Source organism: Flavisphingomonas formosensis, assembly GCF_009755815.1.
Lineage (GTDB): Bacteria > Pseudomonadota > Alphaproteobacteria > Sphingomonadales > Sphingomonadaceae > Flavisphingomonas > Flavisphingomonas formosensis.
Genome location: NZ_WRPK01000012.1, coordinates 56,867 through 172,209 on the forward strand (window position 1 = coordinate 56,867; position 115,343 = coordinate 172,209).

The 115,343-nt window shown below is 65.2% G+C and carries 94 protein-coding genes (2 of these 94 running past the window's edge); 50 read left to right on the forward strand and 44 right to left on the reverse strand.

Translation table 11 applies throughout. The annotated features are described in order from the left end of the window. Positions 1-1,109, reverse strand: partial view of an MATE family efflux transporter gene (locus tag GQY20_RS26550; RefSeq protein WP_157220193.1) — the 5' portion only. 229 nt of this gene lie to the left of the window's left edge; 1,109 of the gene's 1,338 nt are visible here — the first part of the coding sequence; the start codon lies at positions 1,107-1,109; the stop codon falls past the left edge of the window. A gap of 332 nt (positions 1,110-1,441) precedes the next feature. Here GQY20_RS26550 and GQY20_RS26555 point away from each other — a divergent pair, with 332 nt between their 5' ends. Continuing rightward, positions 1,442-2,425: a cation diffusion facilitator family transporter gene (locus GQY20_RS26555; RefSeq protein ID WP_157220194.1), complete on the forward strand. Its 984-nt coding sequence runs from the start codon at positions 1,442-1,444 to the stop codon at positions 2,423-2,425. 171 nt (positions 2,426-2,596) lie between these two features. Here the strand turns inward: GQY20_RS26555 and GQY20_RS26560 are convergent, their stop codons facing one another. The 7 genes from GQY20_RS26560 to GQY20_RS26590 all read right to left on the reverse strand — a co-directional run bounded on the left by GQY20_RS26560 (position 2,597) and on the right by GQY20_RS26590 (position 13,909). Beyond that, positions 2,597-4,348: an MOSC domain-containing protein gene (locus GQY20_RS26560; protein ID WP_157220195.1), complete on the reverse strand. Its 1,752-nt coding sequence runs from the start codon at positions 4,346-4,348 to the stop codon at positions 2,597-2,599. 2 nt (positions 4,349-4,350) lie between these two features. Continuing rightward, on the reverse strand, positions 4,351-5,472 hold the full coding sequence (locus GQY20_RS26565) for a DUF917 domain-containing protein (RefSeq protein WP_157220196.1): 1,122 nt from the start codon (positions 5,470-5,472) through the stop codon (positions 4,351-4,353). Between the two features lie 25 nt (positions 5,473-5,497). Then, on the reverse strand, positions 5,498-7,063 hold the full coding sequence (locus tag GQY20_RS26570; protein ID WP_157220318.1) for a hydantoinase/oxoprolinase N-terminal domain-containing protein: 1,566 nt from the start codon (positions 7,061-7,063) through the stop codon (positions 5,498-5,500). Positions 7,064-7,093: 30 nt separating this feature from the next. After that, entirely contained in the window at positions 7,094-9,196 is a 2,103-nt protein-coding gene (locus GQY20_RS26575) for a TonB-dependent receptor (protein ID WP_157220197.1), read from the reverse strand. Between the two features lie 227 nt (positions 9,197-9,423). Next, positions 9,424-12,090: a LuxR C-terminal-related transcriptional regulator gene (locus tag GQY20_RS26580; protein WP_157220198.1), complete on the reverse strand. Its 2,667-nt coding sequence runs from the start codon at positions 12,088-12,090 to the stop codon at positions 9,424-9,426. 21 nt (positions 12,091-12,111) lie between these two features. Beyond that, a complete protein-coding gene (locus tag GQY20_RS26585) occupies positions 12,112-13,338 on the reverse strand; it encodes a metal-dependent hydrolase family protein (protein ID WP_157220199.1) in 1,227 nt (408 codons plus the stop codon). A 100-nt stretch (positions 13,339-13,438) separates the two neighbouring features. Further along, on the reverse strand, positions 13,439-13,909 hold the full coding sequence (locus GQY20_RS26590; protein ID WP_157220200.1) for an Lrp/AsnC family transcriptional regulator: 471 nt from the start codon (positions 13,907-13,909) through the stop codon (positions 13,439-13,441). A gap of 94 nt (positions 13,910-14,003) precedes the next feature. On the opposite strand from GQY20_RS26590, the gene phhA reads away from it, so the two are divergent. Then, entirely contained in the window at positions 14,004-14,864 is an 861-nt protein-coding gene (gene phhA, locus GQY20_RS26595; RefSeq protein ID WP_157220201.1) for a phenylalanine 4-monooxygenase, read from the forward strand. 1,067 nt (positions 14,865-15,931) lie between these two features. On the opposite strand, the gene GQY20_RS26600 is transcribed toward phhA, so the two are convergent. The 3 genes from GQY20_RS26600 to GQY20_RS26610 form a co-directional block, all read right to left on the reverse strand. Then, the gene (locus GQY20_RS26600) at positions 15,932-16,732 is read right to left on the reverse strand and encodes a MucR family transcriptional regulator (protein WP_157220202.1); all 801 of its coding nucleotides are present in this window, start codon (positions 16,730-16,732) and stop codon (positions 15,932-15,934) included. A gap of 344 nt (positions 16,733-17,076) precedes the next feature. Further along, positions 17,077-17,895 (reverse strand): enoyl-CoA hydratase-related protein, encoded by an 819-nt coding sequence (locus GQY20_RS26605; protein ID WP_157220203.1) that lies wholly within the window; start codon positions 17,893-17,895, stop codon positions 17,077-17,079. Continuing rightward, positions 17,896-18,708, reverse strand: a complete 813-nt coding sequence (locus GQY20_RS26610) for an enoyl-CoA hydratase (RefSeq protein ID WP_157220204.1) — start codon at positions 18,706-18,708, stop codon at positions 17,896-17,898. A gap of 180 nt (positions 18,709-18,888) precedes the next feature. On the opposite strand from GQY20_RS26610, the gene GQY20_RS26615 reads away from it, so the two are divergent. The 3 genes from GQY20_RS26615 to GQY20_RS26620 all read left to right on the forward strand — a co-directional run bounded on the left by GQY20_RS26615 (position 18,889) and on the right by GQY20_RS26620 (position 23,000). Beyond that, positions 18,889-21,075, forward strand: coding sequence for an acyl-CoA dehydrogenase (locus tag GQY20_RS26615; protein WP_157220205.1), 2,187 nt, complete (start codon positions 18,889-18,891; stop codon positions 21,073-21,075). 333 nt (positions 21,076-21,408) lie between these two features. After that, complete coding sequence (locus GQY20_RS32690; RefSeq protein ID WP_232476268.1) at positions 21,409-22,209, forward strand: hypothetical protein; 801 nt, start codon at positions 21,409-21,411, stop codon at positions 22,207-22,209. Beyond that, complete coding sequence (locus GQY20_RS26620) at positions 22,206-23,000, forward strand: SDR family oxidoreductase (RefSeq protein WP_232476269.1); 795 nt, start codon at positions 22,206-22,208, stop codon at positions 22,998-23,000. The genes GQY20_RS32690 and GQY20_RS26620 overlap by 4 nt, the downstream gene beginning before the upstream one ends. Before the next feature lie 261 nt (positions 23,001-23,261). Here the strand turns inward: GQY20_RS26620 and GQY20_RS26625 are convergent, their stop codons facing one another. Then, the gene (locus GQY20_RS26625) at positions 23,262-25,553 is read right to left on the reverse strand and encodes a TonB-dependent receptor (protein ID WP_157220207.1); all 2,292 of its coding nucleotides are present in this window, start codon (positions 25,551-25,553) and stop codon (positions 23,262-23,264) included. 324 nt (positions 25,554-25,877) lie between these two features. Here GQY20_RS26625 and GQY20_RS26630 point away from each other — a divergent pair, with 324 nt between their 5' ends. Both GQY20_RS26630 and GQY20_RS26635 read left to right on the forward strand, forming a co-directional pair. Beyond that, positions 25,878-27,068, forward strand: coding sequence for an amidohydrolase family protein (locus GQY20_RS26630; RefSeq protein ID WP_157220208.1), 1,191 nt, complete (start codon positions 25,878-25,880; stop codon positions 27,066-27,068). A 214-nt stretch (positions 27,069-27,282) separates the two neighbouring features. Next, positions 27,283-28,092 carry an IclR family transcriptional regulator gene (locus GQY20_RS26635; RefSeq protein WP_198351224.1) on the forward strand — a complete coding sequence of 270 codons (810 nt, stop codon included), beginning with the start codon at positions 27,283-27,285 and terminating at the stop codon, positions 28,090-28,092. Between the two features lie 15 nt (positions 28,093-28,107). Here the strand turns inward: GQY20_RS26635 and GQY20_RS26640 are convergent, their stop codons facing one another. Together GQY20_RS26640 and GQY20_RS26645 are read right to left on the reverse strand one after the other, a co-directional pair. After that, on the reverse strand, positions 28,108-28,575 hold the full coding sequence (locus GQY20_RS26640; RefSeq protein WP_157220210.1) for a nuclear transport factor 2 family protein: 468 nt from the start codon (positions 28,573-28,575) through the stop codon (positions 28,108-28,110). Positions 28,576-28,598: 23 nt separating this feature from the next. Then, the gene (locus GQY20_RS26645; protein ID WP_232476270.1) at positions 28,599-30,602 is read right to left on the reverse strand and encodes an oxidoreductase; all 2,004 of its coding nucleotides are present in this window, start codon (positions 30,600-30,602) and stop codon (positions 28,599-28,601) included. 195 nt (positions 30,603-30,797) lie between these two features. Between GQY20_RS26645 and GQY20_RS26650 the strand changes: the two genes are divergently transcribed. The 3 genes from GQY20_RS26650 (at position 30,798) to GQY20_RS26660 (ending at position 33,685) form a co-directional block, all read left to right on the forward strand. Then, the gene (locus GQY20_RS26650; RefSeq protein ID WP_157220212.1) at positions 30,798-31,622 is read left to right on the forward strand and encodes an alpha/beta fold hydrolase; all 825 of its coding nucleotides are present in this window, start codon (positions 30,798-30,800) and stop codon (positions 31,620-31,622) included. Between the two features lie 111 nt (positions 31,623-31,733). Beyond that, on the forward strand, positions 31,734-32,825 hold the full coding sequence (locus GQY20_RS26655; protein WP_157220213.1) for a Zn-dependent alcohol dehydrogenase: 1,092 nt from the start codon (positions 31,734-31,736) through the stop codon (positions 32,823-32,825). 2 nt (positions 32,826-32,827) lie between these two features. After that, the gene (locus GQY20_RS26660; protein WP_157220214.1) at positions 32,828-33,685 is read left to right on the forward strand and encodes an alpha/beta hydrolase; all 858 of its coding nucleotides are present in this window, start codon (positions 32,828-32,830) and stop codon (positions 33,683-33,685) included. Between the two features lie 122 nt (positions 33,686-33,807). On the opposite strand, the gene GQY20_RS26665 is transcribed toward GQY20_RS26660, so the two are convergent. The 3 genes from GQY20_RS26665 to GQY20_RS26675 all read right to left on the reverse strand — a co-directional run bounded on the left by GQY20_RS26665 (position 33,808) and on the right by GQY20_RS26675 (position 37,584). Further along, entirely contained in the window at positions 33,808-34,611 is an 804-nt protein-coding gene (locus tag GQY20_RS26665) for an SDR family NAD(P)-dependent oxidoreductase (protein ID WP_157220215.1), read from the reverse strand. Positions 34,612-34,651: 40 nt separating this feature from the next. Then, positions 34,652-36,142 carry a class I adenylate-forming enzyme family protein gene (locus tag GQY20_RS26670; protein WP_232476271.1) on the reverse strand — a complete coding sequence of 497 codons (1,491 nt, stop codon included), beginning with the start codon at positions 36,140-36,142 and terminating at the stop codon, positions 34,652-34,654. Between the two features lie 113 nt (positions 36,143-36,255). Then, positions 36,256-37,584 (reverse strand): spinster family MFS transporter, encoded by a 1,329-nt coding sequence (locus GQY20_RS26675; RefSeq protein WP_157220216.1) that lies wholly within the window; start codon positions 37,582-37,584, stop codon positions 36,256-36,258. A 288-nt stretch (positions 37,585-37,872) separates the two neighbouring features. Here GQY20_RS26675 and GQY20_RS26680 point away from each other — a divergent pair, with 288 nt between their 5' ends. The 3 genes from GQY20_RS26680 to GQY20_RS26690 all read left to right on the forward strand — a co-directional run bounded on the left by GQY20_RS26680 (position 37,873) and on the right by GQY20_RS26690 (position 43,508). Beyond that, positions 37,873-39,753 (forward strand): flavin-containing monooxygenase, encoded by a 1,881-nt coding sequence (locus GQY20_RS26680; RefSeq protein WP_157220217.1) that lies wholly within the window; start codon positions 37,873-37,875, stop codon positions 39,751-39,753. Positions 39,754-40,038: 285 nt separating this feature from the next. Next, positions 40,039-41,652 carry an ATP-binding protein gene (locus tag GQY20_RS26685; RefSeq protein WP_157220218.1) on the forward strand — a complete coding sequence of 538 codons (1,614 nt, stop codon included), beginning with the start codon at positions 40,039-40,041 and terminating at the stop codon, positions 41,650-41,652. Positions 41,653-41,975: 323 nt separating this feature from the next. Further along, positions 41,976-43,508, forward strand: a complete 1,533-nt coding sequence (locus GQY20_RS26690; RefSeq protein WP_157220219.1) for a carboxylesterase/lipase family protein — start codon at positions 41,976-41,978, stop codon at positions 43,506-43,508. 160 nt (positions 43,509-43,668) lie between these two features. On the opposite strand, the gene GQY20_RS26695 is transcribed toward GQY20_RS26690, so the two are convergent. Next, positions 43,669-43,998 (reverse strand): hypothetical protein, encoded by a 330-nt coding sequence (locus GQY20_RS26695; protein WP_157220220.1) that lies wholly within the window; start codon positions 43,996-43,998, stop codon positions 43,669-43,671. 483 nt (positions 43,999-44,481) lie between these two features. Here GQY20_RS26695 and GQY20_RS26700 point away from each other — a divergent pair, with 483 nt between their 5' ends. The 3 genes from GQY20_RS26700 (at position 44,482) to GQY20_RS26710 (ending at position 46,413) form a co-directional block, all read left to right on the forward strand. Continuing rightward, positions 44,482-45,126, forward strand: a complete 645-nt coding sequence (locus GQY20_RS26700; protein WP_232476272.1) for a hypothetical protein — start codon at positions 44,482-44,484, stop codon at positions 45,124-45,126. 165 nt (positions 45,127-45,291) lie between these two features. Beyond that, positions 45,292-45,600: a hypothetical protein gene (locus tag GQY20_RS26705; protein WP_157220222.1), complete on the forward strand. Its 309-nt coding sequence runs from the start codon at positions 45,292-45,294 to the stop codon at positions 45,598-45,600. 93 nt (positions 45,601-45,693) lie between these two features. Beyond that, positions 45,694-46,413 (forward strand): hypothetical protein, encoded by a 720-nt coding sequence (locus tag GQY20_RS26710; protein WP_157220223.1) that lies wholly within the window; start codon positions 45,694-45,696, stop codon positions 46,411-46,413. A 66-nt stretch (positions 46,414-46,479) separates the two neighbouring features. On the opposite strand, the gene GQY20_RS26715 is transcribed toward GQY20_RS26710, so the two are convergent. Beyond that, the gene (locus tag GQY20_RS26715) at positions 46,480-47,307 is read right to left on the reverse strand and encodes an alpha/beta fold hydrolase (RefSeq protein WP_157220224.1); all 828 of its coding nucleotides are present in this window, start codon (positions 47,305-47,307) and stop codon (positions 46,480-46,482) included. 258 nt (positions 47,308-47,565) lie between these two features. Between GQY20_RS26715 and GQY20_RS26720 the strand changes: the two genes are divergently transcribed. The 7 genes from GQY20_RS26720 to GQY20_RS26750 all read left to right on the forward strand — a co-directional run bounded on the left by GQY20_RS26720 (position 47,566) and on the right by GQY20_RS26750 (position 54,201). Continuing rightward, on the forward strand, positions 47,566-48,228 hold the full coding sequence (locus GQY20_RS26720; RefSeq protein WP_157220225.1) for an isochorismatase family protein: 663 nt from the start codon (positions 47,566-47,568) through the stop codon (positions 48,226-48,228). Positions 48,229-48,283: 55 nt separating this feature from the next. Then, positions 48,284-48,547, forward strand: a complete 264-nt coding sequence (locus tag GQY20_RS26725) for a DUF1427 family protein (RefSeq protein WP_157220226.1) — start codon at positions 48,284-48,286, stop codon at positions 48,545-48,547. Then, positions 48,544-50,478: an amidohydrolase gene (locus tag GQY20_RS26730; RefSeq protein ID WP_157220227.1), complete on the forward strand. Its 1,935-nt coding sequence runs from the start codon at positions 48,544-48,546 to the stop codon at positions 50,476-50,478. The genes GQY20_RS26725 and GQY20_RS26730 overlap by 4 nt, the downstream gene beginning before the upstream one ends. A gap of 85 nt (positions 50,479-50,563) precedes the next feature. Further along, entirely contained in the window at positions 50,564-51,475 is a 912-nt protein-coding gene (locus tag GQY20_RS26735) for a VOC family protein (RefSeq protein ID WP_157220228.1), read from the forward strand. Continuing rightward, on the forward strand, positions 51,472-51,909 hold the full coding sequence (locus GQY20_RS26740; protein ID WP_157220229.1) for a DoxX family protein: 438 nt from the start codon (positions 51,472-51,474) through the stop codon (positions 51,907-51,909). Before GQY20_RS26735 ends, GQY20_RS26740 begins: the two co-directional genes overlap by 4 nt. Beyond that, complete coding sequence (locus GQY20_RS26745) at positions 51,902-53,317, forward strand: alginate export family protein (protein ID WP_408641139.1); 1,416 nt, start codon at positions 51,902-51,904, stop codon at positions 53,315-53,317. The genes GQY20_RS26740 and GQY20_RS26745 overlap by 8 nt, the downstream gene beginning before the upstream one ends. A 188-nt stretch (positions 53,318-53,505) precedes the next feature. Next, positions 53,506-54,201: a YoaK family protein gene (locus tag GQY20_RS26750; protein ID WP_157220231.1), complete on the forward strand. Its 696-nt coding sequence runs from the start codon at positions 53,506-53,508 to the stop codon at positions 54,199-54,201. 626 nt (positions 54,202-54,827) lie between these two features. On the opposite strand, the gene GQY20_RS26755 is transcribed toward GQY20_RS26750, so the two are convergent. Together GQY20_RS26755 and GQY20_RS26760 are read right to left on the reverse strand one after the other, a co-directional pair. Beyond that, complete coding sequence (locus GQY20_RS26755) at positions 54,828-55,403, reverse strand: TMEM175 family protein (protein WP_157220232.1); 576 nt, start codon at positions 55,401-55,403, stop codon at positions 54,828-54,830. A 74-nt stretch (positions 55,404-55,477) separates the two neighbouring features. Beyond that, positions 55,478-56,407, reverse strand: coding sequence for a LysR family transcriptional regulator (locus tag GQY20_RS26760; protein WP_157220320.1), 930 nt, complete (start codon positions 56,405-56,407; stop codon positions 55,478-55,480). Positions 56,408-56,528: 121 nt separating this feature from the next. On the opposite strand from GQY20_RS26760, the gene GQY20_RS26765 reads away from it, so the two are divergent. Further along, positions 56,529-57,227, forward strand: coding sequence for a pirin family protein (locus GQY20_RS26765; RefSeq protein ID WP_157220233.1), 699 nt, complete (start codon positions 56,529-56,531; stop codon positions 57,225-57,227). Positions 57,228-57,296: 69 nt separating this feature from the next. On the opposite strand, the gene GQY20_RS26770 is transcribed toward GQY20_RS26765, so the two are convergent. The 3 genes from GQY20_RS26770 to GQY20_RS26780 form a co-directional block, all read right to left on the reverse strand. Beyond that, positions 57,297-59,549 carry a TonB-dependent receptor gene (locus tag GQY20_RS26770; protein WP_157220234.1) on the reverse strand — a complete coding sequence of 751 codons (2,253 nt, stop codon included), beginning with the start codon at positions 59,547-59,549 and terminating at the stop codon, positions 57,297-57,299. Between the two features lie 137 nt (positions 59,550-59,686). Continuing rightward, on the reverse strand, positions 59,687-60,073 hold the full coding sequence (locus GQY20_RS26775) for a hypothetical protein (RefSeq protein ID WP_232476273.1): 387 nt from the start codon (positions 60,071-60,073) through the stop codon (positions 59,687-59,689). A gap of 89 nt (positions 60,074-60,162) precedes the next feature. Next, complete coding sequence (locus tag GQY20_RS26780; protein WP_157220236.1) at positions 60,163-60,936, reverse strand: IclR family transcriptional regulator domain-containing protein; 774 nt, start codon at positions 60,934-60,936, stop codon at positions 60,163-60,165. A gap of 108 nt (positions 60,937-61,044) precedes the next feature. Here GQY20_RS26780 and GQY20_RS26785 point away from each other — a divergent pair, with 108 nt between their 5' ends. Together GQY20_RS26785 and GQY20_RS26790 are read left to right on the forward strand one after the other, a co-directional pair. Next, a complete protein-coding gene (locus GQY20_RS26785) occupies positions 61,045-61,734 on the forward strand; it encodes a 3-oxoacid CoA-transferase subunit A (protein ID WP_157220237.1) in 690 nt (229 codons plus the stop codon). Positions 61,735-61,747: 13 nt separating this feature from the next. After that, positions 61,748-62,404: a 3-oxoacid CoA-transferase subunit B gene (locus tag GQY20_RS26790; protein WP_157220238.1), complete on the forward strand. Its 657-nt coding sequence runs from the start codon at positions 61,748-61,750 to the stop codon at positions 62,402-62,404. A 33-nt stretch (positions 62,405-62,437) separates the two neighbouring features. Here GQY20_RS26790 and GQY20_RS26795 read toward each other — a convergent pair whose 3' ends face one another. Next, positions 62,438-62,812, reverse strand: coding sequence for a carboxymuconolactone decarboxylase family protein (locus GQY20_RS26795; RefSeq protein ID WP_157220239.1), 375 nt, complete (start codon positions 62,810-62,812; stop codon positions 62,438-62,440). Between the two features lie 261 nt (positions 62,813-63,073). Here GQY20_RS26795 and GQY20_RS26800 point away from each other — a divergent pair, with 261 nt between their 5' ends. Continuing rightward, positions 63,074-63,631, forward strand: a complete 558-nt coding sequence (locus GQY20_RS26800; RefSeq protein WP_157220321.1) for a hypothetical protein — start codon at positions 63,074-63,076, stop codon at positions 63,629-63,631. Between the two features lie 399 nt (positions 63,632-64,030). On the opposite strand, the gene GQY20_RS26805 is transcribed toward GQY20_RS26800, so the two are convergent. Continuing rightward, complete coding sequence (locus GQY20_RS26805; protein WP_157220240.1) at positions 64,031-64,648, reverse strand: DUF1287 domain-containing protein; 618 nt, start codon at positions 64,646-64,648, stop codon at positions 64,031-64,033. 111 nt (positions 64,649-64,759) lie between these two features. Between GQY20_RS26805 and GQY20_RS26810 the strand changes: the two genes are divergently transcribed. Continuing rightward, a complete protein-coding gene (locus GQY20_RS26810) occupies positions 64,760-65,989 on the forward strand; it encodes a TCR/Tet family MFS transporter (RefSeq protein ID WP_232476274.1) in 1,230 nt (409 codons plus the stop codon). A 6-nt stretch (positions 65,990-65,995) separates the two neighbouring features. Here the strand turns inward: GQY20_RS26810 and GQY20_RS26815 are convergent, their stop codons facing one another. Together GQY20_RS26815 and GQY20_RS26820 are read right to left on the reverse strand one after the other, a co-directional pair. After that, the gene (locus GQY20_RS26815) at positions 65,996-67,162 is read right to left on the reverse strand and encodes a glycosyltransferase (RefSeq protein WP_157220241.1); all 1,167 of its coding nucleotides are present in this window, start codon (positions 67,160-67,162) and stop codon (positions 65,996-65,998) included. Between the two features lie 3 nt (positions 67,163-67,165). After that, positions 67,166-67,924 carry a competence/damage-inducible protein A gene (locus tag GQY20_RS26820; RefSeq protein ID WP_157220242.1) on the reverse strand — a complete coding sequence of 253 codons (759 nt, stop codon included), beginning with the start codon at positions 67,922-67,924 and terminating at the stop codon, positions 67,166-67,168. 65 nt (positions 67,925-67,989) lie between these two features. On the opposite strand from GQY20_RS26820, the gene map reads away from it, so the two are divergent. Continuing rightward, entirely contained in the window at positions 67,990-68,817 is an 828-nt protein-coding gene (map, locus tag GQY20_RS26825; protein ID WP_157220323.1) for a type I methionyl aminopeptidase, read from the forward strand. On the opposite strand, the gene GQY20_RS26830 is transcribed toward map, so the two are convergent. Continuing rightward, complete coding sequence (locus GQY20_RS26830; protein WP_157220243.1) at positions 68,808-69,533, reverse strand: endonuclease V; 726 nt, start codon at positions 69,531-69,533, stop codon at positions 68,808-68,810. The genes map and GQY20_RS26830 overlap by 10 nt on opposite strands. Before the next feature lie 186 nt (positions 69,534-69,719). Between GQY20_RS26830 and GQY20_RS26835 the strand changes: the two genes are divergently transcribed. From GQY20_RS26835 to GQY20_RS26845, 3 genes are all read left to right on the forward strand, one after another. Further along, a complete protein-coding gene (locus GQY20_RS26835; RefSeq protein ID WP_157220244.1) occupies positions 69,720-70,058 on the forward strand; it encodes a P-II family nitrogen regulator in 339 nt (112 codons plus the stop codon). Positions 70,059-70,140: 82 nt separating this feature from the next. Then, the gene (glnA, locus tag GQY20_RS26840) at positions 70,141-71,553 is read left to right on the forward strand and encodes a type I glutamate--ammonia ligase (RefSeq protein ID WP_157220245.1); all 1,413 of its coding nucleotides are present in this window, start codon (positions 70,141-70,143) and stop codon (positions 71,551-71,553) included. Between the two features lie 156 nt (positions 71,554-71,709). Further along, a complete protein-coding gene (locus tag GQY20_RS26845) occupies positions 71,710-72,963 on the forward strand; it encodes a multidrug effflux MFS transporter (RefSeq protein WP_198351226.1) in 1,254 nt (417 codons plus the stop codon). A gap of 28 nt (positions 72,964-72,991) precedes the next feature. Here GQY20_RS26845 and GQY20_RS26850 read toward each other — a convergent pair whose 3' ends face one another. Further along, positions 72,992-77,158, reverse strand: a complete 4,167-nt coding sequence (locus GQY20_RS26850) for a translocation/assembly module TamB domain-containing protein (RefSeq protein WP_157220246.1) — start codon at positions 77,156-77,158, stop codon at positions 72,992-72,994. Beyond that, the gene (locus GQY20_RS26855; protein WP_157220247.1) at positions 77,158-79,134 is read right to left on the reverse strand and encodes an autotransporter assembly complex protein TamA; all 1,977 of its coding nucleotides are present in this window, start codon (positions 79,132-79,134) and stop codon (positions 77,158-77,160) included. The genes GQY20_RS26850 and GQY20_RS26855 overlap by 1 nt, the downstream gene beginning before the upstream one ends. A gap of 231 nt (positions 79,135-79,365) precedes the next feature. On the opposite strand from GQY20_RS26855, the gene GQY20_RS32300 reads away from it, so the two are divergent. Then, entirely contained in the window at positions 79,366-79,542 is a 177-nt protein-coding gene (locus GQY20_RS32300; RefSeq protein ID WP_198351227.1) for a hypothetical protein, read from the forward strand. A 38-nt stretch (positions 79,543-79,580) separates the two neighbouring features. On the opposite strand, the gene GQY20_RS26860 is transcribed toward GQY20_RS32300, so the two are convergent. Next, complete coding sequence (locus GQY20_RS26860) at positions 79,581-80,570, reverse strand: hypothetical protein (protein WP_157220248.1); 990 nt, start codon at positions 80,568-80,570, stop codon at positions 79,581-79,583. Further along, positions 80,570-81,811, reverse strand: coding sequence for a TIGR04063 family PEP-CTERM/XrtA system glycosyltransferase (locus tag GQY20_RS26865; protein WP_157220249.1), 1,242 nt, complete (start codon positions 81,809-81,811; stop codon positions 80,570-80,572). The genes GQY20_RS26860 and GQY20_RS26865 overlap by 1 nt, the downstream gene beginning before the upstream one ends. Before the next feature lie 94 nt (positions 81,812-81,905). On the opposite strand from GQY20_RS26865, the gene GQY20_RS32305 reads away from it, so the two are divergent. After that, positions 81,906-82,052 (forward strand): hypothetical protein, encoded by a 147-nt coding sequence (locus GQY20_RS32305; protein WP_198351228.1) that lies wholly within the window; start codon positions 81,906-81,908, stop codon positions 82,050-82,052. After that, the gene (locus GQY20_RS26870; protein ID WP_157220250.1) at positions 82,045-83,409 is read left to right on the forward strand and encodes a putative O-glycosylation ligase, exosortase A system-associated; all 1,365 of its coding nucleotides are present in this window, start codon (positions 82,045-82,047) and stop codon (positions 83,407-83,409) included. The genes GQY20_RS32305 and GQY20_RS26870 overlap by 8 nt, the downstream gene beginning before the upstream one ends. 6 nt (positions 83,410-83,415) lie before the next feature. Here the strand turns inward: GQY20_RS26870 and GQY20_RS26875 are convergent, their stop codons facing one another. Continuing rightward, positions 83,416-84,084 (reverse strand): glycosyltransferase family 2 protein, encoded by a 669-nt coding sequence (locus GQY20_RS26875; RefSeq protein ID WP_157220251.1) that lies wholly within the window; start codon positions 84,082-84,084, stop codon positions 83,416-83,418. Then, on the reverse strand, positions 84,081-85,160 hold the full coding sequence (locus GQY20_RS26880; protein ID WP_157220252.1) for a hypothetical protein: 1,080 nt from the start codon (positions 85,158-85,160) through the stop codon (positions 84,081-84,083). Before GQY20_RS26880 ends, GQY20_RS26875 begins: the two co-directional genes overlap by 4 nt. An 81-nt stretch (positions 85,161-85,241) precedes the next feature. Here GQY20_RS26880 and GQY20_RS26885 point away from each other — a divergent pair, with 81 nt between their 5' ends. The 4 genes from GQY20_RS26885 (at position 85,242) to GQY20_RS26900 (ending at position 89,356) form a co-directional block, all read left to right on the forward strand. Continuing rightward, on the forward strand, positions 85,242-86,345 hold the full coding sequence (locus GQY20_RS26885) for a glycosyltransferase family 4 protein (RefSeq protein ID WP_157220253.1): 1,104 nt from the start codon (positions 85,242-85,244) through the stop codon (positions 86,343-86,345). A gap of 99 nt (positions 86,346-86,444) precedes the next feature. Continuing rightward, complete coding sequence (locus GQY20_RS26890; RefSeq protein ID WP_157220254.1) at positions 86,445-87,554, forward strand: glycosyltransferase family 4 protein; 1,110 nt, start codon at positions 86,445-86,447, stop codon at positions 87,552-87,554. Beyond that, positions 87,544-88,281 (forward strand): class I SAM-dependent methyltransferase, encoded by a 738-nt coding sequence (locus tag GQY20_RS26895; protein WP_157220255.1) that lies wholly within the window; start codon positions 87,544-87,546, stop codon positions 88,279-88,281. The genes GQY20_RS26890 and GQY20_RS26895 overlap by 11 nt, the downstream gene beginning before the upstream one ends. After that, on the forward strand, positions 88,268-89,356 hold the full coding sequence (locus GQY20_RS26900; protein WP_157220256.1) for a nucleotidyltransferase family protein: 1,089 nt from the start codon (positions 88,268-88,270) through the stop codon (positions 89,354-89,356). The genes GQY20_RS26895 and GQY20_RS26900 overlap by 14 nt, the downstream gene beginning before the upstream one ends. Here GQY20_RS26900 and GQY20_RS26905 read toward each other — a convergent pair. Together GQY20_RS26905 and GQY20_RS26910 are read right to left on the reverse strand one after the other, a co-directional pair. Further along, positions 89,276-90,337, reverse strand: coding sequence for a nucleotidyltransferase family protein (locus tag GQY20_RS26905; RefSeq protein ID WP_157220257.1), 1,062 nt, complete (start codon positions 90,335-90,337; stop codon positions 89,276-89,278). The genes GQY20_RS26900 and GQY20_RS26905 overlap by 81 nt on opposite strands. Positions 90,338-90,357: 20 nt before the next feature. Next, positions 90,358-90,765: a PqqD family protein gene (locus GQY20_RS26910; RefSeq protein WP_157220258.1), complete on the reverse strand. Its 408-nt coding sequence runs from the start codon at positions 90,763-90,765 to the stop codon at positions 90,358-90,360. Positions 90,766-91,127: 362 nt separating this feature from the next. On the opposite strand from GQY20_RS26910, the gene GQY20_RS26915 reads away from it, so the two are divergent. Beyond that, complete coding sequence (locus tag GQY20_RS26915; RefSeq protein ID WP_157220325.1) at positions 91,128-91,847, forward strand: sterol desaturase family protein; 720 nt, start codon at positions 91,128-91,130, stop codon at positions 91,845-91,847. Beyond that, entirely contained in the window at positions 91,847-93,001 is a 1,155-nt protein-coding gene (locus GQY20_RS26920; protein WP_408641140.1) for an N-acetyltransferase, read from the forward strand. The genes GQY20_RS26915 and GQY20_RS26920 overlap by 1 nt, the downstream gene beginning before the upstream one ends. A gap of 36 nt (positions 93,002-93,037) precedes the next feature. On the opposite strand, the gene GQY20_RS26925 is transcribed toward GQY20_RS26920, so the two are convergent. Continuing rightward, positions 93,038-93,811, reverse strand: a complete 774-nt coding sequence (locus tag GQY20_RS26925) for an arginyltransferase (protein WP_157220260.1) — start codon at positions 93,809-93,811, stop codon at positions 93,038-93,040. A 125-nt stretch (positions 93,812-93,936) separates the two neighbouring features. Beyond that, positions 93,937-95,187 (reverse strand): threonine ammonia-lyase, encoded by a 1,251-nt coding sequence (locus GQY20_RS26930; RefSeq protein WP_157220261.1) that lies wholly within the window; start codon positions 95,185-95,187, stop codon positions 93,937-93,939. Positions 95,188-95,247: 60 nt separating this feature from the next. Between GQY20_RS26930 and GQY20_RS26935 the strand changes: the two genes are divergently transcribed. The 5 genes from GQY20_RS26935 to GQY20_RS26955 all read left to right on the forward strand — a co-directional run bounded on the left by GQY20_RS26935 (position 95,248) and on the right by GQY20_RS26955 (position 100,237). Next, entirely contained in the window at positions 95,248-96,114 is an 867-nt protein-coding gene (locus GQY20_RS26935; protein ID WP_157220262.1) for an NAD(P)-dependent oxidoreductase, read from the forward strand. A 104-nt stretch (positions 96,115-96,218) separates the two neighbouring features. Then, the gene (locus GQY20_RS26940) at positions 96,219-97,907 is read left to right on the forward strand and encodes an amidohydrolase (protein WP_157220263.1); all 1,689 of its coding nucleotides are present in this window, start codon (positions 96,219-96,221) and stop codon (positions 97,905-97,907) included. Positions 97,908-98,108: 201 nt separating this feature from the next. After that, positions 98,109-99,794 (forward strand): N-acyl-D-amino-acid deacylase family protein, encoded by a 1,686-nt coding sequence (locus tag GQY20_RS26945; RefSeq protein WP_157220264.1) that lies wholly within the window; start codon positions 98,109-98,111, stop codon positions 99,792-99,794. A gap of 15 nt (positions 99,795-99,809) precedes the next feature. After that, positions 99,810-100,028: a hypothetical protein gene (locus GQY20_RS26950; RefSeq protein WP_157220265.1), complete on the forward strand. Its 219-nt coding sequence runs from the start codon at positions 99,810-99,812 to the stop codon at positions 100,026-100,028. Further along, a complete protein-coding gene (locus tag GQY20_RS26955; RefSeq protein WP_157220266.1) occupies positions 100,025-100,237 on the forward strand; it encodes a hypothetical protein in 213 nt (70 codons plus the stop codon). Before GQY20_RS26950 ends, GQY20_RS26955 begins: the two co-directional genes overlap by 4 nt. 369 nt (positions 100,238-100,606) lie before the next feature. On the opposite strand, the gene GQY20_RS26960 is transcribed toward GQY20_RS26955, so the two are convergent. Further along, complete coding sequence (locus GQY20_RS26960; protein WP_157220267.1) at positions 100,607-102,700, reverse strand: protein-disulfide reductase DsbD family protein; 2,094 nt, start codon at positions 102,698-102,700, stop codon at positions 100,607-100,609. A 69-nt stretch (positions 102,701-102,769) separates the two neighbouring features. Here GQY20_RS26960 and GQY20_RS26965 point away from each other — a divergent pair, with 69 nt between their 5' ends. The 4 genes from GQY20_RS26965 (at position 102,770) to mdoH (ending at position 109,417) form a co-directional block, all read left to right on the forward strand. Then, on the forward strand, positions 102,770-104,422 hold the full coding sequence (locus GQY20_RS26965) for an alkaline phosphatase family protein (RefSeq protein ID WP_232476275.1): 1,653 nt from the start codon (positions 102,770-102,772) through the stop codon (positions 104,420-104,422). A gap of 531 nt (positions 104,423-104,953) precedes the next feature. Then, positions 104,954-106,000 (forward strand): lipopolysaccharide biosynthesis protein, encoded by a 1,047-nt coding sequence (locus tag GQY20_RS26970; RefSeq protein WP_157220268.1) that lies wholly within the window; start codon positions 104,954-104,956, stop codon positions 105,998-106,000. A 17-nt stretch (positions 106,001-106,017) separates the two neighbouring features. After that, entirely contained in the window at positions 106,018-107,109 is a 1,092-nt protein-coding gene (locus GQY20_RS26975) for a polysaccharide biosynthesis/export family protein (protein ID WP_157220269.1), read from the forward strand. Between the two features lie 4 nt (positions 107,110-107,113). Beyond that, positions 107,114-109,417, forward strand: a complete 2,304-nt coding sequence (gene mdoH, locus GQY20_RS26980) for a glucans biosynthesis glucosyltransferase MdoH (RefSeq protein WP_157220270.1) — start codon at positions 107,114-107,116, stop codon at positions 109,415-109,417. A gap of 185 nt (positions 109,418-109,602) precedes the next feature. Here the strand turns inward: mdoH and GQY20_RS26985 are convergent, their stop codons facing one another. From GQY20_RS26985 to metF, 4 genes are all read right to left on the reverse strand, one after another. Then, a complete protein-coding gene (locus GQY20_RS26985) occupies positions 109,603-110,541 on the reverse strand; it encodes a right-handed parallel beta-helix repeat-containing protein (protein ID WP_157220271.1) in 939 nt (312 codons plus the stop codon). Positions 110,542-110,710: 169 nt separating this feature from the next. After that, positions 110,711-113,335 carry a methionine synthase gene (gene metH, locus GQY20_RS26990; protein ID WP_157220272.1) on the reverse strand — a complete coding sequence of 875 codons (2,625 nt, stop codon included), beginning with the start codon at positions 113,333-113,335 and terminating at the stop codon, positions 110,711-110,713. Between the two features lie 110 nt (positions 113,336-113,445). Then, positions 113,446-114,507, reverse strand: a complete 1,062-nt coding sequence (locus tag GQY20_RS26995; RefSeq protein ID WP_157220273.1) for a homocysteine S-methyltransferase family protein — start codon at positions 114,505-114,507, stop codon at positions 113,446-113,448. Then, a protein-coding gene (gene metF, locus GQY20_RS27000) for a methylenetetrahydrofolate reductase [NAD(P)H] (protein WP_157220274.1) crosses the window boundary here: on the reverse strand, positions 114,504-115,343 show its 3' portion. It continues 102 nt past the right edge of the window; the window shows 840 of its 942 coding nt (coding positions 103-942); the start codon falls outside the window, past its right edge; the stop codon is at positions 114,504-114,506. Before metF ends, GQY20_RS26995 begins: the two co-directional genes overlap by 4 nt.

The following is a 115,343-nucleotide window of genomic DNA, read 5'->3' on the forward strand; positions in this document are numbered from 1 at the left end:
ATCAGCGGGACGAGCGCGCAATAGGGCAGCATGGCGATGGCCTGCGCCCGCACCGCCGGATCGCTGCTTACCCCATCGACGAATAGCGCCCCGCCAGCCGCGAAGAGCAGCGCGAAGGCTGCACCGCCGATCAACGAAAATTCCCCGGTCAACCGGATCGCGCGCAGCAGCGCCGGCCGCGAGCGCGCACCGACCGCCACGCCTACGCGATGCTCCGCAGTAAAGGCGAAGCCGTCGAGCACGAAGGCGCTGACACCGACGAACTGCATCAGCACATGGTTCGCCGCCAGGGGCACGGTGCCCAGCCGCGCGCCGGCGCGTGCGAACCAGGTGAACAACAGGAGAAGCGCCAGCGTGCGGATCATGATATCCAGATTGACGGCGATCAGCCGCTGCATCGCGGGCCAGGCGAACAACGCGTGGCGATCTGCCAGCCCCCGCCGCCAGGCCCCCGGGCCGAGCAGCTGGCGCGCCACGATCAGGCCGGCACCCATCGCCGCCCACTCCGCCGTCGCCGTACCGATGCCGACGCCGAACGCCCCAAGATGGAAGATCCCGACCAGCACGAGATCGAGCACGATGTTGACGCCGTTCAGGACGAGCTGGCAGCCAAGCGCCAGCCGCGTCCGGCCGAGCCCGATCAGCCAGCCGTTGATCGCGTAGAAACCGAGCGCGGCCGGCGCGCCGAAGAAACGCATCGCGGTGAAGGCATGTGCCGGCGCGAAGGCATCGGCGGGCACGCTCATCAGGCCCAGCGACGCGGGCACGATCAGCGGAGAAAGCAACAGCAGCGCGATGCCGATCGGCACCCCGAGCGCCAGCGCGCGCAACAGGATCGCAACGACCTCGCCCGCGTCACCCGCCCCTTCCGCCTGCGCGGTGAGGCCGGTGACGCCCATCCGCAGGAAACCGAATGCCCAAAAGACGAGGTTGATCACCGTCGCGCCCAGCGCGACGCCGGCCAGCGCAGCGGCATCGCCGGTGCGCCCGATGATCGTCGCATCGACGATGCCGACGAGCGGGACCAGCGCCTGCCCGAGGATTATCGGCCAGGCCTGGGCGGCAATCGTCCGGCGCGTCAGCCTCCCTGCAACCCTCGCCTCCGTCATGCCGCCCGCGTCGCTCCCTGTCACCGTTGCGCCGCTCAACCACGAACGGCCGTGCGCGGAAAGGGCCGAGCCGAACCGCAAGCACAACGAGGGGCAACACCTTCCGCCCCTCCCGATTGGCCTGCCTGCACCACAGGAGACGGAGCATGGCCAGGAAAAAATGGCCGCGGAACGCCCTGCGCGACGCCTTCGGCAAGAGCCGACTGAACCGGTCATCTGGGCACCGCCTGCCGAACGATCGCGCGGCCTTTGCTGGCGAGCGCGGCGCAAAGCAAATCCAGGCTCCAAAAAGCGTAGCGGATCGGATCACATCACACAGCGTTGCGGCAATCATGGCTGGAGAGGCGAAAACCGCGGTCTATGCAGCGCTCGCAGGCAATCTTGCGATCGCGGTCACGAAATTCGGCGCTGCGGTGGCCACCGGCAGTTCCTCCATGCTCACCGAAAGCGTCCATTCGCTGGTCGACACCTGCAATCAGGGGCTTCTGCTCTATGGACACAAGCGGTCGGCCCGTCCGCCTGATGCCGTCCATCCGCTCGGCTATGGCCGGGAGCTGTATTTCTGGAGCTTCGTGGTCGCGCTGCTGGTCTTCGCCGGCGGTGCAGGTGTCTCCGTATACGAAGGCATCCAGCATGTGCGCCGTCCGGTTCCGATAGAGAATCCAATCGTCAACTTCATCGTGCTCGGCCTTTCGTTACTGTTCGAAGGGGGATCCTGGCTGTACGCGCTGCGTGCCTTCTCCCTCACCAAAGGCAGTGACAGCTGGTGGCGCGCGATCCGGCGCAGCAAGGATCCCTCGACCCTCGCCGTGCTGTTCGAGGATAGCGCGGCAATGATCGGGATCGGAATCGCCGGCCTGTTCATCAGCCTCGCGCTGGTCACCGGCGACGCGCGACTGGACGGCGTCGGCTCGATCCTGATCGGTTGCGTGCTCGCGCTCGTCGCTGCGTTGCTCGCACGAGAGAGCAAAGGATTGCTGATCGGCGAGCGCGCGAGCCCGGAGCTCAGCCGCCGGATCGCCTCCCTCGCCTGCCAGGCGCCCTCGGTGCTCGCGGTCAGCGACGTGCTGACCATGCACCTCGCGCCCGATCAGGTGGTGGTGACGATGAGCGTGGAGTTCGAGGACGATCTGGACACCAGCCGGATCGAACGCGCAGTGAGCGATATAGAAAAGCGGATCGAAAGCGCGATCTCGGATGTCGCGCGCGTCTTCGTCCGTCCCCGCGCGGCCAAGCCGCCGGACCCGACAGCGCCTCCGCTCGATCAGGCAAAGCTGAACGAGCCGGAACCGCGACGCGGACACGGCGCGGTCTGATTGCCGCGACATCATGGATATTTTCGCCGGTAGAGCGGGTTATGCTTGCCGAGCTGTCTGATTCCGACGCTAGAGCATCTTGCGGAAAAGTGGGAACCGATTTTCTGCAGAAACGATGCGATGGCAAAGACTTAGAGTAAATTGGGCGATCCACATATCGCCCAATTTGCTCTAATCGACGGTGCCGATGACGATGTGAGGCGATGCTGGCTGACTGCAGCAGAGCAGCACCCGCCCCTCGCCGGGTTCGGCTGCCGGCGTGACGAGATAGCGCACCTTGCCGGCGCGCAATGCGGCCTCACAGGTGCCGCAAATGCCGGTCCGGCATGCGCTGTCGACCGATAGGCCCGCTTCCTCGGCAAGCTCCAGGAGGGTGAGATCGTCGTCACGCCGCCAGACCATATGGCGGCCCTGCCCGGCAAATTCGACCTGCGCCTCTTCCGGAGCCGGCGGCTCATCTCCAGCGGCCGCAACCGGCGCGAAGCTCTCGGACCGAATCGACAGCGGGTTGACGCCATGTGCGACGAGCGCCGTGCGCACCGCATCTTCGAACGGAGCAGGCCCGCACAGATAGAAATCGGAATGCTCGCCGGTCAGCTCGATCACACGCCCGAACGGGCTCAGCGAATAATTCTCCGCGATCAACTCCGCGATCGCTTCAGCATCGATCCGCCCGGTACGGTCATACCCCTCGCCCGCCCGATCCCCATCGCCCGGCGCCGAGTAGAATACGCGGCGCACGGAGCCAGGAATCGCCGCCAGCATCCCATTCGCCTCATCCGCGAACGCATGCTCTTCACCCGAGCGCGCGGCATGGATCCACAGCAGCGGCGGAGCCTCCATCCCCCGCTCGGCATGCGCCTTCAGCATCGCGATCATGGGGGTGACGCCGATGCCGGCGCTGATCAGCACGGTACGAAGAAAGCCGCTGCGATCGAGCACGAAACGTCCGGTCGGCGGCCGCACCTCCAATACATCGCCGATCTCAGCATGATCGTGCATCCAGCCCGACGCCAAGCCGTCCGGTTCACGCTTGATCGAGAGGCGATAACTATCGGCCTCCGGATCATAATCGGAAATGCTCCACGATCGGGTCGGCGCGCCTGCCGCCTCGGGCAGTCGGACGGTCAGGAACTGGCCCGCACGATAGCCGCCGATCGGCCGATCATCGAGCGGGCGCAGATGGAAGGATTTGATGCCCTTCGCTTCGTCCACGATATGTGCGATTGCGAATTGCCGCCATCCCTGCCAGCGCCCCTGGGCCTGGAGCCTACCGTCGGTAAGGAAGGCGAGCCGCTTGCGGATCATCCCCGCGGCCTGTCCGCCGAGCCCCGGCGTCACCAGCACGCTGCGCAATATGTCGAGATCGACGATGTCGGGATCGTGCAGCAACTGTGACAGGCCCAGCACGCTGATCGCCGCATGGGCTACCGACACGCGCTCCACCGCGTCGTCCACGCCGATCCGCCCCGGCTCGACCACGCGCAGATAGCAGCCCATCCGTCCGCTGGCGATCAACTCCTGGAGAAAGCCTTCCGCCTGCCCGAGCCGCCAGCTCAGCTTGAAGCAGGGAATGCGCGGCGAGGTCACTTCCAAGATCGCTTCGCCGATGCGGAAACGATCGCCGATGCGAAGCCCGCCCTCGTCCGGCATGCCGGCGAGCATCAGATTCTCGCCCCAATGGCAGGCGCCCCAGTCCGCGCGGTCGATGCCGAGGCGCCGCGACCAATAATCATAATGTTCCGCGAAGAAAGCGAACACCTCCTCGGTATGCACCGCCGTCGCATTGCCCTCAGGGCCGCCCGGCGCGAAGACGATCGGGCCCGCAACCGCATCGCGCACGATCGAGGTAAACACGCGCCGGCCGTAAATCTCCAGCCAGCGCGGCTGTGCGACGCTGACGGCGACGACCCGGCCGGCCATGATCAATCCGCCAGAGCGAGCTCGGGCGCGGGCGCCAGATCTTCGAGCGGTACGAAATCGCAATCCAGCCCGAATAGGCGCGGACCCAACACCTCGAGGCTCTCGGGCCGGCGCAGCATCGGATCGGCCGAGAAACCGAGCACCTTCACCCGCTGCCCGTAAGTCAACATCTCCGCGGTCAGCGGCTCTGCGGATTCGCGGTCGAGCACCGAGATGAGATCCGGCACCATCGTCGCTGGCGCGCCGTTGTGGCGGGCGATGATGAATTCGTTGCGGATCTCGATGGTGAACCGATCGCTATCGTTGCGCAGATCCTGCAATGTCACGAGCCCCCAGTGCCAGCCATCGCGCGTTTCGTGGACGACGTCGCACACTTTCCCGTCGAACAGGATACGCGCGACGCGGCCGTCATGGCCGTTGAGATAGGCGAGCAGCCGATCGAAGGGATTGCCGTCCTCGTCACGCCCCTTGCGGATTGCCTGTCCGATGCCGAGCGCCTGGCTGAGCGTGCCGAGCACCGCACATTCGCGCACCTGCTTGCCGGTCATCGGATAGATCGCGCTGAACGCCATCGACCCCATCGCCGTCACGATCGAGCGGCACAGATCCTCCGCGGTACGATCGTTGACCGCATCAACGGTTACGATATTGCCGGCATCGTCCATCAGCAGGCAGGGCGTCGCCTTGACGCCATAGATGCTGAAGGTCGTCATCTCGAGCTGCGGCACGGCACGGCCGATGCCATCGGCATCCACCACCGGCACCCCACTGATCGCCGACAGAGCGAGCGGGAAGACCGAGTTGGCGCCGCCGATCTCGGCCGAGATGAGCGCATCGACGCGCCGGCCGTAAAAGGCCTCGGCACGGGCGAGCAGGCGCAGCAGCGTCTTTTCGCTGACGAGCTGCTCGACGATCACCGTGGGTGCGCCGATTCCTGCGATCGAGAGGACGAATGCATCGTCATCGAGCGCCTCCGGCGCGACGACGCGCGGCACGCGGCCGTTGCGGATCTGCTCGCGCACGAAGAGTTCGCCGACATAGGGATCGCCGCCCCCGCCGGTGCCGAGCAGCACGGCACCGCGCGCCATATCCTGCACATCCTGGGTTGTTTCGATGCTGACCATCTGTTTCTTCTTTCCTGCTTGTTCGTCAGGCGACGGCGGCGAGCGGACCGACCGCACGCACCTTCACCTGCACCGAGCCGGATTTCATGTGCGTCATCGGCAGTTCCTGCAGATCGACGACCTCGACCGCATCTTCATTCGCTCCCGCCGCCACCGCGGCGGCGATCGCCTCCGCTCGGGCCTGCGCAAGCGCGCCGTCCCGGCCAAGCGAAACGAAGTCGTAGAGCTTGTCGATCCGGCCGCTCACCAGCGCGATCGCCGCACCGACCGCGTTGGCGACCTCGGCATGGCGGGGGCGGATCACCTCCGACGCACCCTTGATCGCGCGGGATATGAGGATGTTGCCTCCGCCGACCAGGATCAGCGGTTGCGCCGCCGAACTGACCTTGATCTGGTCGATCGCTTCCTCGATCTGGCTGTGAATGTCGTCGAGCGCCGCAGAGACGAGCGCATCCGGAACGTCCGCGACGCGGACGGCCTCGCCGATGCCAGCCTGGCCGGCACGGACCGCAATGTCGGTGGCCGTGAGCGTGGCGCCGCCAAACACCCTTCCCTCCTCGCGTAACCGGAAACCGACCGAGCGCGGGCCGACCTTCGCGCCCTCCGCCGTCGGCACGACCAGGCTGCCGCCGCCGACGCCGATCGACAGCACGTCGGGCATTCGGAAATTCGTGCGCACGCCGCCGATCATGTTGGGCGCGGTCGTCTCACGCGGGAAACCGCCGCGCAGGAAGCCGACATCGGTGGTGGTGCCGCCGATATCGGCGACGATCGCATCCTGCAGGCCACTCAGGAAAGCGGCGCCGCGAATGCTGTTGGTCGGCCCGGCCGAGCAGGTGAGGATCGGCAGGCGTGCCGCGACCTCCGTACCGATCAGCGTACCCGAATTTTCGCTGATGTAGATGGGCGCGGTGATCGCCATATCGGCAAAGGCCTGGCGCAGCGAGGCGACGACCCGCTCGGCGAGTGCTGCGAGACTGGCATTGACGATCGCCGCATTCTCGCGATCGAGGATACCGATGCCGCCGACCTCGGACGAGAGGGTGATACGGGCACCAGCCACAGTCGCCGCCACGATCGCGCCGGCCCGAATCTCGATATCCGGACGGATCGGCGCGAAGGTTGCCGAGATGGCAAAGGCGGACAGACCCGCTTTGGCTGCATCCGCGGCCGCGGCTGCGACGGCATCCTCGTCGAGCGGCGCATAATCCTTGCCGCTGTAGAAGGAGCCGCCGCCGATCAGATAATGGCGGCCGCCCACTGCCTCCAGCGCATCCTCCGGCCAACCTGCGTAGGGCGGCACGCCGTCACCCGCCGGCAGGCCGACGCGGATCGCCGCGACCTGCGACAGATCGCGCCGCTGCACGAAGGCATTCACGAACTGGGTGGTGCCGATCATCACCGCATCGATCGCCGAAGGCTGCCCGCCATGTTGGGCGAGCAGCGAGCGCACCGCATCGATCACCCCGTCCTTCACATTCTCGGTGGTGAAGCTCTTGGTGGCAGCGAGCACCTCCCGTCCGCGCATCAGCACGGCGTCGGTATTGGTGCCGCCGACATCGATGCCGAGGCGGATCCGTCCGGATTCCATCATCTTCTCCTGATACTATCCCGTCAGCCGTCAGAACTTGACGCGCGCTTCGACGCCGTAGGTACGCGGTCGGCCGCGATAGCCGAGCGCGACGTCAAGGCCGCTATATTTCGTCGGCACATATTCGGTGTAATATTTGGCATTCAACAGGTTCTTAGTGAAGAAGTATAGGCCGAAGCGGCCGAATTCGGCGCCCGCCCGCAGGTTGAGCAGATCATAGGGATCCTGGACCTGCGCATTATCCGCGCCCCAATATTTCTTGCCGAAATGCTGCCAATCGAGCCGCGCGAGGCCCGTCACTGTGTCGGTGAGCGGCACCGAATATTGGGCCGAAAGATTGGAGGAGAAAGGAATGGTGCGCGGCGTGCGGTTGCCGATATCGGCAGGATCGGCGTCCGCCTTGATCTTCGACAAAGTCGTACCCACCGCGCCGGACAATTCCAGCCCAGGCAGCGGCCGCGCTGTCACTTCGAGTTCGACACCCTGGATATGTACGCGACCTATATTCGCGATGATCTGCGAAGCGGTTGCCGCATCCACGAAGAAATATTGGTAATTCTTGACGTTCTCGAAATAATAGGCGCCGTTGATGGTCAGCTTGCGATCCAGCAGCTGCGCCTTGAAGCCGGCCTCGTAATTCTGCAGTGTCTCTGCATCGAACATCGGAATACTGACATCCGGGGCATTGAACCCGCCCGAGCGGAACCCCGTGCTATAGGTGGCATAAAGCAGGAAGCCTTGCGTCGGCTTGTAGGTGAGTGTGACCTTCGGCTGAACATGGTGGAACGAGGTCTTGCGCCGCAATCCCGCGATCAGATCCAGCTGGTTGCGATGATCCTCATCATACCGCAAGCCGCCGGTCAGGGTCAGGTTCGACAGAATGTCGAAATCGACCTGGGCAAACGCCGCATAGGCGTTGTTGCTGTTCGATTCCTGCTTGTTGGCAAACAACAGCGCCGGATTGTCGATCTGATTGGGATCGCTGTCGAGATCGACGAAGGCGCGGGTGTGCAGGTCCCGGTCTGTATGAAGATAATATACGCCCGCCAGCCAGCGTAGCCGTTCATGCCCGTTCGAGACGATGCGCAGCTCCTGGCTGGTCGTTTTCAGGCCCAGATCCTGGCCCTGCCCGGCCTGGAAGCCAAGTCCGAATATGCCCGACGGTGAATCCACCGGGTTGCGATAGTCGAGATCGGCGCGATTGGTCTGCTTGAGATCGGTGTGGCCGGTGATGCTCGTCACCGTCGCGAAACCGAGATCGAGATCGATCTTGGCGGTGAGGTTGAGATTATGGCCGTAGGCGAAGCCGGGAAGGTTGAACTGCGGATTCACATAGTCGTTCGGATTGCCCGAGAAGACCGCCGAATAATAATTGCTGGCCGCGCGGAAGTCGCCATATTCGGCGCGCAGATCGATCGTCAGAGTCTCCGTTGGCTTGGCGACCACGCGGCCGCGCAGCGACCAGTCATGATCGACGAAATCGGAATGGTCGCCGCGGAAGCTGTTGTCGATCAGGCCGCCGAAATGACGATAGGTACCATCCAGCCGGAACAGCAGCTTGTCACCGGCCAGCGGACCGGACAGGCCGGCCGACCCGATGATCTGGTTGCCGTTGCCATATAGAATGTCACCGAAACCCTCGAGCCGGTCGCTCGGCAGCCTGGTGACGATGTTGATCGCGCCGCCCTCCGCATTGCGGCCATAAAGCGCGCCCTGCGGCCCCTTCAGGATTTCGATCCGCTCGACGTCGTAAAGATTGACGTCGAGTTGAGTCTGATCGGTCTGCGGCACGCCATCGATCACGAACGCGACGGGCGGATCGGCGTTGTTGATCTGGGTGAGGCCCCGCATGGTGATGAACGTGCTCTTATAGGTGTTGCCCTGATCGAAGCTCGCATTTGGCGTCAGCGACAGCGCCTCGGCCGAAGTGCGGATGCCTGCATTCTGCAAGGTCGTGCCATTGAGCGCCTGGATCTGGATCGGTACGTCCTGCAATCGCTCGCTGCGCTGCTGCGCGGTGACGACGATGTCACCAGGCTGGACGGCCGTATCGACAGCCTGAGCGTGGACCTGGAAGGGCGCTGCGAACACCGCGGCGGTACCGAGCAGCAATCGGATTTGATCCCTGAGCATCGTTTCATCCCCACTTTTCTGACCCTTTTACCCGACAGACGATCCATAATCGCGGCGTCCTGCGCCAGACGGAGAGACGGGTGGGGTGGCGCCTATTCGGGTGGCGCGGGGGTAGCGGCTACCCCTCGTCAGGGCGTTGAAATGCTGTCGCATTGGCAGATGCGAGACGGCGGGCCAGCGCTCGCTGCGCAGTGGATGCCGAAACATGTTCAGCACAACGAACAGATTCACCGGTGCTGCATGGCTCGCGCAGCAGCCTGCTTGCGCGTCGACACGCCGAGCTTGCCGTATATCTTCTTGAGATGGAATTTGATCGTATTCTCGGTGAGGCCGAGCCGCCGTGCGATGAGCTTGTTCGAGGCGCCGTCGGCAAGATGCGCGACGATCTCGGCCTCGCGATCGCTGAGTGCATCCGCATCCGCGAATTGCTGTTCCGCATCGATCGCACGCAGTATCGCCACGGCATGGCGCTGGACGAGCCGGGAGGAATCCTCAGCCATCACATGGCGCAGCAGCGGCGCGAGAGTGCGTCCCTCCTCCGCAAAGGCCGATACGATACCCTCGGCGCTCGCTGCCCGTACAGCGTCGGCCAGCAGCCGCTCGGCTTCGGCCATCTCCCCGGCCATGAGCCGCGCCCGCGCCAACAGCACGCCGCCCTTGATCTGCGCGCCGGCGCGTCGGCCCAGCCGTCCTTCCTCGATCAGGCGGCCCGCAAAGAGCGTCGCTTCGACAGCATCGCCGCGCGCCAGCGACAGACTCGCCAGCGCGCGCAACAGCATCTCGCCTTCGCGCCACGGCGCCTCGCCGGACTCGAACCCAGCCAGCTTGGCGCGACACGCGGCCTCGAGAACATCGAGCTCGCCCAGGTCGCCTGCACGCACATGGCAGCACAGCTCGACGCCGAGACGTATCCCATCCAAGCAGATCATGCCGCGCTGCGCATAGTCGCGCCCGGCGGCGTCGAGCTCTCGCAGAGCCTCCGCAAGACCATGACGGCGATAGGTGACGTCGACGATCACCGGCATCGCGATCGCATATTGATCGAACCAAGCCTCGCCCCGGCCATATTCGGCAAGGGCGATCCGCATCTCCTCGGCCGCCTGCGGGCGATAGCTGCGCTGATAGTCGACCAGCGCGGCGAGCATTCGCGCCATCGCGTGCAGGCAGCGTTCGCCGATCATGCTGGCCGGATCGCGACGCAGCAGAGCGCCGGCCTTTTCCTGCACGGCACGCAGCGATCCATGCGCAAGACCGATGAGCATATCGTGGATCAGCAGTTGGAGCAGGCCGAAATCCGTACCCTGCGCCGCCTGGAAGGCCTGACGCGTCCGTTCCAGCGACACTAGCGCATCGTCGAGCAGACCACGCTCCTGTCGCACGACAAGCAGCACATTCTCGCACCAGCCCCAGGTCAAGGGATCGGTCGGCGCGCGGGCGAGCAGCCATTCGATATGCGCCTGATAGTCGGCCTCCGTCCCTTGCATGTAGACGGTGAATAGCAACGCGAGCGCGCGGCTCTCGAGGCGGAGATCCCCACCCCCTTCCGCTGCCTCGTCGATGAGGGCGTCGACCGCCTGGCGCATCTGCTCCGCCTCCCGGAAGAAGCCTTCCTTGAACAGCACCAGCGCATTCATCAGCCGCATCCGCGGCCGGCCGGCGAGCATCGCCGGCGGCACCTCGCGCAGGATTGCCCGCAACTCGCTGACGCCGTAGGCGATGAACACGGCACGGAAGGGCAATCGATCGAGCATAGCAACGAGGAACGCCTCGTCCTTGCTCAACACGGCATGGCGCACCGCATCGGGATAGCGGTCATGGCCGGCAAGCCACCGCGCCGCACGCTGATGGAGCTGCGCGGCACGGCCGGGCTCCAGCGCGAGGCGGCTGCGCGCATAATCGGAAAGCAGCGGATGGATGCGATAGGCGACCTCCCCTTCCGAGACGGTCTGCTGGATGAGGCTCGGCAGGCTACGAGCGATCGATTCGAGCACCGCGGCGCTGTCGTCCGCATCACGAATGGCATCGGCGAAGGAGGCTTCGACATGCTCGACGATGGAGAGCGCGGTCAGCACCGCCTGCTGGTCCGACGGCAGCGCCGCGACAACCTGCTCGGCGAGATAGTCGGCCACTTCCGCAGCGCGGCCACTGAACGCCGGCATCGGCGTGCCGTCGGCAAAGCGCTGGCGCCAAAGCCGATAGAGCTGCACCGCCACCGGCCAGCCCTCGGTCTGCGCCTGGATCGCCGCCAGCTCCGGCGCGTCGGCGGGAAGATCCAGCGTTGCAGCGAGCTCGCCCATATCCAGCCGCAGTTCCTCTGGATCGATCACCCGCACGCTGCCCATCGCCCGCAGCGTGGCGATCGCCAAGGATGGCTTGCGGCGTGTCGCGAGCACGAGATGGACCTCGCCGGGCAGCGCATCCAGCAACTCGGTCACGCAGGCGGCGATCGGGGGATGATCGACGCGCTCATAATCGTCGACGATGATCACGATCGGCTCCTCGATCTGCTCGAGGCCGAGCACGATGCCGTCCACCATCGCCTCCGCCGATCCGTCGCCGATCGCACGCCGCGCGGCGGGACCGGGGTCGATCCCACCTGCCTCCAGCGCAAGCACGAGCATGCGCAGGAACTGGGTCGGCTCGCGTTCGCCCTCGCTCGCGCTGTACCAGGCGGCCTTCGTTGCTCCCGCGCGCAGCCGGCCATACCATTGCGCCAGCGCAGTGGTCTTTCCATAGCCCGGCGGCCCGAGCACGAGGGTCAGTCGGCCGCGCCGCGCAACGTCCAGTGATCGCAGCACCAGCGCCCGTTCGCAGAGGGGCACATGCTGCCGCGGCGGCGCAAGGCGCCGGGCGACGGAATTGCTGCGGGCGACGGAAGTCTGGCTACCGGTCATCCCGCCGCAATGCGCCCGTCCCTAGGCGCCGAGCAAGTTTTTGCGCACATGCCCGTCGCGAACGACCAGTCGGATCGTATCGGGGCGCTCAAGCAGGGTCGCATCGGCGACCGGATCGCCATCGACCACGAGCAGATCGGCCATGGCGCCCGGAGATACGGTGCCGAGCTTGCCCTCCATGCCCAGCAGCACCGCATTGATCGAGGTCGCCTGACGCAGGATCTCGATCGAGGAGCAGACCTCCCGCCGGAGCCGGAACTCGCGTGACTGGCGATCCATGAGCACGCCGAGCAGATCGGTGCCGAAGCCGATCTGCGCACCTGCACCGCGCAACAGATCCAGCGAGGCCAGCGCATGTGACGCCACTTCGCGCGTCTTGTCGATCATAGACGCGGTGAGGCCCATCTTGCCACCGACATCCTGGATGGCATCGATGATCGCGAGCGTCGGGACCGCAAAGGCCTCTGCATTGACGATCGCGCGCACGCCGCTCGATTCCATCATCGTCGCATGCTCGATCGAGCGCACCCCATTCGAAATGCAGCGTATCACAGCCTCGTTGGTATGGGCATGCGCCATTACATAGGCGCGGCGGGTGGCGGCCTCCTCGACCGCGACGCGGATCTCGTCGTCGGCGAACTGGTTCATCCAGATCGGATCGCTCGGCGAGAGCACGCCGCCGGAGACGAACAGCTTGATCTGGTGCGCGCCGCGGCGAAGCTGCTCGCGCACGGCTTTGCGCATCTCGTCCACGCCGTCGACCACCGTCGCCAGCGCCCCGCAATAGGCGCAGGGGCAGATGTCGTGATGATCGGGCGAACGCAGATCGCCATGCCCACCCGTCTGGCTCAGCGCCATGCCGGCGTAGAAGAGCCGCGGGCCATCGATCAGCCCAGCCTTTAGCGCGGCCGCGAGCGCATAGTCCGCGCCGGCTGCGTCCCGGACGGTGGTGAAGCCCCTATCGAGCGCGCCTTCCAATATCTGCTTGGCGCGCAGCCCGAGAACGACCGGCGGCACACGATCGATCAGCGCCGGATTGACCTCCACGCCATAGGCATGGAAATGGGCATCGATCAGCCCCGGCATCACCAGCGCACCACCGCAATCGATCGTCCGCGCGCCTTCGGGGACGGACAGGCCCTCCCCGATCTCGCGGATCACATTCCCTTCCAGGACGATGGACTTGCCGTCCGCCACCTCCTCCGACCAGCCGTCGAAGATCCGGCAATTTTTGAGCAGAAGCGCCATCGCCGAACTCATCCCGCTACAAGTTGACGCCTGCAAGTCCCCGTTCGGGTGGTGACGAAAAAATTCGGGTGGCAGCTGCAATTGCTCCGCCAGATGCGGCTCATACGGGCAATTTGGTCGTATATTTGGTCTGCGACAAGGCGAAATGGGAAGCCGCGCCGCCGACCGAAGGATGCTCCAGCAGGACGCGCATTAGGAAATGCTCATAATCCGCGACGTCGGCGACGACGATCCGCAGCAGATAATCCCACTCGCCCGACATCGAATAGCACTCCATGATCTCGGGACGCCCGCGCACGAAAATCTCAAACTGTCCGATCGACTCGCGCGAATGGCTCCGCATGCGCACATTGCACAATACGTTGACGCCGCGATCGACTGCTGCCGGATCGAGCAACCGCACCGCCGGGCCGAGCACGCCAGCAACCTCGAGCGCCCGTACGCGGCGCCAGCAGGAGGCAGCGGAACTGCCAACACGGTCGGCAAGCTCGGCATTGCTCAGCAACGCATTCTCCTGCAGCGCTTCGAGGATGCGGCGATCGATCGAATCGAGCTCGACTGTGGATTTCATATCTAAGCCATTGTTGAAACGTCTCTTTCAAAGTTAAGCCCATTACCTCGCATTTTGAAAGGTAATTTCAGCGATATCGTGAGACGTTCGCTTCATGGCACAAAACGATATCCGGTGCCCGGAGGGCGCATTCCAAGACTGGACCATCCCGCAGGATTGGCAGAGCTATACCGCCGCCGAACATGCGATGTGGGACAGGCTGTTCGATCGCCAGGCGCGCATGCTGCCCGGACGCGTCGCGCCGGAGTTTCTCCAGGGGCTCGACGTGTTGCGCATGTCCAAGCCCGGAATCCCCGATTTCGAGGAGCTTTCGGATCGGCTGATGAAGGCCACTGGCTGGCAGGTCGTGGCGGTCCCGGGCCTGGTCCCGGACGATATATTCTTCGATCATCTCGCCAATCGGCGGTTCGTCGCGGGCCGCTTTATCCGTACGCCGGAGCAGCTGGACTATCTGCAGGAGCCCGACGTCTTCCACGACGTGTTCGGCCATGTGCCCCTGCTCGCCAACCCGGTGTTCGCCGACTATATGCAAGCCTATGGCGAAGGCGGACGACGCGCGGCCGGGCTGGGCGCGATCGAGCGGCTGTCGCGGCTTTATTGGTACACGGTCGAATTCGGGCTGATCCAAACGGACGAGGGCATGCGCATCTATGGCGCCGGCATCGCCTCCTCCCATGGTGAATCCGTTTTCGCACTGGACGATCCATCGCCCAATCGCATCGGTTTCGATCTCCAACGGTTGATGCGCACCCGTTACCGGATCGACGATTATCAGCAGAATTATTTCGTCATTGAGAGTTTCGAGCAGTTGCTCGCCCAGACGCTGGAAACGGATTTCGGGCCGATCTATGCGAATATGGCGGGCCAGCCCGATCTTGAGGTCGACGCGATCCTGCCAAGCGATAGGCTGTTCACCCGTGGCAGCCAAGCCTATGCGCGATCCAAAGCGACCTGAGGGACTGCAGCATCACGCCTAAGGATTGCTCAAAGACCACGGTGGATCGAACCGAATCGGTGCAGATTGGAGTCGCAGCGGCCGCCACCCCACGCTAATGCACTGCCACTCCCTTCAGTTCGGGGTGGTTTCTGCCCCGATCCGATGCACCGAGCATCCGGAGGTTGACCCGATTGGGAGGTCCAGCCTAGGCTGGGCCTCCTCTTTTTTATAGGATCGATCACGGTATCACACGATAACCAAACGCATCGATCACAAACTCAACCCGGAAATATGGCAGCGCGAGCAGCCGCGTCCGTTCAGGAAACACTATTGCGGCGTGCCAGTTGCTCGGATTCTATCCCGCCGATTAGGACATTTCGGGGGCAGCCGTATGATCATCAATAGTATGCCAGTCCTCCGAAGATCCCCTCATGAGCTCTCTTCCCGCCGGAAGCGGGAATCGAGGCCACGCGTCTGAAAGCCGTGTTCACCACAAGCTTTTCCTGGGAGGCTCGATATGGCCGCAGTATCTCCGAAATCAGATGGTTTTGAGAATATATTAGAGCGATCCAATCTGACTGCTCGAGGAACCTCTTTAAAGAAGAGGATTCGCGTCTTTATCTTATATCGGATATAATTATCAACCCGCCGGGCCTCTCAACATTATATGAGCTTTGAGCGATTTGGTAGCGAGCCTCATACTGCCGGGGCATCGGGATGCACCTGATCCAACGATCTCGAAGCCGGAAGCTTAATGAAAACTTATGTACGGCTCCCGCGAAAATCTGGATCGCGCTCTGCTTCGGGCGCCTCATCTGTCGAAACCGACGCCAGATCCGCAGCGATGCCGCTGAATTTTTCTATACTCGCCCTTGGGCGAGCGGCTGGTCACTTCCGATAGAGATCAGGAGACATCGCGGCTACACCTTGCCATCCGAATTCTCACAAACATCGGTGCAACGATTGATCGACCAAGGGAACACGCATGGGACCGCCCCTGGTTCTCCCCCACAGGATATCCCATCATGGCAAAGCCCGGGCCGCAATATTATGCGGCCCGGGATGAAGACTTACCGAACGTTCGATCAGGAAGCGGGGGCATCCGCCTTCTTGGCGCGCGGAGCGCGAGCGCCCTTCGCCGGCGCGGCTGCCGCAACGGCCGGAGCCTTCGACGCGGCAGCGGCTTTAGGAGCTTTTGGTGCAACCTCGGCCTTGGCAGCCTTCGATGCGGCAGCAGCCTTGGGCACTGCAGGCGCCTTTGCGTCAGCAGCAGCCTTGGGCGCAGCGGCAGGAGCTTTCGCTACGGCCTTCGCCGGCTTTGCAGCGACCTCGGCCTTCGGCTGCGCGACAGCTTTCGGAGCGGCCGCCGGCTTGCTCTTGGCGCGCGGAGCCTTGGCTTCGGTCTTGGGAGCCGCGGGGGCTGCCGGGGTTGCAACAGGCGCCGGAGCGGCAGCCGGGGCCGCCGGAACGGGCTTGCCGGCCTTAGGCTTGCGGCCGAGGCCGAGCCGCTCGGCAACCGCACGACGCTCTTCCGAATAGGCGCGAGCGACCATCGGATAATCGGCCTTCAGACCGAAACGTTCGCGATATTGAGCAGGCGTCAGGCCGTTGGCGGCAAGGTGACGCTTCAAGGTCTTATAGGGTTTACCGTCGATCAGCGAGAGAATGTGGCTCGGCGACGACAGGCTCTTGCGAACGGACACTGCCGGCTGAGCTGCAGGGACATCACCTTCCGACCCGCCCTCGGCTGACTTCTCGAGCGAGGAGATCGCAGCATGAGTTGAAGCGATGAATGCCGGCACATCTTCAGGACGAAGATTGTTGTGAGCAACGTAGCTCGCCACTACTTCAATGGTCATCGTGACCAGATCATTTTCCTCTGCCATAACTCGACCTTTCCGGAACAGCAGCACTTGCACATTAGCAAGATCAGCCCCCTATCCGTCTTTTTCGCTTACGTAAAGCCATGCATGACAATGGGGCGGTACGGGAGCCGTCCTCCCGTCCGCTTTTTCGGTCCTCTTCGGGCCGTGGCTCGATCGATTTCGCGCCTCTCTGCCCTATCTCCAACTTTGCGGCAAAGTGACTTCGCCATGCCGAACAGCGTCGCTCAACTTGGAACAAAGCACGAATTCGTGTTCCGCGCGGAAGAGACCGGAGAAAGGATCAGCCGTCTACATGATCGATTGGATAGGCCTCCTGCCGCAGATCGATTTGCACCCGTTACGCATCACATTCCCTCGAACCGCGGCACCCGTTTCGCAATAAAGGCTTCCGTCGCCTCCCGCGCATCGCGGGACATGCTGGTACGCGCATTGCCATAGGCTTCCATGCGGACGATCTCTTCCAAGGCCGCGGTTTCCGCGGCGTTGAGGTTACGTTTGATATAGCCATAGGCAAGTGTTGGCCCATCGGCGAGACGGCGGGCAAAGGCCTGGGTTACAGTCTCCAGCTCCGCATCGGCCGCGACGCGATTGACGAGACCGATGCGTTTCGCATCCACTGCATCGATGCGTTCGTCGAGCATGTAGAGTTCGCGTGCCATCGCCGGGCCGACCAGCTTGGTGACATAATAGCTTCCGCCAGGATCGCCACATCGCCCGACGCCGGCGAAAGCCGTCTTGAACACCGCACCCTCGGCGGCGATGCGAAAGTCGCAGGCCGCCGCGAGGATCAGCCCGCTGCCGGCTGCCGCGCCGCGCACCATCGCGATCGTCGGCTTCGGCATGCTGTGCAGCAGGATCGCCGCCTCGGCATGCTCGATCAGCCGGCCGGCGACGCCTTCGATACTGTTCCAAACGGGACTGTCCGCCCATTTCGCCTCGATCGGATCCTCGCCATCGGTGAGCGCTCCGTCGCGAACGTCGAAGCCCGCGCAGAAACCGCGGCCGGCTCCGGTGAGGATGAGCGCGCGCACGCCGGGATCGCGCGCGGCATCGCGCAGCGCCGCGATCAGGCGATGGGTGAGCCCGATGGTGAGAGCGTTCAGCCGGTCGGGCCGGTCGAGCGTGATGGTGAGGACGCCATCATCCAGCGACTGGCGCAGCATCTATTGCTTGTCCTTCATACCCTGCAGCCCGGTCAGGATCACCTGCCCGCTCTGCGCATAGGCGCTGGCATGGCCGAGCTGATGGATGTCGAAGCAGGCCTGCAGCGCCGCCTGCTGGCCCTGGATATCGAGAGTCTGGTTCACCGCGCGCTTGGCCATGGCAAGGGCATGGGGATGCATCTGCGCGATTTCACGCGCCAATTCCATCGCCGCGTCGACGAGGCCGTCGAGCGGCACGACGCGATTGACCATGCCGAGAGCGCATGCAGTCTCCGCATCGATGCTGCGGCCGGTGAACAAGAGTTCCTTGGCCTTGCGGGCACCGAACTCCCAGGTATGGCCATGATATTCGACGCCGCCGATTCCCATCCGGATTACGGGATCGCTGAACTTGGCATTGTCCGCCGCGATGATCAGGTCACAAGGCCAGCAGAGCATGAGCCCGCCAGCGATGCAGGCACCCTGCACCGCCGCGATCGACGGCTTGGGGATGTCCCGCCATTTGCGGGAGAGGCCGAGATAATAACGCTGCTCCCAATTGTGCAGGTTGAGCATGCCGGTATTGGGAATGTCGCCGAGTGTCTGCGCCATCGTGCGCGCATTGGTCTCGTCCTGGGTGAGATCGTGGCCGGCCGAAAAATGCGGTCCATTCGCCTTGAGCAGGATCACACGCACCGTGCCATCCTGGGCTGCCTTGTCCCAGGCGGCATCGAGCTGCTCCAGGAAGTCCTGGTTCTGCGCGTTGCGCCGGTCAGGACGATTGAGCGTGATCAGCGCGATCGCATCCTGCACTTCATAGTCGATATAGCTCATTGCCTCTCCCATTCGCGCTCGTTCGGGCCCTTTGCCGCCTCATCCCGCGCACCGTATCAGAGCAAGACCGCCCCGCCATCGCCCATATGGCTCTTCCGGCTCTGCGGAAGCTTTCTCACCGTGTTTGACCGCCACGGGACAGGCAGGCAGGCCCGCGAGACGACCAGCGGGAAGCAAGGAATGAACCTCGATTTCAGTGATGAGCAGGAACTGCTCCGCCAGGAACTGCGCAAGCTGCTTGCCGCCCATGCGACGCTTGCCGCCGTGCGCACTGCCCAGCCGGTCGGCTTCTGCCCCGCTTTGTGGGAGACGCTGACGGGTTTTGGCCTGCCGCTGCTGCGCGTGCCGGAGGCCGCGGGCGGCAGTGGACTGAGCCTGCTGGACGCGATCGTCGTGGCCGAGGAAAGCGGCCGGCACCTCGCTCCGGCGCCGGTGATCGAGACGCTGGTGGCGGCACGCGTGCTCGCCGGCATCGCAACCCCGGCCGCGGCCGCTTGGCTCGACAAGCTGCGGACGGGCGCTGCGATCGTCACCCTCGCCCTGCCCGGCCCCGCGACACCGGCGGGCGCCATCGCCGACGCCGTGCTCGCGCTCGACGGCGAGGCCATCATCATCTCCGCCCGCACGCCTGCGCGCAGGCCCGCGCGGCTCGCCATTTCGCCGATCGGCCCGACGGCGCATGCCGGCACCGAGGCGATCACTCTCGCGGCCGGAACCGACGCGCATGCGCTGATGGCTGGCGCGATCGAGGAATGGAAACTACTCAACGCCGCAGCGGTCGCCGCGGCTGCGCGGCGTGCCGTCGAACTGGCGGCTGACTATGCGCGGGAACGCAAGCAGTTCGGTCAGCCGATCGGCGCTTTCCAGGCAATCGGCCATCCGCTTGCCGACTCGTTGACCGAGATAGAGGGTGCGACGTTGCTGACGCGACGCGCCGCCTGGGCGATCGCGCGTGGACGCGGCGATGCCGCGGCCGGCGTCTCCCAATCCAGCTGGTGGGCGGCCGGCATCGCCCGGCGCGCGGCGCGGCGCGCTTTGCGCACCTTTGGCGGCTACGGCCTCTCCCTCGAATATGACATCCAGCTCTTCTTCCGCTGGATCAGCGCGCAGGCATTGCTCTTCGGCGATCCCGAAGATGCCCTTGTCGAGATCGGCGACCGGCTCTGGCTGGCCCCTGCACAGCCCCTGCCACCGCCAGGCGCGATCGGCATGGAGTTCGGTTTCGGCGAAGCCGCGGACCGCTATGCTGAAGAGGTGCGCGCCTTCTTCCGCAGCCACATGACCGACGCGCTGCGTGCCATGGCCGATCCCTCCACCGACGGCCACGATCCGGAATTTCATCGCGCGCTCGCCGCGGCGGGCCTCGCCTATCCAGACTGGCCGAACGAATGGGGCGGCAGCGAGCGCACGCCGTTCGAAGTCTCCGCGCTCGCGCATGTCTTCGAGGAGTTCCGCTGGACGCGCGTGCCGATCGGTATCACGGCGATGGGCGCGCGCATGGTGATGATGTTCGGCTCGCCCGAACTGCGTCAGGAAGTGCTGCCGCGTATCGGCGCGGGCGAAGCACTGTCCTGCCTCGGCTTCACCGAGCCGGAGGCCGGCTCCGACGTCTATTCGACCCGCACGCGTGCGCGCCGCGAAGGCGATCACTGGGTGATCGAAGGCCAGAAGATGTTCACCACCGGCGCGCACATCAGCGATTATGTGCTGCTGCTCACGCGCACCGATCCGGAAGCCAGCAAGCATCGCGGCCTCACCCTGTTCTTCGTTCCGCTGAACCTGGAGGGCGTCGCCATCCAGCCGGTCCATACGCTACAGGACGAACGGACCAACATTACATTTTACGGCAATGTCATCGTGCCCGATCGCTATCGTCTCGGAGAGGTGAACGACGGCATTGGCGTGATGGCGGCCGCGATGAAGCAGGAACACAGCGGCGAGGGTTATCATATCTACCAGTGGAGCCTGCTCGATTCCGCAGTTCGCTGGGCGAAGGCCGTCGATCCGTCGGGCCGCCGCCCAATCGACGATCCGGACGTGCGACGAAGGATCGCGGAGGTCGCCACCCACACGCTGATCGCCGATCTGCTCTGCCGGCGGGCCGTCTGGGCGGCCGCGGTCGGCAAGGCGGAACGCGCCTTCGGCCCGATGTCCAAGCTGTTCGCGACCGAGACCTATATGGCGGATGCGGAGATGCTGATGGAGGTCGCGGCGCCCTGGTCGCTGCTGGCCGAGGATGGTCCCCTCGCCGAGATCGAGCGGATGTTTCGCCAGTCGATCGCGCAGACCATTTACGGCGGCACCAGCGAGGTGCATCGCAGCGTGATCGCGGAAACCGCCCTGCATCTGCCACGCGGTCGGCATTGACCGGAAAAGGCCGGGGCGACGAGGCGTAGATCGGCGTCGTCAACGCCGCGCATGGAGAAATTCTGAGCCGCCGCCTGTGCGGATAGCGCCCGGGATCAATGGCGCGCTTGGTCACTCCCTCGTCACGAGATCATGCGTCACGACCGCCTGCCCTATCGACCCAGCGGACGGGTCGCGACCAAGCCTCGGTCTTCTCACAATAGGCCCGAACCAGTCGATTGCCATCGCAGACCGGTCGATTCCGTGCAGCCGGAAGCACTCGGCGCGCGCCTTGACCCTTTCCTGCGCCGCTTCCATCCGTTCGCCAAAGTCGAGCAAGGATGGAGAGAGACCTTGAACGCCAGCGAACAGCGTTACAGCCGGCCCGACGTGCCGCGCCACGACCGGCCGGTCCGCGTCGGATCCCTGCTCTTCACCGTCGTACAACCGCGCCCGGGACATGAAGTCGCGTTCAACCGCTGGTATGAGCGTGACCATTTCTATGCTGGATGTATGATCGGCGCACATCAATTCGCCGGTTCACGTTACGTCGCCACGCGCGACTGCAAGGCGCTACGCTACGGCACCGACAATCCCGGCGACATCGATCGGTCGCGTGGATCCTATCTGGCCGTCTATTGGGTGCTGGACGGCGCCCATGACGATTGGAACCGCTGGGCGGTCGATCAGGTGAACCGCCTCCACGCCGATGCGCGGATGTTCGCCGAGCGCGACCATGTCCATACCGGACTCTACAATTATGCTGCCGAATTTAATGAGCCCGGCAGCACCATGCCGATCGAGCTGGCGCTCGATCGTCATTATGGCGGCGTCGTCGCCGCCCTCGGCCAGCTCGCGCCTGGCATCACCACGGCGGACGTGCGTGCCTTCCATGCCGGCCGCGAATGCCCGGCGGACGTGATGTTGCTCGCCGATCCGATCCCGATGCTGGCCGATCGGCCGGCCGACGTGCCGACGAGCGAAGGCACCCATGTTCTGCAACTCTATTTCTCGATCGAGGATCCGCGCAGCGTCTGGGATCGCTACAGGGGCTTGGGAACCGATTTCGCCGCCGCCGGTCTCGGTGCGATCAGCTTCGCCTCGCCCTTCCTCTCGACCATTCCCGGTACCGACATTTATACGGATCAGCTGTGAGCGCGCCAGCACGCTCGCTCGACGGCAAGGTCGTCGTCATCAGCGGCGTCGGCCCGGGCCTTGGCAGGACGCTGGCGTTGCAATGCGCCGAGCGCGGCGCGAAGCTCGTGCTGGGCGCACGATCGGCCGGGCTACTCGATCAGTTGGCCGTCGAGATCGTCGAGGCGGGCGGCGAGGCCCTGGCCGTCCCCACCGACGTCGCCGATCCGCAAGCCTGCGCACGGCTGATCGATGCGGCAGTAAACCGGTTCGGCGGTATCGATGGGCTGGTGAACAGCGCTTTCCGCTTCGAGATCGGCCGTTTCGAAGGTGCTGACCTGGCCAGCTGGCGCGACGCGATGAACGTCACCTGCTTCGGGGCGCTGGAGCTTGCCCAGGCGGCCGTGCCGCATCTGCGCGCCCGCGGCGGCGGATCGATCGTCAACGTGAGCACGCTCAGCACGCGCATACCGACCGACGGCGCGGGCGGCTATGGCATCGCCAAGGCAGCGCTCGACATGGCGACGCGCCAGCTCGCTACCGAACTCGGCCCTTATGGCATCCGCGTCAATGCGACGCTGATGGGCTGGATGGACGGCGAGCCGCTTCGTCAGGGCTTCGCCGGACGCGCCGAGGCACGGGGCATGACGGTGGAGGCGCTGATGACCGAGCTGACCGCCTCGATACCGCTGCGGCGCATCCCGACCGATACGGAATGCGCGCGATCGGTGATCTTCTTCCTCTCCGACGATGCCAGCCCAATCACCGGCGCGTTGCTCAACGTCAATGGCGGTCAGTATATGGGCACGTGATCCGGGCGCTGATCGCGCCGCTTCAGCACATCTGCTCCATAAGTTCGATGCGAACACCGTCCGGATGGCGGATCATCACCGGATGAAGGCGAATCCCGTGAATGTCGGTTCGACCCGGCATGTCCGGCGAACCGAGCATAGCGTAATCGGCGTGGAGCGCGAAACCGAGGCCCTCCCGATAGAAACGCAGCGCCGTCGAGAGAGGTTATTGACGCAGATGCCGCGATGCGAAGGTGTCACGGTCATGCGCCATCGCCGCTATCAGAGCTTGATCCTGAAATCGGCGCCGAAGCGGCGCGGTATGTTGTAGATGTTACCGGCGATGCCGAGCGCACCGAAATCGATGCCGCTTACCGGATAATGAGTATTCAGCAGATTCTCCACGAAGAAGGACATCTCGCCCTGCACGCCTTTGGGCAGTGGAATCTTCGACCAGGTGATGCGCGTATCTACCGTCTGATAGGCACGGCTCGCGATCTTGTCGTTGAATGGATTGAAATTGGGCAAGTTGGTCGCGAAGAACCAGCGCCGGCTGTTGCTCGCCATATTGGCGCGCAGTGTGAAATCACCCATCCCGGTATCGGGAATCGTATATTCGGCAGCCAGGTTCGTCGTCCATTTCGGCACATAGGGGAAATGGGCGATATCGGCATAATCGGTGAGTTCACCCGTCACCGGCGCCGGGAAGAAGATATGCTGATATTGCGCATCGACATAGCCGACGCTGCCGCTCAGACGGAAATGCGGGAAAGGCAATGCCTCGATCTCCGCATCGAATCCCTTGAACGTCGCCTTCGCCGGATTGGTGAAGCCGGTCGCTCCGCTGGCGGTATTGGTGTAGATCGGTACCTGTAGGTTACGATAATCGGTGTAGAATCCGGCGAGGTTGATCCTCAGGCGATGGTCGAGGAATTCGGACTTGAAGCCGATCTCGCCCGCTTTCGCCTTTTCGCTCGGGAAGAAGAACGCCTGTCCCGCCGCGGTTGCCCGGACGTTGAAGCCACCTGAACGATAGCCGGTGCTGTATTTGCCGTAGAACAGCATGTCGCCGGTCAGACGATAGGCAAGGCTGAGCATGAAGGAGAAATTATCGAAACTGCGCACGTCGCTACGCAGCAGAGGCAGGCTCTGATCCGCCGCCTTCTTGTCCTTGGTGTAACGGACGCCGCCGGTGAGCTCGAGCTTCTCGTCGAGGATCGGCGGAGTATAGCTCACCTGCCCAAAGGCCGCATAGGATTTGGAGCGGACGCCATAAGCCGCAAGTGATACTTGGTTGACTGCGCTGCCGTTTGGCAAGACGTAGGTGAAGCGGCTGATCGTCGCGCCAGCGGTACGCTCGTTGAAATAATATAGACCGCCGACGAATGACAGATGATCATATTTTCCTGAGATCTGGAATTCCTGCGAATATTGCCGCGCGAATTCGTAATAATAATCCTGGCTATAGGGTACAACCGGCTGCGCGGTGGGGAAACCGAGGACCGGCCCAAACACGTCCGGCGGCGAATAGCTGTCGACGAAATTCGAAACGAACTTGCGATAGCCGCTGATCGATTTCAGCGTTAGATGATCGTCCAGTTCCAGCGCCAGACTCAGCGCGTGGCCGTGGCTGTGGATGGTCTGGACATAGGGCGCATAGCCCAGCTTATCCTGGTATTCAGGCGTGATCACCACAGGATTGCCCGTCGTCTGCGTCGCATAATAGTTGGCGACGGCGGGCGACGCGTAGCGGATCTGGAAAGCGGGATTGACGCCCGTCGTGTGGTTGTGATCGAAGGAATATGTCGCGGAGAAGCGTCCCCATTGGCCGCGCACCTTGGCGCCAAAGGCGTCGGTATCGAGCGCGCCGGGATCCAGATGAGCCGACGCATAGGGGTTGTCGACATAGCCGTTGCGCTGGCGATGGTAATAGGTCGCGGTGGCGGACAGGCCGGTCTTGCCGATCGCGCCGGTATCGACGGTGGTACGGCTGCTGAACTCGCCGAAGCTCGCGACGCCGAACTTTTCCTCGACATGGAATTGCGTCGAGGGTTTGCGGGTGACGATGTTGATCGCGCCGCCAGTGGTGTTGCGGCCGAACAGCGTGCCCTGCGGGCCGCGCAGCACCTCGATCCGCTCGATATCCAGGATATTGAGGTTCGCCGCGATATTACGGGCGATGTAAATGCCGTCGAGATAGGTGCCGACCGCGACGTCGAGCGCGATCGAGGGATCCTGCGCGCCGATCCCGCGAATGAACGCAACCGTGCCGCCGATGCTGCCCGCAGCCTCCGTCACCGCAACGTTGGGCATGACGTTCTGGATCTTGTCGACCGTCTGGATACCGGCCTGGTCGATAGCGCGCGCGGAAAGCGCCGAGACCGAGATAGGCGTCCGCTGCAGCGATTCCTCGACGCGTCGTGCCGTGACGGCGATATCCTGCAGGCCGCCTTCGGCAGCGCCCGCCGCCTCGGGCTGCGAGGTCGCGACGCCCTGTGCCCGGGCGGTCGATGCGGATACCGCAATGGCGACGAGGCTTACGGAAATACCGAACGACGCACGGCACATTGCCATGACCAATCCCTCCCCTTCTATTGCTTATGGTCCTGCTCCGGGACTCGCGAGCGAAGAGGACAGACGGATCGATCCCGATCAATGATCTTCCTGTGCTTTCCGGAGTCGCGGAGAAATGCCGCGAGCACATGATGGTATCTCCATCGCATGCGGCGATTGGAGCGAACATTGAGATCGACGAGACTTTTCGGTGGGAAGATCTTGAATTGCCGGCGATCTCGCTGCCGCGCCGTGCAGCTTCCGGAGAGGCGGAAGCTTCTCCCTTCGCGTTGACCACCATATGAAGGAAACGGCATCACCGGCCCCATATGAGGAGCTCAGAGGATGACGGCCAACAGCCTGCCCTTTCCGGTCTATGACGCCGACAATCATTTTTACGAACCGGAAGAGGCGTTGTTCCGGCATCTGCCTAAGAAGTGGAACCAGGACGTTCGCTTCGTGGAAGTGGACGGCCGCAAGAAGCTCGCCATCCAATCCAAGATCTCGGACTATATTCCGAACCCGACTTTCTCGCGCGTCGCGGCACCCGGCAGCCATCTTAAATATTACCGCGGTCAGAACAGCGAGGGGCTGAGCCTGCGCGAAATTCAGGGCCCGTCGATCATCCCGCCCGACTCCTTCCGTTTCGGCGCGGATCGCATCGCCGTGCTCGACGAACACCATATCCATGCGGCGCTCACCTTCCCGACGCTCTTCTCGGCGATCGAGAACCGCATGTCCTACAATCACGAGCTGCTGCACGATGCGCTACACGCGCTCAATCAGTGGACGCTGGAGGAATGGGGATTCGCGCGGGAAGGCCGGCTATTCGCCGTACCGATCATCTCGCTCGCCGATCTCGACCGCGCGATCGCGGAGCTGGACTGGCTGATCGGCGAGGGCGCGCGCTGCATCTGCATCCGCCCTGCCCCGGTGCCGGGCTATCGCGGCGGCCGATCGATGGCGCAGCCGGAATTCGATCCCTTCTGGGCGCGCGTCGCCGAGGCGAAGATCTTCCTCGCCATCCATGCCGCCGACACCAATTACGACCAGTTCATCACGATGTGGACCGGCGGCTCGGAATGGCGTCCGTTCGAGCCCAATCCCTTCGTGAGCTGCCTCAAGATCATCGATCGCGCGATCTCGGACACGATCGCGGCGATGATCTGCGACGGGCTGTTCGATCGCTTCCCCGATCTGCGTGTCGTCAGCGTCGAAAATGGCGCCGACTGGGTCGGCCCCCTGCTGCGCACTCTGCAGCATGTCCATCGCCAGATGCCGCAGAAATTCCGCCGCGATCCGGTGGAGGCCTTCCACCGGCACATCTTCGTCGCCCCTTTCGTCGAGGACAGCTTCACCGACCTGGCCCAGCACATGCAGACCTCGCGCATCCTCTTCGGGAGTGACTGGCCGCATCCCGAGGGCACCGAGAAGCCGCTCGACTTCCTGACCGAGCTGACCGCGTTCACACCGCCGCAGCTGGAGCAGATCATGTCCTCGAACCTCAAGGGCCTGCTGGAAGGAAGACGGGACTGAGGAGACGTACCGGCAGTTTTTGGACATAACGCCGCCAGAAGGGACGAATGACGATCCATGCAGCGCAGAAGGCGCCGCGAGACGGGTTAAAATAGGGCCAGAAAAGAGCGATCCACGCGCAGAAGATTTGACGCCCGACAAGGCCGGATTCTATAACCGCAGCGCCCGGCGACAAAAGACTATGAAGGTCGTCGAGGTGGAGCGGAGAGGCATAATGGCACAGCGGAAAGCCGGCACAAGCCAGCCGCGCCCGACCGGAGATCGGGCCAGCGTCAAATCATGTCTGCGCGCGCTGGACGTGATCGAATATTTCGCCGAGGTCGATGCGCCGGCGCGGACCGTGGACGTCAGCGAGGCGCTCGGCATACCCAATAGCAGCGCGGACGAGATTTTGCGGACACTGTCGCGGCGCGGTTATCTGTGCTTCAGCCGGACGACGAAGCGCTACGCCCCGTCTTACAAGATGATCGGCACCGTCAACGCGATCGAACGCAGCTTCTTCGGCGGCGAGCGGCTGCGCTCGCTGATGTACAAGCTGCGCCAGGAAACCGGCGCCACCGTCTACCTCACCACGCAGAACGACTGCTGGCTGGAAAGCGTGGCCGAGGTGAAGGGCGATTGGAACGGTCATCGCAAGCCAATCGATTTCTATCGCGAACTCGTCCGCTACGACGAGGACGGCTGGCGGCCGGCCACCAATTTCGCCGGCGCGCTGCTCGCCTGGCAGAGCAATGGCGAGATCATCGAGCTGGCCGACCGCACGCGCGAGTTCGGCATAGGCCCGCGCGGCCCTTCGCTGATGAAGCAGCTCATCGATCGCGTCAGCAAGATCCGCGCGCGCGGCTTCGCGCTCTGTCAGCGCAACGATACGGTGGAGGTGGATTCGATCGCCTGTCCGCTGCGGGTGCCCAACTCTGTGACGCCCTTCGCGATCGGCATATTGGGGCAGCATCTGTTCAACAATGAGCGTGACACGTCGCGGCTGGTGTCGACCGTGCAGGCGGTCATCGCGGGCCACGCCTGATCGGGGTGCGTCGGATCAGTTCTTTTTCTGCGGCATCGGGCCTTCGGCCCATTGGACGGCCGCGGCCCGATCGACGATGATCCAGCCCCGGGCGGTGCGGCTGCAGAGATCGCGATAGCGCACGCCGACGGTCAGGTTCGGCACGGCCGGATCCTGCTGAATATGATAGGCGACACCGTAACTCAGGCACACCGCCTGATCCCTGTCGATGGTCGCATATTGATTGAGGATGGTGTGCTGCGTCGCCTTGTAGCCGGCCGCGCTTTCGAAGGTGCGCCGCAAATAATCATGCAGCGGCCCCGATCCCGCCGTGCCGCTGCCGATCCCGTTCGGATCGAAGCAGCTCAGCAACATGTCGAGATCGCGCAGGTCCATGGCCAGCGCGTAGACTTGGCAAAGCTGCCCGACGGCATAACGGTCCGCCAGCTCCACCGTACCAGGTGGTGCAATCGGACCGCGCCACAGCCTGCCCTCGTCGGTCATCGCTTCCTCCCCTCCCGCCTGCCTCAACAGGCGAGCCCGCCGGCTTCGGCTTCAGCCGCCAGCGTCGCTCGCACCGCGGCGTAAGCAGCGTGCACCGCATCGCCGATCCGGCCCGACGTGCGGCTGTCACCCACTACATGACATCGAATTCCTGCCGCGATCAAGATATCGGCACAATGCGGGTCCGGATCCCGGCCCTGCGCCAGCAGTAGATGCGCAGCCTCCACGGTGCGCGCCGTGCCGTCTGCCAGCAACAGCGTGGCGCCACCCTGATCCACCCGTCGGATATGCGTCTCGGCGACGATCTCGATCGCAGTATTTGCCAGCAGCCGCTGCATGAGGCCGTGACGGTACACCGGCTCGGCAGAACGGGCGAGCTGATCGATCCGCGATCGGGTGACCAGCAGCACCGATGCGCCCCGCTCCGCGCAATATTCCGCAGCCTCGCAGCCGGTCTCGCCACCGCCATAGACGATCACCCGATCGCCGGCCGTGATCCGCATCTCCGCATCGCCCATCAGCAACGCATAGGCCTCTCTCACCATCGGCGCGTCCAGGCCCTCGATCGGCAAGGCTCGGCTCCGCGTGCCGGCCGCGACGACAGCGATAGCCGGCCGATATGCCACCACCTCGTCCGCCTCCACCGCCCGGCCGAGATGGAGCCGCACGCCGCTGCATGCGAGCCTGCGCTCCAGATAATCGCGGTACCAGTGCAGCTTGTCCTTGCCCGGCGGCGTCGCGGAGGCGATCAGGCCACCGCCTACCGACCCCCGCGCCTCGAACAAATGGGTTTCGAAACCGGCCTGGTCGAGCATGAGCGCCGCCGCCAAGCCGCCGGGACCACCCCCGATCACGACGGCGCAGCGCCCCCTGCCCGCGTCGGGCGGAATGGGGCGATCCAGTTCGCGCCCCGCCCTCGGATTTTCCGCGCAACCGACTGGCTCGCGGCCTGGCGCGATGCACCAGTTGCAGCTCGTGCAGGGCCGGATCTCATCGACTCGTCCCGCCAGCGCCTTATTGGGCCAGGCCGGGTCGGCCAGCGACGGCCTTCCGAGTGCGATCAAATCGCAATCGCCGGCAGCGATTGCCGCCTCGGCCATGGCCGGCCAGCGTATCTGGCCGACGCCGATCACCGGCACACCCGCCGCCTCGCGCAGCTTGCGCGCATAAGGCAGGCGCCAGCCTTCCGGCGTGGACATCGGCTCCATCACCTTGTCGAATGCCTCCGGCCCCCGCCCGATCGAGGCATGCAGCATGTCGACGCCGGCGGAGACCAGCCGTGGCGTTATCTCCACCATATCGTCGATGCCGAGCCCGCCCGGCACGAACTCGTCCGCCGATATGCGGAAGCACAGCGGCCGGCCGCCGATCGCCTGCTTGACAGCGCGTGCTACCGCGTGGGGAAAAGCCAGGCGTCGCTCCGCATCGCCGCCCCACGCATCGTCACGCAGATTGCTCAGCGGCGAGAGAAATTGGGAGAGCAGATAGCCGTGCGCTGCATGCACCTCGATGCCGTCATAGCCGGCCTCCGCCGCCAGCCCCGCCGCGCGGCCGAACGCATCGACGAGGCGATCGATATCCCCGGATCGGAAAGGCTCGACGATCTGCCTCGATGGATCGCGGCGCGAAAAGACTGGGCTCGGCCCGCGCACGATGCCGTCCGGCAGGAAACGGACATTGGCGAAGCGGCCGCCATGCTGAAGCTGGAGAAACGCCTTGCCGCCCGCGGCATGGATCGATTCGACGAGGCGGAGATGGCCGTCCAGCATGCGCCGGCTTTCGAGGATCAGCTGATGCTCCTCGGACCGCCCCGTCGCCGCCTCGACGCAGGTGAACTCGACGATGATCAGCGCGAACCCGCCGAGCACGCGCTCGCGATAGAAAGCGATGTTCTCGGGCGTCACCGCGCCGTCCTTACCCCCCAGCGAAGTGGACATGGGTGCCATCACCAGCCGATTGCCGAGGGTCAGTCCGCCGAGCGACCAGGGCGCAGCCAGATGCGGGAAGGCCACCGAAGGCTGCGGCACGCGCCCTTTCTCCTCTGATCTGTCTCTTTGTGGATTTCCGGGCCGCCGCATACCGCTGTCAATCGGGTCCTTGGCCCTTCCGCGCCTCCGGAAGCATCCGCGGGAGGGATGCGCCGATCCACCGTCCCTGCTTAAGCGCGATGGGTGCAACCTTCGTCCGCCACTCCTCCCCGCTGGTTCGCCGATGCCCTGGCCATGCCGAGTGAACCAATATTGGTGCGGATCGGCGACGGAACGGCGATCGACACCCGCTATTGGGGACCGGAAGGAGCCCCGTCGCTCGTCTTCGTTCACGGCAATGGCGGCCATATCGGCTGGTGGAGCTTCCTCGCTCCCTTCTTCGCCGATCGCTACCGCGTCGCCGCCTTCTCGCTTAGCGGCATGGGCGGTTCGGATTGGCGCGATCGCTACACCATGCCGCGTTTCGCAGATGAGATCCGCGCCGTGGCCGGTACCGCGCAAGCGGGACCGCAGCCCCCGATCCTCGTCGCCCATTCGATGGGCGGCTTCCCGGCCATTCTCGCCGGCGCGAGCGACTGGCCCGTCCGGGCGCTGATCCTGGTCGATGTCGCGCTGCCCGGCGTGCAACCGATCGAGGTGAAGCCCTATTCGGGCCATCACATCTATGAGAGCCGCGAGGCCGCGCTGGCCCGCTTCCGCCTCGCGCCGGCGCAGCCCTGCGAGAATGATTTCCTCCTGCGCCATCTCGGCGAGATGGCAATCAAGCCGATCGAAGGCGGCGGCTGGACTTGGCGCTTCGATCCGGATCTGTGGAGCCGCATCGATTTCGGCGGCGCGTGGGAGGCGCTGCCCCATGTCCGCTGTCCGGTCGCCCTCGTGCGCGGCGCGCTGTCGCCGCTGACGGGCCCCAAGATGATCGCCGCGATCCGTGAGGCGCTGCCATGCGAAGCGCCGCTAATCTCCATTCCCTTCGCTCATCATCATGTGATGGTCGATCAGCCGATCGCGCTCGTGGCCGCGCTCGACAGTTTGCTCGAGGCCTGGATCCCGATCGCCTGATTCCCTGCCCGGCCCTTTTCCGGAATGTCGGAAGGCTCGCCGCTGTCATGTCCGCTCGGAACGCGATGACCTATCACGACCTGCGAGGCATGCACCGAAAGAGAGAGGGCGATGCGGGCACTGGTTTATGAGGGGCCGAACAAGGTCTCATTGCGCGACGACGTCACCGTGCGCGATCCGGCGGACGGCGAGGTGCAGGTCCGCATCGTCGCCAGCGGTCTGTGCCACAGCGACGTCAGCGTGGTGAACGGTACGATCGCCTGGCCCGCGCCTTCCGTGCTCGGCCATGAAGGCGCCGGGATCATCGAAACGGTCGGTGCCGGCGTGACCGATCTCAAGCCTGGCGATCCGGTGGTGCTCCATACCCTCGCCCATTGCGGCCGCTGCGCGCATTGCTCGGCGGGCCGGCCGACGCATTGCCGCCGTACCCTGGGCAACCGTTCCGAGCCCTTCGAACGGGGTGGCCAGGCGGTCGGCAATTTCGCCGCGACCTCGACCTTCGCCGAACGCACCGTGGTGAAGCAGCAGCAAGCGGTGCGGATCGATCCCAACGTGCCGCTCGACGTCGCCTGCCTGATCGGTTGCGGCGTGCTGACCGGGGTCGGATCGGTGATCCACCGCGCCGATGTCGCGGCCGGCGAGACGGCGGCGGTGTTCGGCATCGGCGGCGTTGGCCTCAACGTCATCCAGGGGCTGCGCCTTGCCGGCGCCAGCCGCATCATCGCCGTCGACATCCTGCCCGAGCGCGAGGCGATGGCGCGCCAGTTCGGCGCTACCGACTTCGTCGATGCCTCCCAGGGCAACAGCGTCGAACAGATCCGCGCGCTGGTGCCCGATCCCGTCTCTCCAGGCGCAAGCGGCGTCGACTGGACGTTCGAATGCTCCGGCAACAGACATGCGCTGGCCGATGCCGTCGCCGCGCTCGGCTGGGGCGGCAATTGCCTGATCGTCGGCGTGCCGGCAGCGGGCACGAGCTTGGACCTGCCGATCGGCCCGATGGGCTTCGTCGATCGCGGCATCATGGGCGTGCGCTATGGCAGCTCGCAGCCCCAGCGCGACATCCCCGCGATGATCGCGCTCTACTCGGGCGGCCGGCTGATGCTCGACGAGCTGGTGACTCGGCGATATGCGCTCGAGGATTATGAGCAAGCCTTCCACGATCTGGAACATGGCAAGCTCGCCCGCGGCGTGTTCGTCTTCTGACCATGGCCGCCGTCGACTGGAAGTTGCCGGCCGAGCGCCTGGGCAGTGACGCGCCCGACGCGCTGAAGGCACGGCGCGCCGCCGTGGCCAGCCGTCCGGCCGAGCCGCTGACGACGGGCACCTCGCTGTCCGAAACCATGCTCGGGGGCATACGCTGCCTGGTCGTGACGCCCGACCGGCCGACGCTGCGCATCCTCTATTTCCATGGCGGCGGCTACCGGCTCGGCGCGCCCGAAGGCTGGACCGGATTCGCCTCGCGGCTCGCCGTCGCGTGCGGCGCCGAGATGATCGTGGCCGATTACCGGCTGGCGCCGGAACATCCTTTTCCGGCCGCGCTCCACGATGCCGCAGCTGTCCGCGGCGCGCTCGACGGCACGTTCCCGCTGGTCATAGCCGGCGATTCCGCCGGTGGCGGCCTTGCCGCCGCCCTGTGCGTCGCGGCCCATGCCGCCGGCCAGGAACAAGCAGCCGGGCTTGTCCTGCTTTCGCCGATGCTCGATCTGCTTGCCACCGATCCGACTTACGCGCAGCGCGCGGAGAGCGACCGGTTCTTCTCGCGCGAAACGATGCTGGAATGCGCCGCCCTCTATCTCCAGGGTCATCCGCCGGAGGATCCGCTGGCATCGCCCGGCCGGGCCGATCCCGCCGCCTTCCCACCCACTTTGCTGCTTGCTGGCGGCGCGGAGGTGATGCTGGGCGAAAGCCTCGCACTCACCGACCGCCTCGCCCGCGCCGGCCGCAGCGTCTCGCTCCATGTCGCAGCCGATATGCAGCATGTATGGCCGATGCTGTTCTCGGACCTACCGGAGACGCCGGCAGCAGTTGCGATAATCGCGGCGTTCCTGGGATCGCTGCGATAACCATCGTCATTCGGACGAATGTCGGGTCCATTCGGCGTTCCATTTCAGGATGGACGCAGCGGCGTGACCTGCTTCACCCGAGCGTCAATGGATCCCGACTTTCGTCGGAATGACGCACGGAGCTAAATCTTGTGCTTGATCCGCATGAAGCGCGGATCGAACAGATTGCCCGCCATCCAGCCGCCATCGACCATCACGGTGCTGCCCGTCGTATAGCTGGCCATGTCCGATGCCAGGAACAGCACCGCCTTGCCGATATCGTCGGTGGTGCCGGAATAGCCGAGCGCGACCGGGCTGTTCGCCACCGCCTCGCGCATCTCGTCCGTATCCGGCAGGCGCGGCGTGGAGATCGTGCCGGGCACGACCGCGTTGACGCGGATGCCGTTGCGGCCCCATTCGCTCGCCATCGATTTCACCAGATGGATCAGGCCCGACTTGGCCGCGCCATAGGAAGCGTGAAACGGCGCGCCCTGCAATCCGTCAACCGAGGCGATACAGACGATCGATCCGGGCTTGCCGCGCTTCAGCAACGACGCCGCCACCGCGCGTGCCGCCACGAAGAAATAGCGCAGGTTGCGGTTCTGGTCATAATCCCATTCCTCAATCGTCACGTCCATTAGCGGCTTGAACAGGGCCTGCCCGACGATCGTCACCATGACGTCGAGCCCGCCCAGTTCTTCCTCGGCCTTCGCGATGGCGCCGGGCGTGACCGTCTCGTCCAATATGTCGGCGATCACCGGGATGCCGCGGCGACCGGTCATGCGAACTTCCTCGGCCACATGTCCGGCGCGATCGGGATCAACGTCCAGCACCGCCACGTCGCAGCCGGCCTGCGCCAGCAAGCGCGCGCTGCTCTCGCCCATGCCCCGTCCGCCACCGATGACCAGCGCCCGCTTTCCTTCCAGGCCAAAAATCGATCCATCCATCCGACCGGCACTCCTCTGTCTTTATCGAAGCGGCCACGCGTCAGCCGACCGCCGTCTCGTCGAACATGCTGCGCACTTCGCGCAGGCTCACCTTGAGCGACGGGGTGCGCGGCAGGGCATCGACGATGCGGATGATCGTCGGCACATAGGTGGGCGGCAGCGTCGCCCGGACGTGCGCGGCAAGCTCTGACGGCTCCACGGAGGACGCCGCGCTCTTGAGCTCTACCGCGGCGACCGGCACCGCGCCCAACCGCGCATCGGGAATGCCGACCACCGAGGCATCGGCCACGGACGGATGGGTGCGCAGCACCTCCACCACCCGCTCCGGCAGGATCTTGAAGCCGCCGCGCACGATGGCGCCGTCGTGGCGGCCGCGATGGAAGACGTAACCGTCGGCATCGATCGTCACCAGATCGGTGGTGCGCACCCAATCGTCACGCACTTGGGGACAGAGCACCTCCATCAACCCCGCCTCGCCCGGCGGCAGCACCCGGCCGCTGTCCGGATCCACCGCGCGCAGCGAAACCCCCGGCATCGGCAGGCCGACGCTGCCGCGCTTGCTGTCGCCGACCTCGCGGCGCATCGCCGGTGTCCAGCGGATGATCGTGCCGCAAAATTCGGTGGCGCCCAGCGCCCAGTAGATGGGGATGCCGTATTTCTCCTCGAACCGGTCCTGCAGATCGGGTTCGAGATGCGCGGATCCTCCGGAGATGGCGGCGACGCTGGACAGGATTTCAGGCGGCACGTCTGCGTTCATGATCATGTTGAGCGCGGTGGGCGACATGCCAAGCATAGGCGGCCGGTGCCGCTTCATCGCGGAGACGAATTCCTCCACGGTGAAACGCTCCATCTGCACCAGCGGCGTTCCGGTCGCGGCGCTGGCCGCGAGCAGGCAGATGCCCCCGACACCGCTCAGCGGCCAGATATTGATCTGCACCGGCAGTTCACCGCCATCCTCCGCCTGCGGCGCGCTGCTCACCGCCCGGTCGAGCACCTGGACGGGCATCGGAATACGCTTGGGCGCGCCCGTAGTGCCGCTGGAGAGCACCTCGATCGCCGCATCTTCGAAACGTGGCGAGGAAGACGACGGCACGACCGAGGATCGATCGAGCCCGTCGAGCAGATCCGGCGCGGTATCGATGCCGGCGAGTGCGATGCCGGCGCTGCCGATTTCGGCGGCGGCATCGCGGATGTGCGGCCAATCCTGGACGTCGGCGATGACGGCGACGGGCTTCAGGTCACGCAACTGATCGGCGATCGCGGCCGGCGGCGCAAACGGGTAGATGAAGCTGACCGCGCGGCGGTGGACGAGCAGGCCGATCAGCGTCGCGGCATGGGCGACGCGGTTGCGGATGACAAAGGCGACACGGCCGCCTTGTACGCAGCCGGCCTTTTCCAGCGCGGCCTCGATCCCGTCGCCATAGCTTCGCACGTCCCGCCACGTCGACCAGACGCCGCCATATTCGATCGCACGCCCGTCCGCCCGTTCGGAAAGCGTCGTCATGATCCGATCGATGAATTCTGCCGCCATCTCGCTCTCGCCTGCCGTCGATGCGTCCCGTCATGCTGCGCCTGCCGCCCGCGGAACGCCAGACGGGAACCTTGCTCGCACCTTTTCCTGAGAGGCCCTAGCTGGGTGCCCCGTCAAGGATGGGCGGGCGCGTTCCGCGCTTCCGGAAATGAGCCTCGCTCCAGCGCGCGCATGGCGAGCACCCAGTGGGCGATCCCCCAGAGCAGCAGCAGCGAGGAAAGCACGAGCGCCCAGCGCAGGCCTTGCGCGGCGCTACCCGTCCAGCCGGAGAGGACGTCGCTGGCGATGCCGACGATCAGCGGACCGCCCGCGACGCCGATCAGGTTGGACAGGGCGATGTAGATCGCGCTCGCCGTCGCGCGCATCGACACCGGTGCCAGGCTCTGGACGAGCGCGATCGACGGCGCGCTCCACAAATAGGTGAGCGTCACCGGCAGCACGAGCAGCCCCAGCGTCAGCCAGCCGTCGGAGACGAGCAGCGCCAGGATGAACAGCGGAATGGCGAGGATCAGCGCCGCGATCGGCACCCACAGCATGGCGTGGAGGCCGCGTACGCCCAGGCGGCCGGCCTGCCAGCCGCCGGCCGAGGTGCCGACCAGCCCGGCAATGCCGGTCAGCAGGCCCAACGCCATGCCGACGTGCGACAGCGACATGCCGTGCACCCGGATCAGGAAGGACGGCAGCCAGGCCAGCACGCCGCTGCACGCCAGCGCCGAGCCGGAGGATCCGAGCAGGATGTGGACATAGCCGGGACGTCGGATCAATACCCGCCAGGCTGCGACGATACCAACACGCTCGATCGGCGCCCGTTGTCCCTGATCCGACGCACCACGCACCGGCTCGCGTCCGAGCAGGCGGAAGGCGAGCGCGATGAACAGGCCCGGCAGGCCGACGATCAACAGCGCCGTGCGCCAGTCATACCATTGCGCGATCGTCCCGCCGATAGAGAGGCCGAACATGATGCCCAGCGGCACGCCGAGCGCGAAGATGCCCATGGCGGCAGGCCGCTGGCGCTGCGGGTAGAGATCGGAGATCAGCGAGTGTCCTGCCGGTGCGAAGCCCGCCTCGGCCAGCCCCACGCCCATGCGGGCGATGATGAATTCCCCATAGCTGCGCGTGACGCCGCAAAGCGCCGTCAGAATGCTCCACAGCGCGGTTATCACGGCGATGAGGTGCACCCGGCGGACACCGCGATCGACCAGGTTCGCAATCGGTATGCTGGCCGCCGTATAGAATAGGCTGATCGCCGCTCCGGTCAGCAGGCCGAGCTGCCAATCCTGCAGTCGATATTCCGCCTTGATCGGCTCCTGCAATATGGTGACGATCTGCCGGTCGACATAGTTCAGCGTGTAGATGAGCGTGAGGCCGATCAGCATCAGCCGGCGCGACCGCACCGGCGCGTCGACACGCGCGCCTTCGGCAAGAAGCGCGCGATCGCTCATCGCCGCTTGCACCCGATAGACATGGGTCGAAGCATCACCCGACTGGCTCCCTGCATGCCGGCAATGCCAAACGGCCGCGCGGCCGGCGACGGGTGAAACTGAAATTGTCGATCATCCGGCGTCAAAGCCAAGCCTGCCCGTTCCGGCCACCCGGAAGGGCCGGCAATCCCATTCCCATCGTCCTTCCAGAAGGGCGGAAGCGTCGCGGATCGCGTTGACCCGTGGATGCCGCTCCGCCGAGTTCGGAACCTGTTGCAAGCCAGACGCGAAGGATAGGACTGTCTGTCTATGGGAACCCACGTCGATCCGGCCTTCATTCGACGCGCGATCGAGTTCGCCGATCTCAATGCGGTGCGTGTGGCGCTCTATCAGCAGAGCGGCGATCCGGAGCTGGAGGCGCTGCCGGTCGCTGCGAAGATGGACGCGACGCAGCGGGCATTGCTGATCGACAGGGCCGCCGCCTGGCTGCAGGCGAATGCAAGCGAGGAGATGCTGCCGGAGCCGCCGGAGCCCATGTTGCGTAAGCTGATGAACATGGCGACCGGGGAGACCATGAGCGACCTCGAATATGAGGCGCGGCGCGATCTGGCGGCCTTTCGCGCTTTCCCCTTCTTCGCGGAATGGGAAGGCGAGCGGGCGGCGATCCCGGAGGATTTCCGGGTCGCGATCATCGGCAGCGGTTTTTCGGGACTCGCCATGGCGGTTCAGCTCGAACTGCTCGGCATTCCCTATTTCGTGCTGGAACGGCAGCCCGAGCCCGGCGGCACCTGGACGATCAACCGCTATCCCGACGTGCGCGTCGATACGCCCTCGATCACCTATGAATTCAATTTCGAGAAGCTCTACGATTGGAAGGAACATTTCGGCCGCGGTGCCGACGTGCGCGCCTATCTCAACCATGTGTCGCGCAAATATGGCGTGTTCGCGAAGACGCGTTTCAGCCACGATCTGAAAGAGGCGGCCTTCGACGAGCGCACGGGCCGCTGGACGCTGCACGTCGAGACGCCGAGCGGCGGGGAAACGCTGAGCGCGAATGTCGTCGTCACTGCAGCCGGGCTGTTCGCCAATCCGCGCCATCCGGAATTCGAGGGACAAGAACACTTCCAGGGCCGCATGATCCATCCCTCGCGCTGGCCCGCCGATCTCGATCTGACCGGCAAGCGCGTCGCGATCATCGGCAACGGTTCCACCGGCGTTCAGATGCTGGGCACCATTGCCGAACGGGCCGAGCAGGTACATGTCTTCCAGCGCACGCCGCAATGGATCAGCCCGCGCGACAAATATGGTCAGGACATCGAGCCGGAGATCGCATGGCTGCTCCGCAATTTCCCGGGCTACTGGAACTGGTGGCGCTACATGGCGATCGCCGCGCTGTTCGAGACGCATGATCTGCTGATCCCCGATCCGGAGTGGCAGGCCCAGGGCGGAATAGTCAACAAGGGCAGCGACGGACTGCGCGCCATGTTGACCAATTACATCAAGAACCAGACCAGTGGCCGTCAGGACCTTATCGACCGGCTGATTCCCGATTACGCCCCCTTCTCGCGCCGGCCGGTCGTCGACAATGGCTGGTATCGCGCGCTGACCCGCGACAATGTCGAGCTGGTAACGGACGGCATCGCGCAGCTGACTCCGTCGGGCATCGAGACGGACGACGGCAGGATTCGGGATGTCGACGTGATCATCACAGCGACGGGCTTCGACGTGGTCAAATATCTCTGGCCCGCACGTTATGCCGGCAAGGACGGCCGCGATCTGCACGACATGTGGTCGGCCAATGGCGGTCCGCGCGCTTATATCGGCATGATGGTGCCGGACTTTCCCAACATGTTCATGATCTACGGTCCCAACTCCCAGCCACTGTCGGGTGGCACGGGTCTGCCCATCTGGTATGTCGTCTGGGGCGCCTACATCGCGCGCTGCATCATGCGCATGTTGCGCGAGGGCAAATCGTGTGTCGAGGTGAAGCACGAGGCCTATGAGCGCTACAATGCGGCGCTGGACATCGAGGGGCGCAAGCTCATCCAGATGAGCAAGGCCGGCGGCGTCGAGAAGAATTATTATGTGAACAACGAAGCCGGCCGGCTGCTCGTCAGCGCCCCCTGGTACAGCCCCGATTTCCACCGCATGTGCAGCGTGGTGGAATGGAGCGACCTCGACATTTCCTGACTTCCGGCTCGTCTTCAGACGCCGGATCACCAGCGGCCGGGACGCTGACGAATAGCCCGCTCGAGAAGCGCACGGCACAGCGCCCGCCATCGTCGGCTTGACCGCGAACCCGCTTTCCAGCGCGGCTCCTCTTTTTTGCGATCGGCGGCAATGCGACAGTCCCGCCGGGATATCTTATCTCTCTCCGGCGTTCGAAGCTGACCATGATAGATCGCCTTCCCTTTCCAACCAACCACACGTCACCAGGCCATGACGAATGAAAGTGGGCCCGAGGGGCGGATACCGATGCCAACCCCGGCAACCAGCGCCGAGCGGTATAGAACGCTCTTCGAGACGATGGACGAAGGCTTCTGCATCATCGAGTTCTTCGACGGCCCCCACGGAGCACTTAGCGATTATATCCACGTCGAGGCGAATCCGGCCTATGAGCGCCACGCGGGCATACCCAATGTCGTCGGCCAGAAAGTGCGCGAAATGGTGCCGGCGGAGGCCGACGGCTGGGTCGAGCTTTACGGCAGCGTGCTGAAGACGGGCCAGCCGCTCCGCTTCCAGCGCGAACTGGTCGCTACTGGCCGGCATCTCGAAGTCTCCGCCTTCCGCATCGGCGACATCGCCAGCCGGCAAGTGGCCGTCCTGTTCAAGGACGTGACCGAACGGCTCCAGGCTGAGGCAACGCTGCGGCAGCTCAACGAGTCTCTCGAGGGGCGTGTCGTCCAGGCATTGGCCGAGCGCGAAGAGGCCGAGGCGGCGCTGCGACAGGCACATAAGATGGAGGCTGTGGGCCAGCTCACCGGTGGCCTGGCGCATGATTTCAACAATCTCCTAGCCGGCATCTCAGGAGCGTTCGAGATGATCGCCACCAAGCTGGCGCAGGGCCGGCTGGACGAAGTCGAACGCTATCTAGCCGCCGGCCAGGGTGCGACGCGGCGCGCCTCTGCCCTGACCCACCGGCTGCTCGCCTTCTCGCGCCGGCAGACACTGTCGCCCAAGCCAATGGTGATCAACCGGCTGCTGTCCGATTTCGCCGAGTTGGTCCGGCGGACGGTGGGGCCAGCGATCGAAGTGGAAACGGTCGCCGCGGGCGGGCTGTGGCCCGCGCTGGTCGATGCCAACCAGCTCGAAAATGCGCTTCTCAACCTCTGTATCAACGCACGCGACGCCATGCCCGGCGGCGGCCGGATTACGATCGAGACCGGCAATCGCTGGCTCGATCATCGCGCTGCCAAGGATCACGCGTTGGAGCCCGGCCAATATGTCACCGTGAGCGTAACCGATACCGGCGTCGGCATCGACAGGGCGATCCTGGACCGCGTGTTCGATCCCTTTTTCACCACCAAGCCGCTCGGGCAGGGCACGGGGCTCGGCCTCTCGATGGTCTATGGCTTCGCGCGGCAGAGCCAGGGCCATGTGCGAATCTATTCGGAGCTCGGCCAGGGTACGACCGTCTGCGTCTACCTGCCACGGCACGACGGCAATGAAATGACCGACCCGCCGGCCCTCATCGCGTCCGATACCGATGCGACGGCGGGGGAGACGGTGCTGGTGGTCGACGACGAGCCGACGGTGCGCATGCTGATCGTCGATGCCCTGTCTGATCTCGGCTATTCCTGCATCGAGGCAGATGACGGGCCGTCCGGCCTGCGCATCCTACAATCCCAGGGCCGGATCGACCTGCTGATCACCGACGTCGGCCTGCCCGGCGGCCTCAACGGCCGCCAGATCGCCGACGCCGCACGCCAGACGCGACCGGAGCTCCGCATCCTCTTCGTTACCGGCTATGCGGAGAACGCCGTGCTGAACCACGGCCATATCGAGCGTGGCATGGAGGTGCTTACCAAACCCTTCGCGGTGGACGATCTCCTCCGCCGCGTCGCCATGCTCCTGCGAACTGGCACATGACGCTCACGAACATTTTGCCGGGAGGTCGAGCGCTGTCCCGAAAGACCATAAAATAATGGATCTATATTCGTTGACAGCCTCCCGGATGCACCATAGACCCTTCCAAAATTGCACTATGTTAAAATTTTAACACAATATAAAACTCGGAGAGTGTGGATCCTGCCCCAAGAGCCGCCCGAAGAGCTTTCGCAGAACATGCTGAGAACAAGCTTTTCCAGACAGGAAGCCAGACGGACTATTCGCGATCTCGCTTTACGATGCGGCGGGCCGCGCCTCCACGGCCGGGGTCAACTTCAAATTCTGATCAGCGGGCGACGATCGTGATGGCGAAAGTCCCAAAAGCGATCCGTGTGCTCGCAATGCTTGCGGGCCTGGCGCTGGTCGGCGCGGCGCCGTCGCCGGGGCCGGTGGTGGGCACCGCGTCCGGTCCTGTCCGGGGACTGCCGCTGGAGGGCGGGACGGCGTTCGAGGGCATTCCCTATGCGGCCCCGCCGGTGGGCGCGCTGCGCTGGCGGCCGCCCCAGCCGGTCCAGCCGTGGAGCGCTGTGCGGGATGCCACGGCATTTGGCGCGGCGTGCCCGCAGCCCACCATGCCGGGCAAGGCACCGTTCGCCCAAAGCGAGGACTGCCTGACGCTCAATGTCGTCGCCCCCAGCGGCAAGAGGCGCGAGCTGCCCGTGCTCGTCGTGATCCATGGCGGCGCCTTCTTCGTGGGATCGGGACGCGAGATCGCCGACCAGGGGGTCTCCGCGCTCGTGAAGCAGGGTATCGTCCTGGTTTCGCTCAATTACCGGCTGGGTCGCCTCGGCTTCTTCGCGCATCCGGCGATCACCGGGGACCGGAATGGAGACCAGATCGCCAATTACTGGCTGATGGATCAGATCGCCGCGCTGAAATGGGTGAAGGCCAATATCGCACGCTTCGGCGGCGATCCAGACAATGTGACGATCCTTGGCTGCTCCGCCGGCGGATCGAGCATCAATGCGCTCGTCGCATCGCCGGAAGCGCGGGGGCTGTTCGCCAAGGCCAGCGCGCATTCGGGCGGCGGCCTGTTCAACGCGACGAGGCCCCTGGCGGTTGCGGAGCGGCAGGGGCTGGACTTCGCGGCGCGCGCGGGCATCGCAGGCGATGGCCCCGATGCGCTCGCCAGGCTGCGTGCGCTGAGCGTCGAGCAGATCCTGGCCGGCGATCCGGGGCCGCCGAATTTCGGCGCGGTGATCGACGGGACCTTGATGCCCGACCAGATCGGCCGCCTCTTCGCCCAAGGCAAGCAGGCCAAGGTGCCGCTCCTCTCGGGCTCTACCGACAATGAGGCGAGCATCTTCGGGCTGATGGGCTTCGACAAGAAGGTGCTGGCCGATCGCTTCGGCGTCGATGTCGACGACCTACGCCCGGCCTACGCCGGGCAAGGCACGATCAGCGATCCGGAGTTGCTGCGCCAAGTGCAGACCGACTTCATCTTCACCTCCGCCAGCGTGGGCATGAGCGCCTTCGCAGCGCACGGCGGGGCACCCGCCTACCATTATTATTTCCGCTATGTGGATGAGGCACAGCGCGGCAAGATGGCGGGCGCCCCGCATTGCGCGGACATGGGCTACGCCTTCGATCATCTCAAGGCGCCGACCGGCCGGGACAGAGCCGTCTCGCGGATGATGCAGTCCTACATCGTCAACTTCGTAAAAACGGGCGATCCCAACGGTGCCGGCCTGCCGGCCTGGCCGCGTTACAGGGCGGGAGCCGACTGGTCGCTGGTGATCGACGACCAGACCGCCGCCGTCCGCAACCTGCGCGAGCGGCAACTGACTCCGTGGTTCGCAAAGTGGACCAAGGAAAACGGCATTTCCGTGCCGCGGTGAATCCGCGGGATGACGACCCATGAAAGCTCCTTCGTCGCCAGGGAGGATGGGACATCGCTCGCACAGCTTGACGCACGCGGCTGCCGCAGCAAAGGGCCCGGCTCGAGAATGGATTTCTGCCGGGCTTTCGGAGCCGAACCGCCCTTTGAGGCGGTCATCGTCAATGATGGCGACCGCCATGGCCGGCGGGCGGCGTGAAATTGCCGTGCATCGGATGAAAGGCGCGGCCGCCGCCGACGGGCCCGCCCATGTCACGCCGGAAATGGCCGCCATGATCCGGGCGCCAATGACCATGCGGGCCGCTGCGATAATAGAAGACACCGCCATCGCCCCAATAGCCGTCGTAGATAGGACCGTAATAATCGTCGTAGAATCCGTCATAGGCGATCGGATCCGGGCCGACCGGTCCGGCATAATAGCCATCGCTGACGCAGGCCGCGAGCGGCAGTGCAGCAACTGCAGCGGTAAGCGCGATCCCGATTTTCCTCATGGGCGTCTCTCCGTCTTCACCCCGCAGCAATCCAAACCGGCGGCGTAACGGAATGTTGCCTTAAATTTCGGACAGGTTGGCAGGACAGGCTGTAGCGGCGGTACCCCTGGACGTCAAAAGGGATGAGACTATATCGACATGGAGCGGCCCGCTTTCGTCGGTATGACGCTGACACTGGCCCAATCCTCGTCCATCTCCGGGACGACAAGCCAAAAGATAGCGGGCTATCCGCTTCGGCCAGGAAGGCCAATATCGGTGCATGATGCCGACCGACGTCTTCTTCGCCGGAAGCAAGGCTGCATCCTAATGAACCGGAAGCTTGCACCATCTTTCTCATCATGCTCGCTTGTGCGGTTCCGGGGCGGCGGTCAACTGTCTCCCAGATGGAGAGACGAAGCATCCGCCTGCCCGATTCCCCATCGCGGAAAACCGGTTCCCACTTTTCCGCGCGATGCTCTAGGATCGCCGCGGAGACATATGCCCATGACAGTACCGCACCATCCGATCGCGCCCGCCGGCCATTTCACACGGGTCGGGCGTCGGGCGATCAGACGGTCGGCAATGCTTGTCCTGGTGGGCGCCGCCGCATTTCTGGCAGGCGCGGCAGCTGCCGCCACGGACTATCCGCGAGACATCGGAAACTGGACCGTCGCCGTCAGCAAGGACGGCAAAGGCTGCTTCGTGACCCGGGCTTATGAACATCCCGGGGGGACGACCTTGCTGCTCGGCATCGACCTCGAAGGGACGAACCATCTGTCGATCCTCAACGCCAACTGGTCGATCAAGCCGAAAGACCGTTTGAAGCTCGATTTCAAGCTCGCCAGCGGCAGCTATATGAAGCATTTCGCCGTCGGCATGGCGTCCGATGGGAAACAGGGCTTCGTCACCAGCTTCGAGGTGAAATTTCCGACCTATTTCGCCGGATCGAAGCTGCTCTCCATCTCCAAGGGCGACGTGCCGGTCGAACGGCTGAACATCGAGGGCAGTGGGCCGGCGGTTGCAGCCCTGCGCAATTGCGTCGAGGCACAGCGGGACAAGCCCGCGGCCGCGGCGGGCAAAAAGATGCGTTCGGATGATATACCGATCGATCCTTTCGCCCCTGCCTCTGAGCGGAAAAAGAAGAAGTAGCCGGCGAGCAGCTTTTCCGCTGCGGCGAAGCGCCCGAAATTTACGCCGTGTGCATACCAGTCATCCACTGGGCAGAATTGATGCACAGCCGAACAGAATCCGGATTGTCGAAATATCGTCGCTCGGCTTGCTTGTTCCGACCGGTTAACGATTGGACGAGATTCTATGCCCCCATTTGTGTCGAAATCCGCGCTTTCTGTGGTGACTTTGGCAAGCGCCATCGGTCTCAGCGGTTGCGCGACCAAATCCTATGTGCGCGAGCAGATCGCCCCCGTGAGCCAGCGCGTCGACACGCTCGAGCAGAAATTGCAGGAGACCGACGGCACGGCCAAATCGGCGCTGGCGGAAGCGCAGGCGGCCTCCGGTCAGGCGCAGAACAATGGCCAGCGGCTGGACCAGCTCAACGCCCGGGTCGATGGCGTCGAGCAAAGGCTGCAGACGCAGGAGGCGAGGCGCAAGCGGCCACGCCATTGATCTCGCACGGCACCGCATATTGATCAGACTGTCTTTCCTGCATCGGTCGCCCCATGGAGGGGCGACCGAATCTTTTCCGAGCGCTCCCACCAGATGATCCAACCCTCGCGGGTATTGGCTGGAACCCTTCTCGTCATTCTAGCCGTTGCAGGCACGTATCCAGCCAAAGCCCTAAAACCCGATTCTGCGAAACCAGGCACCGCAAAACCGCAGTCCAAGCGCAGTGAAGCGAAACCTGCAATCACCCCGTCGGCCGATGCGGCGCGCGTCACCAGCTGGGTCGCCACGTCGCACGACAATCAGTCCCTGCCCTGGCTCGTCGTCGACAAGAAGAACGCTGCGCTGTTCCTTTTCGACAAGAAGGGGAAGCCGTTGAGCGCTGTCCCGGTGTTGATCGGCATCGCCGTGGGGGACGATGCCAGCCCGGGTGTAGGCAGCAAGCGACTCGCCGATCTCGGCCCCGCCGAAAAGACCACGCCCGCGGGCCGCTTCCTCGCAAAGTTCGGATTGCCGGTGGGCGGGGAACGGGTGCTGTGGGTCGATTACGCCACATCGGTGGCGCTCCATCCTATCCCGAAGGATGTCGGCCCCAAGGAACGGCGGCGCCAGCGGATGCTGTCGCCGACATCGGACGACAATCGCATCACCTTCGGCTGCATCAATGTGCCGACGGCTTTCTACACCAAGCTGCTGCGCCCTCTTTTCCAGAAGAAGGGCGGATATGTCTATGTGCTGCCCGATACCAAGCCGATCGAGACCGTCTTCCCCCGTTTGAGGGTCGAGGCGGTGAAGAGCAGCGGCGCAGACCAGTAGCGGGACAAAAAGAGGGGCGGTACGCGACCGCCCCTGCCAAAGAGAAACCGGAGAGAATCCAGCGGTTCAGCCGCGGGCGAAAGCGAGCAGGTCCGCGTTCAGGCGGTCCTGATGGGTCGACGCGAGACCGTGCGGCGCGCCTTCGTAGATTTTGAGCGTGGCGTCGGGCACGATCTTCGCGGAAAGCATGCCGGCATTGCCGATCGGAACGATCTGATCGTCGTCGCCATGGATGACGAGCGTCGGTACGTCGATCTTCCTGAGATCCTGGGTATAGTCGATCTCAGAGAATTCATGGACGCATTCATATTGGCCGACGATGCTGCCAGCCATGCCCTGCAGCCAGAAACTCTGGCGCAGCCCTTCGTTGACGCTCACTCCTTCGCGGTTGAAGCCATAGAAGGGAATGGCGAGATCCAGATAGAAGTTTGAGCGATTGTCGAGCACGGCCTTGCGGATGCCGTCGAACACCGCGATGTCGAGACCGTTCGGATAGGCTTCGCTCTTCGCCATGATCGGCGGCACCGCGCCGATCAGCACCACCTTGGCGACACGCGCCGTGCCGTGGCGGCCGATATAATGGGCGACCTCGCCGCCACCGGTGGAATGGCCGACCATGATCGCGTCCTTCAGGTCCAGCGCATCCATCACCGCCGCCAGATCGTCGGCATAGGTGTCCATGTCGTTACCGAAGCCCGGCTGGTCCGACCGCCCATGACCACGGCGATCATGGGCGATTACGCGGAAGCCGTTCTGCAGCATGAACAGCATCTGCCCGTCCCAGGCATCGGCGGAAAGCGGCCAGCCATGCGAGAAGACGACCGGCTGGGCGGTCTTGTCACCCCAATCCTTGAAGAAGATGCGGGTGCCGTCGGCGGTGGTTACGAAGCTCATCGTTGGTCTCCTGCTTGGGTGTGGAGCCAAGATGGCCGACTCCGACCTTCCGGATAAGGCCGATAAAATCAGATCAGATGTTCCAGAAAATTGAACATAACCCTTTCCGGAAGACAGAGGCGCATATTCGATAATCTTGAACGATATCGTCCACTTTATCTGACTATTTCGATAAACCGTTGCGCCTTAGCAATCGGATCACGGCAACCGGAAACCACCGGGACGCCGAAACCGATCCGCTACGAGGGACATTCCGACATGACCATCATCGCCACCCCGACCCCCGGCAAGACCCTGCTCTCGCCCGGCGACCACACGCTCGTGATGATCGACTTCCAATCGCAGATGGCCTTTGCCACCAAGTCGATCGATCCGACCCTCCTGCGCAACAACGCCGCCCTCGTCGCCAATGCCGCGGCCGGCTTCGGCGTCTCCACCATCCTCACCACCGTTGCCGAGAAGAGCTTTTCCGGCCCGATGTTCAGCGAAGTGACCGATCCCTTCCCCGGCCAGAAACTCCTCGACCGAACCTCGATGAACACATGGGAGGACGCCGCCGTGATCGACGAGGTCAACCGGATCGGCAAGGAGCGGTTGGTGTTCGCCGGACTCTGGACCTCCGTGTGCATCGTCGGCCCGGTGGCCTCCGCCATCGACCAGGGCTTCGACGTCTATTTCATCGCGGACGCCTGCGGCGACGTCTCGGCGGAAGCACATGAGCGCGCGGTGCAGCGGATGATCCAGCTCGGCGCGAAGCCAATGACCTCCGTGCAATATCTGCTCGAGCTGCAGCGGGACTGGGCACGCGGCGAGACCTACGAGTTCACCACAGGTGTCGCGAAGAAATGGGGCGGCGCCTATGGCATCGGCATCACCTACGCCAAGACGATGTTCGGCGCCTCCGAAGGCGGCCACGCCTGACGCCACGGAGCCGGCCGCCGTGCCGGCTCCGTCCTTCCGAAAAGGGGATAGAGACATGAAACCCTATCTGCTCTCTCTCGCCGCCGGCCTGCTCGTCGGCCTCATCTACAGCCTGCTCAACGTCCGCTCCCCCGCACCGCCGGCGATCGCGCTGATCGGCCTGCTCGGCATATTGATCGGCGAGCAGGCACTGCCGGTGGCGAAGCGGCTGTTCCGGGGGCAGGATGCCCTCGCTTATGTGAAGACGGATTGCGCGGCCCACATCCTCGGCCCGCAGGCCGTGCGCGAGGCGGACGACGCGCAGGACCGCGCCGCATGACCCTTCTCACCCGCCGGCAGGCGCTCGCCGGTTCCGCCGCAGCCGCCCTCGCTACATCCGCTCAGGGAAAATCACCGATGCACGCCACCGACACGATCCTCGTCAACGCCAAGATCACCACGCTCGACCGCGCCAATCCGATCGCCGAAGCCGTCGCCATCCGCGACGGCAGGTTTCTCGCCGTCGGTTCCGAGCAGGAGGTGCGGGCCGCCGCCGCGCCGGACGCGACAGTGATCGACGCCAAGGGCCGCCGCATGATCCCCGGGCTGATCGACAGCCACATCCATGTGATCCGCGGCGGGCTCAACTATAATATGGAGCTGCGCTGGGAGGGCGTACCCACCCTGGCCGATGCGATGGCGATGCTGAAGAAGCAGGCGGAAAACACCCCCCCGCCGCAATGGGTGCGCGTCGTCGGCGGTTTCACCGAGCATCAATTCGCCGAGAAGCGCCTGCCGACGATCGACGAGATCAATGCCGCCGCGCCGGATACGCCCGTCTTCATCCTCCACCTCTACGATCGCGCGCTGCTGAACGCCGCCGCGCTGCTGGCGGTGGGCTATACGAAGGACACGCCGAACCCGCCAGGCGGCGAGATCGTCCGCGACGCGGCGGGCAACCCGACCGGCCTGCTGCTCGCCCAGCCCAATGCCACCATCCTTTATGCGACGCTGGCCAAGGGCCCCAAGCTTCCGCAGGACTATCAGGTCAATTCCACCCGCCAGTTCATGCGCGAGCTCAACAGCCTGGGCGTCACGAGCGTGATCGATGCAGGCGGTGGGTCGCAGAACTATCCCGACGACTATGAAGTGATCGAGAAGCTCCACCGGGATGGCGAGCTCACCTTGCGCATCGCCTATAATCTCTTCACCCAGAAGCCGAAGGAAGAGCTCAAGGACTTCGCCAGCTGGTCGACCCAGATCAAGCCGGGGGACGGCGACGACAGCTATCGGCACAATGGCGCGGGCGAGATGCTGGTCTATTCGGCTGCGGATTTCGAGGATTTCCGCGTCGCGCGACCGGACATGCCGCCGCATATGGAAGGTGATCTCGAGCCGGTCATCCGCCTGCTCGCCGAGCGGCGCTGGCCCTGGCGGCTGCACGCCACCTATGACGAAACCATCTCCCGCGCGCTCGACGTGTTCGAGAAGGTGGACCGCGACATTCCGCTGAGCGGCCTCAACTGGTTCTTCGACCATGCCGAGACGATCAGCGATCGCAACATCGATCGCATCGCGGCGCTCGGCGGCGGCATCGCCGTGCAGCATCGCATGGCCTTCCAGGGCGAATATTTCGTCGAACGCTATGGCGCCAAGGCTGCCGAGCGGACCCCGCCGATCCGCAAGATGATGGCCGCAGGCCTGCCGGTCGGCGCCGGCACCGACGCCACCCGCGTCGCCAGCTACAATCCCTGGGTGTCGCTCTCCTGGCTGGTTACGTCGAAGACCGTCGGCGGCCTGCGGCTCTACCCGGTCGCCAACCGCCTGGACCGCGAGACGGCGCTGCGCCTTTGGACCGAGGCGAATACGTGGTTCTCGAGCGAGCAGGGCAAGAAGGGCCAGATCAAGGCGGGCCAGCTCGCCGACCTCGCTCTGCTCTCGGACGATTATTTCACGGTGCCGGAGGACGAGATCGTCCATCTGCGGGCGGTGCTGACCCTGCTCGGCGGCAAGATCGTGCATGGCGAGGGCGATTATGCGCCAATCGCCCCGGCGCTGCCCAAACCGACACCCGACTGGTCGCCGGTCGCCACCTTCGGCGGCCACTGGCGCCGGCCGGAGACCGCACAAAAGCTCGCCTCCGCCTGCGGCTGCCATAGCGCCTGCTCGGTACACGGCCACGACCATGCCGCCGCGCTCGGCACCGCCGTTCCCGCTGCCGACGTGCAGAGCTTCTGGGGCGCCCTCGGCTGCGGTTGCTGGGCGGTGTGACGCCATCCTAACCATCGTCATCCCGACGAAGGAAAAGAAAGAACGACAGGGCTCGAATACACGCAAACACCACTGGAGATATCCGATGATCATCCGCATCAAGACCCTGATCACCGCCAGCCTGATCGGCCTCGCAGTCTCGACGACACCGACCCTCCCGGCGCAAGCCGCGACGAAAGCCGCCACCGACTATTCAGTCGGCCCGCAATATGACACGACCCATGTCTATGTGCCGGCCGCGGATTTCGACCGGTTCGTGACGAGCTTCGTCGCCACCTTCGGCGGCACGACTTCGAAGCAGGGCGTGTTCCAGGTGACGCCGACGCCGAGCCAGACCATCTCGCAGCTGGTGCTGACGCCAGCCGGCAGCATCTCCGTCTTCGGTTTCAAGACACCGATCCCCTATCCCTTCGGCGCGGAACGGACCGGCTATCTGGTGACGGACATCGACGCCGCGGCGGAGGCCGCGCGCAAGGCGGGCGCGGTGCGCATGCTGACCACCTTCCCCGACCCGATCGGCCGCGACGTGGTGGTGCAATGGGCCGGCGGCGTGAACATGCAGCTCTATTGGCACACTACCAAGCCCAGCTACGCACCACTTGCGACCGTGCCGGAAAACCGCGTCTACCTGACCGCGGACGCCGCCGATGCCTTCCTCGCGCAGTGGAAGCGCTTCGCGCACGGCACGATCGTCTCGGACGAGCGCGCCGCGCCGGGCACCGAAATCGGACGGCCGGACACCACCGTTCGCCGGGTGCGCATCCAGTCCGGCTACGGCAAGATCGTCCTCATCGTCAGCGACGGCGCACTGCCCTGGCCTTATGGCCGCGACATGACCGGCTATGAGGTGAGCGATCTCAAGGCGACGCTGGACAAGGCCACGGCGGCCGGCGCGGCGATCGTCAACGGTCCCTATGACGCCGGCGACCGGAAAGCGGCGATCGTGCAGTTCCCCGGCGGCTACATCGCCGAGATCCACGCGGCGGCAGGGCGATGAACCCCGTCAGTGCCTCCCCCGCGCCGCCCTTCGTCCAGGCGGCGCTCGCATCGCCCTGGACCGGCCGGGCGGCGCGGCTGGCGCTGGTCGGCGCCTATCTGCAGGGCGGCATCGTAAAGCTCGCCGACTTTCCCGGCGCCATCGCCGAGCAGGCCCATTTCGGCATGACCCCGCCGGCCTTCTGGGCCGCGCTCACCATCCTCGTCGAGCTGGGCGGCGCGATGCTGATCCTCACCGGCCGCTGGCTGTGGCTGGGGGCCGGCATGCTGGGCGTGTTCACCGCACTCGCCGCGCTGAAGGCCAATGCCTTCTGGACGATGCAGGGCAGCGAACGCTTCACGGCGATGAACGCCTTCTTCGAACATGTCGGCCTCGTCGGCGGCTTCGCGCTGGCGGCGATCACCGGGAACCGGACGGAGACCGGCCGTGCCTGAGCGTCTGTTGGGAAATGCGCGGAAGAGCGCGTTTCGGGGCGGCACGCTTGCCATCGGCCTGCTCGCAGGCAGCACACCGGCGGTGGCGGCGGAGCGCGAGGCGTGGCAGCCGCCCACCCTCACCATCACCCGCTATGACGAGGACTGGTCTGCACTTGCGGACCCGGACGAGCAGACCGGACGGTGGACCGAGAAGTTCAAATATATCCCGCTCGACAGCCGCGGCGGCGCATGGCTGACCACCGGCGGCGAGCTGCGGCTGCGGTCCGAAAATTATCGGAACAATGGCTGGGGCGACGGCCCGGCGCCGAACGACTCCTATGTCTGGCTGCGCGCCATGCCCTATGTCGACCTGCATGTCGGGCAGGTGCGCGCCTTCGTCCAGCCGATCCTCGCCAAGGCGGTGGGTGTGGCGCCGAGCGCGGGACCGGTGGACGAAACCGGCCTCGATCTGCTGCAGGGCTTTGCCGACGTCACGCTGCCGATCGCAGCCAACACCTCGCTCACCGTGCGCGGCGGGCGGCAGATGCTGTCGCTCGGCACCGAAAGGCTGATCGGCACGCGCTACGGCCCCAACGTGCCTCTCGCCTTCGACGGATTCCGCGCCGACATCCGGAGCGGCACTAGCGTGATCAGCCTGTTGGCGGTGCGTCCAGTGCAGCCCGGCAAGGGGAACTTTGACGACGCCGCGTCCGATACGAAGAGCCTGTGGGGCGTCTATGCCGCACTGCCCGGCCTCGACCTCTATTATCTCGGCTACCGCAACGGCGCCGCCAGCTTCGGCAGCCGCGGCGGCGTGGAACGACGGCACAGCATCGGCCTACGCAGCCACGGCACCGCCGGCGATTGGGACTGGAACGTGGAAGGCGTCCTCCAGTTCGGCAGCTTCGCGGGGGAGTCCATCCGGGCCTGGACCCTCGGCACCGAATTCGGCCGCCGTTTCCCGACCGCCCCGCTGGCGCCGCACGCGATCCTGCGGGTGAACGTCGTGAGCGGCGATCGCCATGCCGGCGACAAGACGCTCGGAACGTTCAACGCGCTGTTCCCCAAGGGCAAATATTTCGGCGAATTGTCGCCGGTCGGCCCCACCAACATCATCAGCACCAATCCGGGCGTCACGCTGGCGCTGCGCCATGACCTGTCGCTGGGGATCTCCGCCATGGCCTATTGGCGCTATAGCCGGGGGGACGGCGTCTACGACATTCCGGGCCACCTGCTGCGCGCGCCGGGCAGTGCGAAGGCGCGCTTCATCGGCAAGGAGCTGGAAGCGAGCCTGAGCTGGCAGGCGACACCGGAGCTCGAGCTCTCCACCTCGCTCTCCGCCTTCGCGCCGGGCGCCTTCATCCGCGAGACCGGGCCGGCGAAGACGATCGGCATGCTGGGCGTGGAAGCCAATTTCCGGATCTGACGAAGATGGTCATAAGCCTCGATCGATATTCATCTCCTCTCTCTGCAAGGGCTGCGGCGTTCACCTATCGTCAGGGACCCTTCTTACTCGTCAGCATGACGAAGAAGCGGCTCCCTGCGCAATGCGTCGCCCCAATGCTTGCGGAAAAGTAAGCTATAAACACCGCCCTCTGACAGGAAGGGACTGACATGCCCACCAACACCGCCACACCGTCGCCCCTCCCCTGGCTGCTGCTGCTACTTTCCGTGACGACCGGGCTGGTCGATGCGATCAGCGTGCTCGGCCTAGGCAAGGTGTTCACCGCCAACATGACCGGAAACATCGTGTTCCTCGGCTTTGCCGCCGCGGGCACGCCGGGTTTTCGCGTCGCGCCTTATCTGGTCGCGATCTGCGCCTTCCTGGGCGGCGCGCTGATCGCCGGGCGCACCGGCAAGGCGCATGCCGGACGGCCGCTGCGCCACTGGCTGATGGTCGCCGCGACGATCGAGGCGGCGCTGCTGTGGATCGCGGCCGGCGTCGCGATCGGCTTCGACATCGCAAGCCAGAGCCCCGGCGCCAGCGTCTATGCGATCATTGCGCTGACCGGCATCGCGATGGGCTTCCGCAACGCCACCATCCGCCAACTCAAGATCCCCGATCTCACCACCACCGTGCTGACCCTGACCCTGACCGGCCTTGCGGCGGATTCCTCGCTGGCGGGCGGCGCCAATCCCAATTGGGCGCGGCGGATCGGCAGCGTCGCGGCGATCTTCGGCGGGGCCGTGATCGGCGCGGTCCTGGTGATGCGGACGGGGCTCAGCGTTCCGCTGGCGCTCGCCGGGGTGCTGGTGCTGGCCGGGACGGCGGCGTGCGCACTGCATCCGGCTTCGCGGGAGCCGGCGTGAGTATCGGCTGCACCTTGCAGATGCATTTCCGAAATTGGGGGAATCTCGACTTTCAGCTTTCGTGTGTCGAGGTAAATCGACCTTCGAGAAGGCCCTTAATGGGTTCATAAGCAAAAATGCCGCCGGCAATTGCGAGCGCCTGGCAAAAATTTGGATATATTTGCAAAAATCTATCAATCGTCGAACCGACTGATAGGCCGACCATGATAGCTAAAATGCAGGCAATAAAACGTATCATTCAGGTAACATATCATGGGATTCGACGCTTACAACTGCAGCGATTGGGGTTTTCGGCCTCTGGCCGAGACATCGATATATTTGCTCGGCTAGCGAGGAGCCTTCCACCAGTACAGAATGTCGATTATAGCACCGATAAGAAAAATAAATGTCACCGCAATGAGCCAACCGCCGTCTTGAACCCAGTAAAATAAACTCAGTGCAGCGACCGCAAGACCGATTATCGCAATACACAGATGAAACGTTGCCGCGCACATCATTTTGAAACCCCAGATCGCAACTTTTATTACCACCCAATCGGGTCATGATTGGCAAGATTTGGGCAAAACGATCTTCCAATCTCAATTGACGAAACGCCAAATCCCAATCGACTCACCTCGCCCGACCCATCACTCCTTCAACACCCGCTCAATCCGCCGGTCGGGGATGAGCCACACCAGGATCACCGCCACGTAGAGCGCGATCGCCACTGCCTGGATCCAGAAGGAGACGGGGATGGCGATCGCATAAAGGAGGATGCTGATCTTGCCCTTGCGGTCCGCGCCGACCGCGCGGGCGAGGGCGGAATCGCGGCCGTTCACGGCGATGATCGCGCGTTCCGTTACCTGATAGCCGATCGCCGCCATGCCGAGCACCACGCCATAGGCCGCAGTCGCCGCAGCCGAGAAGCTGCTCTCGTCGAGCCAGCGGATCACGAAGGGCACCAGCGAGAGCCAGAAGAGCAGGAAGAGATTGGCCCACAGCACGCGCCCGTCGATCCGGTCGGTGGCGTGCATCAGGTGATGGTGGTTGTTCCAGTAGAGCCCGACATTGACGAAGGAGAGGACATAAGCGAGCAGGATCGGCACGCTGGCCGAGAGCGCGGCGAAGCTGCCGCCCGCGGGCACTTTCAGCTCCAGCACCATGATCGTGATGATGATGGCGACCACGCCATCGGTGAAGGCTTCGAGCCGGCCGGTACGCATGTACGATGTTCCCTATCTTCCCGTCATGTCGACTTTCGTCGGGACGAAAGGAAGAAGCAATCCATCCTTCCCGTTCAAATATCCCCCATGCCCTCGAGCTCCTGATCGTCGGCGCCGAGCGTCACGAACTGGTCGAGCAGCCAGGAAGCGGCAGGGCCCGGGGGCGTGTCGCGGCGCCAGACGCCGGCGAAGCGATAGGTGCCGCCGGGATGATCGGGCATGGCGAGGCGAACCAGCGTGCCGGCCACCAGATCGGGCTCGATCATCGGCAGCGGCATATTGCCCCAGCCGATGCCTTCGCGCAGCAGCGCGTGCTTGGCGCTGAGATCGGCGAGGCGCCAGGTCTTGGGGCTCAGCACCGAATAATCCTGCCCCTCGGTGAAGCGCGAGCGATCGGTGAGGACGAGCTGGATATGCTCGCGCCCCGCCCCCGGCGCTATGCGCTCCATGCGGCCGAGCGGGTGATCCGGCGCGGCGACCGGGACCATCGGCACGGAGCCGGCCGAGATGCACTCCACCCCATCCACACCCGCCGCGAGCGGCCCCGAAATGCCGACCACCGCGACGCGATCAAGCACCATCGCGGTGATCGCGCCCAGTGCCTCGGCATGGAGACGCAGCTGCACGGTGGGAAATTCCCGGGCGAAGGCGCGCAACACCTTGCCGAGCCGTTCGGAGGGCAGCATCACGTCCACCGCCAGATCCACCTCGGCTTCCAGCCCATCCAGCAGGCCCTTCACCTTGGCACGCAGCCCGTCGACCCCCTGCGCGATCGTGCGCGCCTCGGCGAGCAGCGCGCGGCCCGCGGTAGTGAGCACCGGTTTGCGCGAACCTTCTCGGTCGAACAGCGTAAGGCCAAGCTGCTGCTCCAGATTCACGATGCCGTAGCTGATCACCGAGACGGCACGGTTGAGCCGCCGGCCGGCCGCGGCGAAACTGCCCGTGTCCACGACCGCCAGGAAGATGCGGAGCTGATCGAAAGTCGGCGTGCCCGGTCCTGCCATCATTCAACTCCCTGGAACATTTCGATGGATTTTATCCGGCTACTCCGAAAGCCTGCAATGCCTATTTCTTGCCTCAACAGCAATCGCCGTCCCGACCGACGGCCCGGAATGGAGACAGGATATGATCGACCTTCGCCCCTTCAACGCCCTGGGCGGTGCCAACCATGGCTGGCTGGACGCCAAGCATCATTTCTCCTTCGGCACCTATCATGACGATGCCCGCATGCACTGGGGTGACCTGCGCGTGTGGAACGACGACACGATCGCGCCGCAAACCGGCTTTCCACCCCACCCGCATCGCGACATGGAGATCATCACCTATGTCCGCGAAGGCGCGATCACCCATCAGGACAGCCTGGGCAACAAGGGCCGCACCGAGGCGGGCGACGTCCAGGTGATGTCCGCCGGCGCCGGCATCCGCCATTCGGAATATAATCTGGAGGATGTGACGACGAAGATCTTCCAGATCTGGATCATTCCGTCGAAGACCGGAGACCAGCCGCAATGGGGCGCCAAGCCCTTTCCCAAGGGCGATCGGGCGGGCCAATTCGTGGTGCTCGCCTCCGGCTTCGCCAACGACAATGACGCGCTGCCGATCCGGACGGACGCCCGCGTCGTCGGTGCGACGCTGAAGGCCGGCGAGACCGCCGAATATCCGCTCGGCAAGGATCGGCTCGGCTATCTGGTGCCGGCGAGCGGCGCGGTGGAGATCGAGGGGATCCGCGTCAACGCCCGCGACGGCGCGGCGATCAGCGAGATCGAGGTGCTGAAGGTCACCGCGATCGAGGACAGCGAGATCGTGCTGGTCGACGCGGCCTGAACAAGCCGAATAAGGAGCGAGGCCGGCCGGTGTGGCCGGCCTCGTCTTCAGTCGTGACGAAGCAGAAGCTCACAGCTTCCAGGTGAAGTCCGCCTGGAAGCTGCGCTGCGTGAAGGGATGGAAGAGGAAATATTTGTCGTTGTTGACGTTGTCGACGCCGAGCCCGAGAGACCAGTGGCGGTCCACCCGGAATTCGGCACGCAGATCGACTACCAGATATTTGTAGAAGCCCTGATAGGTGTTGCCGACGACATCGCTGTTGTCGATCGTACCGTACATGCGGCTGGCATAGCGCATCGCCGCGGTCAGCGAGACCTCGTCCACCGGCCGCCAGGTGCCGACCACCGTTGCCTTCCAGCGCGGCACCTGCGGGAGCAGCTTGCCTTCGGCTGCGGGCACGGTCGCGTTGCGGCGCGTTTCGGCATCCGCATAGGTGACACTGGCCTGCAGATCGAAGCGCGGCAGGATGTCGGTGCGCTGCACCGCGAGTTCGACGCCCCTCGCCCGCGTGCGATCGACATTCTGGACATAGGTGCCGACCATCGTGGTGCCGGCGAGCGGGCCGGTCTGCGAGATCAGCGCATCCTTCACATCCTCGTTGAACAGCGACAGGCGGATCGAGCCATGCGCATCGTGCCGCTCGATCGCCAGTTCCTCGGATCGGGCGCGCTCGGGCTTGAGCGACGGATTGGGCACCGAAGGCACCGGCGATGTGACGAGCTGATAAAGTTCGCCGACGGTCGGGAAGCGCGGGGCCTGGCCGAACGACAGACGCGCCGTCCACTCGGGCGCGACGTCCCAGGCAAGCGAGGCTTTCGGCGAGAAGCGATGCGCCGTCACCCTCGGCTGGATCACCAGCGGGATGGAGGGCGACAGCGAGAAGTTGCGACCGTCATAGGCCTTCCACCATTCGTATCGGCCACCGACGGTCAATGTGAGATCGGGCAGGATCGTCCAGGCATCCTGCGCCCAGAGCGCGAGCGTGCGCGTCTTACCCTTGGACTGGAGGTTGAGCGCGCCCGCGTCACCCGAAAGCCAGTCCGTCGTCACATAGCGGTTACTGTCGATCTCGAACCAATCGCCATGCGCGCCGAAGCTCAGGAGGTTGCGGCCGGCCGCGTCCACCTTCCACGCGCCCTTGGCATCGAACGTCTTCCAGCCCGACCCTTTCAGCCGGGTGATCGTGCCGGCTCCGCCATCGGCCGCCGACGGCAGCATGCCGGTCGGCGTGCGCTGCGTGTCATGGGCATAATCGTAGAGCGTGCCGATGACCTGCCAGTCGAACCGGCTGCTGCTGCCCGTCGCAGACAAAGCATGTGACCAGTGGCGTTGCTCGGTGCGATAGACGCCGCTGGAGAAAGCGCTGGTATAGACGGAGCCGCCACTCGCCTGATCGGTGAGATAGGTTTCGGCATGCGCGACGGTATCGTTGAGGAACAGGCCACCGACATAGGTGAGCCGGATGGCGGGCGTGATATCGAGCGCCGCCTTCAGCTTGATCCGGTCCTGTCGCTGATGTTCGAAGCCGCTCGCCCCCAGCACTCGGATCGACTGCCCCAGTCGGTTGCGATCGGGATAGGCGCCGTTGCTGCCGACGGGCGCCTGCGCAGCGGTGACATAGAGCAGAGGCTGGCTGTTGCTCGTCACATGATCGACGCTGGCGAACAGCGCGAGCGGACCGAAGCGGTCGCCGATCGTGCCGCCAACCTGATAGGCGGGCAGCGTCTCGTCGGTGCCATATTGACTGAAGGTCTGGACGTTGGTGCCCGCCGAGACGGTGGCCTCCAGCGTATCCGGCAGGCGCGTGGTGATGTTGACGACGGCGCCGATCGAATTGCCGGGGTAGGCCGCGGAAAAGGGGCCGTAGAGCACGTCGATGCGCGCAATCTCCTGCGGGCTGACGAGGCTCCAGCGCGGGCTGGCATTGGTGTTGTTGTTGCCGATCAGCGCGGAGAGCAGCGCGCCGTCCGCATAGATGAGGCTGCGGGCGGAGGAACCGACGCCGGAGGTGCGCGTGGCAAGTGGCGCCTGGGTGTCGCCGATATGGCGTTTGCGCACGAGCAGGCTCGGCAGATACTTGAGCGTGTCTTCCATGTTCACCGCATTGACGGTTGCGGAAATCTGCTCCGCCGTGACCGTGGCGCGGGTGGACGGCGCATTCTCGATGGTCTGCTGCTGCCGCTGCGCGGTCACGAGGATATCGTCCGCAGATGGCGACGGCGCGCCGGCATCGGCGGATTCGGCGGCGGCCGCCGTTGCGGAAAAGGCGATGATCGAGGCGGCGGCCAGGAATGGCCACGTCGCCCGCTGCAAGCTCGTCATGATAGTCCCCTTGTCTGATCCTGGGACGGCGTGGGCCGTCGGGGCGCGACAGGGCAGAACGGTGCGCGCATGCCGCGAGGGGTCACGCGCTCCTATCGACCTGTCACGTCCGGGCCGCGCCGAAGCGCGGCGGGAGATCAGGCGAGCGGGGGTCCGGTGGCCGGTGGAGGCGGCGCGGCGAGGCCGCGGCCAATGGTGACGAAACCCGGTGCACCGGCCAGCCAGGGCAATAGCGTGACGATCGGCGCGACGAAGCCCGGCAGCGACGGCGTGTCGAGCGCGAGAGCGAGGCCGCTGAATGCGCAGGGCATTTCGGCGGCGCCATGCCCCTGGTCTCCGGTCCGGTGATGCGTGCCGTCGCTGGCGGCGCTCTGCCGCGGCAGCTCGATCTGCACGGGGCCGGCGCCGGTACAGATGGTGATGCGCAATCCGTCGGCCGTGTCGACCGGCATCCAGCCCTGGGGGACCAGCATGCGCATGAGCAGGGCGCAGATGATCAGCGCAAGCGTGAAGGCCTGCGGCATGACCCGTCCTGTGCGAAGCGCCCGCGACATGGGCGGGGGCGATGGATCAATTCGCGCCCGCGTGCAAGATGGACAGAATGACCCTGCTGCTAAAGTCCCATGCTGCCGAGATCGCGCGCGACGCGGCGCAGCGCCGGCAGGCAGCGCATGTAAAGGTCCGCGAGCGGCACGCGTGCGGCCTGGGTGCCGATGTTGAGTGCGGCGACGAGGCCGGCACGCCCCGTTACCGGCACCGCGACGGAACGCAGGCCCGGCTCCAGTTCTTCGTCGACGATCGCGTAACCCTGGTCCCGCACCGTCGAGAAGATCGCCAGCAGGCTCGCCGGATCGGTCTGGGTGTGCGGCGTGACCGCTCTCAGTTCGGTACGCGCCAGATAGGCCTCCTGCTCGGCGCGCGGCAGGGAGGCAAGCAGGACGCGGCCCATAGAGGTGTTGTAGAGCGGCAGCCGGCTGCCGACGCGCAGCGCGACTGACATGATCCGCGAGACCTCGGCGCGCGCGACATAATAGACCTCATCCTCCTCGATTACGCCCAGCGAGCAGGATTCGTGGAGCTCGTCGCGCAGCTCGTCCAGCAAGGGCTGCGCCTTGAGCGCAAGCGAGCTGGAGGAGAGATAGGCATAACCCAACGCCAGCGTCTTCGGGCGTAGCACATAGTTGGTCTCGTCCTGCGCGGCATAGCCGAGGCGAACGAGCGTATGCAGGCAGCGCCGCACCGCGGGACGGCTGAGCCCGGTCAGACGAGAGGCCTGGGCGATGGTCATCGGCCGCTGCTGCTCGGCAAAGCAGCGCAGCACGGCAAGCCCCCGCGCCAACGAGGTCATGAAATCCGGGTCCCCCTCCGCCTCGATCGCGCCCGCCATCCCGCCCTCAATAATTGATCGATAATCGTACAATATGACGTTTATCGATTGACACATCCCATGTCCAGTCGGACAGCGCGCGGACCGATCTACGGAAGGAAAGACGAGATGATCGATAAGTCGGTGGAAAGCGCCGAAGCCGCAGTGGCCGATATCGGCGACGGCGCCTCGGTGATGATCGGCGGTTTCGGAACCGCCGGCATGCCGGACCAGCTCATCGACGCGCTGATCGCACGCGGCGTGGGCGATCTCACGATCATCAACAACAATGCCGGCAATGGCGAGACCGGCGTCGCCGCGCTGATCAAGGCCGGCCGTGTGCACAAGATCATCTGCTCCTTCCCCCGCCAATCCGACTCGCATCATTTCGATGCCGCCTATCGCGCCGGCCAGATCGAGCTGGAGTTGGTGCCGCAGGGCAATTTGGCGGCCCGCATCCAGGCCGCGGGAGCCGGGCTCGGCGCGATCTTCACGCCGACCGGCTTCGGCACCCTGCTGGCCGAAAGCAAGGAAACGCGCCGGATCGACGGGCGCGACTATGTGCTGGAATATCCGATCCGTGCCGATTTCGCGCTGATCAAGGCGCTGAAGGGCGATCGCTGGGGCAATCTCGTCTACCGCAAGACGGCGCGGAACTTCGGGCCGATCATGGCGATGGCCGCCGCGACGACGATCGCACAGGTTTCCGCGATCGTGCCGCTGGGCGGGCTTGACCCCGAGGTGGTGGTGACACCGGGGATCTTCGTCCAGCGCGTCGTCCAGATCGCGACCGCCGCCACGCAACCCATGGCCGCCTGACCGGAGAGACAATATGAACCGCATGACCCGCGACCAGATGGCCGCCCGCGTCGCCCGCGACATTCCCGAAGGCGCCTATGTGAATCTCGGCATCGGCCTGCCCACCAAAGTGGCCGATTTCCTGCCTGTGGAGCGCGACATCTTCCTGCAGAGCGAGAACGGCCTGCTCGGCATGGGCCCGGCGCCGGCAAAGGGCGAGGAGGATGCCGAGCTGATCAACGCCGGCAAGCAGCCGGTGACGCTGCTGACCGGCGGCTGCTTCTTCCATCATGCCGACAGCTTCGCGATGATGCGCGGCGGTCATCTCGACATCTGCGTGCTCGGCGCCTTCCAGGTCTCGATCCACGGCGATCTCGCCAACTGGCACACCGGCGAGCCGGGCGCGATCCCGGCGGTAGGCGGCGCGATGGACCTCGCGATCGGCGCGAAGCAGACCTTCGTGATGATGGACCTGCTCACCAAGCAGGGCGAGAGCAAGCTGGTCGAGCGCTGCACCTATCCGCTGACCGGGCTCGGCTGCGTCTCGCGCATCTACACCGATCTCGGCGTGATCGCGGTCGGCCCAGAGGGTGCGCGCGTGATCGAGCTGGTCGACGGGTTGACGATCGAAGAATTGCGGCGGCTCACGGGTGTGCCGCTGGCTTTCGCGAGACAAATTGAGACAGCCTGACACCCTCTCTTCGTCATCACGACATATCCCCCCTCATCCCAAGCCGAGCTCGGCGATCAGCTTCTCGGTCGCGAGGAAGGCCGGCGAGGCATAGGGATAGCCGACATAGGGCAGCGTCATCAGCACGACGGCGCGCAGCTCCTCCGCGGTCATCTCGCCATTTTGCAGCGCGGAGCGGGCGTGGATCGCGAACAGGGAAGGATCGGCGCCCGATCCGGCGAGCACGCCCATCACCACCATCCGCTTTTCCCGGAACGACAGCCGCTCGTCGCCCCAGAAATCGTTGAACATCTTCATGCTCATGCCGGAATAGCCCTTGGGCTCGACCTTGGCAGGCATTGGCACGACATCGCCATAGCATTTGGTGAAGAGCGCCTTGCCGTTGGCGATCATCTCCTCCTCGGTCATTTCCCTCTCCTCATGCGGATCTCCACAGCCGCGCGAGGATGAGGCGCGGCGGACGCAATGCAATCTCGGTGGCGGGACGATCACCGCGCGGCCACAATCATTGCCCTTTTTCCCGATGAGCCCGCCGTGAAGACCCAGCTGGATCAAGATCGTTTCTCATGCGTTCCCAATGCTGCCATCTTATGCGCGCGCCGCCACAGCGCGATCGGCGCGAGCGATCAATGCCCGCAAGGGCCAGGGGAGACCAACGTCGTGAACAGAATGGCCACAATCGGCACGGGAATGATGGCGCTGCTGATCGCATCAAGAGCGATCGCGGCGCAGGACAGCGGCGAAGCGCCCAAGCCCGCAGCGGCGCAGCAACAGCCGCAACAGGAACAACAACGGTCCGGCGAAGCGCCGAAATCGGACGGGGTGCGTGATACGGTACGCACCGGCGGCAAGATCGTCGCCCAGCCGGCGCACGACGTCGGCCTCGCCAAGACCAAGATTCCGCCCGTTCTGGAAGCGGCGCGGGATAATCCCTACGGTACGGCCGGGCTCAAGACCTGCGCCCAGATCGGCAGCGCGCGGCGCGCTCTCAATGACGTGCTGGGCCCGGACTTCGACGTGAAGCCGGAAAAGAAGGAAAACCGGGCGGGCAAGCTGGCGGAGGCGGGTGGGAAATCCGTGGTCAACGCCTTCATCCCGTTTCGCGGGCTGGTGCGCGAGATTTCCGGAGCGGCGCCCGAGGAGCGGCGCCTCAACGAAGCGATCAGCGCGGGCTATGCACGGCGCGGTTTCCTGCGCGGGCTCGCCGCTTCGCGCCGGTGTCGCTGAGCGGCCGTTCGTCAGGGGCCAGGATCAGGCGAGAAGACCGCTGAGGAACCAGCGCCGCGTGGCAGCGGTGCGGATCAGGTGGCACCCGCAATCGCGGCACACCGAACGCAGCACGTCCCCGTCGGACGTCCGCGTGATCGGATTCGGCCTGTGAACGCCGTTGCGGCAATCAGACCGCTTTCTTCTCCGTCTTGTAGCCATGTGCGACTCCCAGCAGCAGGATGAGGGGAGTCGCACCGGAGGGTCTCTCTGAGATTTCAGAATATTTCAGAGACGATTCATTCCGTCCGGACCGAAATTTTCGCGCAGCGGATCAGGCCTGTCTGGAAATGCGCCGGCGGCGCATTATGCGGCAGCGGATCCGAAACTCGCTCGCTCGCGCGTTCTCAGGCAATTTGCTCAGCCGTCGAGTATCCAGCGGTAGCGGCCGGTGAGCGGATGATCGAACAGTGCGATCTCTTCCCGCGCGCCGGCGCCGATATTGTGGATCACGCATCCCGGCCGCCCGCCGGGCCGCCGATCCGAGACGATGCCGATATGCGGCAGCCGACCGCCGATCAGCCTGGTGAAGATGTCGCCCGGTCGCCATGCCTCGGGATCGGCAGGAACCGGCAGGCGCGCGCCCTGCTGCGCCAGGAAGGTCTGCAAATTGGGCACGCGGCGATGATCGATGCTGCGATCCGGCGCAACGAGCCCCCATCGCCGCGGATAGGCACCGAAGGCGCGGCGCATATCGGCGTTGACGAGCGCCTGGAGATCGAGCCCGAAGGCATCGCGATAGGCGCGGATCACCACATCGGTGCATACGCCGCGGCTGCGCGGCACGTCGCCATCAGGGAAAGCCAGCGCGGTATAGCCCGGATCATAGGCAAGCGTCACGCCGACCTGCCGGCGGGCGGCGGCGGTCAGCGCCGCGGCAGGGCGTAGCGATCGGGCAGCTGAGGCAAGCGACGGAAATCCGGCCGCGCCGGCAAGACCGGCCAGGATGCCGCGGCGTGTGAAGCTGGGGGCGCTCATCGCGGTGATGATGCATCAAACCAGCGCCGATCGGTAGGCAAAGCCTCGCGCAGGCGCTAACCGGTACGCACCGGCCGGCGGCAATGGCTGCCGCGGCCGGCGGAGCAACCGTTGACCGAGACTTCCCGATCCAGCGCGGTGCGCTTCGTCTTGGTGACGATCTTCCTCGATTCGATCGGGTTCGGCATCGTCATGCCGGTGATTCCACGGCTCGTCATGGAACTCGGCCATGTCAGCCTCGCCAAGGCGACTGGTATCGGTGGCTGGCTGGCGGCGATCTATGCGCTGCTGCAATTTCTTTGCGGTCCGCTGATGGGCAATCTCGGCGATCGCTACGGCCGCCGGCCGGTGCTGCTGGCCGCCATGGCCGGGCTCGGCATCGACTATCTGCTGATGGCGGTCGCACCCCGCCTCGGCTGGCTGTTTCTCGGCCGCGCCCTGGCTGGGATCTTCGGCGCTTCCTTCGGCCCCGCCCAGGCCGCGCTCGCCGATATCAGCCGGCCGGAGGAGCGCGCGCGCGTATTCGGCTTCGTCGGCGCGGCGTTCGGCACCGGCTTCATCGTCGGGCCTGCAATCGGCGGGTTGCTCGGCGAACTCGGCCCCCGCGCGCCCTTCTATGCCGCAGCCGCGCTTTCCGCGCTCAACTTCGTCTATGGCAGCTTCCTCTTTCCCGAGACTTTGCCTGCCGAGCGCCGTCGCCCGTTCGATCTGCGCCGCGCCAATCCGCTGGGCGCGCTCATCTCGCTGCGATCCATCCAGGGCGTGTTGCCGCTGGCCGCGGTGAACTTCTTCTGGATGATCGCGCATATGGTCTACCCCGCAACCTGGGCTTATTTCGCAATCGCGCGCTACGGCTGGTCGTCGGGCATGATCGGTGCGTCGCTGGCCTTCGTCGGCATCACCATGGTGCTGGTGCAGACGCTGCTGATGGGCCGGATCGTCAGCGCGATCGGCGAATGGCGCGCCGCGCTCCTAGGCATGGGCATCGGCGTGGTGAGCTTCGTCGGCTATATGCTCTCCACGCAGGGCTGGATGGCTTTCGCGATCATGGCGGTTACCTGCTGCGAGGCGATCGCAGGGCCCGCGCTGAGCGCGATGATGTCGACCCGCGCGCCGAATGATGCGCAGGGCGAACTGCAGGGCTTCAACCAGAGCGTCGGCGCAATCGCCTCGATCCTGGCGCCCATGCTGCTCAATCCGGCCCTCGCCTATTTCACCAGCAAGGCAGCGCCGGTCTATTTTCCCGGCGCAGCCTTCGCGATCGCGGCGGTCGCCGGGCTGGTCGCGCTGCTGATGCTGCTGCGTCTCGGCTACCGGCGCGAAGCGCCGACCGCGCACTGACCAGCGTCAGCGACGCAGCAGTTCCTCGATCGCGGCCATGGCCTCATCCTGCGCATTTCGGGCAAGGCGCGCGCGAAACCGGGGCGCGGCTGCTCGCGCGCGTTTCGTCAGGACGGAGTCGCCAGCAAGCCGGCGGAGCGTCGCGCCGAAGCTTTGCGCATCGAACCGCCCCGCCTCCACGGTCTCGCCGAGACCGAGGCCGGTGATCGCGGCAGCGGTAAGACTCTTTTCCATGTCGAACGGCAGGATCAGCTGCGGCAGGCCAGCGATGAGCGCCGAACTCACGAAGCCGAGGCCACCCTGCGAAACCAGCAACCCGGCCTCGCCGACGATCCGGGCGAAGGGCACGGGCAGCGGCTCGATCCGGAAGCCTGTCGCCGCCAGGCCGGCCGCCTCCGCGGGAGACAGAGCGCGAACGTGGAGCGTGACGGCAAGGCCCGAAGCGGCGAGACCGTCGAGAAACGCCGCCGGCAACCGCGCCGGTTCGGACAGATAGACGAACACTTCCTTGCCCTCACCTGCTGCGGGCACCGGTCCATCCGTCACCGGCGCGCCATGGCCCGTCGGGCGCCATGCGCGATAGGGATCGAGCTCGACAAAGGTGGACACCAACGCGCAATCGCTGGCGAACAGCGCCGGCAAGCTGGCAAGCGGAGACCGGCCACAGGCGGCGCGGGCGACGTTGAGCCGGTCGCGTAGCGCCTCCTCCGGCTCGCGCGGGGCATCGGCGCCGAGCGCGGGAAAATGATCGAGATTCGCCGGCGGCAGAGAGAAGCCGTTGCCCAACGCCAGCAGCGGCACCCTGCCGTGCGCGGCCATCATCAGCCCAGGCGCGAATTCGGCCGCGACGGCATCGGGACGGACCGCGCCGATCAGCCCATCCCAGGCGCGCAGCATCCCGGTCATGGCCGCGATGTCGCCTAGGCCGAGCGTCGCCAAAATGTCGCCCATGCCACGTGGCGGCCCCGCGGCGCGGCGAGCGAGCGTGACGATCTGGCCCGGCCAAAGCGGGGCCTGCAATATCTCCGCCACGTCCTCCGGCAGAGCGCCGACCTGCTGCAGTGCAAGAATCGGGCGGTGCCCGTGCGCGCGCAGCCGACGGGCGAGCCGCGTCAGGCGTACCGCGTGGCCGCGCCCTGCTCCGAGTTCCCAACCGAGCAGGATGCGCGCCATGCGTCAGATACCGTCGATCACGCCTTCCCGGCCGGCGGCATGGAGCGCAGCGATCAGCGCAGCCGCGCAGGCATCGAGCCGCTCCGCATCGGTGGACCGGATCACGAAATTGGCGCCTACGCGGCCGTCCCGAAAGAAAGGGTAGCTCCCGATCTGGCAGCCTTCGAAGGCGCGCTCGATCGAAGCCAGCATGTCGGCCACCTCGCTCTCGGGTACCCAGCAGCCGACCACGCGGGAGATGAGCGGCCGGCCGCCCTCCAGCTTGCCGGACAGCGCCTCCAGCATGAGGCCGGCAATATGCGGCACCCCCGCGAGGATGAAGATGTTGCCGTGGCGGATGCCGGGCGCGCCCGACATACTGTTCTCGATCAGCTCGGCGCCCTCGGGCACACGGGCCATGCGCATACGTGCCTCGGTGAGGCCACCGCGTGATTGATAATAGCCTTCGAGTGCGGCGCGTGCACGAGGATGGATGATTACCGGTACCCCGATCGCCTCCGCGATCGCATCGACGGTAATATCGTCATGGGTAGGGCCGATGCCACCCGTGGTGAAGAGATAGTCGTTGCGCCTGCGCAACGCATTGACCGCTTCCACGATCGCATCGGTCACGTCCGGCACCACGCGGACCTCGGCAAGCCGGATGCCTTGCAGGTTCAGCCAGAGCGCGACCTGCGAGATATTCTTGTCCTGCGTGCGGCCCGACAGAATCTCGTCGCCGATCACCAGGAGACCGGCCGTCCAAATGCGCTCGTTTGCCATGGCATGAGGCCATAACGCGGCAAGGGCCGCTCGCAAAGCCGGACGGAGCACGCTATATGGGGATCATGACCAATTATATCACGATGACGGATTCCGCCGCCGCGGAGCGCACCGGCGCGATCAAGCTCTACGGCCCGGAAGGCTTCGAGGGCATGCGCCGCGCAGGGCGGCTGGCGGCTGAGGTGCTCGACAATCTGGTGCCGCACGTCGTGGAAGGCGTGACCACCGAGGAGATCGACCGGATCGCCCACGAGCACATCATCCGCGAAGGTGCGGTGCCCGCGCCGCTCAACTATCGCGGCTTTCCGAAATCGCTCTGCACGTCGATCAACCACGTCGTCTGCCATGGCATTCCAGGGCCCAAGACACTGAAATCCGGCGATATCGTCAATATCGACGTGACTGTGATCGTGGACGGCTGGCACGGCGACACGAGTCGCATGTTCCTGATCGGCGACGTGCCGATCAAGGCGCGCCGTCTCGTCGAGGTCACCTACGAAGCGATGATGCTCGGCATCGCGCAGGCGAAGCCCGGCAATCGCCTGGGCGACATCAGCCACGCGATCCAAAGCTTCGCGGAGCGGCACCGCTACGGCGTGGTGCGGGATTTCTGCGGCCACGGCCTCGGTCGCGTCTTCCACGATTCGCCCGAGGTGGTGCATGTCGGCCGTCCGGGCACCGGCCCGGAGCTCAGGCCCGGCATGTTCTTCACCATCGAGCCGATGATCAACATCGGCCGACCCGACGTGAAGGTGCTGGACGATGGCTGGACGGCCGTCACCCGCGACCGCAGCCTCTCCGCTCAGTTCGAGCATTCGGTAGGCATCACCGAGGACGGCTGCGAAATCTTCACCAAGAGCCCTGCGGGCCTCGACGCGCCGCCTTATAGCTGAGCTGCAGCATAGCGCACCCGTTCCGCATTGGCGGCGTCATGCGCCAGATGGGTGGTCAGCGGCAGGCGGCGTCCTGCACATAAATCCAGCACCCAGGCGATCGCGCTCTCCAGCGAGATGCGATGACCGGTGCTGACATAGATCGGCCGCGCCCGCATGCGGGTGCGCAGCGCGACGCCGATCTGCTCGCCGCGATCGACCAGCGGCACCCTGTCTCCCGGCGATTCTCCGAGCTCCCCCTCGGGCCGGCCGCACAGGATCGTCTTGCCGACGCCGATCGTCGGCACGTCCAGAACGAGGCCGAGTTGGACCGCGATACCGCAGCGGCGCGGGTGTGCGCGGCCGTGGCCGTCCACCAGGACGAGACCAGGCTTTTCAGGCAGTCCGCGCCACGCGACAGCGAGCGCAGGCACCTCGCGGAAGCCGAGATAGCCCGGTACATAGGGAATCCGCGGGATCTGCGTAACCACGGCCGGGGGTAGAGCCTCGCGTTCCGGCCAGCGCAGCGGCGCGATCGCGGCGTGGACGGGGCCGCGCGTGTCCCGCCAGCGCATCGAGACGTCGACGCCCGCGATGACGCCGAGCGGTCCGAAACGATCCGCCTGCTCCGCCGCCTCAGCCATTTCGCGCTGCGCCACGGAGGCCGCGCGGAGGTCCGGCGGCATCAGCCACGAGTCGCGGCCGATGGCGATTTCGGAGTCGGTTTCGATTACCATCCTGTCATTCCTCGTCTCGTCGCGCGAAGTTGATGCCCAATAATCAGGCAACGTATCTTTTTCTGCCCTGTTTTTTGGCAGTGCAGCATTGCTTAACGCCCGATTTTCTGCGCGTCCTTGCAACTCGCAATCTGGCACGCTTATTGAAGAACGCGCGACGGCGCTCGCCGGGGGAATGGAGCGGACATGAAGAAAATCGAGGCGATCATCAAACCGTTCAAGCTGGATGAGGTGAAGGAAGCACTCCACGACGTGGGCGTGTCCGGCATCACCGTCACCGAAGCTAAAGGCTTCGGCCGGCAGAAAGGGCACACCGAGCTTTACCGCGGTGCGGAATATATCGTGGACTTCCTGCCTAAGGTGAAGCTCGAGGTGGTTGTCGACGACAGTCTGGCCGATCGCGTGGTGGAAGCCATTGCGGGCGCTGCGCAGACCGGACGCATCGGCGACGGAAAGATCTTCGTGATCCCCGTCGAAAATGCGTTGCGCATCCGGACTGGGGAGAAGGGAGCGGACGCGATCTAGGTCGCGTCATGGGCAAAAGGGCGCGAAGGGCGGCGAACCGGCCGCGCTTCGCGGAAGTCATCTAAACGAGGAAGGCGACACAATGGCCAATAAAGCGGCTGATGTTCTGAAAATGATCAAGGACAAGGAGATCGAATGGGTCGATCTTCGTTTCACCGATCCCAAGGGCAAGTGGCAGCACCTGTCGATGGTCTCGGGTGTCGTCGGCGAAGATGAGCTCAACGAGGGCTTCATGTTCGACGGTTCCTCGATCGAGGGCTGGAAGGCGATCAACGAATCCGACATGATCCTGAAGCCGGATCTCGACGCGGTGTGGATCGATCCGTTCTCGGCAACGCCGATGCTGATCCTGGTCTGCGACATCGTCGAGCCGTCGACCGGCGAGCTCTACGCCCGCGACCCGCGCTCCACCGCGAAGCGCGCCGAGGCCTATGTCCAGTCGGCCGGTTTCGGCGACACCGTCTATGTCGGCCCCGAGGCCGAGTTCTTCATGTTCGACAACGTGCAGTTCGAGACCAGCTACTCGACCAGCTACTACAAGCTGGACGATATCGAGCTGCCGACGAACACCGGCAAGGACTATGAAGGCGGCAACCTCGGTCACCGTCCGCGTGCCAAGGGTGGCTACTTCCCCGTCGCGCCGGTCGACTCCGCCGTCGACATCCGCGGCGAGATGGTCTCGACCATGCTCGAGATGGGCCTGCCCTGCGACAAGCACCACCATGAGGTGGCGGCTGCGCAGCATGAGCTCGGCCTGACCTTCGGCACGCTCGTCACCACTGCCGACCGCATGCAGATCTACAAGTATGTCGTGTGGCAGGTGGCGCAGGCCTACGGCAAGACCGTGACCTTCATGCCGAAGCCGATCAAGGAAGACAACGGCTCGGGCATGCACACCCACATGTCGATCTGGGAAGGCGGCAAGCCGCTCTTCGCCGGCGACGGCTATGCCGGCCTCAGCGAGACCTGCCTCTATTTCATCGGCGGCGTGATCAAGCACGCCAAGGCGCTCAACGCCTTCACCAACCCGACCACCAACAGCTACAAGCGGCTGGTGCCGGGTTACGAGGCACCGGTGCTGCTGGCCTATTCGGCTCGCAACCGCTCGGCCTCCTGCCGTATTCCGTACGGCTCGGGCGCCAAGGCGAAGCGCGTCGAGTTCCGCTTCCCGGACGCGATGGCGAACCCCTATCTCTGCTATTCGGCGCTGCTGATGGCGGGTCTGGACGGCATCGAGAACAAGATCCATCCGGGCGAGGCGATGGACAAGAACCTCTACGATCTTCCGCCGGAAGAGCTGGCGCAGGTTCCCACCGTCTGCGGTTCGCTGCGCGAAGCGCTCGAGAGCCTGGCGGCCGACCACGCGTTCCTTACCAAGGGCGGCGTGTTCACCGAGGACCAGATCGAATCCTACATGGAGCTCAAGTGGCCGGAAGTCGCCCGTTGGGAAATGACGCCGAGCCCGGTCGAGTTCGACATGTATTATTCGGCCTGACGCACGCGCGTCTCCGATGAAGGGGCGTCGGCCGAAAGGCCGGCGCCCTTTCCCGTTTCGGAAACCGCGATGGGCTATGGCGACGGCCTGGCGGGTTGATCTTTGCTGCCCTGCACTTAATTGGGGGCCTCATTTCCTGTCGTACGAGTCTTTCCCATGAGTAACGCCCCCACGCGCGATCGCGGCGCGCCGGATCTCGACATGGGATTTCGCACTTTCGTGTTCCTGATCGCCTCGCTGATGGCGGTGAACGCGCTCGGTACGGACACCATGCTGCCCGCGCTACCCGAAATCGGCCACTCGCTGGGCGTGACCGTCGAAAACCAACGACAATGGATCATCTCGGCCTATATGTTCGGCCTGGGCACCGCGCAAATATTCTACGGCCCGCTCGGCGACCGCTATGGCCGCAAGCCGGTGGTGATGCTCAGCATGGGCCTGTTCGTGCTGACAAGCATCATGGCCGCCTTCGCCACCTCGCTCGAGATGATGGTGATCGCGCGCTGGCTGCAGGGCGTCGCCGCCGCCGGATCGCGCGTGCTGGCGGTCTCGATCGTGCGCGACTGCTATTCGGGCCGCCAGATGGCGCGGATTACCTCTCTCTCCTTCATGGTGCTGCTCGCCGTGCCGATCCTGGCGCCGAGCTTCGGCCAGATCGTGATGCTGGCCTTCCCGTGGGAGAGCATCTTCGTGATCTTCGCGCTCTACGGCCTCGCCATGCTGATCTGGGTGGGCGTCAAGCTGCCGGAGACGCTGCACCCGGAATATCGCATCCCGATCTCGCCCGCGGTGCTGATCGGCGCGATCCGGCAGGTAGTCACGACACGGAGCTCGATCGGCTATGCGGTCGCCTCCGCCTGCATGTTCGGCGCGATGATGGGCTTCCTCAATTCGGCGCAGCAGCTGTTCGACGAGACCTTTCACGCGCGCCATCTCTTTCCGGTGATTTTTGCCTGCGCGGCGGGCACGATGGGCGCAGCGGCCTATTTCAATTCCCGCATCGTCGAGCGGTTCGGCACGCGGCGCATCTCGCATAGCGCGCTGTGCGGCTTCATTTCGGTATCCGCGATCCATGTGGCCGCAATCCTGACCAACCATGAATCACTGCTGCTCTTCTCGCTCTGCCAGGCCGCGATCATGGGGTGCATGGGCCTTGCCGGATCCAATTTCAGCGCAATGGCGATGGAGGAGATGGGCCACATCGCCGGCACCGCCTCCTCAATACAGGGTACCATCTCGACGGTGGGCGGCGCGGTGCTCGGCCTGATCGTCGGCCAGAGCTTCGACGGCACGTCGCTGCCAATGGCGCTGGGTTTCCTGTGCTTCGGCTTCACCGCTCTGGTGATCGTGCTGATAACCGAAAAGGGCAAGCTGTTCCACGCGCACCATGCGCCGCCGGTGGCGGCTTAGGATCAAGCCGGCACCAGATTTTCTACGTCTAATAATCCTTCGAAATCCGGACGTTGGCGCTGGTCCGGCCCAGTGTGGAGATGCTCGAGAGCAGCGACAGCCAACGCGTCACCTGGAATTCGATCCGCGTCGCCGAATAGCCCTGCCCGTCGGTGATCAGCTCCACATAGGTCTTGCGCGTCACATATTTGCCTGCCGCGATGGACGTGTGCTGTCCGGTGCTCACATCCGCCGGCAGGATACGCAGCCGATCGAGCCCGGCCACCTTGCGGACCGCGTTGATCGGATCGAGCCCGCCGCCCTTGCCCTGCAGCGAGGCGACGGCGGCGGCGAGTTGCAGCGCCTCGGGAGCGGACAGGTTGGTGATCGACGTGCCGAACAGCAGACGAGAGAGCAGCTCATCCTCCGGCAATGCCGGAATGCTGGTGAAGGAGATCTCCGGATGCAGGCCTGTGCCCGTCACCTGGATGGTGGCATTGACGCTCTGCACATTCGCCTGGGCGACGATGTCGAGCACGGGATCCGGGGGCGCGGCGCCGGTGAAGCGGATCGCGCCGCGCTGCAGATCGAAGCGGCGGCCGGCGAACTGATAGCCACCGCGCACCAGATCGGCCCGGCCCGAGATCGCCGGATTGTCGACGCGCCCCTTGATGGCGAGATCGGCGCGCCATTCGCTATCGAGGCCGAGTCCGGTGACGGCGAGCTGGTTGCGCGCCTTCGCGGTGATGTCGAGCGCCCAGGGCTTGCGGGCGCGCATCGCCTCGCCAGCCTCGTCGACGTCGCGATTGACCTCCTCGACGGTAAGCTGCGGCACCTGTGCCGCGGCGGCGCGGCCGAGCCGGTACAGCCCCTTGTCGAGCGTCACCGCGCCGGAGATCAGGCCGCCCGAGCCGTCCGAACTGATATGCAGCGGGCCGGTGACGGTGGCGCCGATATCGTCGCGGTTGAGCAGCACGGCACGATTGGCCTGCAGCGTGACATCCATGCCGAAGCCGTTGCGCGCCGCGAGATCGAAGCTGGCCTGGCCGCTGACCACCCCACCCTTCGGCGTCGTGCCGTCGAAGCGCGGAATGACCAGCTTCGATCCGTCGAACGAACCGCTGGCGTTGAGCCCGGTGATCACCGTGCCGGTCACGCCGCTCTCGAGACGCGCGCCCATCGTGCGGACTGAGCCGCGGATGCGCGGATCGCCCAGCGTGCCGCTCATGTCGGCGCCGATCGCGATCGGGCCGGACAGGTCGATCGTCTCGATGCCGGTCAGCCGCCAGAGCGTGTCGGCCGGACCCTGATAGCGCATCTGGCCGAACAGCGGCGCGCCGAAGAGGCGCGTTCCCAGATCGCCACCATCCAATAGGGGGGCCAGGCGGAATTGCGCCCGCCCGATCGTCTGGCCGCCGCTGGCCATCACGGCGCGGGCAGCCGCGGCATTGCCCTGCAGCACTGCCGCGACGCCGACGTCGATCGGCTTGGACGAAACGACCAGTCCCGACCGGGTGAGCCCCCGAATGACGAGATCGGCCCGGCCGGCGGGGAGCGCACTGCCCTTGGGCAGGCTGTAGCTGAACTTGCCGCTGGCATAGCCACCAAGGCCGAGCGCCGGCCAGCCGATATCGAGCACGGAAAGCGGCATGCGATCGAGCTGCGCATCCACCTGATTGGCCGTTCCGCCGAACAGACCGGAAAGCGTGGCCGAGCCGCCGGCAAATTGCAGTGAGGTCGAGCCCAGCCGCCAGCTAGTCTCCTCGCGCGTGAACACCGCCGGCGTGGTAAGCTTGATCGGCTTGCGATCGATGGTACCCTGCCCGGTCAGGCTGACCCGACCCGGATCGACCGTGCCGAGCAATTGCAGCTCGAAACTGCGTCCGCGCGATCCGGCGAGCGAAGCCTTCACCGTACCGTGGCCAGCACGCAGGCTGACATTGCCGGCCAGCCGCGCGACCGAGAATTGGCCACGGCGCAGATTCTGCGCGGTCGCGGTCGCATCGACCGATATACCGGCGGGATCGAGCAGCACGACGCCATCCAGCGCACCGCGCTGCACGCTGATGAGTTGCGTCCCTTCGAAGCGCGCGTTGCGGGCGGTGAGATGCCCCTCGATGCGCTGGATTTCCCTCTGCGGGCTGAACAGCAGCCGTCCGTCGACACCGCCGCCCAGCACGGCGAGCTGGCCGGTGAAGCCACCGGGATCGGATCGCAGCGACCCGCTGGCGCGCGTGCCCGACACGTCGAGCGTGGCGACCTCGATCGTCGCGGGCTGGCCGGACGGCAGCAGGATCTGGCCGTTGCCGGTAAACGGCCCCAGCGCAGACTGGCCCGAGGCCCGCCAGGCAAAGCCCTGGGGCGTCGGATCGAGGCCGAGCTTCACCGCACTGAGGCCGAGCGCATCGACCGGATGGGCAAGGACCAGATCGATCTTGGGTCGGGAGATGTTACCGTCCAGAACGATATCGAACGGACCATATTGGCTCTGCTCGCCCGAGCCCTTGAAGGCGAAGCTGCCGTCACGGCGGCGCTGCCCCTTGCCGGTGATGCGGATCGCAGGGGCGGTGAGCTTGAGACCGTTGAAGAACAGCATCTGATCCGGACCGCGCACGAGCGCCGTCTCGAGTTGCGGCAGCCCCCCGGCAAGCGACCGCAGAAAGACATTGTCGAAGCGGCGGACCCAAGCCCGCCCGCGTCCGACCACCTGCGAGCCGTGGCCGCCCGCGCCAGGCACCACCTTCAGATCGGTCATCACATCGACGATGCCGAGGCCGGGGATGAAATAGCGCGTGAGCTGTCCCGACAGGGTGACGGTATAATCGCCGCCGACGAGATCGACGAGCAGCGCCAATTTGCCCTTGAGCTTGTCCGAGCTCAAGGAAAGCCCCTCGCCGCTCAGCGTCTTGCCGGTGACCTTGAGCACGCCATCGACGGTGAGATTGCCGAGAATGCCGCCAGCGACGCTGCCGACGCCAGTGACCCGCCGGGCGACGAAGCGGATCGGCAGCGAGACCGGTGGGGCAGAAAGATGCCCCTTGCCGCTGGCGCGTGCGTCCTCGAACCCGGTCTGATCGAAGGCGAAGCGCGGCGCGGACAGGAGATAATCGAACGCGGCGGTCTGGAACGGCCCCCGGAACGTGGCGTGCAGCTTGATGCCGCTGCCGCTCATATTAGGGAACAGCGCCTCGGGTTTGAGCAACTGTCCATCGACCGTCACCGGATCGAAGCCGTTTTCGGCAAGATCGATGACACCCTTGGCAGTCAGCGCCACCGCGGCTGAGCGCAGGGCCAGCGTGCCGTCGAGCCGGCGGCCGGCGAGCGTCGCCTCTCCCTTCACCACCACGCGCGGCGCGGTGAGACGCGCCTTCTTGCCGCTGGTGATCGGCGCGGGGGTGAGCACGCCACCGAGCGAATAGCGTCCCTGATGCACGCCGAGGCCGAGATCGACGATGCGCAGGCCAGAGACGTCGACGCGTGCCGATCCCTTCCATTGCGCCCAATTGCCGTCACCGGTGATTCGCGCCTCGATCGGCCGCTCGGTGCCGAGCATCGCCCCGATCGCACCCCGGGCGAGTGCGTGCAGCGACGCCTCCAGATCGAAGCGGCCGCGATCCGGCTCGGCATCGAGCAGGAGCGCCAGCCGATCGCGGCTGCCGGAGACGCCTGCCTTGAGATCGATCAGCGCCCGGCCATGCCGGATGTCCGCCCGTGCATCGAGCGTCGCCACGCGGACTTCGCCGGCCACGGCCTTGCCGAGCCGCAGGCGCGCGACGTGCAGGGCGCCGACGTGAATGTCGAAACCAGGCAGGATCGGCCCCTTGCTGTCCGTCTCGTGCAGCCTGGGCAGATGATCCAGCATCGCCAGATCCGCCGACAGGCGATTGATATGCAGGCGGTTGGCGATCCAGGCGGTCGGCCGCCAGTCCAGCTCGATGCTCGGCACCTCGAGAAACAGCCCGCGCGTGTCGTAAAGGCGCAGGTCACGGAGCTGCGCACGGCTCCAGATGGATCCGTCGATACGGCCGACGCGGATGCGCAGTCCCGAAGACGGTTTATATTCGGCAATGCGATCGGCAAGAAAACGGTGCCCGGGATTGGTATCGATCGCCCACAGCACGAAGACGAACATAACCGCCAGCGCGGCGAGCAAGCGCAGGATCCAGGAGAACCAGCGCGTCCGGCGGGACGGCTCGGCCACCGGCTGCTGCTCCATCAGAAGGCCTGCCCCAGCGACACATAGACGGTGACCCGTGCGTCGCCCTTCTGGGGGTTCACCGGCGTGCCGACGTCGACGCGGATCGGACCGAAGCTGGTATAGTAACGCACGCCCATGCCCGCGCCGTAGCGCAGACCGGTGAAACGCGGCAGCGTCTGCGTGTAGAGATTTCCGCCGTCGAGAAACGGCACGACGCCGAAATTGCCGAAGCGCACCCGCGCCTCGACGCCGAATTCGGCGAGGCTGCGGCCGCCCACCGGATCGTTGTTCACGTCCCGCGGGCCGATATCCTGATAGCCGTAGCCGCGCACTGATCCGCCACCGCCCGAATAGAAGCGGCGGGACGGCGCAATGCGATCCCGGCTGGCGCCCATGATCGACCCCGCCCGCACGCGGCCGGCGAAGACGACACGCTTGCCGACCGGGAGATAGCCGCTGGCATCGAGCTGCAGCTTGGCATAGCCGAAGGCGCCATTCTGCAGCGAAGCCTCGGGCGAGAGCCGCGCGGCAAGGCGGAAACCGCGGCTCGGGTTCAGAAGATCGTCCGACCCGTCATAGCTGAGCGTGGTCGGCACCGCGGCGATCAGGAAGGTGCGGCGCTGCGGCAGGCCGGTCGAGATGTCCTGATCGCGCTCGTCCGAGGCGAGGAACTCGGTGCCGATCGACCAGGTCCATTTCTTCTGCCAGATGATGTTGGTCTGCCGCTCCAGCCCCACACCCACCGTGAAGGTCTTCGCGTCATAGGCATCGAGCTTGCTGTGGCTCGCGACGATCTGCGCGGTCAGCACGCGATCCCGCGCCTTATAGTTGGATCGCCGCAAGGTGGCGCCCAGCGACTGTTCGCGCGTGCCGGCGACGCCCCGGAAGGTGACGGCACCTTCCGGCTTGATGAGGTTGCGATGCTGCCAGCTCACCTCCAGCCGGGCACCCTCGCCCGTACCATACCCCGCCTCAGCCGCGATCGTTCGCTTGGGCGCCGGCTCCAGCTTCACGGCGATGTCGGTGGTTCCGGGCTGGCTTCCGGGCTGCGGCGTCAGCTGGACGGCGGAGACGAGCGTGGTCTGAATGAGGGCTCGACGGAAATCGTCGAGCTTCGAGGCGTCATAGGGATCGCCGGGATGAAAACGCGCGATGCGCGAAAGATGGCGCGCATCGAACAGCTTCTTCCCTTCGATCCGGATTTGGCCGAAGCGCTGCGAACCGCCCGGATGAACGGCCATGCTGAGTGTCGCCGAATGCGTATCGTGATCGATCGTGACCTTCGGCTCGTCCACGGTCGCGAAGGCAAAACCCTGCTTGCCGAGCGCGACCTTCAGATTGACCGCGCCGGCCGTCACCTTGTCTGCCGAGACGGGATCCTCCGGCTTGATGCCGAAAGCGGTGCGGATCGCGTCCGCCTTGGCGCCCGCTCCTTCTAGCCCCGGCAGATCCACAGTGGCGAAACGATAGATCTGGCCGGGATCGGCGGTCAGCGTGACCGTGACGCGCCCCGGCCCGGCCGGATCGATGCGCGTTTCAACCGACGCATCATAATAGCCATAGGCGCGCAGCAGTTCCTGCAGCAGATCCGCGTCATCGCGCGCCCGGCGATTGATCTGCGCGACGTTGGCATTCTTGTTCTTATTCTGCACGAGCGCGGAAAGCGCATCGAAGCGGGCGTGCAGTTGATCGGCGCCGAGACCGGAAACCCCCTCCAGCGCAACGTCATAATGTTCTTCGGCGGACGTATCGGTGGTCGCGGCGGACTGGGCCTGGCCGGTCGCGCCGGCCGGCGGCGCGTCGGGCGCGGAGAGATCCGGCCAATCGACGCCGATATCGGGCATCGCCTGCATCGGCGAGGCAGGATCGAGAGTAGACGACGGCTCCGCCCGCGCCGGATCGACCGGCGCCGCCTGCTGCGCCCCCACAGGTCCACACGCAAGCGCCGCAACGACTATAAGCTGGGCGGCGCCAGAGCGCAGCGATACGAACATGGAAGGAGTCCTAGCGCCGCCATTCCCACCCCGCCAGCGCGGAAAATAGCCGGAGGCGGCGGCGTGGCCCGAAAGCTTGTCCACCTGGCGCCCGATTCCGCGTGAGAAGCGAAGAAAATGGCGATGCCGCGGAAATGGGGATGCTGAACCATGGCTTAGCGATGTGTTCGCAGACCCATGCCCCGGCCCCGCGCTGGCGTCCTCCGCAAAGCGGTGGCATTAGCCGCGCCCATGTCCGATTCTCGACCGCCCCGCGCCTCCGGCGCCTTCATCGCCCTGTCCGTGCTCGCTGGTGCGGTGATCGGTACGAAAGTCGGCCAGCCGACGATCGGCATATTCTGCGGAACCGCCGTCGGCGTGGCTATCGCGCTATTGCTCTGGCTTATGGATCGCAGCCAGGGCCGTTAAAGCGTCTTTCGGATCGCGCCATCGCACATGTGCAGCCGTCAGCCCCGCGAGGTCATCCGGCGGAGCTGATCCAGTGCGTCGCGCAAGGCATCGTCCATATCGTCCGGCGCGCCGGTCGTCGGGATCGACTGGATGGTCGCCGACGGACGCATCGTCCTGCCCGAACGGGTCGCGCGGCGGGCAAGGCCGGCCTCGAAGCGCGAGACGAGATCCTCGATGCTGGCATTATCCGTGCGCGCGGGCTCCGGCTTCGCAGCCGCCTTCTCGGCGCGCGGCGGGACTGCCGAAGCGACGAAATCCGCCGGCGCAACGTCGAGGGTGGACGGCTTCGGCGCGGCCGCGACGGCCGGCGCGGGCTCAACGGCAGGCTGCGGCGTTTCGGCAGGAGTCAGCGATTCGGCCTCTTGCTCAATGTCCCAGCGCTTGGCGATCGGCTCGTGATCGATAATGACAGGCGTTTCAGGTGTCGACGGCTCGGGCTCCATCGCGGCCGCGCCAGGCAGTTCATAGGGATCAAGCCGCAGTTCGTTCAGGCTATCACCCAGCGTATCGAAGGATTCGCCCAGATCCTCCTGGGCAAAGATCGGCCGGCGCGGCGGCGCATCGGGATGGCTGTCCGCCCGGCGCAGGCGCGGCTTATCCTTCAGCAGAGGCTCGGGCTCGCGCTCCCGGAAGATGCGTTCGGCCGGCGTCTTCGCTGCGAACTCTTCCGGTTCGGGCGCAAAGACGAACTCCGGCTTGCGGCGCGGTTTCGGCTTACGGCCGATCAGCCGCAAACCCGCCAGGGTGACGCCGAAGGCCAGGAGGCCGGTGACGACGGCCAGCAGCGTGCGGGCGGTGAAGCCCAGCGGCGGTTCGGCGGGAGGCAGGATCAGCGGGAGTCTGCTCATCACCACCAGCCGCTCGAACAGCGGCGTGGGCATGGCGATGGACACGAATGCCACCGCGCCGCCCATCAGCATGGCGACGAACACCGCGAACGGCAGACCACCTTTCGATTCCGCCAGTTTCTTAGCGATTGCAACCATCACAGAGCCTTGCCTGTCAGCTTTTGATAAACGGGTACGTAACGCGAAATATTTGAGGACCAGTTACGATCGCGCTCGACAAATGCTCGCGCAACCGTTCTTCTTTCCTCCCAGATCGCACGATTTGCGAAAAGATCGGCCAGCGAATCGGCGAGCGCCGCCGGATCGTCCGCCGGAAACAGCGTGCCGGTGACGCCATGCTCGATCAGCTCGCGATGGCCGCCGACGTCCGACGCGGCGACAAGCCGTTTCTGCGCCATCGCTTCCAGCGGCTTCAGCGGCGTCACCAGATCGGTCAACCGCATCGCCTTGCGCGGATAGGCGAGGATATCGACAAGACCATAATAGCGCTCCACCTCGCCGTGCGGCACACGGCCGACGAAACGGATCCGATCGGCCACCGGCGAGGCTTCAGCCTGGGCCCGCAACGCCGCCTCCATCGGGCCGCCGCCGACGAGCAGCAGGCACGCGTCGGGACGCCGCTCCACCAGCCGCGGCATGGCGGAGATGAGATCGTCGAGCCCCTCATAATCGTAGAAGGAGCCGATGAAGCCGACCACCTCCTTTCCCTCGAGGCCGAGCTGCGCGGCCAGCGCCGCATCGGGCGGCGGCGGATCGCCGAACAGCTCGAGATCGACGCCGTTCGGCGACACGATGATCTTGTCCGCCGCGATTCCGCGCGCGATCAGATCACCGCGTAGGCCTTCGCAGATCACCGCCACTGCGTCGGCAGCGCGCGCCGCGCGGGTTTCGAGCAGGCGGGTCAGCCGATAGCGCGGCGATCCTTCGCGCCCGGTGCCGTTGCCGACCGCCGCATCCTCCCAGAAAGCGCGAATCTCGTAAATGACCGGCAGCTTGCGCCGCCGGGCGACGCGTAACACGGCCATCGCGTTCAGTACCGGCGAATGGACATGGAGCTGATCCGGCTTCCATTCGTCGATCAGCGCATCCAGCCGTGCAGCAAGCGCGGCGATCTCCCGCCATTCTCGCAGCGGCGAGCGCGCCTCAGCCGGCTTCGGCGTACGGAAGAAAGTCAGGCCGTCCACCGTTTCCGGATCCGGCCCGGTCATGGTATGGCGCGCGCCCGTGAGCCCCGCCACCGACCAGCCGCGGCCGAGCTGCGCTTTCATGATGGCGCGCGTGCGGAAGGTGTAGCCGGAATGCAGCGGCAAGCTATGATCCAGGATATGCAGCACCCGGAGCTGCGTCCCCTCGTTCCGAATGTCACCCCGTTGGATCATGAAGCCCCTTATGCCATCACAAGCCTTAACGGCACGTCAACCCGAATGCATTAGCCCGGGATATCGAATCCGCGCGCGGGAGAAGAACTGACCGATGATCGACACACTCTCGCTGGCGATCACCCACGCCCTGCTGCTGATCGCGGCGTGGCGGCTGATTCACCGCCCGGACCTCAATGACGACGATGCCGAGCCGATCGAACGCGGGTTCGTGAAGCGGGAGCAGCCGCCGCGTGCGTGACCTTGCACTGATCGGCTTTCTGTGCGCGCTGTTCGGGTTCGGCTTCAAGCGTCCGTTCCTGTTCGTGCTTGCCTATGTCTATATCGACATCGTCTCGCCACAGCGCATCTGCTATTATCTGCTGAATAGCGTGCCGATTTCGTTGATCGCCTTCCTGCTCGCCATCGGCGGCTGGGCGGCGACGGACAACAAGCGCGACGTGCGCATGGCGCCGCGCCAAGGGCTCCTCCTCCTGCTGCTGCTGTGGGCAGGCTATACCACCCGCTATGCCGATTTTCCCGTGGAAGCCCTCGATAAATGGTCATGGGTGTGGAAGGCGCTGGTCTTCGCCATCTTCCTGCCGCTGACCCTGCGTACCAAGCTCCGCTTCGAGGCGCTGCTACTGTTCATGATCCTGTGCGCGGCCTCGATCGTGATTGTCGGCGGCATAAAGACGCTGGCCTCGGGCGGCGGCTACGGCGCGCTGAACCTGATGGTCGACAATAATAGCGGCCTCTACGAAGGCAGCATCATCTCGACGGTTGCCATCGCGATCATCCCGGTCATCTTCTGGCTGATGCAGCATGGCACGATCTTTCCTCCCGACTGGCGGGTGCGTCTGTTCGGTGTCGCGCTGACCTTCGCCTGCCTGCTGATCCCGATCGGCACGCAGGCCCGCACCGGCCTGATCTGTGCGGGCCTCCTGTCGGTGCTGATGCTGCGGGTGGTGAAAAAGAAGGGACGCTATGTCGTGCTGCTCGGCCTTGCCGGCCTGGCGGCGATCCCCATGCTGCCTTCGAGCTACACGAGCCGCATGGACACGATCAAAGGCTATCAGGGCGATCAATCCGCCTCGACCCGCCTCGCCGTATGGCGGTGGACCTGGGAATATGCGAAATCGCACCCGCTCGGCGGCGGCTTCGAAGCCTATCGCCAGAACAAGCTGAAGATCGATCTGGTGAAGACGAGCGGCAGCGGCGGCGTGCAGAGCACGCAGACCACCGCCGAATATGATGCCGGCCGCGCCTTCCACTCCAGCTATTTCGAGATGCTCGGCGAGCAGGGCTATCCCGGCCTTGCCATGTGGCTGATCCTCCACTTTTCCGGCCTGTTCCGGATGGAGATCATCCGCCGCCGCTATCGCGATGCGGATGGCAAGGACCGCTGGATCGCGCCGCTGGCGACGGCGCTCCAACATAGTCACTTCCTCTATCTGGTCGGCGGCGCGTTCGTCGGCATCGCCTTCCAGCCCTTCGTCTACCTGTTCGTCGGCGTGCAGATCGGTTTCGACACCTACCTCAAACGCAAGCGCAAGGAAGCCGCATGGCGTCCGCTGGTCGACCGCCTCTCGCCCCAGGCGACGGTAGCGCGCGCCTGAGTCCTCTCAGGCGGCACCCGCCCGGCGCTGCCGTATTGTGGCGCGCAGCACCTGCAGATGTTCGCGGTGATTTTGGGCGGGATCCACCGCGCTCATGCTCTCCGGCCGCAGCAGCCGGTACATGAGCACCATCGGATCCAGCGCGATCCGCACGCCGGCATTGCGGGCGCGCACATGCCAGTCCAGCGCACCACCATGCTGCAGGTCGGCCGCGAAAGGCCCGACCTGTTCGAATGCGGAGCGCCGCACGACGAGCGTTCCGCAGGTATAGGCGGGGACGGGTTCGCCGATCGGCGCGCCGGCCGCGTCGACATTCTGGGCGAGGCAGGCGGTACCGCCGATCGTCGGATCAGCCCGCATGGCCGCGACGGCAGTGGAAAAGCGCGCCGGATCGAAGCGATCGTCACTGTCGAGAAAAGCCAGGAACTCCTCGTCCGCCTCCATCGCCGCGAGGTTTCGCGCCGCATTCGGCCCCCGCCGCGGCTGGCGCAGATAGTCGATCGCATGCCGATAGGGAGCGAGGCTCTGCTCGATCGCGTCGGTCGATGCATCATCGACGACCACGATCCGCGACGGCGGTAGCGTCTGGCCCAGCAGGCTCTCGATCGCGAAGCCGACATGCTCCGCATCATTGTGGACCGGGATGATGCAGACCAGCGAGGCGGCTTGAGTCACGCGGCAGTTCCCTCCAGCAAGCCACGGACGCAGCGCCCGATGCTGGGCAGATCACGGCCGACGGCCAATTCGTAGCACGGACAGGATCGCACGAGCGCACCGATCGCAGCCATAGCCTGTGCGGTTTCGAGAAACGGAATCTGCAGGATGCTGGACGGCGCGAGCCGGCGCAGCGCTTCACCGGGCGTGATCCGGCGCGCGGCCGCGACGGGCGCATCGCCCACCCGAGGGAGAGCGACCGCGACGATCCGGGTCTGTGCGACGAGCGCGCCGGGCAGCGCATTCGTGAGCGAAAAGCCGAGCTTGCGTTCCCCGCTTTCGGCGCCAGGCAGGGGATGGCCCGTGATCCAGCCGACGGATCGGCTATGTTCGGCCTCCAGCCATGCAGAACCATAGAAGCTGTGGCCATCGACATGCGCACCCTGCACGCGCAGGCCGATATAATCGTCGCCGAGAAAATCGAGGCCGCTCCGCGCGCAGGCGAGCGCCGACGTGCTCTTGCCCGAACCGCCCTTGCCGCCCAGCACCAGACCGCGCCCGGCCGCGGAGACGAGCGCGGCGTGGAGAGGGATAGTGTTCCGCGCCGCATGCCACTGAAACAGCAGCGGCTGTAACGGCTTGCCGATTTCGAAGAAGGACAAGGCGTTCGCATCGGTGACGCAGCCGGCGAGCAGCCCCGCTTCGATATCGAGGATCGCGAAGATGCGCGGCGACTGGAAGCCCACCACACCACCCTGCCTAACCACCACGCCGTCACCGAACGGCGCCTGTTCGCGCAGGAGCAGCCGCAGATCGGGCAAAGGGCGCGCGACGCCGGTCTCGCTGCTGTCCCACAGCAGGATCCGCAGATCCGGCCGCGCATCCGCCGTCGTGGTCAGATGCGCGAACGCGCCGGTAAGCGCCTTCGCCAGGGCCGCGCCGACAATCTCGAAACGGACGATGGCATCGCCGAAGCGGAATGTGCTGCGGATTGGATTGCCGTGGCCAGCGGCGCGGCGATGACCGTCCAGCAGCGCATGAAGCGGCGCCACGGTCCCGTTGGAATCGTCTTCGGAAAAAACGGAACGCATCGCCATCACTGCGAAGCATATCCGTTCCTTTTTGGGCGGAACAGCCTGTCATGGCGGCTTTGCCTGCAATAAGATGCGCATTCGACCATGAAGATCCTGTTCTGGACCAACGCCTATGCCCCGATGATCGGGGGCGCTGAAATCTGGGCACGCCGCTATCTGCGCGCGCTCGAACGGCGGGGACATGAGATCGCGGCGATCGTGGTGGCAGATATGGAAGGGCCGGTATGCGAAAACCGTCTCGACGACATTCCGCTGCTCTGGCTTCCGCTTCGCGAGGCGATCGACCGGCGAGATCCGGCCGCATTCAAACGCGCGCTGACCCTCGCCCAGACGGCGGTTGACCGCTTTGCGCCGGATATCGTCCAGATCAGCAATTTCGGCGTGGCCTCGCTCCTGCTCGCACGGATGCTGCGACAGCGCCTGCAGCGCCATCCTCTCCTGCTGACCGTCCACAACGTCTGGCCGGACGAGGATGCCGCTCCCGGATCACCGCTGGACGGGATCGTCAGATCCGCAAGCCGAATCGCAACTTTTCACACCTCGATCGACGAATGGCTCCGCCGCCGCTGGCCCGCCACGGCCGCGACCGTCATTCCCCATGCCGTGCCACCCACGGCGTTGCCGCCGGCAGCGATCCCGAACGGCGCTCCGTTTCTCTTCTGCGGCCGGCTCAGCCCCGAAAAGGGCGCGCTCACCCTCGTGGACGCGTTCGCCCGGGTGATCGCCGAAGCACCGGACGCGCGGTTGCTGATCGCCGGCGACGGCGTCGAGCGCGATCAGGTGGATGCCGCCATTCGCGCCCATCGCCTCGGTCATGCCATCGCCCGGATCGGCGCGGTGCAGCCGGCCGGCGTGGCGGACCTGATCGATCGCAGCCTCGCCGTCGTCATTCCCTCCTTCATCGAAGGCTATGGCCTGATCGCGGCGGAGGCGGCCTGGCGGGCGCGGGGCGCCATCGCGTCCGACGTGGGCGGCCTGCCCTCGACCGTGGTTCACGGACGAACCGGGCTACTCTGCCCGCCCGGCGATCCGGCTGCATTGGCCCGTTCGATGCTCGCGCTTCACCGCTCCCCCCGGCGCGCGGCGGAACTCGGCGCGGCGGCACTACAGGCGGCCGGACAGAGGCCGGGCTGGCCCGCGCATGTCGACGCATTCGAACATCTCATCGAAGCGATGATCCGCACATGACCGCCTTTCGAAAAACTGAAGCGGCCCGCACGGGCAAACAGGCTCTCGTCTGAAAAGCATCTCCCTCTTTGTAGAGCAATGTATTAGCGTTGCGAACAGATGCGCATAATTCACTGGTCCGATTGCTATCCTCCCTTTCGCGGCGGAACGGAAACGGTCGTCTGCCGTCTCGCGACAGCCATGGCCGCAGAGGGGCACGATGTTTTGGTCGTCACCAACGGCGCGGAGGGGCTGGCCCCGCACGAGAAAGTGCAAGGCGTCGCCATTCACCGCTTCCCTTTCCGCGCCGCGCTGGAAGCATCCGATCCGCACGCCATACTCCAGGCCTTGAAAGGCGTCGCCGCGGTGAAGCGGGAATTCGTGCCCGACGTCATCCATCTTCATTTCAACGGACCGAGCTGTTTCTTTCACCTGCGCACGCATGCAACGCGCCCCTGCCCCGTCCTGGTGACGATCCATGGTGGTCTCGGCGACTGCAGCGGCGGCGCACGCAACGCGCTCGGCCAGTTGCTCGATACCGCGGACTGGGTGAGCGGCGTCTCCCATGCGATGGTGGCGGAGGCGATCGCCGTCTCGCCGCTCGTCGCCATGAAATCATCGGTCATCTACAATGGCGATCACCGTGCCCGACCGATCGCGCCGCGAGCCGAGCCGCCCATCCTGTTCTGTTTCGGCCGCCACGTGCCGGACAAGGGCTTCGATCTTGCAATCGCGGCGATGCCGGCGATTCGCGCGATGTATCCCGACGTGCGGCTGGTCATCGCCAGCGACGGGCCGGAACGCGTCAATCTGGAAAAGCAGGCGCAATCGCTCGGCCTCGGCGAGGCCGTCTGCTTCGTGGGCTGGGTGGACGAAGCGGCGCTGCAGCAGTGGATCGACAGGGCGAGCATAATCATCGTGCCTTCCCGCTGGGCCGAAGGTTTCGGACTCGTCGCGCTCGAGGCAGCGCTTGCCGCCCGCCCGGTGATCGCCACCGCCGTGGGGGGATTGCCGGAAGTGGTGCGCGACGGAAGAACCGGGATCATCGTCCCGCCTCACCATGCCGCGGCGATCGCGGATGCGGCACTTCGGCTGTTGGACGATCCAGCCTGGAGCCGCGCACTGGGCGAAAATGCGCGCGCCGATGCCGCCCGCTTCGGCTTGCGCGCGCAGCTCGACAGCTTCATCGCCCTCTACGCACGGCTGCAAGGCAGAGCCGATGCTGCCTGATCCCTCTGCGCTGCGTCAGCGCATGATGGAAATCGATTGGTTTCACCGGATCGAGATCGCGCCGGGAATGGTGACGCCCGGAAAGATCGATCCCGCGATCCGCGTCGCCGGCCTCCGGCTGCCGGAGGATCTGACCGGCCAGCATGTGCTGGACGTCGGCGCCTGGGACGGCTTCTTTTCCTTCGAGGCCGAACGGCGCGGCGCGGACCGCGTCGTCGCGATCGATTCCTTCTGCTGGTCGGGCGATGGCTGGGGCAGCCGCGCAGGCTTCGATTTTGCCCGGCAGGCGCTCGGATCGCACGTCGAGCCGGTCGAGATGGAGGTGCTCGATCTCGATCCGGCGCGGATCGGCCGGTTCGACATCGTGCTGTTCCTCAACGTGCTTTATCATATGCGCAACCCGGCGCTGGCGATCGAGCGGGTGGCGAGCGTCACGCGCCGACAGCTCATCCTGGAAACGCACACTGATCTCAACGACGTCGACGTGCCGGCCGTCGCGCTCTACAGGCCTGGCGAACTCTGGCAGGACGAGACTAGCTATTGCGGGCCGAACCTACCGGCGCTGGAAGTCATGCTGCACGATGCCGGCTTCGATCGCGTCGAGATCGTCGGGACAGCGAGCAAGGCACGCCGCATGGCGCGGGCGCTGCTCCACGAGCGCGAATACGGCATTCCGCGCGAACGCACGCTGCGCCAGGGCTGGGCAGTCGTCCATGCCTATAAATGACCTGCACGGCGCGATACGGAACCGTTTGGAGCCGGCGCCCGACGATGCGTTGCTGCTGCGGGCGGCCTTCGCGCCGGCCGGCGAGTTCGCGATCCGCTTCGCGGACTGGGCCAGGGCGGTGGACGGCGCGCCGCCGCGCAACGCCTATACGCTGCTGCAGTTGCTCGCGCCGCGTATCGGCGAGAATGATGACCACGATGCGCTGGCCGTGCTGTGCCGTCGCCAATACCGGTTGGTTTGGGCAAAGACCCGCCTGCTCGAACGCCGCCACGCCGCGATACTCGATCGCTTTGCCGGGAGCGGAATCGCCTGCCTCGTCCTCAAGGGGCCGGCGCTCCAGCCGCTCTATTATGCCGATCCCGGGCTGCGGGCGATGGGCGATCTCGATCTGCTCGTCCAGCCGTCGCAGTTTTGCGAGGCGCTGGCCTGGTTCCTCGCGAGGGGATGGCGATCGGATCAGTTCGCCCGCCCGCGGCGATTCGACATTCGCTTCGGCCGTGCCGTCTCGCTGGTAAATACCGCGGGTGATCTGATCGATCTCCACGTGCATGCCTTTCACCAGCAGGCCGCATGGGCGGCGGCGCCGGGGCTGTTCTGGGCGCATGCGCAACCGCTGGCCATCGCCGGGGCCGCAACCGCGACTCTGTGCGCCGAGCATCATCTGATCCATCAGATCGAACATGCGATCGCCGACCAGGCTCGTAACAGCCGCTGGATCGCGGACGGCATGATGTTGATCCGCTCTGGCCGGATCGACTGGGGCCGGCTGATTGATCATGCCGAGACGCTCGGCCTGGCGGGACTGGTCAGCGAGGGACTGCAGGTGCTGCACGCCTTCGGGGCGGAGATTCCCGACGCGGCGCTCGCGCGGCGGCCGATGGGAGCGGTTCGCATCGAGGCGTGGCACGCGATCGATTCCCGATTGGGGCGGCTACGGTTCCACGCCGGAGCGTTGCGCGATGCCGCTCAGCGCGCCGGTCGATGGCCGCTGGCATTATTGCCGGCCTATCTTCGCTTTCTCGCGGCGCGGCGTGGTTTGCCTGGACAGCATCTGGCCGAGGCCCCAGCGCAATAGGGAGCCCCGTACCCCGAAATCCGTGCTCGCCCGGATCATCGCCCGCATGCCGCCACGGCGACGCGCCCGCTCCAGCGCAGCCATTCGCCCGGCGCGATCAAGCGAGCAGACGCTTTCTCGCAGCCGGGACAGCACCATTTCGGGAACGGCAACGCCGGTCACTTCCGAAAGCCATGCCAGCCGCCCGACTATGTCGACCACGTCTGGTCCGCGCAGCGAAGCGACGGCGTTCCAATCGACCCCTCCCGCCCGTATCGCAATCGCTGCGTCGGCTGCCCAGGCCGTGCCGCGCGGCGGGTGGCACGCGGCGAGCAGCAGGCAGTGAAGGAGCAGCGCCGTCGCATCAGGCACCAGCACGTCAGCTCCGCCCACGCTCACCGAGACAGCCTGTGCACGCAGATAATCCAGATCGAGGTTCGAATCGGTGCAGGGCAAGGGCGCCCCATGAAGCAGGACGCGCAGGCCGGAACCGTGCTCGAAGGCCACGGCGGCAGGGCAACGGGGCGGCAGAGCCTGCCGCAATCCGGCCCCTTCGAGCGCCGACCGCGCGGCGCCATGACTCTCCGGCGGAACCAGCAGATCGAGATCATGCCGATGCCGCAAGCCCGAACGGGCGTAGGCCGTCAAGGCCAGAGCATGTCCCCGCGACAGGAGCATGGGACAGCCCGCGCGATCCATCGCGCCGGCAAGCTCGGCCGTGATCGCATCGAAAGTCGCGCTGCGACCGGCTTCGTGAAGCGCGGCGGCGCGCAGCTTGATGCCTGCCGGCCCGTTGAGCCGGCCCTCGGCCTCGAGCCGATCGGCGAGAAGCGGCAGCATCCAGCGCCGGCCCTCATCCGGTGCGGTCAGTTCGGCGAGCAGACTGTCGACAGCGGCCTGCCGAGCCGCGGGATCGTCCGACAGGCAGGCACGCAAGATGCGGCTTTCGGCGCGCGACGGCAGGCCGAAAGACGGGAGAAAGGCGTCGAGACCGCCCGCCATGCTGCGTCCCGCCAGCGCGGTCAGCGCGTCGGCGCGTCCAGCATCGGCATCGGCGGATCCAGCGCCATGAGGTCGGTCATGTCGCGATAGACGTTCAGCACGGGCACGGCGAAGGCGATCTTGGGCGGTGCGACGGAGATATCGGCGGCATCCGCGGACGGACGCACCAGATCTTCGGTCATCAGCTCCGCCAGGAAGCTGTCGAGGGCGGCATCGACCTCCGTCTCGTCGGCGCCGGGCGCTGCGCACAAGGCGGACCGGATCGCTGCGATCGAAGCACCGGCACTGATCTGATCCCAGATCCAGCCCCCTATTCCGTCGATGCTGTAGTAAATACCGGTCGCGATGTTGATGATCACCGCCTCGCCTTCCACCACGTCGGCGACGATATTCTGAAGATTGGGAACGACCGAGCCCTTATTGTCCATGATCTACCTGTCCCCCTGAGCAACACGACCGGAATGATCTCCACGGCTCGACTATATCGAGAGGCTTCGGGCGGGGAAGCGGCTTTTTACACGAAATTCATCCTGTGAGCCAAAGCTGCCACGATCGGCCGGCCAAGGAAGCAATCCCCAGCATTTTCGCGGGTTCGCGCGCCGCTCTGGGTCCATTGCGGCCTCCGGCCCCACCCTCGTCGCAAAAGCGCCGCATTGCAACGGCATGGCGTCTCGCCATATCAGGGCGTCCTACGCGCGCCCACGGGTCTCGTGATTTTGAGGTTGCCAAGGTGAAGACTGTCGAATCCCCGCGCACCGGCTTCTGGAGCCGATCGCACCATCTCGATCGCATGACGCTGCGCGAGCTGGTGGTGGCCTATTTCCAGTATCCGGCGATCATCGCCTATCTGGCGCTCAGCGTCGTGGCGATCGGCTATACCGTCCGCAATCCGGCGCCGCTGTTGCCAACGGTGGCGACCGTCGCGATCTCGATCCTCGTCTATCCGCTGGTCTGGTACGTGCTGCACCGCTGGGTGCTGCACAGCCGCTGGATGTTCAAGGTGCCCCTGCTTGCGGCCACCTGGAAGCGCATCCATTACGATCACCACCAGGATCCGAATCACCTGGAGGTGCTGTTCGGCGCGCTGCACACTACACTGCCGACGATCGCACTGGCGACGATGCCGATCGGCTGGGCGCTGGGCGGCGCGGGCGGCGCGAGCGCCGCGCTGGCGACCGGCCTGCTCACCACCTGCTTCTACGAATTCTGCCACTGCATCCAGCACCTCTCCTACAAGCCCAAGAACAAGATGCTGGCGGCGATGAAGCAGCGCCACATGGCGCATCATTTCCACGACGAGAACGGCAATTACGGCATCACCAACTTCTTCTGGGACCGGCTGTTCGGCACCTTCTACGAGCGGATCGAGCGGGCGAAGAAGAGCCCGACCGTGTTCAACCTCGGCTACACACCGGAAGTCGCCGAGCGCTATCCCTGGGTTGCGCGGCTGTCGGGCGGTGTCGCCACCGGCCATCCCCGCCAGCGCCGCGCGGTGACGGACGCCGAATGATGTCCGGTCCGCTCACTGTCCGCCCGGTTCGCACTGCCAAAGATCGCAAGGCGTTCGTCGACCTCGCCTTCCGCCTCTATGCAAAGGATCCGAACTGGGTTCCGCCGCTTAAGGACGAGGTTCACGGGCTGATCAATCCCAAGAAAAATCCGTGGTTCGGTCATGCCGCCGCTGAATTCTTCCTGGCGGAGCGCGGCGGCAAGGCGGTGGGGCGGATCTCGGCACAGGTCGACCAACTCGTTCTCGCCATGCCGGCCGAGCAGGGCGGCGGCCCCGGCACAGGGCAATGGGGCATGATCGAGGCCGAGGACGGCGAAGTTGCCGCCGCGCTGATCGAGGCGGCCGAGGCGTGGCTGCGCAGCCGCGGCATGACCAGGTCGGTAGGCCCGATCAGCATCTCGATCTGGGATGAGCCGGGCCTGCTGGTGCAAGGCCATGATCATCCGCCGACGGTGATGATGGGCCATCACAATCCCGCCTATCAGTCCTGGGTGGAAGCCGCCGGCTATGCCGGGATCAAGGACCTCTACACCTATGATCTCGACATTTCGAAGGAGTTCCCGCCGCTCGTCCAGCGCATCGTCGCCAGCGGCGAGCGCAACGCGCGGATTCGCATCCGTGAGGTGGACAAATCCCGCTTCAACGAGGAAGCGGCGCTCATCCTCGGCATCCTCAACAATGCCTGGTCGGACAATTGGGGCTTCGTGCCGCTGACCGACGCCGAGATTGTCTATGCCGGCAAGAAGCTGAAGCCGATCGTGTTCAACGATCTGATCCGCGTCGCCGAGGTGGAGGGCGAGCCCGTCGCCTTCATGATGACGCTGCCGGACCTCAACGAGCTGACCGCGGACTTGGGCGGCAGCCTGTTCCCGTTCAACTTCATCAAGCTGCTCTGGCGCCTGCGCCATCCGCGCGTGCGCACCATGCGTGTGCCGCTGATGGGCGTGGTCAAGCGACTGCAGGCGACCCGGCTGGCGAGCCAGCTCGCCTTCATGATGATCGAATATATCCGCCGCGCCTCGGTGGCCAATTACGGCGCCTCGCGCGGAGAGATCGGCTGGATCCTCGACGACAATCAGGGCATGCGCTCGATCGCCGAGACGATCGACAGCAAGGTCAACAAGACCTACCGAATCTACCAGAAGACGCTTTAAGGCTGCATATCCTCCCGGTTCCGAAGAGGATTTGGATCAAGACAGAAGCTCGGCCTTGAGCGGAACGGCGGCCGCGTCGGGATCGAAACGCTGCCAGCCCGCCGGCCCCAGCCGCTCGATCGGCTGGAAGCGGACCTTGTACTTCATGCGATCGGATCCATTCACCCAATAGCCCAGATAGACATAGGGCACGCCCGTGCGCGCCGCGCGCTGGATATGGTCGAGGATGATGTAGGTGCCGAGGCCGGGCCGGGCCTTATCCTCGGTCTCGAAGAAGCTGTAGATCATCGACAGGCCATCGGCCTGCACGTCGGTGAGACAGGCACCCACCAGCCGGCCGAGCCGCCCGTCCTTACCGGGTTCGCGATATTCGACCACCTGCGTGTTGACCGGCGTCTGCTCGACCATGTCGGCAAAGTCGATCTCGTCCATCTCGGCCATGCCGCCGCCCGGATGGCGGGATGCCAGATAGCGGCGCAGCAGCGAGAACTGCTCCTCGGTCGTCCACGGCCGGCACGGCGACACCAACAGATCGGAATGGCGTCGCATCAGCTTGCGCTGCGTTGCATTGGGCTGGAATTCCCGCGCGACAACGCGTACGGATACGCAGGCATGGCAATCGATGCAGCTCGGGCGGTACGCCACCCCCTGACTGCGACGGAAGCCGATGCGGCCGAGCGCGTCGTTCAGCTCCTCCGCGTGAGGGCCGGCAAGCTCGGTGAAGACCTTGCGTTCGGTGCGGCCCGGCAGATAGGGGCATGGTGACGGGGTCGTCACGAAGAAGCGAGGAAAGCGAAACTGGACGCTCACGGCGGACGACCCGACCCCTTTAAAACCCTGTAAACACACTATGCAGGGAAGCCGCCGCCATGAAAAGCACGTTAACTATCAATCATGGTTAATTGCGCCGAGTCGAATCGGCGCGTGTTCTAGAGTCAAGCGAGCTCCACCGGACTGACCTCGAACCCGGCCTTTTCCAGCGCTGCGACCAGCCGCTCCAGATGGGCCTGATCACGTGTCTCGCATTCGATGTCGGTGATCAGCCCTTTGGCCGGCAGCGTGGTGAACACGCGCTGGTGATAGACCTCGATGATATTCACCTGCTGCTCGTCGAATACGCGCGCGACGTTGAACAGCGCGCCGGGCCGATCCTGCAGCCGCAGCCGCAGCCGCGCCAGGCGGCCCAGACGGGCAAGATCGCGCAGCAGCACGTTCGCGAGCAGGCGTGTGTCGATGTTGCCGCCGGTCAGCACGATACCGATCGTCCTGCCGGAGAACCGCTCCTTATGCGCGAGCAGCGCGGCGAGACCAGCGGCCCCCGCACCCTCGACGACGGTCTTTTCGATCTGCAGCAGCAGCGCGAGCGCCTGTTCCAGATCCCGCTCGGTCACCATCACGATGTCGTCGACCAGTTCGGCGACGAAAGCGGAGGTGATCTCGCCGGGCTGCTTGACCGCGATGCCCTCCGCCAGCGTGTCGCCGTCGCAGACCAGATCGACGCCCTTCATGCGGGCATACATGGAGGGATAGAGCTCGGCCTGGACGCCGACCACTTCGATCGGACGGCCCTGCGCGCGCGCCACGGTGGCGCAACCCGAGATCAGCCCGCCGCCGCCGATCGGGATGACGAGCGTATCGATATCCGGGACGTCGGCCAGCATCTCGAGCGCGACCGTGCCCTGGCCGGCGATGATCTCCGCATCGTCGAACGGATGGACGAAGGTCAGCCCACGCTGCTCGGCGATCTTCACCGCCTCGTCATAGGCGTCGTCGAACCGCTCGCCGGTCAGGATCACGGTCGCGCCGTGTCCCTCCGTCTGCGAGACCTTCACCGTCGGCGTCAGCCTGGGCATGACGATGGTGACCGGGATACTGAGCCGTGCGCCATGATAAGCGAGGCCCTGCGCATGATTGCCGGCCGAGGCCGCTATCACGCCGCGAGCGCGCGCCTTCTCGTCCAGCTGGAGGAGTTTGTTGAGCGCGCCGCGCTCCTTGTACGCGGCGGTGAACTGGAGATTTTCGAACTTGAGCCAGACCTTCGCGCCGACCATCTCGGACAGCGTCTTGCTCAGCAGCGTCGGCGTGCGCACAACGGAACCGCCAATGCGAATGCCCGCTTCCACCACATCTTCGATCGTGACGGGGAGGCGCGCGGCGCCGACGGGGCTCTTCGTTACGGTTGCCATGATGGCGCCGGCCTCTAACCCATCTGGCGGTGGAGGGAAACAACGCTTATGGCCGGCGCCATGGCAAAGATCGGCTTCATCGGGCTGGGCGTGATGGGCGCCCCCATGGCGCGGCACCTGCTGAAGGCAGGCCACGACGTCACCGTCTATAATCGCAATCCGGCGCGCGCCGAAGCCTGGGTGAGCGAGCACGGTGGACGATCCGCCCCGACGCCGGCAGCAGCGGCCGAGGACGCGGACGCGGTATTCACCTGCGTCGGTGCCGATCCGGACCTGGAAGCGGTGACGCTGCGCCAAGACGGCTGCTTTCGCGCGATGCGCAAGGGCGCGCTGTTCGTCGATCACACCACCGTCTCGGCACGCATCGCCCGGCAGCTCGCCGCGGAGGGCAAGGATCGCGGTCTGCTGGTCGTCGACGCGCCAGTTTCCGGCGGCCAGGCGGGCGCCGAGAACGGCACGCTTGCCGCCATGTGCGGCGGCACCGAGAAGGCGGTGGCGGCCGCTGCACCGCTGATGCAGGCCTATGCCTCGCGCATCGTGCATATCGGCGGCGCAGGTGCTGGCCAGACCACTAAGATGGTCAACCAGATCTGCATCGCCGGCGTGCTGCAGGGCCTTTCCGAGGCGCTGCGCTTCGCCCAGGCATCGGATCTCGATACGGAGAAGGTGTTCGAGGCGATCTCCGGCGGTGCCGCGGCAAGTTGGCAGATGCTCAACCGCTGGAACAGCATGGCGGCCGACAGCTTCGATTTCGGCTTCGCCGTCGACTGGATGCGGAAGGATCTCGGCCTTACCCTCGACGAGGCGCGCACCAATGGCGCCTCACTCCCGATGACCGCGATGGTCGACCAATTCTATGCCGAGGTCCAGGCGATGGGCGGCGGACGGCAGGACACCTCTTCACTGGTGCGGCGCATCAAGCAGTGAGTTGTCCAGTCTCGTCATCCCAGCAAAAGCTGGGATCCCCCTGCACCAGCGGGCGGCCCTCAATCGGGTGCGATCCCAGCTTTCGCTGGGATGAGGGATTGAGGATGATACTGCGCCTCCTTGCCGCCGGAGCGCTCCTGCTCCTTCTCGCTCTCTCGCCCGCAGAGGCACGCAAACCGCGCGAGCCCGGTCCGCCGCCACCATCCGAGGGGGGGCTGATCGACAATGTGAACGGCTATACGATCGACGGCTCGGGCAGGCTGCAGCGCTTCACCGGCCTGCTGATCGAAAAGCAGGGCCGTGTCGCCAAGCTGCTCGGTACGGGCGACAAGCGGCCCGAATGGCTGGATTTCAAGCTGGACGGCAAAGGCCGTACCCTCCTGCCGGGCCTGATCGACGCGCATGGCCATGTCATGCAGCTCGGCCTCAATGCGGTGCAACTCGATCTATCCGATACGCATTCACTCGCCGAAGCCAAGGCCAAGCTGGCCGATTATGCCGCGCGCAATCCGACGCTGCGCTGGATCATCGGATCGGGCTGGAACCAGGAACGCTGGGGCCTCGGCCGCTTCCCGACGGCGGTGGACATCGACGCCGTCGTCCCGGACAAGCCGGTCTGGCTGGAACGGGTAGACGGCCATGCGGGGCTTGCCAACTCCGCGGCGATGGCGGCAGCCGGGATCGCCGCCGCCACCGCGGCGCCTACCGGAGGCCGCATCGAAAAGGCAGCCGGCAAGCCGACCGGCCTGTTCATCGACGCGGCGATGGGCCTCGTGCGGCGCGCGGTGCCGCCGGCCCTCCCGATCGAACGGGATGCCGCGCTCGCCAAGGCGCAGGATCTGCTGCTGCGCGTCGGCATCACCGCCACCGACGACATGGGCAGCAGCGCCGAGGACTGGCTGACCTTCCGCCGCGCCGCCGATCTCGGCCGCTTGAAGATGCGCATCATCTCCTATGCGCTCGGCATCGATCCTTTGCTCGCGGTTGCCGGCACGGGGCCAACGCCCTGGCTCTACGACGGGCGGCTGCGCATGGTGGGCGTCAAGCTGTTCGCAGACGGCGCGCTGGGGTCGCGCGGCGCCTGGCTGCTGGCGCCCTATGCCGATGCACCCGGCGAGCGCGGGCTGCAGTTCCTCGACGACGCCAAGCTGCGCAACCTGATGAGCCGCGCGGCGATGGACAATTTCCAGGTGGCGGTGCACGCGATCGGCGATGCCGCCAACCGGCAGGTGCTGGATGCGATCGACGAACTGGTCGAGACCTACAAGGGCGATCGGCGCTGGCGGATCGAGCATGCCCAGATCGTGGACCCAGCGGACATCCCCCGCTTCGGCAAGAACGGCATCGTCGCCTCGATGCAGCCGGTGCACCAGACCTCGGATCGGATCATGGCCGAAGCCCGCCTCGGCCCGAACCGGCTGGCAGGCGCCTATGCCTGGAAGTCGATGCTAGATGCCGGCGCGCGTCTCGCCTTCGGGTCCGACTATCCCGTCGAAAGCCCCGATCCCTTCGCCGGCCTTGCCGCCGCGATCAGCCGCCAGGGCGCCGACGGCCAGCCCGAGGGCGGCTGGATGCCCGCGCAGAAGCTCGATCTCACACAGGCTCTCGCCGCCTTCACCACCGGCGCCGCCTATGCCGGCTTCGCCGAGGATCGGATCGGATCGCTTCAGCCCGGCCGCATGGCCGATTTCATCCTGATCGACCGAGACATCTTCGCCGCGTCGCCCGCCGACATCCGCGGAACGCAGGTGCTGGAAACCTGGATCGGCGGCAAGCGCGCCTGGATTCGCTGACAAACAGCCTCGCCGAAGCCCTCTTCGACAAGCGATGGGGGCCTTCGAAATGACGACCGACATCGCTCATCCCGCCTCGACGCGAAAGCTGTTACACGGTATCACAACGCGAATTGACATCATGGAGCGCGGATTTACCAGCGCTGCGTAATGCAAAGACGATTCCGACGAGTGTCGGACGCATAGGACAGGAGCTTCGCCATGGCATATGATCTGCTGATCAGAAACGCGCGGATCTGCGACGGCTCGGGCGGGCCGAGCTTCCGTGGCGACGTGGCGATCCGCGGCAGCCGGATCGCGGCGGTCGGTGAGATTGAGGCGGACGCCGCCGAGACGATCGACGCGAACGGCCTGGTGCTGGCGCCAGGCTTCATCGATCCACACACCCATTATGACGCGCAGCTCGTGTGGGACGGCCTCGCCCAGCCCGCGCTGGAGCATGGCGTGACCACGATCGTTCCGGGAAACTGCTCGCTCAGCCTCGCGCCGCTCCGGCCCGAACATCGCGACCTGCTCGGCGCCACCTTCCGCAAGATCGAAGAGATGCCGGAGAATGCGTTCAACGCCGGCATCGACTGGAGTTGGCAGACCTTCGGCGAATATGTCGAAACGATCCGCGGCGGGCTCGGCATCAATGTCGCGCCGCTGGTCGGCCACAGCCTGATCCGGCTGTGGGTGATGGGCGAGGACGCGCGCGAACGGTCGGCGACGGACACCGAGGTGGCCGCGATGCAGGATGCCCTGCGCGAATGCCTCGACGCCGGCGCGATCGGCATGAGCGGATCCTGGGTGGACATCGATCATGAGAACCGCCCGGTGCCCGCGCGCCGCGCCGCCTGGGAGGAACTGGATGCGCTGTGCGCCGTGCTCGGCGAGCGCAAGGCGATCCTGCAGATGGTGCCCGAATTCTGGGATCCGGACCTGCTCTGCGCGCGCATCGACCTGATGGCCGACCTGTCGCGCGCGCACGGCATATCCACCACCTTCTCGCCGCTGTTCGACAGCAATGCCGCGCCCGAGCTGGTCGGCATCGCGCTCGATCGCATCCGGCTGCAGACCGCACACGGCGCCCGCGTCGTGCCGCAGATGCAGACGCGTCCGATCGACCTTTCCTTCGATCTCGGCGCGCCAATGTCGACCTTCGCGACCCTGCCGAGCTGGTGGGCGATGACCCTGCTCCCCAAGGACGAGAAGCTCGCCCGGCTGCGCGATCCCGCCGAGCGCGAGAAGCTGAAGTCCGAGATGGACAGCTTCATGATGCCGATGAGCCTCGACCTCGATTTCGCCAAGGCCTTCATCAAGCGCCCCGGGCCGGCCAGCCAGGCGCTCGCCGGCCGCTTCATCGGCGACATCGCCAGGGAGCGCGGCTGCCACATCGCCGAGGCGATCATCGACATCGCGCTCGCCGACGATCTTGAAACCTCCTTCGGTCTGGACGCGCTGGGCCACAGCAACATGGCGAAGATCGCCGGCTTCCTGGCCGAGCCGCTGATCGGCATCGGCGCGGGCGACGGCGGCGCGCATGTCACCAACTTCTCCACCTATGGCGACACAGGCTTCCTCTTCAGCGAATATGTGCGCGGCCAGCATGCCATGTCGGTTGAGAAGGCGGTGCAGAAGCTGACCCACGACATCGCCGACCTGTGGGGAATCACCGATCGCGGCCTGATCAAGCCCGGCTATGCGGCGGACATGGTATTGTTCGATCCAGACAGCATCGACCGCGGACCGGAGATCGCGGTGGACGATCTGCCCGCCCCCGGCTTTCGCTACATCCGTCGCGCCAAAGGCGTGAGCCAGGTGTTCGTCAATGGCCGGCGCGTCTACGACCGCGACGATGGCTACACCGATGCCCGTGCGGGCGCGATCGTGCCACAGGCAGCCTGAACGGGAGACACCGTCATGACCACGACCGTCGCCATCCCTGCCCGCCGTGCCTTCATCCTGCCCGATCCTGAAGATACGTGGGAGAGCGTCGCTTCCCGCCAGCTACCCGACATGCCGCTGGAGGAGGCGGTGAACCTGCTCAAGAGCTGGAACATCTTCCTCGTCTTCCGGCCCGGCGGCGGCGCCTTCACGCCATCGGACGTGATGTTCGTCGCGCCGCCCCCGGCGGCGTGAGCGCGGCAACTATCACCGCCGTCCAGATCACGCCCACCCACGACGGCGAAGCATCGGTGGTGGTCGAGCTGACCTATGCCAATGGCGGCCGCTCCAAGATCCACATCAATGCGCCCGACGCCGCACAAGTGATGGCGCGAGCCGGTGTGGCCAGTGCGATCGAGCTGATCGGCCATCCGTGGTCGGTGCTGGAAATCCGGGCGGTCTAGCGCAAGCTACGCGCCATGTGAATCGTATAGCTGCCTTTGTGGTTGCATCGTTTGCGCGGAAAACCGGTCCCCACTTTTCCGCACGGTGCCCCAGAAGGCGCCGTCCCTCCTAATCCCCTGCTCGAAAAATGCAGCCGGTGAAAAAGTTTTCATCTGCAACCCTTCACAAACGAAAATCGCTTCCCATATCCGGGTCAGATCGGCTGTTCGTCCCCCCACCCACTGACGGCCGGTCTCCAAGGTTGGCGGAGGCTCCCTGAGTTGGCCACTGCCCGCGCGCTCCGGCTACTGTCCCCCTCGAGCCGGAGCGCGCGACCCCTGGTTCTTTTCTCCCAGCATTGAACGGAGTGGCGCTGTCGACGCGAGAGGTCAGGCTGCCGCGAGGCCGACCAGCAGGCTGGGCGTCAATATCTGAGGCAGCACCTGTGCCCCGCCGCCGCGTTTATAGAAAAGATAGAGCGGCACGCCCGAGCGGCCGTGCGCTTCCAGGAAACGGCCGATAGCTGCATCCCCGTCCGTCCAGTCCCCGACCAGCACCGCCACACCGCGCTTGTGGAATGCGTCCGCCACGTCGGCGCGCTCGATCGCAGCCTTTTCGTTGACCTTGCAGGTCAGGCACCAATCTGCCGTGAAATAGACGAAGACCGGCTTGCCCTCGGCACGAAGCGCTGCCAGCCGCTCCTCGCTGAACGGCGCGCGGGTCGGCTCCCCCGCCGCCGCGACCGCAGGCGCCGCCTCTGCCGCACCATGGCGCGGCGCCACCGCGAGCAGCAGCGCGGCGGCAGCGACAGCCGGAGCGAGCGGCCACCAGGCGTGACCGGCGCCGCGAAGCTGCCGCGCACCGACGAGCCATAATGCCAGCCCCACGAGCAGCGCCGCAGCGAGCCCGATCGTCATCGCGTCGACGCCCGCCTGGCGGCCGGCGATCCAGGCAAGGCCGAGCGCGGTCAGAAACATCGGCACGGACAGGATATGACGCAGCGTGTCCATCCAGGCGCCGGGGCGAGGCAGCAGGCGCCGCAAGGCCGGTACATAGCCGAGCAGCAGGAAAGGCAGCGCCAGTCCGATACCCAGGCCGGCGAACACCGCAAGGGCGGCAAACCACGGCAGGATGAGCGCGGCGCCGAGCGCAGCCGCCATGAACGGGCCGGTGCAGGGCGTCGCCACGAACGCGGCAAGCGCGCCCGTCCAGAATGCGCCCCCCGTGCCGCCCGACTGGGCGAGCTTCGAACCGCCGGTGATCGCCGGCAACTCGAACAGGCCGGCCAGGTTGAGCGCGATGGCGAGCACGAGGAGCAGCAGGAAGAGAATCACGCGGCTGTCCTGCAGCTGGAAGGCCCAGCCGACCGCGACGCCCCCCGCTCGCAGCGCGAGCAGCGTGCCACCGAGCGCCAGACACACCAGCACGACACCGGCCGAATAGGCCAGCGCCTCGCGCCGCGCCTCACGGCCGTTTCCGCCTGCGCGAGCGAGGCTCAGCGCCTTCAAGCTGAGGATCGGGAAGACGCAGGGCATGACGTTGAGCAGCAAGCCGCCGAGCAGCGCCCCGCCCAGCGCGAGCAGCAAGGTGCGCGCTCCACCGCCAGCTCCCGGACCGCCTTCACTACCTTCGGGGACGGCCGCGACCGGCATGCCGGCCGCGGGAACCGGACCACGCCGGGCGTCGATCACCAATCCCCTGCCCTCGCCGATGCGGACCACGCCCTGAACCCGTGCGAGCGCCGCGCCACCGACGCGAGCCTTGGTCTCGACGATCAGTGTATTACCGTTGCGCGTCGCCTTTTGCGGAGCGGCATAGTCGATGACGTCCTCGTCGAGCGGAAAGAAATAGGCTTCCTGGATCTTCAGCGCCGCAGGCAGGGGCACGGCGAGACGGAAACGATCGCCGGCAGTGGCGAAGCTGGCGGCGGATCCCAGCGGACGCGGCATCGCGGCGCGCCAGCGATCGAAGCGCGCACGCTGGCCCGGATCGATCGCACCGTTGCCGGCGACCAGATCGATCGAAAGCTCGGCCTTTTCCGGAACGCAGATCTGATCCGTGCAGGCCAACCAGTCGACCTTGGCGCGGATCGGCAATTTCGTTCCCGGCGCTATGCCCTTCGGCAGGGTCAGCGTCGCCAGGTGCGCGTAGTCCGCCTCATAGACATAGTTCATGAGGCCCGACACGATCAGCGTGCGCGGCACGGGATAGCGCAGTTCGCTGGCGCGGGCGCCCTTGGGCAGGCTCCATTCGATACGCGTCTCGGCACCGGCATCGCCCGGATTCTTCCAATAGCCATGCCATCCTTTGTCCGGTTGCATCAGCAGCGCGAGCGTGACCGTACCGCCGGGCGCCGGAACAGCACTTTCCGCGATCAGCGACGGGCGGATATGCGTCGCCGCCTGCGCCTGCGGCGCCAAGCCAAGGGCCAGGCCGAGCGTCAACAGCAACATTGTCATGAATCGGAAACCGAAAAACCGCATCGCCGAACCTCTACCACCGGCGGCGCTATAACACGCCGCGCGGCAAACGTGGGATATGGGGCGAAGAGCATGAAATTCACCAGCGTCGCAATGGGGCTCGGCCTGTTTATCGTTGCAGGGCCTGCGGTCGCGGCACCGTTGCCCAAGCCAAAGCTGATCGTCGCCATTTCCGTCGACCAGTTCGCCGCCGGTTTGTTCGAAACCTATCGTGCAAGCTATGAGGGAGGTCTCAAGACGCTGTCCAACGGCATCGTCTACACCGCTGGCTATCAGTCGCATGCGGCGACAGAGACCTGCCCCGGCCACTCGACCATCCTCACCGGCCGCCATCCTTCGGCCACTGGCATCGCGGCCAACAGCTGGTATGACGCCCCGACCGGATCCAACGTCTATTGTGTCGGCATTTCGGGCACCTCCGATCCGGACGCCCGCGGCCCCCAGAATCTGCGCGTGCCGACCCTCGGCGAATGGATGAAGCAGGCCCAGCCCGCATCGCGCGTGATCGCTGTTTCCGGCAAGGACCGCGCCGCGATCACCATGGCAGGGCATGATCCGGACGCAGTCTACTGGTGGAAGGATGGCACCGGCTTCATCACCTCGCACTATGCCGGCCCGGCGACGCCCGAAGTGCTGAAACCCGCCCGGACCTTCAATACCATGCTCGCCGCATCCTGGCAGAAAGCCCCGCCGGCGCTGTGGCCGCGCCCCTCCGCCACCTGCGCCGCGCTGCAAAAGCCCTATCGCTTCGGCAAGATCGACCTGCCGGGTACCGTGCCGTCGAGCGCCGCGGCGGAACAGGGAGCGGACTATGCGAAGACGACCATGTTCCAGGATCAGCTCCGCGCCTCGCCCTATTTCGATCAGCTGGCGCTCGATTTCGCGACGAAGCTGATCGCGCTCCACAAGCTCGGCCATGGCAGCGCCACCGACCTGCTGGCCGTCAGCCTGTCGGCGACCGATTATATCGGCCATCGCTACGGCAACGGCGGCGCAGAGATGTGCGTACAGATGGCCGCGCTCGACCAGGCGCTCGGCGGCTTCCTCGACACGCTCAAGGCTCTCGACGTTCCCGTCCTCGTCGTGCTCACCGCCGATCATGGCGCGATGGATGCAGCCGAACGCGCGGCCGACCACGGCCAGACCGCCAAGCGGATCAACGGCAAGAAGCTGATCGACGAGCTCAACGGGGCACTCAATCAGAAATTTTCTCTTGGCTATGATCCGATCGTCGGCGATGATCCGCAGCAGCTTTCCATCAACATCCCGGGCGACGACGCCGATTTCCGCGCCAGGCTGACCGAAGCCGCCATCGCTTGGCTGAAAGCCCGCCCGGAAGTCGCCGCGGCGTTCACCGCGGCCGAGGTCGCCGCCGCGACCACGCCGATTGGAATGGGGCCGGACGAGCTGACGCTGATCCAGCGCTTCAACGAAAGCTATGTGCCGGGACGAAGCGGCGACATCATGGTCTCGTTGCAAAGCGGAGACTATCCCGGCATTCCGGTCGCGGCCGGCGATACCGTGGCTGGCCACGGCTCGCCCTGGGACTATGACCGGCGCGTGCCGATCCTCTTCTGGTGGCCGGGCGTCTCCGCCGACGATCGCAAGATCCCGATCGAGACCGTCGACATCGCGCCGACACTGGCCACAGTCATCGGCGTCAAGACAAGCAAGCTGGACGGCAAATGCTTGACGCTTGCCGCTAATATGCCCTGCCCGCAATAACCAGATCAATTCGTTTCTCTATCGAAACATATTGTTTCCGATTGGAAAATTGATCAACAAAATACCGTCAGATGCCAAATTATACTTTCGGCGCGGCGGAAAGTTTTTTGAAGAAACTAATCTGTCGGATATTTAATCAAATCTGACGAAATACACAAAAAATTCACGGAACATTTCGGTCCTTTAGCCACTATGAAGCCCGGTGCGGCACTGCACCGTGGCTCCTCTGGGTGGTACGGAAGCACAGGTGCAAGTAGAAACAAAAGAGGACGGCGATCATACCCCATCCACGCCGCGGCATGAGCACGCCAAGCGGCGACGCGGGTTCTCTTCGACCGATGACGACGGTCATGCCCGCAGGCGCGGGTCTCCCTCGCCCACAGACCGATGAGCCATATTCCTTTGTCCCATCGTCCCCCGCAGCGAAATCGGCACGAAGAGCCAAGGCATTGATCGGCCGACTCCGTCATTCGCTCGATGGGACCCAAACTCCCTGTCTCCGGGTTGCGTTATAGAAAGATGGACCAGAAAATGCGCTTCAGCATTCTTCGTAGACCATTATTCATTGTATTGATTCTGATACCTAATGTCCTCTCTATCCTGTATTTCGGCTTCATCGCTTCACCTTATTATCGATCAACGGCATCTCTTATCGTGATCAATCCGGAAAAGACCGGAGCGAGCATGACCTCACTTCTTTCTGGTGGATCCAGCGACGGCTCCGAACAAGGCGCTTATATTCTCACCAATCACATTCAATCTTGGGAAGCGTTCAGAAAGGTCGAGCAGCCGCTTGACCTTGCCCGCAATTTCGCAGCCGGCGATTTCGTCGGCCGCTATGGCGGCCTGCTTTCTTTCTTCCGGAAAGATGACGTTTCTCTTTGGAATTATTACAAAAAAAGTGTCGACGTCGATGTCGAACAAAAAGGCAGCATTGTGTCGTTGAGTGTCGACGGACATTCCCCCGCCTTCGCTGTCGCCCTTGCCCGAGCGATATTGCACGAATCCATTGCACATATGGACGAGATGAATCGACAGCAGGAGCAGGATTATGTCAGCTCCTCACTCGAGCGACGCATCGAATTGCAGAAAGCGCTGCAGAACGACGAACGCGACATCGCGAATTATCGTGCGCGGATCGGCAATTACGACCCGAAGGAACTTTATCTTTCCAACTTGTCGCTGCTCAACAGCCTGACGCTCAAGGAAGCAGATCTCCGTTCCCAATATAATGCGGTGATCAAGGCGACGCCCAACAATCCGGCCGCACAAAATCTGTCCGCGGCGATCGGCTCGGTGCAGGGTCAAATCGGTGCCACGAAACGCGATTTCGCCGGCATCGCCCGCAACGCGGCCCATTATGAGAATCTGGTCGTGCGCCGAGATAACAACGCCACGCTGCTGAACCAGGCAAATCTCGCCGTACAGGAAGCACAAGTGACGGCGATGAAGAACAAATTCTACCTCAACGTCATCAGTCGTCCCTCTGAACCGCAGACGCCCGAACTGCCGCACCGCCTGCGCTGGATCGGCGGCATCCTGCTGGTGACGCTCATTCTATGGGGACTGCTGCGATGATCCGGAGCCCTTTGCCCATGCGGTGGGTACTGCTGCCCTTGCTCGCCGCGCTCGGTGGCTGCTCGACCATGCCGAGCGCCGGCCCGTCCGCGGGAAATCTGAAGACGAGCGCCGCAGTGGACATCGTCAACGTCACGCCGCAAGACGCGCAGACGCTGGCCGCCGAGGCGAATGCGCGCGACAAGGATGCGATCGATCGCGCGCTCGCGTCGCTTAAGCGCCCCTCCGCCGAACCGACGGACCTGCGCTTCGCGGCGGGCGACACGATCGACGTCACGGTCTGGAGCTTCTCGCCCGCGGCCGCAGCCAGCACGCCAGGGCCCATGCCACTCGGCAGCTTCACCATCGCTTCCGACGGCACGGTGGCGCTGCCCTATATCGGCCCGATCACGATCGCAGGCCTCAGCCTGCCACAGGCGCAGACGGCGATCTCCCGCCGCTTCGCGGCCAAGGGCATATTGCAGAGCCCGTCGGCCGTCATCAAGCCGGGGATACTGCCGCACGAGAGCATACTGGTGACGGGCGCCATCGGCCAGCCCAAGTCGATTCCCTGGAATCCGGCAGGCATCACCCTTGCTCAGGCGATCACCGAGGCGCTAGGCGACGGCAGCGCGCTACTCAGCCAAGGCGGCGACATGGCGGATAGCCGCTCGGCGATCCGCCTGTCCCTGCTACGCGACGCTGCGCCGGCAGTCGACGTGCCGATCTCGGTGGCACTGGCCGACAATATTCCCCTCCAGCCGCGCGACCGGATCGTTGTGCAGAAGGCCCCCGCGCTGGAAGTGACCGTGCTGGGTGGCGGTGTACAGAAGAACGGTGTCTACGGCTTCGGCAAGCCGCCGACACTGTCCGGCGTGCTCGCGCAGGCAGCGGGGCTCAACGGCCAGACCGCCAACAACCATGCCGTCTTCGTGCTGCGCCAGCGCCCGGGGCAACGTCCGGTACTCTATGATTTCGCCTGGAATCGCGCGCAGGGCCTGATCGCTTCGCAGCAGTTCCAGATGCAGGACGCCGATCTCGTCTATGTCGCGGAGGCACCCATCGTCTCCCTGCAGAAGATCATCAACATCCTGTTCCAGGTGTCGCTGCCGGCACAGGTGCTGAAATAACATCATGAGCGACTTTGCCGATTATCTGCGCCAATGCGGCCTCGGCGCCGAGGAGGCGAAGCGGCTCGGCAGCAGCATGAATGGCTGGGACGATCTGCACGCCTGGATGAGCCGCGACGACCGGTCCCGCATCCAGCCGCAGCCGCGCCGCCGATCGATCGTTCCGCCACCGCTCACCATCTCATGGAAAGCGAACATCCGCGAGGGTATGCGTCAGGGCGCGGCGCCGGAGCAGCCAGGACGCGGGTGGAAGGCGGTGGTCGATTATCGCCGCCGCGTCGCCCTGGCGCTCTCGCTGACGATGACCGGCATCATGCTGACGCTGTCCTATGCGATGCTCAACGCACAGCAGATGCCTGCGCTGACGCTCAAAATCTATCTGCTGATCTACGGCGTGATGACCTTCTTCCTGGCTTCGACCTTCTTCAAGACGATGCTCGGCACTTGGCACATGCTGCGCGGGCCGGCGGCCAACCCCTGGCATCCGGAGCACAGGGCTTGCGATCCCCGGCCCGAGGCGCGGGTGGCGATCATCTATCCGGTCTATCATGAGGATGTCGCCCGCGTCGCAGCCGGCATGGCGGCGACGTGGGCCTCGCTCGAGCGGGCGCATCCCGAACTGGCCGACCATTTCGACATGTTCCTGCTCTCGGACAGCCGCAATCCGGAATATTGGATCGCCGAGCAGGCGGCGATCCACCGCCTCGCCGAGGCTTTCCCGCATGGCCGCTTCTATTATCGACGACGCAGCATCCGGAGCAATGCCAAGCTAGGCAACGTCTCGGATTTCTGCCGGCGCTGGGGCGGCGACTATGACTATATGCTGGTGATGGATGCCGACAGCATCATGGACGGCGCCGCGATCGCCACGCTGCTGCGGATGATGGAGGGCAATCCTGAAATCGGCATATTGCAGACCAATCCCAAGCCCGTATTGCGCCAAAGCCTGTTCGGCCGGATGCAGCAGTTCGCCGCCCATCTCTATGGCTCGGTTTTCTCCTACAGCCTGCAGACCATGTTCATGGGCCATGCTTCCTATATCGGCCACAATGCGATGATCCGGATCGCACCGTTCGCCCGCCATTGCATGCTGCCGGAGCTCAGCGGGCCAGCCCCATGGGGTGGCAAGCCGCTGAGCCACGATATCGTCGAATCGGCGATGATCGCCCGTGCCGGATACGAAGTGTGGTTCCTGCCCGAGATCGATGGCAGCTATGACGAAATACCCGCCAACATCATCGGCTTCTTCGCCCGCGAGCGGCGCTGGATGCAGGGCAATCTCCAGCATCTGCGCTTCGTCTTCCTGAACGGGCTGTCCTCCGTCCATCGCGAGACCTTCATCAACGGGTCGATGGGCTACGCCGCCGGGCCGCTCTGGACGGCCTTCCTGCTCGTATCCGCCTACGGCATGATCCATTTCCTGCAGAACGGCTTGATGCTGCTCGGCAACCTCCGCGCACTCGAAATCCCGATGCTGATGCTGCTGCTCTCCTCGCTGGTGATGCTTTTCCTGCCGCGGGTCATCGCGCTCGGCATCCACATTTCCCGCGATCGGGCGCGGCTGTTCGGCGGCAAGGACAAGCTCGTCTGGTCGATGCTGCTGGAGACGCTCTTCTCCTTCTTCTTCTCGCCGATCATGATGATCTATCTCAGCTACTTCATGTGGCTGTGGCTGAAGCGGAAGAGCATCAGCTGGACGACCCAGCAGCGCGACGACGAGCCGCTCGGCTGGGATGCCTGCATCCGCTATTTCGGCTGGGCAAGCCTGCTCGGCATCGCCTGCTGGGGCCTGCTCTTCTACGAGGTGATGCAGATTCCGGACTATCAGGGCGCGCTGCTCCAGCTCGCATCGGACGGCTGGGTGCGTCCGCACGATCTTCTGATCTGGTATTTTCCGATCTTCGGTGGCTTCGCGGCAAGCATCTGGATCGTCCGTGCCACCAGCCTCACCTATCCGTCGATCCAGGCCCGTCGCCTCTTCACCATTCCCGAGGAGACGATGATGCCTGAGGTGGTGCGCGAGACGGTGGCCTGGAACGCGCGATTAGCGGCGCTGCTGCCCGACGTCCGCGATCCGGAGGCGGTGAAGCGCTACGCGATCAGCGATCCCTATTTCTACGTCCGCCATCGCCGCGAAACACGGCCGCGCCCGCAGATCGCCCGGCAGCTCCTGCCCAAAATCCTATCGGGAGCCTTGCTCGAGGAGAATGAGCTGATGCTCGCGCTCGGCGAGCGAAGCTGCTTCGACTCGCTTCATGCCCTCAATGCGGACATCGACGAGACCATCGTGCTGAAGGCGGCGGAATAGGCCTGAAACGGCCGCGCCGCTTAAAGCAGGACGACATGGATTGAACCTCTGACGTCCTTCCTGCCAAGGCGGGAATCCATAAACTCCAGCATCCCACAAGATAAGCGAGTTCAGAGTTTGGATTACCCGCGGTGAGCTGCGTTTGCCGCCTTCGCGCGAATGACGTGGAGTTTATCAACAGGCTGCTAGCGCGTCTCGAACGGCGCAATGCCCTTGCCCAGATCGTTGCCCGAGATGCGAAGCGGCTCGTGGCTCCAGTCGGCGACGAAGATCGTCGACCAACCTACGCTCGGCGCCAGCGACGCGCGATTGCCCTGGATGACGAGGCCAACCGAGCGGTTCTCCCGCGCCTCGGGTGCCACGGTGATGAAGGCGCTGTGATTTTCTTTGTCCGGCCCCTGGACAAACGTGTTGCGGGTGATCGTGCCGACGCTGCCGCCCGACAGGTCGATCATATAGTTGGTGGTGTGTCCGCGCGTATCGTCGAAGCTGGAATCGCTGATATCGTTGCGCATCGCCCAGCTCTTTACATAATGGCCGCCCATACCGCGTTCGAAGCGCGAGCGGGTGACCACGAGCGTGCCGTATTTGCCGATATAGACGGAGTGGGCGCAGCTGAGACCGCGGTCGCAGCGGCCGAGCCCGCTGAACGTAGACCGGTCGATCCGCACTGTCCCAGTGCGGTCCTCGGCGGTCAAAATCCCTTCCTCGCTATCGCGAAACTGGCTGTTCAGGACGGTGAGCGAGCCCTTCTCGAGGCGGATACCCGCGCCATTGCCGTCCGGCACGCGCATGTTGCGGAAGATGAGCCCATCGACCGCGGATTCGCGACCCCGCAGCACCAGCGCTGCCTTTCCCTCGCAGGTCATGCCGTCGAGGATCACCGTGCCCGGCTGGACCGCCTGGAAGGCAACCCGCCCGCCCTCCTGGATCGCGCAATCGCGATAGGTGCCGGGCGCGATCAGGATGGTGCCGTCTGCGCCACCGATCGATTTGACGGCATCGTCGAGCCGCCAGAAGCTCTTGCCGCTTTCCTGCACATGAAAAGGCGCCTCGCCCTGCTGGGCGAAAAGCGGCGCCGCAGCGAGCACCACTGCGGCAAGGGTTGCGAGTTGGGCCTTCATTCACGCCTCCTGCTTCGGCAGAAGCCGGGATGCGGAAGGCCCTGCGGCGAGTCTAGGCTAATAGAAGGTTAACCGTGCTCGGGTAACCACCTTTCCGCTCCATCATCCCCGCCCTTCGACTTTGCCTAGGATGAACGGCCTGCGGCCAAGCCGGGATGACGGAGGAGGCTCAATCTAGGTTGGGGCGCAGCCAGCGCTCGGCCGTGTCGAGATCGACGCCGCGGCGCCTTGCATAGTCCTCAAGCTGGTCGCGACCGACCCGCGCCACGCCGAAATATTCGCTCTCCGGGTGGCCGAAATAAAAGCCCGATACCGCCGCCGTCGGCAGCATGGCGAAGCTCTCGGTCAGGGTGATGCCGGTCGCCTCACCCGCACCGAGCAGATCGAACAGGATCGGCTTCAGGCTGTGTTCCGGACAGGCCGGATAGCCGGGTGCCGGGCGTATGCCGCGATATTGCTCGCGGATCAGCGCCTCGTTGGTGAGTTGCTCGCCCTCGGCATAGCCCCACAAGGTCGTGCGCACATGCTGGTGCATGCGTTCGGCAAAAGCCTCGGCAAGGCGATCGGCGAGCGCCTTCAGCAGAATGTCGCGATAATCGTCATGATCCGCCTTGAAACGGGCCAGATGCGCCTCGATGCCGTGGCCGGCGGTGACGGCAAAACCGCCGATCCAGTCGCCCGCGGGATCGATGAAATCGGCGAGACACATGTTCGCCCGTCCCTCACGCTTGCGGATCTGCTGACGCAGCATCGGCACCCGCACCTCGGCGTCACCGGAGGCGATCACGATATCGTCACCCTCGCGCCGGCACGGCCACAACGCAGCGACGCCCTTCGCGACCAGCCACTTCTCGGCGATGATCTGGTCGAGCATCGCCTGCGCGTCCGCGAACAAACTGCGCGCGCTCTCGCCGACCACCTCGTCGTCCAGGATCGCAGGATAGTTGCCTGCCAGCTCCCAGGCCCGGAAGAAGGGCGTCCAGTCGATATAGTCGCGCAGGTCCGCCAGATCCCAATCGGCATAGACATGCACGCCCGGCTGCTTGGGCGCCGCCGGCTTCTGCGTGAAGTCGGTCGCAAAGGCGTTGGCGCGGGCCTCGGCGATCGGCAGCAGCTCGCTCTGGCCCTTGCCTTCGCGGGCCTTGCGCACCGCCTCATAATCCGCCGCGGTCTTCTCGACGAAGCCGTCGCGCTGGGTGTCGCTCATCAGGGTCGATGCGACGCCGACGGCGCGGCTGGCGTCGAGCACATGGATCACCGGCCCCTCATAGGCCGGCGCGATGCGGAGCGCGGTATGGACCTTCGAGGTGGTCGCGCCGCCGATCAGCAGCGGCATCTCCATGCCTGCGCGCTGCATCTCGCTCGCCACGGTCACCATTTCGTCGAGCGAGGGCGTGATCAGGCCGGAGAGGCCGATGATGTCGGCATCATTCTCGTTCGCGGCTTCGAGGATCTTCATCCACGGCACCATCACGCCGAGATCGATCACCTCATAACCATTGCACTGCAGGACGACGCCGACGATGTTCTTGCCGATATCGTGGACGTCACCCTTCACCGTCGCCATGACGATGCGGCCCTTGGAGCGTTGCCCGGCGACCTTCTCCGCCTCGATGAAGGGCAGCAGATGGGCCACTGCCTTCTTCATCACGCGCGCGGACTTCACCACCTGCGGCAGGAACATCTTGCCCGATCCGAACAGGTCGCCGACGACGTTCATGCCGTCCATCAGCGGCCCTTCGATCACCTCGATCGGGCGCGCGAACATCTGCCGCGCCTCCTCGGTATCGTCGACCACATAGGCGTCGATACCCTTGACCAGCGCATGCTCGAGACGCTTGGTCACCTCCCAGCCGCGCCATTCCTCGGCCGCTTTCTCGGCCGCCGCGTCCTTGCCCTTGAAGCCCTCGGCAAGCGCGATCAGCCGCTCGGTCGCATCCTCGCGCCGGTCCCAGATCACATCCTCGCACGCCTCGCGCAACGCGGGATCGATCGCGTCATAGACGTCGAGCTGGCCGGCATTGACGATGCCCATGTCCATGCCCGCCTGGATGGCGTGATAAAGGAACACCGAATGCATCGCGCGGCGCACCGGCTCGTTGCCGCGGAAGCTGAACGACAGGTTCGAGACGCCGCCCGAGATATGCACGCCAGGACAGCGCTTGCGAATCTCCGCCGTCGCCTCGATGAAATCGATCGCATAACGGCGATGCTCGTCGATGCCGGTCGCCACCGCGAAGATATTGGGATCGAAGATGATGTCCTCAGGCGGAAAGCCGTCCTCGACCAGCAGCTTGTAGGCGCGCTCGCAGATCTCGACCTTGCGGTCCTTCGTGTCGGCCTGGCCGACCTCGTCGAACGCCATGACGACCACCGCGGCGCCATAGGCGCGCACCTTGCGGGCATGATGCAGGAAGGCTTCCTCGCCCTCCTTCATGCTGATCGAATTGACCACCGGCTTGCCCGAAACGCATTTCAGCCCCGCCTCGATCACCGTCCACTTCGAGCTGTCGACCATGATCGGCACGCGCGCAATGTCGGGCTCGGCCGCGATCAGCTTGAGAAAGGTGGTCATCGCCACCTCGGCGTCGAGCAGGCCTTCGTCCATGTTGACGTCGATGATCTGCGCGCCGTTCTCGACCTGCTGACGCGCGACCTCAACCGCCCGCGTGTAGTCGCCCGCCATGATCAGCTTCTTGAACGCCGCCGATCCGGTGACGTTGGTGCGTTCGCCGATGTTGACGAAGGTGGCGCGGGTGGCAGGTTCGGGAGGGAGGTCGGGTGCGGTTGCCACGTTTCTTCCTGTTTTTCATCGTCATCCCAGCGAAAGCTGGGATCGCTATCGAACGGAGCGTCCGGATCGGCCGAGCCCAGTTTTCGCTGGGATGCCGATCCGGGCAATCCTCAAGCCGCCAATATCATCGGTTCCAGCCCCGCCAGTATCGCGTGGCCAGCCGGTTTTGCGATGGTGCGCGGCGCCTGGCCGGCAACCGCATGGCGCATCGCCGCAATGTGGCCCGGCGTGGTGCCGCAGCAGCCACCGACGATATTGATCAGGCCGGTCTCCGCCCATTCCCGGATGAAGCCGCCCGTCGTCTCCGGCTGCTCGTCATATTGGCCAAGTTCGTTGGGCAGTCCGGCATTGGGATAGACCATCACCAGCGTGTCCGCCTGCGCCGCGATGGTCGCGACGTGCGGCCGCAGTTGCGGCGCGCCGAACGAGCAGTTCATGCCGATCGTCAGCGGCCGGGCATGGCGCACGCTGGCCCAGAAGCTCTCGATGGAATGGCCCGAGAGGTTGCGGCCGGACATGTCGGTGACGGTGAAGCTCAGCATGATCGGCACCTCGATGCCACGTGCCTCACCCGCCTCGATGCAGGCCATGATGCCGGCCTTGGCGTTGAGCGTGTCGAACACCGTCTCGATCAGGATGAAATCGACGCCACCGTCGAGCAGCGCATCGATCTGTTCGCGATAGACGTCCTTCAGCTCATCGAAGGTGATCGCCCGGAAGCCGGGATCATTGACGTCGGGCGAAAGCGAGAGCGTCTTGTTGGTCGGCCCGATCGCGCCCGCCACGAAGCGCGGGCGGCCGTCCTTGGCCTCCCACTCGCCTGCCGCGTCGCGCGCGATCTGGGCGGAGCTGATGTTGATGTCCCGCACCAGATGCTCGAGGCCGTAATCCGCCTGGCTGATCCGGTTGGCGTTGAAGGTGTTGGTCGAGACGATATCCGATCCCGCATCGAGATAGGCCTCGGTGATCTCCGCGATCACGTCCGGCCGGGTGAGCGCGAGCAGGTCGTTATTGCCCTTCTGATCGTGCGTGACCTCCAGGGCGCCACGATAGTCGGCCTCCTGAAGGCGATAGCTCTGGATCATCGTGCCGAAGGCGCCGTCGGTGAGCAGGATGCGCTGCGCCGCCTGTTCGCGCAGCCGCCGGGCTGCATCGGATGCCGCGATTTTCATGCCGCTTCCTCCTTCAAGGTCTCGACCGGGCGCTTTCCAAGCAGATGACAGATTGCGTAGCTCAGCTCGGCGCGGTTGAGGGTATAGAAATGGAAATGCCGGACGTCGCCCGCATAGAGACGGCGGCACATTTCGGCCGCGATCGTGGCCGCGACGAGCTGACGCGCCGCAGGATGGTCATCGAGCCCTTCGAACAGCCGATCCATCCACGCCGGGATCGAAGCGCCGCACATCCCCGCGAACTTGCGGGTCTGCGCGACGTTGGACACCGGCAGGATGCCGGGCACGATCTCGGCGCTGATGCCCGCCGCCGCCGCCGCATCGCGGAAGCGGAAGAAGGCCTCGGGCGAGAAGAAGAACTGGGTGATCGCGCGGTTGGCACCCGCATCGATCTTCGCCTTCAGATTGTCGAGATCTGCGGTGACGTCCGGCGAATCCGGATGGCATTCGGGATAGGCCGCGACCGAAATCTCGAACGGCGCCACCGCCTTCAGGCCACCGACGAGAGACGCGGCGTTCGCGAAGCCGTCGGGCCGCGCCTGGAAGCGGGTGCCGGCCTGGGGCGAATCGCCGCGCAGGGCCACGATGTGCCGCACCCCCGCCTCCCAATAGGCGCGGGCTACGTCGAGAATCTCGTCACGGCTCGCATCAACGCAGGTCAGATGCGCCGCTGCCGGTATCGAGGTCTCGCGGGCGATACGCGCGACCGTGGCATGGGTGCGCTCCCGCGTCGAACCGCCGGCGCCATAGGTCACCGATACGAAACGCGGCGCCAGCGGCGCCAGCGTTTGCACCGCCTCCCACAGAGTCTCCTCCATCTTCGCCGTCTTGGGCGG

What these genes read in the sequence shown, in the direction of transcription:
- GQY20_RS26845 (WP_198351226.1), top strand. Translation starts at nt 71,710, where the DNA reads ATGAGTAACGCCCCCACGCGCGATCGCGGCGCGCCGGATCTCGACATG.
- GQY20_RS26660 (WP_157220214.1), top strand. Translation starts at nt 32,828, where the DNA reads ATGGCCGCCGTCGACTGGAAGTTGCCGGCCGAGCGCCTGGGCAGTGAC.
- GQY20_RS32305 (WP_198351228.1), top strand. Translation starts at nt 81,906, where the DNA reads ATGATCGACACACTCTCGCTGGCGATCACCCACGCCCTGCTGCTGATC.
- GQY20_RS26895 (WP_157220255.1), top strand. Translation starts at nt 87,544, where the DNA reads ATGCTGCCTGATCCCTCTGCGCTGCGTCAGCGCATGATGGAAATCGAT.
- GQY20_RS26740 (WP_157220229.1), top strand. Translation starts at nt 51,472, where the DNA reads ATGAACCCCGTCAGTGCCTCCCCCGCGCCGCCCTTCGTCCAGGCGGCG.
- GQY20_RS26720 (WP_157220225.1), top strand. Translation starts at nt 47,566, where the DNA reads ATGACCATCATCGCCACCCCGACCCCCGGCAAGACCCTGCTCTCGCCC.
- GQY20_RS26800 (WP_157220321.1), top strand. Translation starts at nt 63,074, where the DNA reads ATGGCCACAATCGGCACGGGAATGATGGCGCTGCTGATCGCATCAAGA.
- GQY20_RS26905 (WP_157220257.1), bottom strand. Translation starts at nt 90,337, where the DNA reads ATGGCGGGCGGTCTCGACGCCTTTCTCCCGTCTTTCGGCCTGCCGTCG.
- GQY20_RS26860 (WP_157220248.1), bottom strand. Translation starts at nt 80,570, where the DNA reads ATGGTTGCAATCGCTAAGAAACTGGCGGAATCGAAAGGTGGTCTGCCG.
- GQY20_RS26725 (WP_157220226.1), top strand. Translation starts at nt 48,284, where the DNA reads ATGAAACCCTATCTGCTCTCTCTCGCCGCCGGCCTGCTCGTCGGCCTC.
- GQY20_RS26965 (WP_232476275.1), top strand. Translation starts at nt 102,770, where the DNA reads ATGAAATTCACCAGCGTCGCAATGGGGCTCGGCCTGTTTATCGTTGCA.
- GQY20_RS26610 (WP_157220204.1), bottom strand. Translation starts at nt 18,708, where the DNA reads ATGAGCTATATCGACTATGAAGTGCAGGATGCGATCGCGCTGATCACG.
- GQY20_RS26995 (WP_157220273.1), bottom strand. Translation starts at nt 114,507, where the DNA reads ATGAAAATCGCGGCATCCGATGCAGCCCGGCGGCTGCGCGAACAGGCG.
- GQY20_RS26805 (WP_157220240.1), bottom strand. Translation starts at nt 64,648, where the DNA reads ATGAGCGCCCCCAGCTTCACACGCCGCGGCATCCTGGCCGGTCTTGCC.
- GQY20_RS26565 (WP_157220196.1), bottom strand. Translation starts at nt 5,472, where the DNA reads ATGGTCAGCATCGAAACAACCCAGGATGTGCAGGATATGGCGCGCGGT.
- GQY20_RS26665 (WP_157220215.1), bottom strand. Translation starts at nt 34,611, where the DNA reads ATGGATGGATCGATTTTTGGCCTGGAAGGAAAGCGGGCGCTGGTCATC.
- GQY20_RS26635 (WP_198351224.1), top strand. Translation starts at nt 27,283, where the DNA reads ATGGCACAGCGGAAAGCCGGCACAAGCCAGCCGCGCCCGACCGGAGAT.
- GQY20_RS26760 (WP_157220320.1), bottom strand. Translation starts at nt 56,407, where the DNA reads ATGGCAGGACCGGGCACGCCGACTTTCGATCAGCTCCGCATCTTCCTG.
- GQY20_RS26900 (WP_157220256.1), top strand. Translation starts at nt 88,268, where the DNA reads ATGCCTATAAATGACCTGCACGGCGCGATACGGAACCGTTTGGAGCCG.
- GQY20_RS26675 (WP_157220216.1), bottom strand. Translation starts at nt 37,584, where the DNA reads ATGAGCGATCGCGCGCTTCTTGCCGAAGGCGCGCGTGTCGACGCGCCG.
- GQY20_RS26865 (WP_157220249.1), bottom strand. Translation starts at nt 81,811, where the DNA reads ATGATCCAACGGGGTGACATTCGGAACGAGGGGACGCAGCTCCGGGTG.
- GQY20_RS26705 (WP_157220222.1), top strand. Translation starts at nt 45,292, where the DNA reads ATGCCCCCATTTGTGTCGAAATCCGCGCTTTCTGTGGTGACTTTGGCA.
- GQY20_RS26580 (WP_157220198.1), bottom strand. Translation starts at nt 12,090, where the DNA reads ATGACCGGTAGCCAGACTTCCGTCGCCCGCAGCAATTCCGTCGCCCGG.
- GQY20_RS26685 (WP_157220218.1), top strand. Translation starts at nt 40,039, where the DNA reads ATGCCAACCCCGGCAACCAGCGCCGAGCGGTATAGAACGCTCTTCGAG.
- GQY20_RS26940 (WP_157220263.1), top strand. Translation starts at nt 96,219, where the DNA reads ATGATACTGCGCCTCCTTGCCGCCGGAGCGCTCCTGCTCCTTCTCGCT.
- GQY20_RS26985 (WP_157220271.1), bottom strand. Translation starts at nt 110,541, where the DNA reads ATGAAGGCCCAACTCGCAACCCTTGCCGCAGTGGTGCTCGCTGCGGCG.
- GQY20_RS26680 (WP_157220217.1), top strand. Translation starts at nt 37,873, where the DNA reads ATGGGAACCCACGTCGATCCGGCCTTCATTCGACGCGCGATCGAGTTC.
- GQY20_RS26950 (WP_157220265.1), top strand. Translation starts at nt 99,810, where the DNA reads ATGACCACGACCGTCGCCATCCCTGCCCGCCGTGCCTTCATCCTGCCC.
- GQY20_RS26700 (WP_232476272.1), top strand. Translation starts at nt 44,482, where the DNA reads ATGACAGTACCGCACCATCCGATCGCGCCCGCCGGCCATTTCACACGG.
- GQY20_RS26970 (WP_157220268.1), top strand. Translation starts at nt 104,954, where the DNA reads ATGCGCTTCAGCATTCTTCGTAGACCATTATTCATTGTATTGATTCTG.
- GQY20_RS26830 (WP_157220243.1), bottom strand. Translation starts at nt 69,533, where the DNA reads ATGGTAATCGAAACCGACTCCGAAATCGCCATCGGCCGCGACTCGTGG.
- GQY20_RS26855 (WP_157220247.1), bottom strand. Translation starts at nt 79,134, where the DNA reads ATGTTCGTATCGCTGCGCTCTGGCGCCGCCCAGCTTATAGTCGTTGCG.
- GQY20_RS26765 (WP_157220233.1), top strand. Translation starts at nt 56,529, where the DNA reads ATGATCGACCTTCGCCCCTTCAACGCCCTGGGCGGTGCCAACCATGGC.
- GQY20_RS26560 (WP_157220195.1), bottom strand. Translation starts at nt 4,348, where the DNA reads ATGGCCGGCCGGGTCGTCGCCGTCAGCGTCGCACAGCCGCGCTGGCTG.
- GQY20_RS26600 (WP_157220202.1), bottom strand. Translation starts at nt 16,732, where the DNA reads ATGGCAGAGGAAAATGATCTGGTCACGATGACCATTGAAGTAGTGGCG.
- GQY20_RS26690 (WP_157220219.1), top strand. Translation starts at nt 41,976, where the DNA reads ATGGCGAAAGTCCCAAAAGCGATCCGTGTGCTCGCAATGCTTGCGGGC.
- GQY20_RS32300 (WP_198351227.1), top strand. Translation starts at nt 79,366, where the DNA reads ATGTCCGATTCTCGACCGCCCCGCGCCTCCGGCGCCTTCATCGCCCTG.
- GQY20_RS26795 (WP_157220239.1), bottom strand. Translation starts at nt 62,812, where the DNA reads ATGACCGAGGAGGAGATGATCGCCAACGGCAAGGCGCTCTTCACCAAA.
- GQY20_RS26960 (WP_157220267.1), bottom strand. Translation starts at nt 102,700, where the DNA reads ATGCGGTTTTTCGGTTTCCGATTCATGACAATGTTGCTGTTGACGCTC.
- GQY20_RS26735 (WP_157220228.1), top strand. Translation starts at nt 50,564, where the DNA reads ATGATCATCCGCATCAAGACCCTGATCACCGCCAGCCTGATCGGCCTC.
- GQY20_RS26570 (WP_157220318.1), bottom strand. Translation starts at nt 7,063, where the DNA reads ATGGAATCCGGACGGATCCGCCTCGGCATCGATGTCGGCGGCACCAAT.
- GQY20_RS26605 (WP_157220203.1), bottom strand. Translation starts at nt 17,895, where the DNA reads ATGCTGCGCCAGTCGCTGGATGATGGCGTCCTCACCATCACGCTCGAC.
- GQY20_RS26695 (WP_157220220.1), bottom strand. Translation starts at nt 43,998, where the DNA reads ATGAGGAAAATCGGGATCGCGCTTACCGCTGCAGTTGCTGCACTGCCG.
- GQY20_RS26910 (WP_157220258.1), bottom strand. Translation starts at nt 90,765, where the DNA reads ATGGACAATAAGGGCTCGGTCGTTCCCAATCTTCAGAATATCGTCGCC.
- GQY20_RS26930 (WP_157220261.1), bottom strand. Translation starts at nt 95,187, where the DNA reads ATGGCAACCGTAACGAAGAGCCCCGTCGGCGCCGCGCGCCTCCCCGTC.
- GQY20_RS26975 (WP_157220269.1), top strand. Translation starts at nt 106,018, where the DNA reads ATGCGGTGGGTACTGCTGCCCTTGCTCGCCGCGCTCGGTGGCTGCTCG.
- GQY20_RS26555 (WP_157220194.1), top strand. Translation starts at nt 1,442, where the DNA reads ATGGCTGGAGAGGCGAAAACCGCGGTCTATGCAGCGCTCGCAGGCAAT.
- phhA (WP_157220201.1), top strand. Translation starts at nt 14,004, where the DNA reads ATGGCACAAAACGATATCCGGTGCCCGGAGGGCGCATTCCAAGACTGG.
- GQY20_RS26780 (WP_157220236.1), bottom strand. Translation starts at nt 60,936, where the DNA reads ATGGCGGGCGCGATCGAGGCGGAGGGGGACCCGGATTTCATGACCTCG.
- GQY20_RS26890 (WP_157220254.1), top strand. Translation starts at nt 86,445, where the DNA reads ATGCGCATAATTCACTGGTCCGATTGCTATCCTCCCTTTCGCGGCGGA.
- GQY20_RS26880 (WP_157220252.1), bottom strand. Translation starts at nt 85,160, where the DNA reads ATGGCGATGCGTTCCGTTTTTTCCGAAGACGATTCCAACGGGACCGTG.
- GQY20_RS26775 (WP_232476273.1), bottom strand. Translation starts at nt 60,073, where the DNA reads ATGCCGCAGGCCTTCACGCTTGCGCTGATCATCTGCGCCCTGCTCATG.
- GQY20_RS26885 (WP_157220253.1), top strand. Translation starts at nt 85,242, where the DNA reads ATGAAGATCCTGTTCTGGACCAACGCCTATGCCCCGATGATCGGGGGC.
- GQY20_RS26670 (WP_232476271.1), bottom strand. Translation starts at nt 36,142, where the DNA reads ATGGCGGCAGAATTCATCGATCGGATCATGACGACGCTTTCCGAACGG.
- GQY20_RS26755 (WP_157220232.1), bottom strand. Translation starts at nt 55,403, where the DNA reads ATGCGTACCGGCCGGCTCGAAGCCTTCACCGATGGCGTGGTCGCCATC.
- map (WP_157220323.1), top strand. Translation starts at nt 67,990, where the DNA reads ATGACCAATTATATCACGATGACGGATTCCGCCGCCGCGGAGCGCACC.
- GQY20_RS26630 (WP_157220208.1), top strand. Translation starts at nt 25,878, where the DNA reads ATGACGGCCAACAGCCTGCCCTTTCCGGTCTATGACGCCGACAATCAT.
- mdoH (WP_157220270.1), top strand. Translation starts at nt 107,114, where the DNA reads ATGAGCGACTTTGCCGATTATCTGCGCCAATGCGGCCTCGGCGCCGAG.
- GQY20_RS26715 (WP_157220224.1), bottom strand. Translation starts at nt 47,307, where the DNA reads ATGAGCTTCGTAACCACCGCCGACGGCACCCGCATCTTCTTCAAGGAT.
- GQY20_RS26655 (WP_157220213.1), top strand. Translation starts at nt 31,734, where the DNA reads ATGCGGGCACTGGTTTATGAGGGGCCGAACAAGGTCTCATTGCGCGAC.
- GQY20_RS26790 (WP_157220238.1), top strand. Translation starts at nt 61,748, where the DNA reads ATGAACCGCATGACCCGCGACCAGATGGCCGCCCGCGTCGCCCGCGAC.
- GQY20_RS26850 (WP_157220246.1), bottom strand. Translation starts at nt 77,158, where the DNA reads ATGGAGCAGCAGCCGGTGGCCGAGCCGTCCCGCCGGACGCGCTGGTTC.
- GQY20_RS26820 (WP_157220242.1), bottom strand. Translation starts at nt 67,924, where the DNA reads ATGGCAAACGAGCGCATTTGGACGGCCGGTCTCCTGGTGATCGGCGAC.
- GQY20_RS26770 (WP_157220234.1), bottom strand. Translation starts at nt 59,549, where the DNA reads ATGACGAGCTTGCAGCGGGCGACGTGGCCATTCCTGGCCGCCGCCTCG.
- GQY20_RS26920 (WP_408641140.1), top strand. Translation starts at nt 91,847, where the DNA reads ATGTCCGGTCCGCTCACTGTCCGCCCGGTTCGCACTGCCAAAGATCGC.
- GQY20_RS26710 (WP_157220223.1), top strand. Translation starts at nt 45,694, where the DNA reads ATGATCCAACCCTCGCGGGTATTGGCTGGAACCCTTCTCGTCATTCTA.
- GQY20_RS26575 (WP_157220197.1), bottom strand. Translation starts at nt 9,196, where the DNA reads ATGCTCAGGGATCAAATCCGATTGCTGCTCGGTACCGCCGCGGTGTTC.
- GQY20_RS26785 (WP_157220237.1), top strand. Translation starts at nt 61,045, where the DNA reads ATGATCGATAAGTCGGTGGAAAGCGCCGAAGCCGCAGTGGCCGATATC.
- GQY20_RS26835 (WP_157220244.1), top strand. Translation starts at nt 69,720, where the DNA reads ATGAAGAAAATCGAGGCGATCATCAAACCGTTCAAGCTGGATGAGGTG.
- GQY20_RS26615 (WP_157220205.1), top strand. Translation starts at nt 18,889, where the DNA reads ATGAACCTCGATTTCAGTGATGAGCAGGAACTGCTCCGCCAGGAACTG.
- GQY20_RS26650 (WP_157220212.1), top strand. Translation starts at nt 30,798, where the DNA reads ATGCCGAGTGAACCAATATTGGTGCGGATCGGCGACGGAACGGCGATC.
- GQY20_RS26815 (WP_157220241.1), bottom strand. Translation starts at nt 67,162, where the DNA reads ATGGCGCGCATCCTGCTCGGTTGGGAACTCGGAGCAGGGCGCGGCCAC.
- GQY20_RS26730 (WP_157220227.1), top strand. Translation starts at nt 48,544, where the DNA reads ATGACCCTTCTCACCCGCCGGCAGGCGCTCGCCGGTTCCGCCGCAGCC.
- GQY20_RS26625 (WP_157220207.1), bottom strand. Translation starts at nt 25,553, where the DNA reads ATGGCAATGTGCCGTGCGTCGTTCGGTATTTCCGTAAGCCTCGTCGCC.
- glnA (WP_157220245.1), top strand. Translation starts at nt 70,141, where the DNA reads ATGGCCAATAAAGCGGCTGATGTTCTGAAAATGATCAAGGACAAGGAG.
- GQY20_RS26590 (WP_157220200.1), bottom strand. Translation starts at nt 13,909, where the DNA reads ATGAAATCCACAGTCGAGCTCGATTCGATCGATCGCCGCATCCTCGAA.
- GQY20_RS26640 (WP_157220210.1), bottom strand. Translation starts at nt 28,575, where the DNA reads ATGACCGACGAGGGCAGGCTGTGGCGCGGTCCGATTGCACCACCTGGT.
- GQY20_RS26915 (WP_157220325.1), top strand. Translation starts at nt 91,128, where the DNA reads ATGACGCTGCGCGAGCTGGTGGTGGCCTATTTCCAGTATCCGGCGATC.
- GQY20_RS26945 (WP_157220264.1), top strand. Translation starts at nt 98,109, where the DNA reads ATGGCATATGATCTGCTGATCAGAAACGCGCGGATCTGCGACGGCTCG.
- GQY20_RS26585 (WP_157220199.1), bottom strand. Translation starts at nt 13,338, where the DNA reads ATGGCGCTTCTGCTCAAAAATTGCCGGATCTTCGACGGCTGGTCGGAG.
- GQY20_RS26750 (WP_157220231.1), top strand. Translation starts at nt 53,506, where the DNA reads ATGCCCACCAACACCGCCACACCGTCGCCCCTCCCCTGGCTGCTGCTG.
- GQY20_RS26935 (WP_157220262.1), top strand. Translation starts at nt 95,248, where the DNA reads ATGGCAAAGATCGGCTTCATCGGGCTGGGCGTGATGGGCGCCCCCATG.